This window comes from Streptomyces sp. HB132, from assembly GCF_016909575.1.
Classification (GTDB): domain Bacteria; phylum Actinomycetota; class Actinomycetes; order Streptomycetales; family Streptomycetaceae; genus Streptomyces.
Genome location: NZ_JAFBGA010000012.1, coordinates 1 through 114912 on the forward strand (window position 1 = coordinate 1; position 114912 = coordinate 114912).

The following is a 114912-nucleotide window of genomic DNA, read 5'->3' on the forward strand; positions in this document are numbered from 1 at the left end:
AGCCGGGCTGCGTCGGCGGCTGACCGGGCGGCGGGGCCTGCGGGAAGCCGTAGCCGGGCTGCGTCGGCGGCTGACCGGGCGGCGGGGCCTGCGGGAAGCCGTAGCCGGGCTGCGTCGGCGGCTGACCGGGCGGCGGGGCCTGCGGGTAGCCGTAGCCGGGCTGCGTCGGCGGCTGACCGGGCGGCGGGGCCTGCGGGTAGCCGTAGCCGGGCTGCGTCGGCGGCTGACCGGGCGGGGGCACCTGCGGCGTGCCGTAGCCACCCGCGGGCGGGGTGGGCGGACTGCCGTAGCCGCCCGCGGGCGGGGTGGGGGGCGTGGCCGGGGGCTGCTTGCCGAACGGGTCGGCGGGCGGCGGCGTGGGTGCGCCGAATCCGCCCTGGGGCGGCTCGTTGGGCGGCTGGGGCGGCTGGGTCATGGCGTACGTACCTCTGCTGGGTCTGAGGAGAAGGGGCTGCGGTTGCCGTCGTCGGCCGTCACTTGCCGAAGGCCATCATGGTCGTCTGCTCCTTCTCCTCCTCGTCGTTGCTCGCGCTGACGCGGTCGCTGACGACGAAGGAACGGCTTCCGGCATAGACGGTCTTGGACGAGAAGAAGCTCTCGATCCTGGTCGTCGAGTCCGGGTGCTGCAGCACCACCTCGGGCGTGCCGCCGGTGGGCGCGATCGTGGCGATCGCCCCGCCCTTGTCGTACGAGGGCTCGAGGTAGACCAGGACGTCACCGCTTTCCATGCGCAGCGGCTTCATGGTGCGCTCGGCGGGGGCCGCGGACTTCCACTTGGTCTTGCCGGTGTTCAGGTCGAACGCGATGACCTTGTTGGTACGGCCGGTGCCGCTGGTGTCGTCCTCGGTCATCATGTAGAAGGTGTTGGCGTCGGCGGCGACGCCACTGCAGCCTTCGAGCTTCTTGCCGAAGATCGAGAAGCCTCCGCCGCAGTCGACGGAGAGCTTGTCTCCCTTGTCACTGATCAGCTGGGAACGGAGCGTTCCGTTCTCCTTGAGCGCGAGGACGGCCCACTTCTTCTCCTCCCGCTGGGTCAGCGAGACGACGAGGGGGCTCACCGAGTAGACCTTGTCGATCTCCCAGCCGCGCTTCGGCTCGTAGGTCCACTTGGCTTTCCCGGTGGTCGGGTCGACCTCCTGGACCTGCTGCTGCGGGTTGTCCACGTCGTCGGTGCGGCAGTTGACCGCGGCGATGAGCTTGGGGCCGCCGGCGAAGGCGTACGGCTTGCAGTCGCCCGACGGGTTGCCGAACAGTTCCTTGCCGTCGCTGACGCGGAACGCGCTGGAGTTGCTCGTGCGGCCGACGGTCACGGTGTCACCGCTGATCGCCAGGCCGATGTCGGACAGCAGGTCCCAGGTGCCGTTCTTCTTGACCGACTTCTTCCATCCGGCCTTGCCGGTGTTGAGGTCGATCATCTGGAGGTCGGCGCAGTCGGCCTTGTCCGTGGTGCCGTTCATCACGCCGATGACGATCTTGCCGTCGGAGGTGGGCGTGACGGGCGCGGCGCACATGTCGGCGGGGAGCGGAAGCTTCCACTTCTCCTTGCCGTCGGCCACCGAGTAGCCGACGACCGAGCGGTACATGCCCTTGACGAGGGTGTCCCCGACGATCCACGGGCCGTACACGTTCGCGCCGTTGCGCGGCAGGTCGATGTCGTTCTTCGTCAGCCAGAGGACCTTGGCCTCGCCCTCCTTGCGGCCGGCGTTCAGGTCGTCGTTCGCCTCACGGCCGTCGCCCTTGCCGTCGCCCTGGTCGACGCTGGGCGAGGCGCTCGGGCCCACGGCGTCCTCGCTGGACTTGGAGACGGGCTTCTTCTCCTCGCCGCCGCCGCTCGTGGCGAAGAAGATTCCGGTGCCGACGACGAGGAGTCCGGCGAGCGCCGCGCCGATGACGACGGCGGGCTTGCCCTTGAAGGGGCCGCCGCCGGAGCCGCCGGGCGTGGGTGCGCCGGGGTACTGCTGCTGCGGATAGCCGTAGCCGGGCTGCTGGCCGTACGGGCCGGGCTGCTGCGCGTACGGGCCGGTCGGGGCGCCGTAGGGACCCGGCTGCTGGGCGTAGGGGCCCGGAGCGGCCTGGCCGGGAGCGGCCTGGCCGGGAGCGGCCTGGCCGGGAGCGGCCTGGCCGGGAGCGGCCTGGCCGGGAGCGGCCTGGCCGGGAGCCTGGGGGTAGCCGTAGCCGGGCTGCGCTCCGGGGGCCTGCGGGTAGCCGTACCCCGGCTGCGGCGCCCCTGGGGGCGGCGTCTGCGGGGGCGCGGGCGGCATCTGCGGTGGAGCTGCCGGAGGTGACTGCGGCTGGGGCGGCTGAGGAGTGCCCTGCGGGTCCTGCGGAGCCCCGAAGCCCCCCTGCGGCGGTTGCTGGCTGGGCGGCTGGGTCATCAGCACGTCCCCCTTCGTGCGGTCCGGTGCCCGTTCCGGTCTCCCCCGCGATTCCGCTGGGTTCAGAGGATCAGGTGCGAGAAATCTCTGAATTCCCCCCGGAAAGGAGCGAATCGGGCATGGCTTCCGCGGCTTTACGACAGTCGAGCGGGGCTTCTTTGTACCACCCGCACCCACCGGCCACCGGTTCGGTCCATGCCCTGTTCCCAAGGGAGAACCGGCCCGTGATGTCGCCGTTACGAGCCCGGTGCGGGCGGACGGCCGCACCGGCGGCCGACCTGGCGTCAACACCCGCCGGAGTGGGCGGCTTTCACCGGAATGAGGGCTTCAGGTTCCGGAAGACCGTCTCAATCACCGAACGCCATGAACATCTTCGTCGTGACCTCGATGTTGTCGTCCTCCTCGAGACCGACCACGGACCGGGTGACGAGGGAGCGGCCGTTCGCGTAGTCGATCTTCCCGCCGGCGAAACCGTCCTCGATGGCTGCCGTCGACGCGGGATGTGCGAGGACCGTCCTCAGGTCGCCGCCGGCAGCCGGCGCCGTGGCGATCTCGCCGCCCTGCTTCTTCGTGGGAGCGACGTAGACGAGCACCTGGCCGTCCTCGGTGCCGAGCGGCTCGACCCTGCGTCCGAGCGGTGCGGCCACCGTCCACTTCTGTTCGCCGGTGTCCAGGTCGAAGGCGACGAGCTTGTTGTCGATGTCGAACTCGGCGTGCTGCCGCTTGGTCGACACGTAGAACGTGTCGGAGTCGGCCGCCACGCCGGCGCAGTCGTCCTTGTTCGAGGTGACCATCTGGTAGCCGCCGCAGCGTACTTCGTAGTCGGCGAAGCCGAAGTCGACGTCACGGGTGCCCAGGTCGATCTCCGCGCGCAGGGTGCCGTCGGCCCGCAGGGCGACGGCCTTCCACGCGTCGCCCTTCTGTACGGAGACCACCAGCGGATCGGTCGAATAGACCTGGTCGACGGTCCAGCCCGCCCCGACGTCGTACGTCCACCGCGCCTCGCCGGTCAGCGGGTCGACCTCCTGGATCCGCTGGTCCGCCCGGTCGTCGCCCAAGGGAGCGCAGGAGGTGGCGGCGATCATCCGCGGACCGCTGGTGAACGCGTACGGCCGGCAGGGGCCGGTCGGCATCCCGAACACCTCCTTGCCGTCGCCGACGTCGTAGGCGAGGACGCGGCCGGCGCGCGCGTAGGTCACGGTGTCGCCGTTCACGGACATGGCGACGTCCCGCCGGATCTCCCTGAAGCCGCCCGCGGGGAGCGTCTTGGTCCATCCCGCCCTGCCCGTCCGCAGGTCGATCATCCGCAGGACCGAACAGTCCGCGCCGTCCTCGGTGTGCTCCTCGAACGCGATGACGATCTTGCCGTCCCCGGTCGGCAGCGTCGGTGCCGCGCATATGTCGGCGGAGACCTTCAGGCTCCACACCTTCCGGCCGTCCTGCGCCGAGTAGCCGGAGACGGTACGGCGGACGGCGTGTGCCACGACGTCCCCGGACTGCCACGGGCCGAAGACGGTGAGGGCCTGCCCGGGCAGGTCGACGCCGAGGCTCTTCACCCAGCGCAGCTTCGCCTCGCCCTGCTCACGCCCGGCGCCGGCCGCCTCGACGAGCTCGGAGTCGGTCCGGTCCGTGGCGTCGGCCTTCCCGTCCGCGGCGGGCGAGGACGCGGGCCGGTCACCTCCACCGGCGGCGGGCCGCTCACCGTCGCCGCCGGTGGCGAACCGGACAACGCCACCCGCGACGAGGAGCGCGGCGAGCACGGCCCCGACGATGCGCGCCGGCCTGCCTCCGAACCGTCGGCGCCCTTCGGGACTCCCTCCGGGAGGCGGCGAACCGTGGGGACCCGCCTGCGGAGGGTGGTGGGGCCCGGGCTGGGGACCGTGGGGTCCGGGCTGCTGCGTGTAAGGGCCGGACCGGGCGCCGTACGGGCCCGGTTGCGGGGCTGCGGGGTACCCGTATCCGGGTTGCGGTGCGGGCGGATACCCGTACCCGGGTTGCGGTGCGCCCGGATACCCGTACCCGGGCTGCGGTGCGGGCGGCTGAGACCCGGGAGCCGCGCCTTCCGCCGGGTCGAACGGTGCTCCGAAGCCCTCGTGCGACGAGTGCGGGCCGGGCGGCTGGGACATCGGTGCGTCCCCTTTTCTGCGGACCGGTCCCCCTCTCCGGTCTCCCCCGCGCTTCCGGTGCGCTCCGGGAGCCGGAAACGGCGCTCCCCGGAGCGCACCGGAAAGGAGCGAATCGGGCTTGGTCTCCGCGAGGTGATGGTGAGTCGGGCGGACCCTCTTTCTACCACCGGTGGTTCTCGGGCCTCTTCCCCCTCATGCGTCGGCAGGCCCCACCGATCCCGGTCCCGCCCGGGCGGCCCTCAGACGTCCTCGGCCAGCTCCAGCCAGCGCATCTCCAGCACGTCCCGTTCCGCGACCAGTTCACGCAGCTCGGCGTCGAGCGTGGCGACCTTCGCGAAGTCGGTGGCGTTGTCGGCGATCTGCGCGTGGAGCGACGTCTCCTTCGTCGACATCTTCTCGAGCTGCCGCTCGACCTTCTGCAGCTCCTTCTTCGCCGCGCGCGTGGCCTGCGGGGAGACGGTCTCGGCCGGCGCCGCCTTGGGCGCCGAGGACCCGGCGAAGGACGCGGGCGTCGCCGTCGCCTCCATGCGCTGCCTGCGCTCGATGTACTCGTCGATACCGCGCGGCAGCATCCGCAGCGCGCGGTCGCCGAGGAGCGCCATCACCTTGTCCGTGGTGCGTTCGATGAAGAACCGGTCGTGGGAGATCACGATCATCGACCCGGGCCAGCCGTCGAGGAGGTCCTCCAGCTGGGTCAGCGTCTCGATGTCGAGGTCGTTGGTGGGCTCGTCGAGGAAGAGGACGTTGGGCTCGTCCATCAGCAGCCGCAGGATCTGCAGCCGCCTCCGCTCGCCACCGGACAGGTCACCGACCGGAGTCCACTGCTTCTCCTTGACGAAGCCGAACTGCTCGCAGAGCTGCCCGGCGGTCATCTCGCGGCCCTTGCCGAGATCGACGCGGTCGCGCACCTGCTGGACCGCTTCGAGCACCCGCAGGTTCGGGTTGAGCTCGGCGACCTCCTGGGAGAGGTAGGCGAGCTTGACCGTCTTGCCGACGACGACCTTCCCGTCGGCGGGCTGTACGTCGCCCTGGCTGCGGGACGCCTCGGCGAGCGCACGCAGCAGCGAGGTCTTGCCCGCGCCGTTGACGCCCACCAGGCCGATGCGGTCACCGGGGCCGAGCTGCCAGGTGAGGTGGGTGAGCAGGGTCTTGGGGCCGGCCTGGACGGTCACGTCCTCCAGGTCGAAGACCGTCTTGCCCAGCCGGGCGTTGGCGAACTTCATCAGCTCGCTGGTGTCGCGCGGGGGCGGCACGTCGGCGATCAGTTCGTTGGCCGCCTCGATGCGGTAGCGCGGCTTGGAGGTACGGGCGGGGGCTCCGCGCCGCAGCCAGGCCAGCTCCTTGCGCATCAGGTTCTGCCGCTTGGACTCCTCGGTCGCGGCGATCCGCTCCCGCTCGGCCCGGGCGAAGACGTAGTCGCTGTAGCCGCCCTCGTACTCGTGGACCGAGCCGCGCTGGACGTCCCACATGCGGGTGCAGACCTGGTCCAGGAACCACCGGTCGTGGGTGACGCAGACGAGCGCGGAGCGCCTGGTCCGCAGATGTCCGGCCAGCCAGGAGATGCCCTCGACGTCGAGGTGGTTGGTGGGCTCGTCGAGGACGATCAGGTCCTGCTCGGCGATGAGCAGCTTCGCCAGGGCGATCCGGCGCCGCTCGCCGCCGGAGAGCGGGGCGATGACGGTGTCCAGGCCGTGCTCGAAGCCGGGGAGGGCGAGGCCGCCGAAGAGCCCGGTCAGCACGTCGCGGATCTTGGCGCTGCCCGCCCACTCGTGGTCGGCGAGATCGCCGATGACCTCGTGCCGGATGGTGGCCTGCGGGTCGAGGGAGTCGTGCTGGGTGAGGACACCCAGGCGCAGCCCGCCGTTGTGGGTGACCCGGCCGGTGTCCGCCTCCTCGAGCTTGGCGAGCATCCGGATGAGCGTCGTCTTGCCGTCGCCGTTGCGGCCGACGACGCCGATCCGGTCGCCCTCGGACACCCCGAGGGATACACCGTCGAGCAGGGCACGGGTGCCGTACACCTTGCTGACCTGCTCGACATTGACCAGATTGACGGCCATTTCACTCCTGCGTCGGGGATCCCTGCGTCGGGGACCGCTCGACGTCCCAGAGTAGTCGCCACGCGGGGTGCGATAGCGTGCGGCGATCGATCATGGGGAGGAACCCCAGGTCGGAGCGGTTCGGAACATCTCTGGGGTGGGGACTTCATGATGCGCTGCGCGATACGGGCCCTGCTGCCGGCGGCCCTGACGGCGGTGGTGCTGGCCGGCTGTTCGTCGCCGTCCGGCGGCGGAGACACGGGCAGGAACGGGGACGGTGCTCCTCCGAGGGCCGCGGAGAGCGGCGCCGTGGAGAAGGGTGTCACGCTCGGCGCCCCCGGCTCGGCCTGCGAGCTGCCGGTGACCTTCGACCTGGCGGCGGACTGGAAGCCGGAGGCCGTGGAGGTGGATCCCGGCTCCGAGTTCGCGGAACTGGGGCAGCAGGGCTCGGCCACGATGGTCTGCGAGATCGACGCCAAGCCTGCCGGGAACATCGGCTACATCCGGGTGTGGCAGGGCAAGGGGTCCGGCACCACGCCGCGAGCAGCGCTGGAGGACTTCGTGGCAGGTGACCCTGACGCGAGCAAGGCCGTGTACGCCGAGATCCGGGCCGGTTCCCTGGCCGCCACCGAGGTGGAGTACACGGTGAACGTCGAACTGCTGGACGAGAAGAAGACGCAGCACGCCTTCGCCGTCTCGACGCCCGACGGCCCGGTCGTGATGCACCTGGGCGGGCTGGACTCGCAGGAGCACGAGGAGATGCTCCCTGCCTACGAGCTCGCGAAGAGGACGCTGGAGCTGGGCTGAGGAGCACACGACCGGTCGTCGCTCCCCCCGGATCACACCCGTACAGTATCCTGTACGTACAGGATGACGTACAGGATCGAGGAGGCCACAGTGCGGACCATGACCTACACGGAGTCGCGGGCCAGGTATGCCGAGACCCTCGATGCGGTCGTCGACGACCGCGAGGAAGTGATCGTCACGCGCGCCGGCCATGACCCGGTGGTGATAGTCGCTCTCGACGAGTACGAGTCCCTCAAGGAAACGGCCTATCTCCTGCGAAGCCCGGAGAACGCCCGCCGGCTGCTGGCTTCGATAGACCGCTTGGAGAGCGGCGGAGGCACCGTGAGGGAGCTCGCCGAGTGAAGTTCGTCTGGGACGAGACGGCTTGGGACGACTACATCTGGTGGCAGGCTCAGGACCGGAAGATCCTCAGGCGGATCAACAGCCTGCTCCAGGACGTCTCCCGTCACGGCAACGAGGGCATCGGCAAGCCTGAGCCCCTGAAACACGGCTTCCAGGGGTACTGGTCCCGCCGGATCACCGCAGAGCACCGACTGATCTACAAGGTCGTCGACGACGAGGTCCGTATCGCCGCCTGCCGGTACCACTACGGCTCCTGACCGGCCCGTGCCCAACCGGCCCTCAGCGCCCCGCCCGCTCCACCAGGAGCCAGCCGCCGAGCGCCATGGCGACGGCCGCCGGGGCGCTGACGCGGACGGCGATCAGCAGTGCGGTGTGCCCCTCGAGCAGTCCCGCGTAGCCGACCATGGACAGGCCCAGCACTCCGAGCAGGGCGAGGGTCACACCGACCGCGGAGACGGCTCCCGCGCCGCTCGCCGCCCTGCCGGGGACGACCCGGACGGGGCGCTCGAACGCGCGGAAGGCCGCGACCAGCAGCGCGGTGAGCGCGACGGCGGCCGCGATGCGCACCGGTACCTGCGCCCACCAGGCGCCGGTGGCCGGGTCCGGCAGCGGGACGTCGAGGGCGAGCATCGCCCCGTACACGCCGAGCATCGCGGTGAGGTGCCAGAGGAACGCGGTCATGGCGACGCCGTTGGCGGCCACGACCGTGCGCCAGACGCGTGGCCGGGCCACCAGCCGGGCCCCGGGTGCGCGCAGCATCTCGACCGCCCCCACGAGCCAGAGTCCGTGACAGAGCAGCGCGAGGGTGGGCGGCGCCATGTTGCTGATCCTCTCGCCCGGCATACCGACCATGGAGAGCGGATACGGGCCGAAGGCCACCAGGGCGACGGCGGCGGTGAGCCCGGCTCCGGCGAGCAGCGCGGGCCGGCTGATGCGGCCGTCGGCGCGCAGGAAACCGAGTTGGTGCACGGCGAGCCAGACGAACGCGAAGTTGAGGAACTCGACGTACGGGACGCCTGCCGCGAAGCGCAGGAGATCCACCGTGGCGGCGGCTCCCGCGAGCGCCGCGAACGCGCCCCAGCCGTGACGGTCGTGCAGTCTCAGGAGGACCGGGGTGAACGCGACCATCGCCAGGTAGATGCCGATGAACCAGAGGGGCTGTGTCACCAGCCGCAGCGTCACTCCGGTCAGCCCCCCGCCACCACCGAGGAGTTGCACGACGAGCGCGGCCAGGCCCCACACCAGTACGAAGACCATGGTGGGCCTCAGCAGGCGTTGCAGCCGGGCACGGACGAAGGAGGGGTAGACGGAGCTCGTGGATCCCTCGGGCCGCCCGCGGAGCATGGACCGGTAGGACAGCGCGTGGGAGAAACCGCCGACGAAGAAGAAGACCGGCATGATCTGGAGCGCCCAGGTGAGCAGTTGGAGTCCCGGGACGACGGCGAGGAGGTTGCCGACCCCGTCGGTGGTGACGGCGGCCATCAGCCAGTGGCCGAGCACGACCGTCCCGAGCGAGGCGACACGCAGCAGGTCGATGTAGCGGTCGCGCGTGGCGGGTGTCGCCGCGGCGAGTTCACGAACGTCTGGTCCCATGCGCATACGGTCGCGCCGCGCCCCGGGAGGGCGGCAGCGCGACCGTACTCAGTTCCCGTCTGAGTACCGGCGGTCAGACGACGGTGGCGCCCGGTGCGGGGGATGCCGCCACCCGGGTGTTGCGGCAGGTGCCCGAGGCCAGCAGCGCGTCGGAGACCTTCCGCGCCGACTCCTCGTCGGCGGTCAGGAACGCCGTGGTCGGCCCTGATCCCGAGACCAGCGCGGCCAGGGCGCCCGCGGCGGTGCCCGCCGCGAGGGTGTCGGCGAGGGAGGGGCGCAAGGAGAGGGCGGCGGCCTGGAGGTCGTTGCCGAGGGCGTCCGCGAGCGCGGTGGCGTCCCCCTTGCGCAGGGCGTCCAGGAGCGCGGGCGACACGGCCGGTTCGGGGACGTCCTCACCGGCGGTGAGCCGGTCGAACTCGCCGTACACCGCGGGGGTGGAGAGCCCGCCGTCGGCTACGGCGAAGACCCAGTGGAAGGTTCCGCCGACCTCGACGGTGGTCAGCCGCTCGCCTCGGCCGGTCCCGAGTGCCGCCCCGCCGACCAGGCTGAACGGCACGTCGCTGCCCAGCTCGGCGCAGATCTCCAGGAGTTCCTCCCGGCTCGCGCCGGTGGCCCACAGGGCGTCGCAGGCCAGCAGGGCGGCGGCGCCGTCGGCGCTGCCGCCCGCCATGCCGCCGGCGACGGGGATGTCCTTGGCGATGTGGATGCGCACGTCGGGGACGATGCCGTGCCGGGCCGCCAGGGCGATCGCGGCGCGGGCGGCCAGGTTGGTGGCGTCCAGCGGGACCTGGGCGGCGTCCGGTCCCGAGCAGGTGATGCTCAGGGCGTCGGCGGGGGTGACGGTGACCTCGTCGTACAGGCCGACGGCGAGGAAGACGTTGGCCAGGTCGTGGAAGCCGTCGGGGCGGGGTGCGCCCACCGCGAGCTGCGCGTTGACCTTGGCGGGTACGCGGACGGTGACGCTGCGGGTCATGCGGAGGGCTCCGGCTTGTTCTCGGCGATTGCGGCGAACTCCTCGACGGTCAGCGCCTCGCCCCGGGCCTGCGGCGAGATCCCCGCGGCGGTCAGTGCGGTCTCGGCGGCCGGTGCGGAGCCGGCCCAGCCGGCCAGGGCCGCGCGCAGCGTCTTGCGGCGCTGGGCGAAGGCGGCGTCCACGACGGCGAAGACCTCGCTCCTGCTCGCGGTGGTGCGGACCGGCTCCGCGCGCCGGACGAGGGACACCAGCCCCGAGTCGACGTTGGGCGCGGGCCAGAACACCGTGCGGCCGATCGACCCGGCGCGCTTGACGTCGGCGTACCAGTTGGCCTTGACGGACGGCACGCCGTAGACCTTGTTCCCGGGCCGGGCGGCGAGCCGGTCGGCGACCTCGGCCTGCACCATCACGAGAGTCCGCTCGATGGTGGGGAAACGCTCCAGCATGGTGAGCAGCACCGGCACGGCGACGTTGTAGGGAAGGTTGGCGACCAGCGCGGTGGGCGGGGGGCCGGGCAGCTCCTTCACCAGCATCGCGTCCGAGTGGACGAGGTCGAACCGGCCGGCCCGGTCCGGCAGGCGGGCGGCGACCGTGGCGGGCAGTGCGCCGGCGAGCACGTCGTCGATCTCCACGGCGACGACCCGGTCGGCCGCCTCCAGCAGGGCCAGGGTCAGCGAGCCCAGGCCGGGCCCGACCTCGACCACCACGTCGTCGGGCCGCACCTCGGCGGTCCGTACGATCCTGCGGACCGTGTTGGCGTCGATGACGAAGTTCTGGCCGCGCTGCTTGGTGGGGCGTACGCCCAGCGCTGCGGCCAGCTCGCGGATGTCTGCGGGGCCCAGGAGGGCGTCGGGCTCTGTGGTGCTCACCCGTTAAGCCTACGGCCGCCGCGGGACCCGGGGACCGCCGCCCGGCACGGGCCCCGAGACGCGTGTCTCGCGGAGGACGACGATCTCGTCGCCGTCGTCCAGCCCCGTGGCGGGGGCGGGGGCGACGGTGTCGCGGGTCCCGACCGTGACGCCTTCGGCGTCGAGGAGCTCGCCGACGTCGTCCGCGAAGGTGTGCAAGGTGCGCGACGTGCCGTCGACACTCACGCGGACGGCCTTGTCCTGGGCGAGGAACGCGGCGGTGCCGCCGGCCAGGACCGCGACGACGAGGGCGCGCGGGACGATCCGCCGCAGGCTGTCCGGGGCACCCCGGTGACGCCGGGCGGCCCGGTGTCCGGGGGTCTTCCTCCGCGGGGCCGGCTGCCGGGCCGCCGGTGTGTCCAGCACGGTGGGGTCGTGGACCGGCGAGGCGCCCGGCCACCGCCCGGCGACGATCGTCCGCTCCTCGTGGAGGGAACGCGGCGGTGCCGGCGGCGGGGCGGGGACCCGCCCCAGGCTCGTACGCCCACTGCCGCGCGGCGCGCGGTGACTGCCCTGCGAATGGCCCACGACGCTCCAGACGTTCCGCCCTGCCGACCCCGTTGCGCGGGCACGATAGCGGAGCCGCCGTCACCGCCCAAAGTCGTACGATTACCCAACGTGTCGGCCGGGTCGTGCGGCGGACGTCAGAAGTCGAACGCGCGGGCGGTGTTGTCGTAGACGGCGGCGGCCAGGGTGTCCTCGTCGGTGCCCCTCACCTCCGCCATGGCGCGCAGGGTGACCGGAATCAGGTAGGGCGCGTTGGGCCGGCCGCGGTACGGGGCGGGGGTGAGGAAGGGCGCGTCCGTCTCGACGAGCACGAGTTCGGCGGGGGCGACGGCCAGTGCGTCGCGCAGCGGCTGCGCGTTCTTGAAGGTGACGTTGCCCGCGAAGGACATGAAGTACCCGGCCGCCGCACAGATCCGGGCCATCTCGGCGTCTCCGGAGTAGCAGTGGAAGACGGTCCGCTCGGGGGCGCCCGCGTCGGCGAGGATGCGGAGCACGTCCGCGTGGGCGTCACGGTCGTGGATGACCAGGGCCTTGCCGTGCCGCTTGGCGATCTCGATGTGGGCCCGGAAGGACTCCTCCTGCGCGGCCATGCCCTCGGGCCCCGTACGGAAGTGGTCGAGGCCCGTCTCGCCGACCGCGCGCACGTGGTCCAGTGCCGCGAGCGCGTCGATCTCGGCGAGCGCCTCGTCGAGCGCGGCCCTCCCGCCGGGATCGCGCGCTCCCTGCCGGGCCGAGCCCTCGGGGTCTCCGTGCACGATGCGCGGCGCCTCGTTGGGGTGCAGGGCGACGGAGGCGTGCACGGAGGGGTGCGCGGCGGCGGTCTCGGCGGCCCAGTGCGATCCCTTCACGTCACAGCCCACCTGGACGACGGCGGTGACGTTGACCGCCGCGGCGCGGGCCAGGCCCTCCTCGACTGTTCCGTCCTGCATGTCCAGGTGGGTGTGCGAATCGGCGACCGGAACCCTGAGGGGTTCGGGGAGCGGCGGGGCTTCGGTACGGCTCATGCCCACGACTCTACGAGGGCATGAGCTCTCTCTCACCGCCGGTGGAAGGGACGCAGCAGGTCGGACAGGTGCCAGTGGTGCGGCTCGGGCCCGGGTGCCCGCACCGCCGCGACCGCCATCTCCTCGGCGGCCGTCTCCTCACCGGCCCGCTTCGGGCGCGGGGGCTGCGGGGGCCGGAGCAGCTGCTGGACGAGGGAGACCCGGCCGGCCCGCATGATCCGGACGACGTGACCGCCGCACTTCGCGCAGGAGGGGGTGGACAGCGGTGAGGGCACCTGCTGGCCGTCCGCCTTGTAGACCACGAAGGCGTTGCCCGAGCGGTCGACGTGGTGCTCTATCTCGTAGGCCTGTTCCCAGCCGTACCCACACCTCATGCAGGCGAAGGCGTACGCCTCGTGCACGGTGGTTGCTGCGATCTCACTCATGCCTGCTCCTCTTGTCCGATGGACAAGCACTCCGGACAAGCACTCCGGATGATGCGTTCCACCCTCAAGTGGACGCCCTCACCGGCGGCGAAGCACCAGGTCTGCCGAGTGTTGGAACGCTTTTGGCCGTTCCGTGGCCGGAGGCCCAGGAACGCGGCTCGGGCTTTACACTTCAGGCTAGTCCTTTGCCCTGCTCCTGGCCGGTCCGAGCCGCGTTCTTTGCCGCGACCACCGCATCGAACACCTCGCGCTTGGGCAGCCCGGCCTCGGTGGCGACCGCCGCGATGGCCTCCTTGCGCCGCTCCCCCGCCTCCTCGCGCACCTGCACCCTGCGTACCAGCTCGGCGGGGTCCAGTCCTTCGTTCCCGGAGTCCGTGGCGCCCTCGACGACGACGGTGATCTCGCCACGCACCCCCTCGGCCGCCCAGACGGCGAGGTCACCCAGGGGGCCGCGCTTCACTTCCTCGTACGTCTTGGTCAGCTCGCGGCACACGGCGGCCCTGCGGTCCGTCCCGAACACCTCGGCCATCGCGGCCAGGGTGTCGTCCAGCCGGTGCGGGGCCTCGAAGAAGACCATCGTGCGGCGCTCGCCGGCGACCTCGCGCAGTTTCCCGAGCCGCTCGCCCGCCTTGCGGGGCAGGAAGCCCTCGAAGCAGAAGCGGTCCACGGGCAGCGCCGACAGTGCGAGCGCGGTCAGCACGGCCGACGGTCCTGGTACGGCGGTGACCTTGATGTCCTGCTCCACGGCGGCGGCGACGAGCCGGTAGCCGGGGTCGGAGACGGACGGCATCCCGGCGTCGGTGACGAGCAGGACGCGCGCGCCGCCGGCCAGCGCCTCGACGAGTTCGGGCGTCCGCGCGGCCTCGTTGCCCTCGAAGTAGGACACGACACGCCCCGTGGTGTGGATGCCCAGCGCCTGGGTGAGCCGGCGCAGCCGCCGGGTGTCCTCGGCGGCCACGACGTCGGCCGTCTCCAGCTCGGCGGCGAGCCGTGGAGGGGCGTCCGCCACGTCGCCGATGGGGGTCCCTGCGAGTACGAGCGTTCCAGTCGTTCCAGTCACATCGGCCATCCTCCCAGCACGGGCGGCACCACTCGCACAGATGCGTTCCTTACGATGGCGCGGTGACGAGTACTGCGCCCGAGGCCCAGCAGGGCAACGACGCCGGGGATCACACCGGCGACCAGCCGCCTTCCTGGCAGCAGCGGCTGCGCCGCTTCGGCCATTCCCCACGTCCGGAGACGGGGCTGCGCGAGCGCCTGATCCCGCCCTACACCCGCCCCGGGGGCCAGTTCTGGAGCGTGCTCGCGGTGCCGCCGGGCCTCGCCGGCCGCCTGGTGCGCTGGTCCGCGTGGGGCGGGCCGCTGCTGGTCGCCCTGGTCGCCGGGCTGCTGCGGTTCTGGAACCTGGGCAGTCCGAAGGCGGTGATATTCGACGAGACGTACTACGCCAAGGACGCCTGGGCACTGGTCAACCAGGGGTACGAGGGTTCATGGCCCAAGGACGTCGACAAGCTGATCCTCAAGGACCCGTCCTCGGTGGACATCCCGGTGGACCCGGGCTACGTCGTCCATCCGCCGGTCGGCAAGTGGATCATCGGGTTCGGCGAACAGCTCTTCGGGTTCACCCCGTTCGGCTGGCGCTTCATGGTGGCGCTGCTCGGCACCCTCTCGGTCCTGATGCTGTGCCGGATCGGCCGCCGTCTGTTCCGCTCGACGTTCCTGGGCTGCCTGGCGGGAACCCTGCTGGCCGTGGACGGGCTGCACTTCGTGATGAGCCGCACCGCGCTGCTCGACCTGGTGCTGATGTTCTTCGTGCTGGCCGCCTTCGGCTGCCTCCTCGTCGACCGTGACCGGTCCCGCCGGAAACTGGCCGCGGCGCTCCCGGTCGACGAGGACGGGATCCTGCGCCCGGACACCCACATCGCGGAAACGCTCCGCCTCGGGTGGCGCCCGTGGCGGATCATGGCCGGCCTGATGCTCGGCCTCGCCTTCGCCACGAAATGGAACGGGCTCTACATCCTGGCCGCGTTCGGCGTGATGGCGGTGCTCTGGGACGTCGGCGCCAGGCGCACGGCCGGCGCCGTGCAGCCGTACCGGGCCGTGGTCCTGAGGGACCTGCTGCCCGCCTTCGTCTCCACGGTGCCGGTCGCGATCGGCACGTACGTCGTGTCGTGGACCGGCTGGATCGTCACGGACAAGGGGTACTACCGCAACTGGGCGGCCACCGAGGGCAGGGGCGGCAACTGGACCTGGCTGCCGGACTGGCTGCGCAGCCTGTGGCACTACGAGTACCAGGTCTACGAGTTCCACGTCGGCCTGACCTCCGGCCACACCTACCAGTCCAATCCGTGGAGCTGGATCGTGCTGGGCCGGCCCGTCTCGTACTTCTACGAGGAGAAGACGGGCTGCCTCACGTCCGGGACCGGGAAGTGCGCCCGCGAGGTGCTGGCGCTCGGCACCCCGCTGCTCTGGTGGGCGGCGTGCGTGGCGCTGCTGTACGTCCTGTGGCGCTGGTTCTTCCGCCGGGACTGGCGGGCGGGCGCGATCGCGTGCGGTGTGGCGGCGGGCTGGGTGCCCTGGTTCTTCTACCAGGAGCGGACGATCTTCCTCTTCTACGCGGTCGTGTTCGTGCCGTTCCTGTGTCTGGCGGTCACGATGATGATCGGCGCTCTCATCGGCCCCGCGACCGGCACGGGCACCAGGCACCGGCTCGGCACGGAGAGCAGCGATCCGTCGGGCGAGCGCAGGCACACCCTGGGCGTGATCGCGGCGGGGGTCCTGGTGCTGCTGATCGTCTGGAACTTCGTGTATTTCTGGCCGCTGTACACCGGCACGTCGATCCCGGAGGACGCCTGGCGCGACCGGATGTGGCTGGACACCTGGGTGTAGCGGCGAAGGCCGTCCCGAGCCGGAAAGCGCTCTCTCGAAGGGCGTAGCAGTCCTATAACAACCGCCTCAACGCCCCCTGCCGTCCCGTACTGTGCGGAAGGAAGGCCCCTTGAACGCGTTCAAGGGGGCGCTCACGGGGAGGGGAACCGCACAGATGCGCAGTGGAGCGAAGGTCGCCGTGGTCGGCGGGGTGTTCGTACTCGTGGCCGGGGGGCTCGGGTACGGCGTGTACGACGTGGTGCTGGGAGGCGGTGGGACCGGGGGCACGGAGAGCGCCTCGGCGTCCTCGGAGGTGAAGACCGGGCCGCCCGAGAAGGAGGAGATCCAGGAGACCGCCAAGGGTTTCCTCGAAGCGTGGGCGTCCGGCGACGCGTCGGCGGCCGCCCTGCTCACGAACAACGAGACCGTCGCCGAGCCGCTGCTGTCGGCGTACGCCGACGAGGCCCACGTCACGAAGGCGGTCATCACGCCGGGCGCCCCCGTCGGCACGAAGGTGCCGTACACGGTGAAGGCGACGGTGTCGTTCGAGGGGAGGACCAAGCCCTGGTCGTACTCCTCCGAGCTGACCGTGGTGCGCGGCCTGACGACCGGCAAGGCACTCGTCGACTGGCAGCCCACGGTGATCCACCCGCAGCTGACCGAGGGGGCGGCGCTGAGGACCGGCGAGTCCTCACAGGCGGCGATCGAGGCCGTCGACCACAACGGCAAGGTGCTCGACAAGGAGACGTACCCCTCGCTCGGGCCGGTCCTGGACAGCCTGCGCGAGAAGTACGGCGACGAGGCGGGAGGTTCCGCGGGCGTCGAGACCTGGATCGAGCCCGCGGACGAACAGCTTCCGGACACCACACTGCTGACGCTGGCCAAGGGGAAGCCCGGCAAGCTGCAGACCACGCTCGACGCGGACGCCCAGGCGGCCGCCGAGAAGGCGGTCAAGCAGTTCAGCGGGGCGTCGGTGGTCGCCGTACGGCCGTCCACCGGCTCGATCCGCGCGGTGGCCAACAATCCGGCGACGGGCTTCAACGCGGCGATGCAGGGCACCCAGGCGCCCGGCTCCACGCTGAAGATCGTGACCGCCGCGATGCTCCTGGAGAAGGGCCTCGTCACCGCGGACGGCGCGACGGAGTGCCCCAAGGAGGTGCTGTACCAGGGCCGGACGTTCCACAACCTGGACCACTTCGGGCTTCCCGACTCCAGCAGCTTCACCACCAGCTTCGCCCGCTCGTGCAACACCGCCTTCATCAAGCTGATCGACGACACCAAGGACGACTCCGCGCTTCCCAAGACGGCCCGTGACGTCTTCGGGATCGGCCTCGACTGGAAGACCGGCATCACCTCGTTCGACGGCCGGGTGCCCGAGGAGGCAGGCGGTGAGGCGGCTGCCCAGTACATCGGCCAGGGCACCGTCCAGATGAACGCGCTCAACATCGCGTCCATCACCGCGACCGCGCACACCGGAACGTTCCGTCAGCCGGTCATCGTCCCGCAGTCCCTGGACGACCGTCAGCTCGCCACGGCTTCCCGCTCGCTGTCGCAGAACGTCACCCGGCAGCTGAACGACATGATGCGGGCCACCGCCTCCTGGGGTACGGGCCAGGCGGCCATGGCCTCGGTCGGCGGCGACAAGGGCGCCAAGACCGGCTCGGCGGAGGTCGACGGACAGGGCACGTCCAACAGCTGGTTCACCGGCTTCAGCAACGACCTCGCGGCGGCGGCGGTCGTCCAGTCCGGCGGCCACGGCGGCGACGCGGCCGGCCCGGTGGTGGCGGCGGTGCTGCGCGCGGGGTCGTAGCGCGCCGACGGCGGCCCCGGTCACCACGGGCGGCCCGGCCGGCACCTCGCGTCGAACGCCGGGCCCCCGCGGTGATCCGGGCGGGCGCCGTCCCCCGGGCCCCGGTCGTGGCCCGGCTGTTCAGCGATGCCGCCGGGGGGGGCGGCCACCCGGATCGCCCCGGGCGGCTGCCCGTAGGGGCGGGCCGAGGGACGATCCGCACAGCAGCCGGAAAGGCTGTGGTCCGCCGCCGGGACGGTTCAGTAGCGTGCGGGCATGAGCACTCCCGACGCCACCCCCGCCACGACCGTCTCCGATGCGCATCCCCGCTTCGCCAAGGCCCTCGACGAGATGGGCCTCCAGGTCGACGTGCGCCGCTTCCCCGAAGCCATCCGCACCGCGGCCGAGGCCGCCGCTGCGGTCGGCTGCGCACTCAGCCAGATCGTCAAGTCCCTGATCTTCGAGGCGGACGGCGTACCGGTCCTGGTGCTGATGGACGGCTCCTCACGGGTGGACGTGGAGCTCGTACGGAGCGAGCTGGGCGCCGCGAAGGTCGAGCGGGCGCGGGCCACCGTGGTCAGGGAGACCACCGGATACGCGATCGGCGGCGTGCCGCCCTTCGGCCACCGCACGAAGACCCGGGTGCTGGCCGACCGGGGTCTGCTCGGTCACGCCGAGGTATGGGCCGCCGCGGGCCATCCGCACACCGTCTTCCGCCTCGATCCCGCCACGCTCGTCGAGCTCGCGGGCGGCACCCTCGTGGACGTACGCGAGCCGGCCGCGTGACCCCACTGGTGGCGGCGGCCGTCCTGGCCGCCGCGATCACGCACGCGAGCTGGAACGCCATCGCCCATGCCATACGTGACCAGTTGCTGTCCTTCACCCTGATCTCGGGCGGCGGGGCGCTGATCGGAGCCGTGCTGGCCTCCTCCACACCGGTTCCGGCGTCCGGTGCCTGGCCGTACCTGCTCGCCTCGGCGGCCCTCCACGTGGTCTACATGCTGTTGCTGATGCGTTCGTTCACCCTGGGCGACTTCGGCCAGATGTACCCGATCGCGCGGGGCACCGCTCCACTCGTGGTGACGGTTCTGGCCGCCGTCTTCATCGGTGAGGTCCCGGACGGCTGGGCGACGGCGGGCGTGGCCGTGGCCTCGGCGGGGCTCGTCGGCCTGGCCCTCTGGGGCATCCGGGGCTCCGGCAGCCGCCCCCACGGGCCGGCTGTCCTGGCGGCCCTGGCGACGGGTCTCGCGATCGCCGGCTACACCACGGTCGACGGGATCGGGGTACGCGCCTCGGGGACCCCCGTCGGCTACATCGGCTGGCTGATGCTCGTGCAGGGCATGGTCATCCCGGCGTACGCCTACTGGCGCAGGCGGGGCGAACTGGTCCCTCAGCTGCGCCCGTTCGTCGCCCGGGGACTGCTGGGCGCGGCTCTGTCCGTCCTGGCCTACGGTCTCGTCCTGTGGGCGCAGACGAAGGCCCCGCTCGCCCCGATCGCCGCACTCCGGGAGTCCTCGATCATCGTGGGTGCCCTGATAGGGACGCTCTTCTTCAAGGAGAGGTTCGGCGGCCCCCGGATCGCGGCCGCCGGGCTGATGGTGGTGGGCATCGGGCTGATGCTGCACACGGGTTGACCGGAATCACCCATGGTGCCGCCCCCGTTCCGTCTCGGAGTCCGCCGCGTACCCGGCTCGTCACCCCGTCATCGCCCTGCGGAAGCCCGTGTTGACGGCGAGGAGGCCCCCGTCCACCCGCAGCGTGGTGCCGGTGATCCAGGCCGCGTCCCGGGAGGCGAGGAAGGCTACGGCGGACGCGATGTCGTCCGGTTCGCCGATCCGGCCGAGCGGGTAGAGGGCGCTCGCCCGGTCCAGTTCGGCGTCGCGGCCGGCCCAGGCGTCCGTACGGATCGTGCCGGGGGCGACGAGGTTGACGCGGACGCCGCGTGGCCCCGCGTGACCGGCGAGTGTGCGGGTCAGGCTGGCCAGTCCCGCCTTCGCCGCGCTGTAGGCGTGGCCGCCGAAGTCCTGTTCGCCGTTGACCGATCCGATGGTGACGATCGCTCCCCGGCCGGAGGCCACCAGGTGCGGCAGCGCGGCACGGGAGCAGCGGTAGGGGCCTGTCAGGGTGACGTCCAGGGTGTGGTCCCAGGACGCGTCCTCCTCGTCCTCGAACAGCGCGGCGTCGTCGTGGTTGGCGTAGGCGTTGTTGACCAGGACGTCGAGCCGTCCGAACGCGGCGGCGGCCCGGGCCACCGCCGCGTCGACCGCCGCCCGGTCGCCCACGTCGCAGGCCAGGGATTCGGCGGTGCCGCCCGTCCCGCGTATCTCGGCCGCCGTGCGCTCGGCTCGCCCGGCGTCCAGGTCGGTGACCAGGACGGCCGCGCCCTCGGAGGCCAGCCGGCGGGCGGTGGCCGCCCCGATGCCCTGCCCCGCGCCCGTGAGGAGCGCCGCGTACCCGTGGAAGCGTGGAGGAGTCATAGCGCCGACCGTACTGCCCTGACCAGGGCCTGGGCACGGGGGTCGGCGGTGACTCCCTTCTGCAGACCGTTCGTCACATAGCCGAGCGCGATGCCCGATCCGGGGTCGGCGAAGCCCAGCGAACCCCCGCGGCCGGGGTGTCCGAACGACCCGGGGCCGAGCAGCGGCGCGGCGGGGCCGTGCAGCATGTAGCCGAGTCCGAAACGGGTGTTGACGACCAGCACGCGGTCCGGTCCCGCGGACTCCTCGGTGCGGGCCAGGGTGAGGGTGGCGGGGGCGAACAGCCGCTGCCCGTCGACCTCGCCGATCATCGCGGCGTAACAGCGGGCGAGACCGCGCGCGGTGGCGACGCCGTTGGACGCGGGGAGTTCCGCCGCGCGGTAGGCCGGGGCGTTCTCGTCGGGGAAGGGGTCGATCGCCCCGAAGGCACGGCGGGTGAGCGAGGCCGGGTCAGCGTAGGCCTCGACGACGGAGCGCTTGGGCCGCACGCGAAGAGCACCGCCGCCTTCGGCCGCCGGGGGCTCCACCGGGCCGATCCGCCCGATCCGGTGCGCCTCGTCGGCCGGGAGCCCGAACCAGAAGTCCAGGCCGAGCGGGCGTGCGATCTCCTCCGCGATCCAGCGGCCGATGGTCCGTCCGGTGACCCTGCGCACCAGTTCCGCGACGAGCCAGCTGTACGTCTGGGCGTGGTACCCGTGGTCGGTGCCCGGCTCCCACTGGGGCCGCTGCTCGGCGACGGCCCGCGGCCCCGAGACCTGGTCCGCGGCCTCCTCGGGCGTCAGCGTCGCGTCGAGGGCGGCGAGCCCGGCACGGTGGGCGAGGACGTGACGTACGAGGACACGGTCCTTGCCGTTCGCCTTGAACTCCGGCCAGTACGTGCCGACGGGGGCGTCGAGGTCCACCTGCCCGCGCTGGTGCAGCAGCAGCGGTACGGCGGCGGCGACGCCCTTTCCGGCCGAGCGGACGATCTGCACGGTGTCCACGGCCCAGGGTTCCACGCCGTCGACATCCCTCGTCCCGGCCCACAGATCCACCACCTTGCGGCCGTGCCGGTAGAGGGCGACGGCCGCTCCCCGCTCCCCGCGCTGTTCGAAGTTACGGACGAAAGCGTCCCGTACCGCCTCGAATCCCGGCGCCACCGTGCCTCGTACATCCACGCCTGCTCCCGCGCTCCCGCTCATCCCCCCATGGTGCATCGCGCCGCAGGTGGAACGGGGGGCGGGTCACCATCTGTTCATGAACGCGGAACGGACACGGAACGCGGGTCGAAGCCGAAGGGCAGCTCCAGCCGGTGGCCGCGCATGAGCGCGTCGTCGCACAGCAGGTCCTGCGTACGGTCGTCGGCGACGATCACCCCGTCGCTGAGGATGACGGCGCGCGGGCAGAGTTCGAGGGCGTACGGCAGGTCGTGGGTGACCATCAGCACGGTGACGTCCAAGGACCTCAGGATGTCGGCGAGTTCGCGCCGGGAGGCCGGGTCCAGGTTGGAGGAGGGCTCGTCCAGGACGAGGATCTCCGGCTCCATGGCCAGCACGGTGGCCACGGCGACACGGCGGCGCTGGCCGAAGGAGAGGTGGTGCGGGGGCCGCGCCGCGTACTCCTCCATACCGACCCGTCCGAGGGCGGTCATGACACGCTCCTCCAGCTCCGGGCCGCGCAGTCCGGCCGTGGCGGGCCCGAAGGCGACGTCCTCTCGGACGGTCGGCATGAAGAGCTGGTCGTCGGGGTCCTGGAAGACGATGCCGACGCGCCGTCTGATCTCCGCGAGGTTCCTCTTCTCCACGGGCAGTCCGGCGATCCGGACGGTGCCGGCGCCCGCGTCGAGAATGCCGTTGAGGTGCAGGACGAGGGTGGTCTTGCCCGCGCCGTTGGGACCGAGGAGCGCCACGCGTTCACCGCGGGCCACGGTCAGGTCGACACCGAAGAGCGCCTGGTGGCCGTCGGGGTAGGCGTAGGCGAGGCCGCTGACCTCGAGGGACGGCGCGGGGGCGGGGGGCAGGCTCATACGGTCCATCCCAGCAGACATACGGCGAGGGCGAGCACGGGGAGTGCCGCGGCGTGCGCCCACTGGGTCCGGGAGGCGGTCACCTCGTCGATGACCGGCATGGTTCCGGTGTAGCCGCGGCTGACCATCGCGAGGTGGACGCGTTCCCCGCGCTCGTAGGACCGGATGAAGAGGGCGCCCGCCGTCTTGGCGAGGACGCCCCAGTGCCGTACGCCACCGGCCTCGAAGCCACGTGAGCGGCGGGCGACCGACATGCGGCGCAGCTCGTCGGTGATGACGTCGCCGTACCGGATCATGAACGACGCGATCTGGACGAGCAGGGACGGCAGCCGCAGCCGCTGGAGGCCGAGCAGCAGGGAGCGCAGCTCGGTGGTCGAGGCCAGGATCACCGACGCGGCGACACCCAGGGTGCCCTTCGCGAGTACGTTCCAGGCGCCCCAGAGGCCGGGAACGCTGACGGACACCCCGAGCAGCTCGGTCTGCTCGCCGGGCACGACGAACGGCATGAGCAGCGCGAACGCGACGAACGGCACCTCGATGACGAGCCGCTTCAGCAGGAAGCCGGCGGGGATCCGGGACACCGCGGCGACCCCGGCGAGCAGCACCCCGTACAGCCCGAAGGCCCAGACGGCCTCGCGCGGGGTGGAGACGACGACCACGACGAAGCCGAGTACGGCGGCGATCTTGCAGTGCGGGGGGAGTTCGTGGACGGGCGAGTGCCCGTGCCGGTAGAGCGTGTGTGCGTGGCCGGCGCCCATGTCAGACGGACTCGGTGGTGCGGGTGGTGGGTTCCTCGGGCGTACGGCGCCTGCGCACGGCCCAGAACACCCCGCTGCCGACGGCTACGGTGGCGCCCACTCCGATCACTCCGGCGAGGCCGCCGGAGATACGGGCGTTCTCGACGTCCTTGACGCCGTAGTCGGCGAGCGGTGAGTCGGCGGCGCCGTGTTCCTGGACCTTCTCGTCGATGCCCTTGTCGGCGGCGACCTTCTCCAGGCCGTCGGGGTTCGCGGAGGCGTAGAAGGAGACGAAGCCCGCGAGGACGAGCGCGGCGGCCAGGCCGGCGGCCCAGACCTTGCGTGTGGAGCGGGCCGGGGCGGGCGCGGGCGAGGGGGCGGCGGCCGGGGCGTCGACGAGTGCGCCGTCGACGCGGAGCTTGAGCGGGGTGGCGAGCCCGCGGGCGCCGTGCACCAGGTCGGGACGCACGGCGATCACGGCGCCGACGGTCAGCGCGGTGATGGCCGCCTCGCCGATGCCGATCAGGACGTGGACGCCGACCATCGCGGTGAGGACCTTGCCGAGGGGTACGTCGGTGGTGCCCCCGATCGCGTAGACCGCGGTGAACGCGACGGCGGCGGCCGGGACGGAGACCAGCGCGGCGACGAAGGCCGCGACGGTCGTGGAGCGGCGGGTGCGGGGCAGCACACGGGTCAGCCCCCGGAAGAGGGCGTAGGCGACGACGGTGGTGACGACCCCCATCACCGTGATGTTCACGCCGAGCGCGGTGAGGCCGCCGTCGGCGAAGAGGATGCTCTGCATCAGCAGGACGACAGCTATGCAGAGCATGCCCGTGTAGGGCCCGACCAGGATCGCGGCCAGCGCCCCGCCCAGGAGGTGGCCGCTGGTGCCGGCCGCGACCGGGAAGTTGAGCATCTGCACGGCGAAGACGAACGCGGCGACGAGCCCGGCCAGCGGAGCCGTGCGGTCGTCCAGTTCACGCCGGGCCCCCCGCAGACCGACGGCGACCGCGCCCGCGGCGACGACACCCGCCACGGCGGAGACAGGTGCGTTGATGAAACCGTCGGGTACATGCATGGAGTGGCTCCGCTTTCGGGCGTTACGGCTGGCGGGGTCGGGAAACGCTCCATGATAGGGCCCTGTTGCAAATAGTTCGCAAGAGCGCAGGTTCGACAACTGACCTCGGCCTCGATATGCCCAAATGGGAATATATGGGACATTAGGGGAACAGGTTTCCGTACCGGAGGAGCCGGCCATGTCCCTCGTGATCCAAGAACACGCCCGAGCCCGGCTCATCACCGACGGCCCCGACCCCCGGGTGGTCCCCGTCGAACTGCGCTGCGACCCGCAGGAGCCCGAAACCGTCCACGTCCGGCTTCCCGGAGGCGCCGACTGGGCCGTCGGCCAGGACCTCCTGGAACGCGGCCTGCGCTCCCCCGCCACCCGTGGCGACATAGGGGTGTGGCCCTGCGGCCGCGCCCAGCTGGTCCTGGAACTGCACTCCCCGGACGGCGTCGCGGTCTTCCAGTTCGACAGGGCGCCCTTCATCCGCTTCCTGTCGCGGGTCCGCGCGAGTACGGCGAAGCAGAAGCGTCCGGCGGCCGCCCCCGCCACCGCGACCCGCGCCTGAACAGGGCGGAAGCCCCCGTGCCGCGTGCACGGGGGCTTCCACTCGCCCCGGCCCCCCGTCCCCACAGGTGACCGGCGCTCCGGGGCCGCGCTGCGCTCATCCGCTCAGAAGGCGGCCCCGGGGCTCGTGCGGCTGACGCCGCGGCGCCGACCGCGGGTCAGACGCGGGCCAGCTCCCGCCCCCCGCCACCGTCGGCAGGGCCGTCGGAGAGCTCCTTGCGCAGGCCCTCCCCCTCGACGTCCACGTTGGGCAGCACACCGTCCAGCCGGCGCGGCAGCCACCAGGCGCGCCTGCCCAGCAGGGCGAGCACCGCCGGGACGATGGCCATCCGTACGACGAAGGCGTCGAAGAAGACGGCGATGGCCAGCGAGAAGCCGATCATCTTGACCATCGACTCGCTGGAGCCGATGAAGCCGGCGAAGACGGCCATCATGATCACCGCGGCGGCCGTGACCACCCTGGCACCGTGCCGGAATCCGGTGACGATCGCCTGACCGGGCGTCTCCCCGTGGACGTACGCCTCACGCATCCGGGTGACCAGGAAGACCTCGTAGTCCATCGCGAGACCGAAGACCACACCGATCATGAAGATCGGCATCATGCTCATGATCGGGCCGGTCTGCTCGACCCCGAAGAGCGAGGCGAGCCAGCCCCACTGGAAGACCGCGACGACCGCGCCCAGGGCCGCGACGACCGAGAGCAGGAAGCCGAGGGCCGCCTTGAGCGGCACCAGCAGCGAGCGGAAGACCACCATCAGGAGCAGGAAGGCCAGTCCGACGACGAGTGCCAGGTAGGGCAGCAGCGCGTTGTTCATCTTCTCGGAGAAGTCGATGTTCATCGCCGTGGCGCCGGTGACCAGAACCTCGGCACCGGTGTCGCCCTTGACGTCCGCGCCCGCCTCGCGGATCGAGTGGACGACGTCCTCCGTCTCGACGGAGCTCGGCCGGTCCTCGGGGATGACCGTGATGGTCGCGGCGTCGCCGGCCTTGTTGAAGGCGGCCGGGGTGACGGCGGCGACGTGGCCGATGCCCTCGACCTCCTGGGAGACCCGGTCGACGGCGGCCCTGCCGTCCTCACTGCCCTTCGTGTCCACGACCACCAGCAGTGGACCGTTGAATCCGGGGCCGAAGCCGTCGGACAACAGGTCGTACGCCTGGCGCTGCGTGGTGCTCCTCGGCTGGGAGCCGTCGTCCGGCAGACCCATCTCCAGCGAGGCCGCGGGTACGGCGATGGCACCGAGGCCGATGACCCCGGCCAGCAGCACCCACACCGGCTTGCGCAGCACGAACCGCGCCCAGCGGGTGCCCATGTTCGGCTTCGCGTCGGGCGCGTTCTCCGCCTCGGCGGCCTTGCGCGCCTTGCGCCCCATGACCCGCTTGCCCGCGAAGCCCAGCATCGCCGGGACGAGGGTCAGGGCGATGAGGACGGCGATCACGACGGTACCGGCGGCGGCGAAGCCCATCTTGGACAGCATCGGGATGTTGACGACGGCGAGGCCCACCAGGGCGATGACGACCGTCAGACCGGCGAAGACGACGGCGGATCCCGCCGTGCCGACGGCCCGGCCTGCGGCTTCCTCGCGCTCCCGGCCCTCGGCCAGCTCGGCACGGTAGCGGGAGACGATGAAGAGCGCGTAGTCGATGCCGACCGCGAGACCGATCATCATCGCGAGCGTGGAGGTCGTGGAGCCCAGGTCGAGCACGTTCGCCAGGGCGGTGATCGTGGACACCCCGATGCCGACCCCGATGAGGGCGGTCAGCAGAGGCAGCCCGGCGGCGATCAGCGACCCGAAGGTGATCACCAGGACCACCGCGGCCACGGCGACCCCGATGATCTCGGTGGCACCGGTCTCCGGCATCACCTGGAGCGCGTCACCGCCGATCTCCACGGTCATTCCGCTGCCCTGCGCGGCTTCACCCGCGTCCTCCAGCGCCTCCCGCGTCCCGTCGGTCAGCTCCATCGAGCTGACCTTGTAGGAGACGGAGATGTACGCGGTGGAGCCGTCCTGGCTGACCGCCTTCGCCGCGAAGGGGTCGGCGACCGAGGCGATCTGGTCCGAGCCGGACTTCAGATCTCCGACGATCTCGCGGATCTCGGCCTTGTTGGCCGCCGAGGTCACCTTCTCCTCCCCCGGCGCCTTGAAGACGACCCGGGCGGTCGCGCCGTCGGCGCTGCCTCCGGGGAAGCGCTCGTCGAGCAGGTCGAAGGCCCGCTGGGCCTCCGTACCGGGGATGGAGAAGGAACTGGAGGTGGCGGTGGACGCGGAGGCCGCGCCGAATCCGGCGAGCGCCAGCAGCGCGACCCAGATCAGGGCGACGTAACGGCGACGCCGGAAGGCGATCCGTCCTAGTTTGTAAAGGAATGTAGCCACGAAGGGGGTACTCCCGGTCAGGTCGTTGCGCGGAAGAGGGCGTGAGGAACCAGCCCGACGACGAGAGCGGCGTGTCAGGTGGAGCGTCGGGGAATCAGGTCGTACGGAGGGTCGTGCGAAGGAAAGCGGGGACGTCAGACACCGAGGGCGGGGAACACCACGGCTTCTGCGTAGTCGATGAGGAACGCCTGGTCGACGGTCCGGTCCTCCACCAGCTCACGAGCGGCGAAGGCACCGATCATCATGTGCGGAAGAAAGGACAGCGCCGGATTGTCCGGACGCACTTCACCCCGGTCCACGGCCCGCTGGAGCAGCAGCCCGAGACCGGTGAGTTCCGGCTCGATCAGCAGCTCGCGCAGCGCCTGGAAGAGGTCGGGATTGCCGTGGACCGCCTGGCCGAGCCCCCGCATCAGGGCGGAGTTCTTCTCCATCTGGCAGTCGTCGGTCCGCTGGAGCACGGCGTGGAAATCACCGCGCAGCGAACCGGTGTCGATCTCGGCGAGCTGAACCGGCTTGTTGTGCCGCAGCGCCTTGACGACGAGCTCGGCCTTGCTCCCCCACTGGCGGTAGAGGGTGGCCTTGCTGGAACGGGTACGGGCGGCGACGGCGTCCATGGTCAGGGCTTCATAGCCGACCTCGCCGAGCAGATCGAGCACGGCGGCGTACAGCTCACTCTCGCGCTCGGGCGTGAGCCGGCTGCGTGCCATGTGTCGACCTCCTCTTGATCGCGCCTGCTGGATGGTACGCCAGTCCAAGATCGACCAGCGGAACGAAACTGTTTCGTACACTTTGAAGATACTCCCCACGCTCATCGAAACGAAACAGTTTCGCTTGTGTGCTGCACCACAAGTTGCCGCGAGCCCTTCACATGGAAAGCATTGGGGGGGTGAGTGACGACGTCGCGTATCTCCGTTTCCCGCACCTCCACGAGGATCTGCTCTGCTTCGCGGCGGAGGACGACCTCTGGGTCTCCCCCCTCGCCCCGGCGGGGCAGCGGCCCGGGCGGGCGTGGCGGCTGACTGTCGACCGGACCAGGGTCAGTCATCCGCGCTTCTCGCCCGACGGCGGTCTCATCGCCTACACGACCTGGCGCACGCTCGATCCGGAGATCCACATCGCCCCCGTCGACGGGGGGCCGGCCCGTCGGCTCACCCACTGGGGCTCCACCGACGCGCGGGTCTGCGGCTGGAGCCCCGATCCCGGGGAGTCGTCCCAGATCCTCGCGGTGTCCTCGCACAACCAGCCCTTCTCGTACTTCTCGTGGGCGTACAGCGTCCCCACGGACGGCAGCCCCGGCGGCAAGCTGCCCTGGGGCCCCGTCTCCGACATCGCCGTCGCCGACATCGACGGCGAACGGCGCACCCTGCTGCTCACCGGGAAGCCGCCGCACGAGCCGGCGGCCTGGAAGCGGTACAGGGGCGGCGCCACGGGCCGGCTGTGGCTGCACGGCGAACGGCTGCTGCCCGGCATCGGCGGGCATCTGGACGCGCCGATGTTCGTCGGGCGACGGATCGCCTTCCTCTCCGACCACGAAGGCGTCGGCAATCTCTACTCCTGCCTGATGGACGGCAGCGATCTGCGCCGGCACACGGATCACGACGCGTTCTACGCCCGGCACGCCTCCAGTGACGGCCGCAGGGTCGTCTACCAGTGCGGCGGCGATCTGTGGCTGGTCGAGGACCTGGAGTCGCCCGACGCGGTACCCCGGAAACTGGAGGTGCGGCTCGGAGGCCCGCGGACGGGCCGGCGTACGTACCAGGTGCCGGCGTCCAGCCACGTCGACTCGCTGTCCGTCGACGAGACGGGCCGGGCGAGCGCCGTCTCCGTGCGCGGCAGCCTCTACTGGCTCACCCACCGCGACGGCCCCGCCCGCACGATCGCCGACACCCCGGGGGTGCGGGTGCGGCTGCCGGAGATGCTCGGCAGCAGCGGAAGGGTCGCCTACGTCACGGACGCGGAGGGCGACGACGCGGTCGAGATCGCCTACCTGCCCCGGGCCAGCGGCGACCGTCCGCCCCGCCGGCTGGCCGCAGGACGGCTCGGCAGGGTCCACGAGATCGTCTCCGACCCGGAGGGCGAGCGGCTGGCGATCGCGTCGAACGACGGCCGGCTGCTCCTGCTGGACACCACGGAGGACGCCGCGGAACCGGCCATGGACTTCCTGGGCCCGGACACGGACCCACCGGAAGCGTCCGCGCCGGCGGAACCCTCCGAGCCGGACGAGGGCGTGGCCCCGCCGAGGACCGTCGCCCCGCTGGAGGTCCTCGACCGGACGGACGGCTCGGACGACGGACCCTCCGGCGACATCCCTCCGGGCGACGGCCCCCCGATCGACGGGCACCCGGCCGACGGCCCCCCGGCCGACGGGCTCACCGAGCTCATCCGCTCCGTGAACGGACCGGTCCGCGATCTGGCGTTCTCCCCGGACGGCCACTGGCTGACCTGGTCGCACCCCGGCATCGGCCGGTCGCTGCGGCAGATCAAGCTGGCCAGGATCACCGGCCCGGACGCCCCGGTGATAGTGGATGTCACCAACGGGCGCTTCGAGGACGAGAATCCCGTCTTCACCGGGGACGGCCGCTACCTCGCCTTCCTCTCCTGGCGTGGATTCGACCCGGTGTACGACGTCCACACCGGCGACCTCTCCTTCCCGCTGGGCTGCCGCCCCTATCTGGTCCCCCTCACCTCGGCCACCCCCTCCCCGTTCGCCCTGCTCCCGGACGGCAGGCCGGCCGCGGGCGGCCTGGACCCGGTGGACATCGCCGAGGGCACGGTCGAAGGGCCGACGGTGATGGTGGAGTTCGAGGGGCTGGAGAGCAGGGTGACCCCGTTCCCGGTCTCCGCGTCGAAGTACTCGGCGCTCCAGCCGGTCAGCGGCGGAGGCCTCGTCTGGCTGCGCTGGCCGATCTCCGGAGCGCTGGGCGAGACCTTCGCCAACCCTTCCGACATGTCGGGCCGGCCCACGCTGGAGCACTTCAACATCGCCAGGGCCCGCAGGACCGAACTGGTCGGCCACCTCGACTGGTTCGCGGCCAGCGGGGACGCGTCCCGGCTCGTCGTCATGGACGACGGCGAACTGCGCGCCGTACCGTCCAACGAGCCCGGCGACAACGACACGACGGTCTTCCTCGACCTGCGCCGCATCCTGCACGACGTCGACCCGGCGGCCGAATGGCGCCAGGCGTACGGAGAGGCGGGGCGCATCATCCGCTCCTACTTCTGGGAGCCGGACATGTGCGGCATCGACTGGGACGGCGTACTGGAGCAGTACCGCCCACTGGTCGAACGCGTGGCGTCCCCCGACGAGTTCGCCGATCTGCTGCGCGAGGTCCTCGGCGAACTGGGCACCTCCCACGCGTACGTCTCCCCCGCCCGCCGCAACGAGGGGCCCCCGCACTACCAGCGGGCGATCGGCCTGCTGGGAGCCAACCTCGTCTGCCGGGACGGCGACTGGACGGTGCAGCGCGTCCTGCCCGGCGACTCCTCCGACTCCAAGGCCCGCTCTCCGCTGGCCGGGACAGGAATCCGCGAGGGGGCCGTCCTCACACACGTCGACGGCCGACCGGTCGACCCCGTAGCGGGGCCGTCCCCACTGCTGACGGCCGCCGGCGGCACCACGGTGGAGCTGACGTTCCGCCCGGCCGGAGGTGAGGGCGGCGGCCGGTCCCGCCGCGTCGCGATCGTCCCACTGGTCGACGAACGCCCCCTGCGCTACCAGGACTGGGTGGCCAAACGTCGTGAGGTCGTACGGGAGTTGAGCCACGGGAAGTGCGGCTACCTGCACATCCCCGACATGGGCGGTTCCGGCTGGGCACAGTTCAACCGGGACCTGCGGCTGGAGGTGTCGCGCCCGGCCCTGATCGTGGACGTACGGGGCAACGCGGGCGGCCACATCAGCGAACTGGTCGTCGAGAAGCTCACCCGCACGATCCTCGGCTGGGACCTGACCCGCAACGCCCAGGCGGTCAGTTACGCGTCCAACGCGCCCCGGGGCCCGGTCGTCGCCCTCGCCGACGAGGCCACCTCCTCCGACGGGGACATGATCACGGCAGCGTTCCGGCTGCTGGAGCTGGGGCCGGTGGTGGGCCAGCGCACCTGGGGCGGGGTGGTCGGGATGACCGGGCGGCACCGGTTGGGTGACGGAACGGTGATCACGGTGCCGATGAACGCGGCCTGGTTCGACACGTACGGCTGGTCCGTCGAGAACCACGGCGTCGAACCCGATCTGGAGGCGCTGCGCACCCCGCTGGACTGGGCGGAGGGCCGCCACGCGGTACTGGACGACGCCGTCAGGGTGGCCCTGGACCTCCTGGCGGCCCACCCGGCGGCCACACCCCCCACCTACGACACCGCCCCGAACCTGCGCAGGCCGCCGCTGCCCCCGAGGTGACCGCCGAAGCAGGGCCGACCGGCAGCCGGCCGTGAGCCCGCCCGCTCCGTGCACGCCACGCACCGCACGCGGGCACCCGCACCCAGCACTTCGCACCCCGCGCGAGAAGGGGCGTACCCGGCACCCGGGTACGCCCCAACCGACCGCAGACGTCAGACGCGTCGGCCGTCAGCGCTCGAAGCGCTCACGCGGCTGGTCCGCCGCGTCCTGCGCACGGTCCCGCGCGCCGGGCCGACGGCCCTGAGCCTGGTCCGAGGCGCGGTCCGGACGGCCGGAGGGACGCTCACGCGCCTCGTCCCGCTTGCCGCCCGCCTTCTGCTGCTTGGCCTGGTCGGCAAGCTCCTGCGCCTTGTCCTTGAACTGGTCTGCGATACCCATGCTGTTCACTCCTATGTGGGTGCGTGGGGGTGGCCCCGGTGGGACCTCGCTCAGACTTACACATCGGGACATTCATCGCATTTCGATCATCCGCGCCGCACTCGCGCCTCTCTGTCGGCCGCGCCGCCGGCCCCCACGAGCCCCTTGCTCACCCCGTCGAGCCGGGGCCCGAACCGCTTCATCTCGCGCTGGCCGACCGCCCCTATGACCATCGGCAGATACCCCCGGATCGACTGCATCCCGCGCAGCCACCACTGGGCGTACACGTGCGCGGAGCGCCGTTCGACCCCCTCCACGATCCGGTCGACGGCCGGGCCCAGTGGATACGTCCGGTTCGCCGGCCACGGCAGCCGCTGCCGCAACTCCCGCATGACGTCGTCCTCGTCGGCCCCGCGCACCATGTCCGTGTCGGTCCAGGACAGATAGCCGACCCCGACCTTCACGCCGCGGTGACCGACTTCGCCACGCAGGCAGTGTGCGAACGCCTCCACGCCCGACTTGGACGCGCAGTACGCGCTCATCATCGGCGCCGGGGTGATCGCGGCCAGTGACGCTATCTGGAGGAAGTAGCCGCGGCTCTCGATGAGTACCGGAAGAAAGGCCCGTGCCGTGACCGCGCCGCCTATCAGGTTCACCTCGATGACCCGCCGCCACGCCTCCGGGTCCGAGTCGACGAGCGGACCGCCGGTGGCGACGCCCGCGTTGGCGACGACCACGTCGATCTTCCCGAAGCGCTCCTTGACCTCCTGGGCGACCCGGCTCATCGCCACGTGGTCCGTGACGTCGGCGTACCAGTGGTCGCTCGCGGAGTGCAGCCGCTCCGAGACCTTCTTCAGCTCGTCCGGCTCCAGGCCGACCAGCGCCAGCGTGGCGCCGCGCGCCGAGAGCTTGCGGGCGAGCAGTTCGCCCACTCCCCGCGCCGCGCCCGTGACGACGACGACCTGTCCTTCGAGACTCCGCCTGCCGCTCATGCGACCTCCTCCTCGCTCACGGCTTCCGCCGTGCTGCCCGCACCTTCAAGAGTGACGTACGTGGCCACCAGCTCGCGGAGCTTCGCCGTGACCACCTCGGGCGCCTCGACCGGCGTCATGTGGCCCATGCCCGCCAGTTCGGTGAGCCCGAGGCTGTGCGGCAGCGCGGCTTCGACGGCCCTCGCGTGCACGGGCGGCGTAAGGCGGTCCTCCGTGCCCGCGATCACCGCGGTCGGCAGCCGCAGCTCCCGCAGCCGCGCCTCGAGGTCGAGCTCCGCGAGCACGTGCCCCCAGGCGGCACGCGCCCTGGTGGGACACGCGTGGACGATCCTGGCACAGGCGTCCACGCGTTCCGGCGCGGAACCGCGGCCCATCGTGACGTACTTGAGGATCGCCTTCGACACCGCGTTGACCGGCCCGAGCGGTGCGCGCGCGCCAAGCACCGCCGTGGTGATCCGGGTACGGAGGGCGCCGGCCCTCAGCGGGATCACCAGCGACTCGGCCGTCAGGCGCGAGCTTCCGGTGCTGCACAGCAGCACGGCCGCCCCGTGTTCCCGCACCGCGTCGCGGCCGGCCGCGGCCATCAGCGTCATGCCGCCCATGGAGTGGCCGCCGAGGACCGCTTTCCGCCCGGGCTCGAGCGTGGCCTTCAGGACCGCTTCGAGGTCGTCGGCCAGCGCACGCGTGCTGTATCCGCCGGCACCCGCCTCGGGGGTGCGCCCGTGGCCCCGCTGGTCGTAGACGACGACCCGGTGGTCCACCGCCAGGTCACGCACCTGGGCGTCCCAGAAGCGGGTGTTGCAGGTCCAGCCGTGCGCCAGGACCACGGCGGGCGCGCCCTCGGGGCCGTGCAGTTCGACGTGCACACGCGAACCGTCGGCGGAGACGACGTCCATTTCGCGCACGGGCACGGGCGGAGTGTTCGCGAGCTGTGTCAGCCGGCTCATCGTGCGGCCTCCTCGGTCACGGCCTGTGCCGTGGAGTGGGTGACGGGAGGACGGATGACCTCGTACTCCCCCAGGTCGACCGAGCGCGTGGCCCGCCGGAACTCGGCGGTCGTGCCCGGCCAGACCGTGGTGTTGCGTCCGTTGGCGTCGAGGTACCAGCTGGTGCAGCCGCCGGTGTTCCAGACGGTCCGCTTCATCCGGTCCTGGACGCGCCGGTTCCAGGCGCCGACGGCGGAGGGCCGCGCGTCGAGTGCGGCACGCCCGCCGAGGACGTCCAGTTGGCGCAGGTAGTCGGCCATGTAGTTCAGCTGGGACTCGATCATGAGGATCATGGAGGAGTTCCCGAGACCCGTGTTGGGGCCGATGATCGTCATCCAGTTGGGGAAGCCCGCGGCGGTCGCGCCCCGCAGCGCCTGCATCTCGTCCTTCCACGATTCGGCGAGGGTGATGCCGTCGGCGCCGACGACCCGGCTGGCGATCGGCATGTCCGTCACGTGGAAGCCGGTACCGAGGATGATCACGTCGGCCTCGGTCTCCGAGCCGTCCGACCCGACCAGGGTCGAGCCCCGCACCTCGGACAGACCGGAGTCGACCACGTCGACGTTGGGCTGCGCGAGCGCCGGGTAGTAGGCGTTGGAGAGCAGGATGCGCTTGCAGCCGATGCGGTACGAGGGGGTCAGCTTGGCCCTCAGGGCGGGGTCCTTGACGGCCCGCGCCATGTTGGACTTGGCTATCGACTCGACGAGCCCGAGCTGGTTCGGGTGCTTGGTGAAGGCGCCGACCTGCAACTCCCGGATGCCCCACAGGAGTCCGCGGCGCGCGGTGGCCGTGAAGGGCAGGGCCCGGTGCAGCCACTTCTCGGCACCGCTGATGGCGCGGTCCATGCGCGGCATCACCCAGGGCGGGGTCCGCTGGAACAGGGTGAGCCGGCCCGCCTTCGGCTGGATCTCCGGGACGATCTGGATCGCGGAGGCGCCGGTGCCGATCACCGCGACGCGCTTGCCGCTCAGGTCGTAGTCGTGGTCCCACTGGGCGGAGTGGAAGACCTTGCCGGGGAATGCGGCGAGCCCCGGAATGTCCGGCAGCTTCGGATCGGAGAGCGGGCCGGTGGCGGACACGACCGCGTCGGCGGTGATCGTGGAGCCGTTGGCCGTCTCGATCACCCAGTGCAGCTCGTCGTTGTCCCAGCGCATGACGGTGACTTCGTGGTCGAGCCTGAGGTGCGGGCGCAGCCCGAAGGTGTCCGCCACGTGCTCCAGGTAGGCGCGGATGTGCTGCTGCCCGGAGAAGGTGCGCGGCCAGTCGGGGTTGGGCGCGAAGGAGAACGAGTACAGGTGGGACGGTACGTCGCAGGCGCAGCCCGGGTAGCTGTTGTCGCGCCAGGTGCCACCGACGGAACCGGCCCGTTCGAGGACCAGGAAGTCGGTGACGCCTTCGCGGCGGAGCCGGACCGCGGCCCCGAGGCCCCCGAATCCGGATCCGATCACCGCCACTCGTACGTGCTCGTGCTGGGCCATGCTGCCGCCTCCCCGCGGTACGTGACACGACTCTGCCAGCAATCACTGGCACTGTTGGGAGACTAGAGCAGCCCCGTACCGATGGGTAGGGGTCGGGGCGAGGAAGTTACCGGCGGTACAACATAGGGTGCGGGTGTGGCTGAAGGACGCGAGCACCGCGAGTACCGCATGGAGGAGCTGGCCAAGGAGGCCGGCATCACCGTGCGCACCCTGCGTTTCTACCGGGAGCGCGGGCTGATCCAGCCACCCCGCCGCGAGGGCCGCATCGCCTGGTACGACGACCACCACCTGGCCCGGCTGCGCACCATCACGGGCCTGCTGGAGCGGGGCCACACCCTCAACGGCATCGCCGATCTCGCCTCGACGTTCGACAGCGGCCGCGATGTCGCCGAGGTGCTGGGCCTGGGCGAACCGACCGAGGAGACCCCGGTCCGGCTCACCCCCGAGCAGCTCGCCGACTACTTCCAGGACCAGGCCACCGCGGAGAACCTCGCCGCCTCGATGGAGTTGGGCTACCTCGGCGTCGACGGCGACGAGATCGTCCACATCAGCCGCCGCCTGCTGGAGGCGTCGTCCGAACTCGTCCGGGCCGGGGTGCCGCTCGACGCCGTACTCTCCTCGGGCCGCCAGGTCCGCGAGCACGCCGACGCCCTCGCCGACCTCTTCGTACGCGTCCTGCGCACCCACACCGCGCACACCGAGCCGGACCAACTGCGCACGCTGGCACAGGCGGTGGTCGACGCGGAGCTCTCCATGGCCCTGGATCGCCGACTGCGCGAGGACAAGGCCTCGGACGAGTCCTAGTCGCATCGGCCCGTCAGGCGGTCACGCCCGCACGAACCCGCGACTCCGCCCCGCTCCGCCGCATGCGGCGTGCAGCTCTCGTACCACCCGGCCCGCCCCCGCTTCCGGGTCGCCCGGCGCCCGGCGTCGTCCCGCCACTCCACGCACGTGCCGGGCCCGCTGCGGCCGCTCCGGGCCCGGGTGCGAGGCGGTGAAGGCGTCGGAGGTGGTGGAGACGGTGTGAAGGCGGCCGCACGGCAGGACGGTTCACCAGCTCCGACGGGCGCGTCAGGTACTGACGCGTGATCGCGCACGGCGTCACCGCAAGGCGGGTGCGCCCGACGATCCAGCGCGTTCACCGAACGGGACGCACGAGCGGCCGGCGCCGGACCGCCGGGGCGGACACCGCCGCCCCGGCGGGCGGGTCCCGGCAGATGCCGTCACTGACGCGGGAGCCCCGTTCGATGCCTCACTGACGCTCATAGGTGACTGTCACCGGCGCGTGGTCGCTCCACCGCTCGCCGTGCGTGGCGGCGCGCTCCACCCAGGCCTTGGCGGCGCGGCCGGCGAGGCCGGAGGTCGCGACCTGGTAGTCGATGCGCCAGCCCGCGTCGTTGTCGAACGCCCGGCCGCGGTAGGACCACCAGGAGTACGGCCCCTCCTCCTCCGGGTGCAGCGCGCGGACCACGTCGACGTACGCCGCCTCGACGAACACCCGGGTCAGCCACTCCCGCTCCTCGGGGAGGAATCCGGAGTTCTTCTTGTTGGCCTTCCAGTTCTTGAGGTCGGCCTCACGGTGGGCGATGTTCCAGTCGCCACACACGACCACCTCGCGCCCCCCGGCGGCCGCCCGCACCTTCAGCCCCTGGAGGTAGGGGAGGAAGGCCGCCATGAAACGCTCCTTCTCCTCCTGCTTCTCCGTGCCGACCTCGCCGGAGGGCAGGTAGAGACTGGCGACCGTCACGCCCGGAAGATCGATCTCGACGTAGCGGCCCGAGGTGTCGAATTCCTCACTCCCCGGAACCTCGAACCCACCGAAACCGATCTGGACCCGCTCCGGCTCGCGCCGCGTATAGACGGCGACCCCCGCGCGCCCCTTGGCCGAGGCCGGGGCGAGGACGACGTGCCAGCCCTCGGGCTCGCGTACCTCTTCGGGGAGCTGCTGCGCTTCGGCGCGGACTTCCTGGAGGCAGACGACGTCGGCCTCGGTCCGCCCCAGCCACTCGACGAAACCCTTTTTGGCGGCGGCGCGGAGCCCGTTCACGTTCACGGTGGTAACAGTCAGCATCCCGGCACACTACCTACATACGGGATCGCATACCTGTACCATCAGTCGCATGAATATCCAGACCCGGCCTTTCGATCACCCGGACGCGCTCAAACTCAACGACCTGGTGCAGCTCGAATACGCCGAGCGCTACGGCGACGGCGGTGACATCACACCGCTCGACGCCACCATGTTCGATCCGCCTCGCGGACTGTACCTGCTCGCCTACGACGAGCAGGACCGCCCCCTGGCCACCGGCGGCTGGCGCAGCCAGGAGCGGAACGACGAGGGGTACTCGGACGGCGACGCCGAGATCAAGCGGATGTTCGTGATCGCCGAGGGCCGCGGCCGGGGCCTCGCGCGGCGCATCCTCGCCGCACTGGAGGCCGACGCCCGCGCGGCGGGCCGTACGCGCATGGTGCTGGAGACCGGCGACCAGCAGCCCGAGGCGATCGCGCTGTACACCTCGAGCGGTTACACCCGCTGCGAGAAGTTCGGCCACTACCGCACGTACGACAGCAGCATCTGCATGGCCAAGCCGCTGGGACAGCCCTCCTAGGGGATCCGCGCCACCCCGACGTAGAACCCACTCCGCTCGTACACCGGCGCGGGCTCCTCCCGATACCACTCGGGCGCCGTGACCAGTCCCGGCTCCACGAGCTCCAGCCCCTCGAAGAACGGCTCGACCTCCTCACGCGTACGCATGCGCAGCGATATCGCACCCTTCCTGTACGCGGACTCGGTCTCCTGCCGCAGCTCCGGGTGCTGATCGGCGGTCCCGTGCGACAACACGAGATAGCTCCCCGAGGGGAGCGCCCCGACCAGCCTGCGGGTGACGCCGTACGGATCCTTCTCGTCGGGCAGGAAGTGCATCAGTGCGATGAGCGACAGCGCGACGGGCCTCCCGAAGTCCAGCATCTCCGCGGCTCGTTCGAGGATCATCTCCGGCTGCAGCACATCGGCGTGGATGTAGTCGGTCGCACCCTCCGGGCTGCTCACCAGGAGGGCTTCGGCATGACGCAGCACGATGGGGTCGTTGTCCGCGTAGACGACCCTGGCCTGCGGGGTGACCGCCTGAACCACCTGATGGAGATTGGGCGCGGTGGGGATGCCGGTGCCGATGTCGAGGAACTGGTCGACACCCTGCCCGGCCAGCCAGGCGGAGGCCCGGTGCATGAACGCCCGGTTCCGCGCCGCGTTCGCCCGCGCCTCGGCGGGCAGCTTCTCCGCGACCTCCTGGTCGACCGGGTAGTTGTCCTTCCCACCGAGCAACCAGTCGTAGACCCGAGCCGGGTGCGGCCTGCTGGTGTCGATACGGGAGTTGGGTATACCGGCTGTCACAGGACGCTCCCCCAAAGGAATCGCGGACGGAGAACCCCGCTTCCGATCGGGTCGCACCTCAACGGCGTTCCCCGGAAGGGCGGGTGGTCGAGATCACTCTAATCGGCGGGCGCCGGCTCCTGCCGTGTCAGGAACGCCACCTGTCGCGGAGGAGCCATGCCATGCGCTCGCCCAGGTGGTGACGCCACAACCACCACGGCAGACGCCGGTGCGGGACGTAGACCCACAGATCGTCGTCGGCCTCGCTGCCCCGGGGGTGCGACCGCAGTAGTCGCAGACAACGACGGTCGACGGTCGAGTGCAGCCGGGCGACATGGGCCAGCGCCACACGGCCCTGATGACGAAGCTCGTCGCCCTCCGACTCCAGCGCCCGGGCCACCCTGGGCAGAACGGCCTCTGCGTCAGGGTGGTTCAGCGCCAGGCCGATCACCGCCACCCCCACGAGCTCTTCGGCCCGGTCGAACGCCGCGTCGACCTCCTCGGGCCGGTCGGTCCCCATCAGAGCCGAGATGCTCCGCCAGTTCATGCCCTGCCCCGACGCGGCACGGCCGATGAGGAACTCGTCCCGCCCGGCGGCCAGCAGACGCAGCCCCTCACCCTCGGGGTCGAGCGCCGAACGCGCCGCCCCGTCGTCCCCCCTCGCCGCCAACTCACCGAGCAGTCCGCCGCGTTCCTCACCTGAGTGCGAACAGGCCCAGCCCAGGGCCAGATACGTCCAGACCCGCCCGGCATCCGCGTCCCCTCCCGAGAGCCGGTGACACAGCGCACCCAGTTCCGGCGAGGACGGCTCCGCCCCGGCGAGCGCGTCGAAGTCGCCCGCTCGCTCCCGCAGGTCGCACCGCCGGAGGAAGGCGAGACGCACGGCGTCCTCCGCGCCCAGCAGGCCGGACACGTACCCCCACCCGACCTCCGCCGGCTCCACCGCCGCGGCGAACCGGACGAACTCGACGGGGACACGGAAGGGCGAGGCAGCGGGTTCGTCGGGCATACCGGCCGACCCTACCCAACGGCTCAACACCAGCCGGACGAATTGAGTGGTCGGCCACTTTGCGACCTCTGATGCGGATCGCCGTACCGGGGTTCCGGAGGCGCTGAGCCGCTGCCCCTGAGCGGGCGCGTTTCGGGGCACGGACCGCCACTCAGCCCAGCGGCCCGACAGGTCGACTTGCCCCAACGGGCCGAAACGACGAGATCCCGGTCAGACGGTGACCGTCTGACCGGGATCTCGTGTGTGCGGTGGACCTGTGGGGATTTGAACCCCAGACCCCCTCGATGCGAACGAGGTGCGCTACCAGACTGCGCCACAGGCCCTTGCAACGAGTGAAACTCTAGCACCCTCAACAGGGTGCTCGGAAATCCGTATCCCGGCAGGTCACCGAGTCGGGTTCACCATCGGCTCACTCGTTGGCCGCGCGCGGCCTGTCCTCGTCGTCGTACTGGTCGAAGAGGGGCGTCCGACCCCGGTCGCGAGTGCGGCGGGGCTGGCCGGGCCTCCGGCGCGGGGGCACGTCGGCATCCGGCACGGGGGCGTCATGGCTGCCCGTCCGGGTGGGATCGGCCGGGCTGGAGCGGGCCGCGCTCCAGGTCTCCGGGTCGCCGACCTCGACCCCGCCCGACGCGCGCGGGGCGACGGGGGCGGTGACGTACGTCGGCAGCGGGACCGGCACCGGCTCCCAGCTGTCGCCCTGGGCCGGTCCGCGTTCCCGCTGCTGGTCGACCCACTCGGCGTGGTCCGTCTGCTCGACGAGGGCGCGGCGGCCCGCCTCCTGCGGCGAGACCGTGGGGGCGGGCGCGGACGCCCCTCCAGGTTCCTCGTCGGGCTCGGCGGGAGCCGAGGACGGGGGCTGGTGCCGGCGCGGGCGGTTCTCGCGAAGCTGCTGTGCGGCGACCTCGGCCCGGCGCCGGTCCATGGTGAAGACGAACCGGCGGCGCTCCTGGCCACGCAGATGCACGATGTACGTGCTCAGCAGCAGGGCCGGAACGGCCGGTGCCCACAGGAAGCGGAGTCCACCCACCGCCGCGACGACCGCGCCGAGCGTGAACGCCATGAAGAGGACCGTGGTGGTACGACGGCGGCGCGCCAGGACCTGCGACCGCCGTCGGCGCTCCCGCTCGGACTCCGCACCGGAAGGGCGCCGGGCGGGCGCGGTGCGGGAGGGCCGGTCGTGCGGGCGCTCCGCCCCCTCCGGCCGGGCGGGCGCCGGGTCGCGCAACCGCGCTTCGGTATGTGCCGGGGGCGCGGAAAACGCCCGGACGTCGACGGACTCCATTCGGTCCGTCTCGACATCCGGGTCCACGTCGCCAGGCGCCTCCTCGGCATCCCGCTCCCGCAGCTCCTTGGCGTAACGGCGCTCCATGGCCGCCCGTCCGGACAGCAGCCGGATGGCGGTGCTGAAGCGTTCCGTCGGACGGGCTTCATTGAGCTCGTCCTGCCTGCGGAGCCACATCGGCACCAAGTAGGCGGCCCAAGCACCGACGATGACTGCGTAGATGAGGCCGCTGCTGCTCACGTTCACACCGTAGAGGGGATTGCACGGCGGCATCCGCCAATTGGCCCGGTGTGTCGCACGATCAGGCTGATATGACGGACTTTTTTTGCGATTGTTCGGGTCAGAGGTCGTCGAAAGTGAGGCTGATTACGCTCAGAGACCGATCAAATTCGAACACTTATTTTATTTCGCCGGGCGTACGCGGTGTCCCCGGCCGCACCCTGCGCCAACGCCGCAGCAGCCCGTCAGGTACTTCCTCCGCGGTGAGGGCGAAGATCAGGTGGTCCCGCCACGCACCGTCAATGTGGAGATAACGTGGACGCAGTCCTTCCGCACGGAATCCGAGTTTCTCCACGACCCTTCGGCTGGGGGCGTTCTCGGGCCGAATGCACACCTCGATCCGGTGCAGTCCGACGTTGCGGAAACAGTGGTCGACGGCGAGTGCCACCGCCGTCGGCATCACGCCCCGGCCGGCCACGCCCCGGTCGACCCAGTAGCCCACGTGGCCCGAGCACATCGAGCCCCAGGTGATGCCGGCCACCGTCAACTGCCCGACGAGGCGCCCCTCGTACTCGATGGCGAAGGGCAGCATCCGGCCGGCGTTCGCCTCGGCCCGCAGGTGGCGGACCATCTGACGGTAGGTGGGGCGCCGGGCCACCGGGCCACCCGGGGCGGGCGGCGGGACGGTCGCCTCCCAGGGGCGCAGCCAGTCACGGTTACGCCGGTTGACCTCGCGCCAGATGCTCTGGTCACGCAGCTTTATCGGGCGGAGGGTGACGGTGCCGTCGGTCAGGATCACCGGCCAGGTCCGGACGTTCAGCTCGAGCTCCCCGGTCGGGGGTGGTCGCCGCCGCGCAACTGGTCGACGGCGTGCACCAGGAGCCTGCTCAGGACCGCGAGTCCGTCGCGCACGCCGCCGGTCGAGCCGGGCAGGTTCACGACGAGGGTACGGTCCGCGATGCCCGCGAGGCCGCGGGAGAGCGCGGCGGTGGGAACCTTGTCGCGGCCCTCCGCGCGGATCGCCTCGGCGATCCCCGGGATCTCACGGTCCAGCACGCGCCGGGTCGCCTCGGGCGTGCGGTCGGTGGGCGAGATGCCCGTACCGCCGGTGGTGACGATCACGTCGTAGCCCGCGGCGGCTCCGGCCCTGAGGGCCGCCTCCACCGGATCACCGTCGGGCACGATCTGCGGGCCCTCGACGGTGAATCCGAGACCCGTGAGTGCCTCGGCGATGAGAGGGCCGCCCTTGTCGGCGTAGACACCCGCGGAAGCACGGTTCGAGGCGGTCACCACGAGGGCCCGGTACACGCCGGTGGTGGGGGAGCTGCCGTGGGCGGTCACGCGTCCGCCCCCTCCGGTGCGGGGCGCCGGTAGTCGCCGGACTTGCCGCCGGATTTCGCCTCGACCCGGACGTCCGTGATCACCGCGCTCTTGTCGACCGCCTTGATCATGTCGATCACCGTGAGCGCGGCGACCGACACTGCGGTCAGGGCCTCCATCTCGACACCCGTACGGTCCGTCGTCTTCACGGTCGCCAGGATCTCCACCGCGTCGTCGGCGACGCTCAGGTCGACCTTCACGCCGGAGACGGCGAGCGGGTGGCACAGCGGGATCAGGTCGGGGGTGCGCTTGGCCCCCATGATCCCGGCGATGCGCGCGGTTGCGAGCGCGTCGCCCTTGGGGACACCCTCGCCCCTGAGGAGTTCGACGACACGCGGAGACACGAGGACCCGGCCGCTGGCCCGGGCGACACGTGCCGTGACGTCCTTCTCCGACACGTCGACCATGCGGGCGGCACCCGTCTCGTCGATGTGCGTCAGCCTGTTCTGCGTACTCAACTCACTCCGCCTAGCGGTAGGGCGCCGGTTGCCCGCCCGTCCCGCGCGCCGAGGCGCGGGCCGAGGGGTCCGGGGGGCTTCCCCCCGGTAAGGCACAGCGCCAGACACCGTACCGCCACCGCGCCGAAGTCAGCGGAGGAGGATCACCTCGGCCTCCGTGCCGGGCTCGGCGGAGGTGACGTCCTCGGGCAGCACGATCAGCGCGTCCGCCTGGGCGAGAGCGGCGATCAGATGCGATCCGGGGCCCCCGACGGGAGTCACGGTGCCCGCCTCCGCGTCGTAGGTCCCGCGCAGGAACTGGCGTTTGCCGGACGGCGAGGTGAGCGGCACGTCGGTGCTGAGGGTGGCCCGCACCTTCGGGCGGTGGACGTCCTGGAGGCCCATCAGCGTGAGGATCGCCGGCCGGACGAACAGCTCGAAGGAGACGTACGAGGAGACCGGGTTGCCGGGCAGTGCCAGCAGCGGTGTGTGGTCGGGGCCGATGGAACCGAAGCCCTGCGGCTTGCCCGGCTGCATGGCGAGCTTGCGGAAGTCGACGCCGCCGCCGGGCTCGTCCGCCTCACCGGCGGAGGACACGGACGTGACCGAGGACAGGGCCTCCTTGACCACGTCGTACGCGCCGACACTCACGCCGCCCGTGGTGACGACGACGTCGGCGCGGATCAGCTGGTCCTCGATCGTGGCCCGCAGCGTCTCCGCGTCGTCGGCGACCGCGGGGACGCGGTAGGCGATGGCGCCCGCGTCACGGGCGGCGGCCGTCAGCGCGAAGCTGTTGGAGTCGTAGATCCGGCCGCCGGTCAGCTCCTCGCCCGGCTGCGCGAGCTCGCTGCCGGTGGAGAGCACCACGACGCGCGGGCGGGGCCGCACCTTCACCGTCGAGCGGCCGATCGCGGCGAGCAGCCCGATCTGCGGCGGACCGACGACGGAACCCGCGCGCAGGGCCAGGTCGCCGGGCCGTACGTCGCTCCCCTCGGCCCGGACATGGGCACCCGCCTTCACGGAGCGGTGGACGCGGACCTCGCCGCTCGCGCCCTCCGGGGCGTCGCTGTGGGCGCGCATGGTGTCGGCCGGGCCACCACCCGTGCCGCCGTCGGTCCACTCGACCGGGACGACGGCCTCGGCACCGGCGGGCAGCGGAGCACCGGTCATGATGCGGGCGGCCTCGCCCGGTCCGACGGACCGGCCGTCGGCCAGGCCCGTGTCGCCCGCCGCGACGTCGCCGATGACGGTGAGCACGGCGGGGAACTCCTCGCTCGCGCCCTCGACATCGGAGATCCGGACGGCGTATCCGTCCATCGAGCTGTTGTCGAAGGGCGGCAGCGCGACCTCCACCACGACGTCCTCGACCAGGACACAGCCCTGGGCGTCGGGCAGTTGCAGCTCGATGGGCTCGAGCGGCTTCACCGCGGCGAGGATGTCGTCAAGGTGCTCGTCCACCGACCAGATCGTGCTGCTCAAGCTGCTACAACTCCTCGGTGACGTAACTGCGCAGCCAGGTCCGGAAGTCCGGGCCCAGGTCCTCACGTTCGCACGCGAGTCTGACAATGGCACGCAGATAGTCGCCCCGGTCACCGGTGTCGTAGCGGCGTCCCTTGAAGACGACCCCGTGCACGGGGCCGCCGATCTTCTCGTCCTCGGCAAGCAGTTGGAGCGCGTCGGTGAGCTGGATCTCGCCGCCGCGGCCCGGCTCGGTGTGGCGCAGTATGCCGAAGATCGCGGGGTCCAGCACATAGCGGCCGATCACGGCGAGGTTGCTGGGGGCATCGGCCCTGTCGGGCTTCTCCACCAGACCCGTGACCCGCACGACGTCGCCGTCGGCGGTGGGCTCGGTGGCCGCGCATCCGTACATGTGGATCTGCGCGGGATCGACCTCCATCAGCGCGACGACGCTGCCGCCCTCGCGCTCCTGGATCTCGACCATCCGGGCGAGGAGGGGGTCGCGCGGGTCGATGAGGTCGTCGCCGAGAAGGACGGCGAACGGCTGGTCGCCGACGTGCGGCGCGGCGCAGAGGACGGCGTGGCCGAGGCCGCGCGGGTCGCCCTGGCGTACGTAGTGCATGGTGGCCAGGTCGCTGGACTCCTGCACCCGCAGGAGCCGTTCGGCGTCCCCCTTGCGAGTCAGCGCGGACTCGAGCTCGTAGTTCCGGTCGAAGTGGTCCTCGAGGGGACGCTTGTTCCGGCCGGTGATCATCAGTACGTCGGAGAGGCCGGCTCCGACGGCTTCCTCGACGACATACTGGATGGCGGGCTTGTCGACGACAGGCAGCATCTCTTTGGGAGTGGCCTTGGTGGCCGGCAGGAATCGGGTGCCGAGACCTGCAGCTGGGATGACAGCTTTGCTGATCCTGGGGTGCGACTGAGTCATGCGCAGCACTCTAACCGGTGCGAATGGGCGGAAGATGAGCGTCCGGTTAACTTCCTTCTCATACATCCACATAAACGAACTATGTGAGCACCCGTTGAACCATGACATGTCCGAAAAAGCGATACTGCGCGGCGCGCTTCTCGCCGCACGACGACTTCTCACCCCGGAGGACGTCAGGAAGACCGCCGCGGTTCTCGCCTCGGCCGCCTCGGCCGTTCCCGAGCTGGCCGGCGCCCGGACCGTGGCGGCCTACGTGTCCGTGGGCCGCGAACCGGGGACCCATGCCCTCCTGGACACCCTGCGCGCACGGGGCGTACGGGTGCTGCTGCCGGTGCTCATGGCGGACAACGACCTGGACTGGGCCGTGTTCGAGGGGGCAGAGCATCTCGTACCCGCGGGACGCGGTCTGCTGGAGCCCCACGGCGTGCGCCTCGGGCCGCGGGCGGTGCTGGACGCCGACGTGGTCCTGCTGCCGGGGCTGGCCGTGGACGAGCGCGGGATGCGGCTGGGGCGTGGTGGTGGCAGCTACGACCGGGTGCTGGCCCGTCTCGCCTCCGCAGGGGCGCACCCCGCCCTGGTGGTCCTGCTGTACGACGACGAGGTGGTCGCGCGGGTTCCCGAGGAACCGCACGACCACCCCGTGGATGCCGTGGTCACGCCCGCCGGAGCGCGGCGCTTCCGCCCAGGGACGACGCCTAGGGTTTCCTGAGCGTCAGGGAGTCGACCGTGGACTCCTTCACCGCGTCCGGCCCGAAGGACCAGTCGAGCAGTTCGCCCTCGACCCACTTGTCGGTCTGATCGGTGTAGTGCGCGCTGAACGCGTGCCCGGAGGAGCCGGTGAGGTTGATCCAGCGGGACTTGTCCCAGTCGCCCACGTTGACGACCATCCGCATCGACGGGACCCAGATGACCTCGTAGCCGCCCGCCGCGTTCCAGCCGGTGGCGTTGACCGCCGCCTCGCCGCCGCCGAGGTCCCACGGACCGCGGTTGAGGGCCCGCTGCAGCAGGCCGGGGCCTTCGGTGCCGAGCGTCTGGTTGCGCAGGGTCAGCTGGTGCAGCCGGCCCCAGTTCCAGGTGCTCATGTCCTTGCCGAGCTTGGCCGTCAGCTCCCAGCGCGCGTCCTTCATGGCGCGGGCGAAGAGTTCGTCGCGGCTGTCGATGGCGGCTTCGCGCCCCTTGGCGGGGACCTTCCACCACTCGTTGTCCTGGTCGTCCAGAATGCTCTCGACGACCTCGTACCAGCGGTCGCCGCCGTCCGGTTGCGCCGCTTCCGGGGCACGTCGGCCGCATTCGCGTACGAGCTTGTCCTGCTCGTCGACCGGCCCGGTGCCGGTGACGGGCTCCACGTAGATGCAGTCGCCCTTGGCCCGCATCTCCTTGGGGAGCTTGTCGCCGAAGGCCAGTATGAGGATGTTGCGCCAGACGCCGTTGAAGTAGGCGGCGGCGGCCGAGTCGGACTCCTGGGTGTAGTCCCAGCCCTCCAGCAGCTTCTGCGCCTCACGCACGGACTCGTCGGAGATGCCGACCTTCTTGAGCTCCGGCACCAGCTTCGCGGCGATCGCGCTCTGGTTGTCCATCTGCATCGTCTGCATGTCGTCGGTCGAGATCTTCTCGCCGCCGTCGATCTTCTTCTGGATCAGGTCGTTGATCCGCTGGCTGCGGGTGCCGTAACCCCAGTCCTGGGTGAGCATGTGCTCGTAGTCGTCACCGATGACGGCCTGGTTGGCGGTGACGATGTAACCGCGGTCCGGGTTGTACTCGTACGGCAGTTCGTCGAACGGGATGGGGTCCTTCTCCCAGCCGTACTCGGCGGACCAGCCCGGACTCGGCGTCGTGCCGTCGCCCTTGAGGCGGACCGGGATCTTGCCGGGTGCCTGGTAGCCGATGTTGCCCTTGGTGTCCGCGTAGATGAGGTTCTGCGACGGCACCTCGAAGTGCGAGGCCGCCTTGCGGAAGCTCGTGAAGTCCTTCGCGCGGTTGAGCTCGAACACCGCGTCCATGGACTTGCCGGGGTCCAGCGCCGTCCACTTCAGGGAGACCGCGTAGCCGTCGCCGCGGTCGGGCGCGTTGGTGGTGACCGGTGCCTTCTTGCCGACCTTCGCGAGCTCACCGCTGCGGTCGGAGACCAGCGGACCGTTGTTGGTCTCGCGGACGGTGATCTTCCGGCTCCGGCCGCCCGCGACCTTGATGGTCTCCTCGCGGGTGACGAAGGGTTCGGTCCTGCCCTCGAACTGGTAGCCGTCGGCGGAGACCTTCTCCAGGAAGAGGTCGGTGACGTCGGCTCCGAGATTCGTGAAGCCCCAGGCGACGTCCTGGTTGTGGCCGATGATCACACCGGGCATACCGGAGAACGTGTAGCCGGCCGTGTCGTACCGGCACGACTCCGAGAGCTGACGGCAGTGCAGCCCCATCTGGTACCAGAGCGAGGGCAGCTGCGGCGCCAGGTGCGGGTCGTTGGCGAGCAGCGGTTTCCCGGTCGTCGTGTACGCGCCGGAGACGACCCAGGAGTTGGATCCGATGCCGTTGCCGTTGGGGCCGAGCAGCGCCGGGATCTCGTCCAGGGTGTCGGAGAGCGCGGAGAGCTGGGTGTTCAGGCCCTCGGTCGCACCCTCGGCGGTCTGGGACCCGATGCCGTCCGACGGCTCGGCGGCGGGGTCGAACTTCCCGGTGACCGGGGAGATCCCGCCCTGCTCGACGATCGGCTTGTTCTTCCCGTACGGGTAGTCCGGGTAGAGCTCCGCGATCTGCTTCTTGCTGAGCCTGCTGGTCATCAGCGAGCGGTCGATCTCGTCCTGCATGTTCCCGCGCAGGTCCCAGGCCATCGCCTTCAGCCAGGCGACCGAGTCGACCGGGGTCCACTCGGTGGGCTTGTAGTCGTTGGTCAGGCCGAGCGCCGCGTACTCGACGGAGAGGTCCTTGCCGTCCTTGCCGTCCAGATACGCGTTCACCCCCTCCGCGTACGCCTGGAGGTTCTTCTTGGTGTCCTCGTCCAGGACGGTGTCGTACTCCTCCTGGGCGACCTTGCGCCAGCCCAGCGTGCGCAGGAACGAGTCGGTCTCGACCTGGCCGGCTCCGAACATCTCGGAGAGGCGTCCGGACGTCATGTGACGGCGTACGTCCATCTCCCAGAAGCGGTCCTGGGCCTGGACGTACCCCTGGGCGCGGAAGAGGTCGCTGTCGGTGTCGGCGTAGATCTGCGGGATCCCGTAGTCGTCACGTTCGACGTCGACGTCGCCCGAAAGGCCCTTGAGGTCTATGGAGCCGGTGGTCTGCGGGTGCGAGGCCCGGACCGTGGAGACGGACCAGTACGCGCCGTATCCGACACCCGCGACAAGCGCCAGCACCAGGACGATCACGAACAGGCGGGCGCGTCGCCCCTTCTTCCTGCCGGTCTTCTTCGCATCGGAAGACCCGGAAGGGGCGGTTGTGTTGGCGGGCATCGCTGTCCTTCGAGGGGCAGGGTGGTCCTGGGCGTGCTGGAGCAACCATAGGCGCCCCGCCGAAGCCACTCGGACGCGGTATGGGGATGCATCCATTTGCGCACCGGTTCGCACGAACACTCGAAGGCGTCAAGAAAACGTTAAAGATTAGGTAAGGTAACGAAGTACCGGCCGCCGGAGCACGATCCGGAAGGCGCACGCAGGGAAGGAACGGACCCTGACTGTCCACGCGCTCAACGAACTTCTGCTCGTCTGCTCACTCGTCCTGCTGGTCGCCGTGGCGGCCGTACGCATTTCGTCCCGCAGCGGGCTCCCCAGCCTGCTCCTGTACCTCGGCATCGGGATCGCCATGGGTCAGGACGGCATCTTCGACGTCAAGTTCGACAACGCCGAGCTGACCCAGGTGATCGGCTACGCCGCACTGGTCGTCATCCTGGCCGAGGGCGGTCTGGGCACGAAGTGGAAAGAAGTGAAACCCGCCCTGCCGGCGGCGGCCGTCCTGTCGACCGTCGGTGTGGGCATCAGCGTGGGCGTCACCGCGAGCGCGGCGCACTACCTCGTCGGCCTCGACTGGCGGCAGGCCCTGATCATCGGCGCCGTCGTCTCCTCCACCGACGCCGCGGCCGTCTTCTCCGTCCTGCGCAAAGTCCCCCTCCCCTCCCGGATCACCGGCGTCCTGGAGGCCGAGTCCGGCTTCAACGACGCCCCCGTGGTCATCCTGGTGGTGGCGTTCTCCGCCGTCGGCCCGGTGGAGCACTGGTACGTGCTCGTCGGCGAGATAGCCCTGGAACTGGCCATCGGTGCGGCGATCGGCCTCGCGGTGGGCTGGCTCGGCGCCTTCGGGATCCGCCATGTGGCACTGCCCGCTTCCGGGCTCTACCCGATCGCCGTGATGGCCATCGCGGTCTCCGCCTACGCCGCCGGCGCCATGGCCCACGGCAGTGGATTCCTGGCCGTCTACCTGGCCGCGATGGTCCTCGGCAACTCCAAGCTGCCGCACTGGCCCGCCACCCGGGGCTTCGCCGACGGGCTCGGCTGGCTGGCGCAGATCGGCATGTTCGTGCTGCTCGGGCTGCTGGTCACCCCGCACGACCTCGTCGACGACTTCTGGCCCGCCGTGGTCGTGGGACTGGTCCTCACCGCCGTGGCCCGGCCGTTGTCGGTCTTCATCAGCCTCGCGCCGTTCCGCCTTCCCAAACGGGAGAAGGCCCTGATGTCCTGGGCCGGGCTGCGCGGCGCCGTCCCCATCATCCTGGCGACCATTCCGATGGTGTCCGGGATCGAGGGCAGCACCCGCGTCTTCAACATCGTCTTCGTGCTCGTCATCGTCTACACGCTGATCCAGGGTCCGACACTGCCCTGGCTCGCGAAGGCCCTGAAGATCTCCGACGACCCGTCCGAGACCGCGGACCTCGGCATCGAGTCGGCACCCCTGGAGCGACTGCGCGGCCATCTGCTGTCCGTCGAGGTGCCCGGCAGGTCCAAGATGCACGGCGTGGAGGTGGCCGAACTCCGACTGCCCGCCGGTGCGGCGGTCACCCTTGTCGTGCGGGACGGGAAGAGTTTCGTCCCCGCGCCCTCGACCGTGCTGCGCCGCGGGGACGAACTGCTGGTCGTCGCCACCGATCCGGTACGCGACGCCACGGAGGCACGGCTGCGCGCGGTCGGCGAGGGCGGCAAGCTGGCCGGCTGGCTGGGCACCGGTGGTGCGGGCAGGCAGGACAGCGGCTCGGCCGACGTGCCGCACCTGGCGAAGCTGGCCAGAAGGCTCGGCCGGGGCGGCGGCGACCGTACGCAGGACAGGGCGGGCGGCCCGCGCGCACATCACTGACCTGCGGCGGCGGCGCGGAGAGCACAGGTGCCGTGCGCAGTCGCAGGTGTGCGGGGGCGGGGGCCTGTAGGATGAAGGACCGGATCTCATGATCCATATGATTCGAACCTGATCGACCAACTCTGCCTGACGCAGAGCTGGCGCGACCGTATGGCGGTCGTGGCGCCTTCGCCTCTGGAGCGAGCGCCCGGCATCTACCGCAGTTCCGCGCGAAGAGGACAGCTCTCGGCAGCTCCCGCACGCTCCCCGCACCCCGGTGCGGGCCGCTCCGGGGGCACGGCCACCAGGCGGCAGAAAGGCATGGCCGTGGCGTCCACGGTCTCCGACCGCCCCGGTTACGGGCAGTTGCTGCGCACCCCGGGTGCGTGGACCTTCCTCCTCCCGGGCTTCGCGGCCCGTCAGCCCTTCGCGATGCTGACCATCGGCATCGTGCTCCTGGTGCAGCACACCACCGGCTCGTACGGCAGTGCGGGTGCCGTGGCCGCCGTCTCCGGCGTCTCCATGGCGCTGTTCGCACCGCAGAGCGGCAGGCTCGCCGACCTGTTCGGCCAGCGCGCCGTGCTGCTGCCCGGCGTCCTGGTGCACACGGCTTCCGTCGGCGCCCTCACGGCGCTCGCCCTGGCGGACGCGCCCCTGTGGGCGCTGTTCCTCGCGGCGGTACCGACGGGGGCCTCCATTCCGCAGATCGGGCCGATGGTGCGAGCCCGCTGGGCCGCACGGCTCGGCGCCGCCCCGGGGCGCCCGGCCTCCCCGCTGATGGACACGGCTGCCGCCTTCGAGTCCGTGACGGACGAGTTCACCTTCGTGATCGGCCCCGTACTCGCGACGGCGCTCTGCACCGGGGTGCACCCGGCGGCCGGTCTGGTCGCCGAGGCGGCGCTGACGCTGCTGGGCGGAGTCCTGTTCGCCGCCCAGCGCTCCACCCAGCCCGCCCCACGCGGGGCCGCCACGGCGGAGGAGCCGCACCGCTCGGCACTCTCCGTGTCCGGGGTGCGGGTCCTCGCGGTGACCTTCCTGGGCATCGGCGCCGTCTTCGGCGGTATGCAGGTCTCCTTGACGGCGTTCGCCGAGGAGATCGGCCGGCCCGGCGTGAACGGGCTGCTCTACGGGGTCTTCGCGGCCGGCAACATGCTCGCCGGTATCGCCTGCGGCGCCATCGCCTGGAAGAGCGGCCCGCGCCGCCGGCTGCTCGTCGGCTACGTGGCCCTGACACTGACCGCGTCCGGACTCTGGGCCGTGCACTCCGTACCGCTGCTGGCAGGACTCGGACTCCTGGTGGGCCTGTGCATCGCCCCCGTACTGATCAGCGGCTACACCCTGGTCGACACCCTGGTGCCCCCGTCCGCCAGGACCGAGGCTTTCACCTGGCTGACAGGGGCCGTGGCACTGGGGCAGGCGGCGGCCGTCACAGTGGCCGGACAGCTCGCGGACGCCCGTGGCGCGAGCACCGGTTTCCTGGTCCCGCTGGCCGGTACGGCACTGGCGCTGGCGACCCTCCTGACCCTGCGGTCCCGGCTGACACCACGGGCCGCGGGAAGGACCGTGGCACGTGGGATCGGTCACCGAGAGCCGGTCACGGTGGACTGAACGCTCGGAATAGGTCAGTATGGAGCGTCGTTAGCACTCATTGAGTGAGAGTGCCAGGAGGAGCAAGTGCCGACCTATCAGTACCAGTGCACCGAATGCGGCGAGGGCCTCGAAGCGGTGCAGAAGTTCACCGATGATGCCCTGACCGTGTGCCCGAACTGCGAGGGACGCCTCAAGAAGGTGTTCTCGGCCGTCGGCATCGTCTTCAAGGGATCCGGTTTTTACCGGAACGACAGCCGCGGCTCCTCGTCGAGCAGCACGCCGGCCACGTCGTCGTCCGGCAAGGCGTCGGACTCGTCCACCGGGTCGTCACCGGCGAAGGCGGACACGAAGACCGACGCGAAGCCGGCCGCTTCGTCCTCGGCCTCGTCCTCGGCTTCCTCCACGTCGTCGAGCGGTACGTCGGCGGCCTGAGGCCGGGCGCACACCACACGTTCGACAGGGACCCCGCTGATCCACTCGGCGGGGTCCCTGTCGTGCGCGCCCGGTTAGTGTGACCGCATGGTGAACGCAGAATCGGGTACAGCGGAAATCGGTGTCATCGGCGGATCGGGCTTCTACTCCTTCCTGGAGGACGTGACCAAGATCCAGGTGGACACCCCGTACGGAGCTCCGAGCGACTCCCTCTTCCTGGGTGAGATCGCCGGGCGCCGGGTGGCCTTCCTCCCGCGCCATGGACGTGGCCACCACCTCCCGCCGCACAGGATCAACTACCGCGCCAACCTCTGGGCCCTGCGTTCTGTCGGCGTACGCCAGGTGCTCGGCCCGTGCGCGGTCGGTGGACTGCGTCCGGAGTACGGGCCGGGCACCCTGCTCGTACCGGACCAGATGGTCGACCGCACCAAGGCCCGCACGCAGACCTTCTACGACGGAGAGCCCCTCACCGACGGGACCGAGCCGAACGTCGTGCACCTCGCCTTCGCCGACCCGTACTGCCCCGAGGGACGCAAGGCCGCCCTGGCGGCGGCGCGCGGACGCGACTGGGAACCGGTGGACGGCGGAACCCTGGTCGTGGTCGAGGGCCCTCGTTTCTCGACCCGTGCGGAGTCGCGCTGGCACGCGGCGATGGGCTGGTCGGTGGTCGGGATGACCGGGCACCCGGAGGCCGTACTCGCCCGTGAACTGAACCTCTGCTACACGACGCTGACGCTGGTGACGGACCTCGACGCGGGGGCGGAGGCCGGCGAGGGCGTGAGCCACGCGGAGGTGCTGGAGGTGTTCGCGGCGAATGTGGACCGGCTGCGGTCGGTGCTCTTCGACGCGGTGGCCGCTCTGCCGAAGGGCGAGGACCGTGACTGCGTCTGCGCGCACGCACTGGACGGGATCGACCCGGGGATCGAACTGCCGTAGGGCAGCGGGCTCCTGCGGGTGACCGGGTTGTCCACATCGCGTGCGCTGTCCACAGGGCCGAGCGGGATTTCGGCGGAGGGTGGATCGTGAGGGGAGTTCGGCGGGGATTCCCGCCGGACTCCCCTCAAGCGTTTCTCACGGTTCCCTCCGGCATTTCCCTCGCGTCCCTCTGGCTCGCGCGTTCCTCGTGGTCCTACGCGCGGTCCTCGTGCTGCGTCAGCGCGTTCCTCGTGGTCCTGCGCGCGGTCCTCGTGCTGCGTCAGCGCGTTTCCCGTGGATGTCCCCGGCGGATTTCCCTCACGACAGGTGGTGTTGGCCATGTTCCCCTCGGTGCCCGATACACGTCCCGCGCCACCCGCACCGTGCGGGGTCCCGGCCTTCGGGCCCCTGCGGGTGCGAGGTGGCGGCGGGCGGCGACTCCGGCGGGCGCTGCGTGGCCGGCGGCGGGCGCTGGCCGCGGGGTTCGCGCTGGCTTCCGCCGTGCTCGCCGCGTCCGGGCTGGGCGCTGCGAGAGGGGCGGCAACACTCCCCGGAGACGCGCCACCGGGCAACGAACGGCCGGCCGGGCAGCTGGTGTCCGCTCCGGTGCGGATCGCCGACGCGGCGACGGTCGGGCTCCTGCGGCCGGGTGATCGAGTCGATGTGATCGCCGCGATCGACGGAGACAACGAGGCCAGGGTGGTGGCACGCGATGTCCGTGTCGCGGAGGTCCCGCGCGGTTCGGTCGGCGGGGACACGGCGTTCCCGGAAGGAGGGGGCGTGGCGGGCCCGGAGGGCGGCGCCCTGGTGGTCCTGTCCGTGGAGAGGGACACCGCGGCGGACCTTGCGGGTGCCGGCGCCTCGGGGCGGCTCGCGGTGGCGGTGGCACATGCCGAATAGAACGGATTCGGCGTCGACTAGCTCGTCCGGATTACACGATTGGACAGCGTGCTCCTCTGCGGCCTTATGTGGCTGGGCAGTTCACTCCCCCCACGGCATGTACAGAGGAAGGCTCACCTGTGAGCGAGAAGAAAGTCAGACTGCTGGACGGATTCAAAACCTTCCTGACGCGAGGCAACGTGATCGACCTCGCGGTCGCCGTCGTCATCGGCGCGGCGTTCACGAACGTGGTGAACGCGGTGGTGAAGGGAATCATCAATCCGGTGGTCGGCGCCTTCGGCACCCAGGATCTGGAGAAGTACACCTCCTGCCTCCGGGGCCCCTGCACCGTGGACCCGGACACCGGCACGGTGGACGGAATCGAGATCCTGTGGGGATCGGTGCTCAGTGCCGCCCTCAGTTTCCTGATCACCGCCGCCGTCGTCTACTTCCTGATGGTGCTGCCGATGGCGAAGTATCTCGCCAGGCGGGCGGCTGCCCAGGCTGCGAAGGAGGGCGTGCGGGAGACGCTGGAAGTGAGCGAGCTGGAGGTACTGAAGGAGATCCGGGACGCGCTGGTCGCCCAGCAGGGCCGGGCGTAGTCAGCCGGAAGCGTCGCCGGCCGCCGGTGTCAGACGTGGTGAGGCGGCTTCTCGTCGAGGAAACGTGCGAGGTCGGCCGCGCCGCCGCCCGCAGGAGCCCGCTCACCCCACCCCTGGTCCGTGTCGTCCGAGGACTGCCGGTCCAGCGGATCGTCGAAGACCAGAGCCGATGGCTCGGGCCTGGGTTCCTGCGTCGGCCGCTGCTGCGGCTGCGGTTTCGACTCTCGCGGTCCGGGGGCGGGGGCGGTACTCATACCTCAAGGGTACGGCGGGGCTCAGCGGTCCTTCGGGTCGAGCATCCACAACCCGAGCACGACGAGGAAGGACAGGCAGAGAAAGCCGGCCCCCCACCAGGCCGTGCCCGTGTCGCCCTCCATCCACACATTGACGACCTCCGTCAGCGCCCAGAGCTGGCCGACGACGACGCTCAGTGCCAGCACCAGTCGGGCCGTCAGCTTCGCGGAGCGCTCCGGTTCCTGCTCCGAGCCCGCCCCGGGCCCCGGGCCGGTGTGGCGCACCCGTGGGTCCGCGTAGCCGCTGGTGGGCCTGATCTGGGGATAGCGGTCGTGGACGGGACGGTTCAGCGCGGCTCGGGCGCTGCCCGGGTGGTATTCGGGATACGCCGATCCGGCGGGGTCGGAGGGCCTCGGTGGCTCGACCGGGTCCAGGGGCTCGGTCATGACCGCCTCCCCGTCGCGTCACCGGACGGAGCGGACGCGGGTGGCGCCTCCGCGCCGCCTCCGGTGCCGGGGCAGCCGATCCGTTCCGCGAGGTCCGGGCGGTCGCCGCCGAGCTGTCGGCACAGCCCCTCCTCGATGCTCTCGCCGGAGCGGGTGGTGCCCACGGCCCAGATGCTGCCGTCGTCGAGCTCGGTCAGGGCCACCTTGGGCAGTCCGCGGGGCGGTGGACCGGCCGTGACCTCGCCGGTGCGGGCGTCGAAGACTCCCTCGTGGCAGGGGCAGTGGAGCTCGCCCTCCGTACCCCGGTCCTTGCGCCAGAGCACTGCGCACGCCAGGTGGGTGCACACGGCGGAGTAGCCGACGAGGGTGCCGTCGTCCATACGTACGGCGACCGCCCGGTCCTCGTCCCCGGGGTAGCGGAAGGCGAGGGATTCGCCGGGCAGCAGTCGCGAGGCGATCTGCTTCGGGGCGGGCGCCTTCCCGTCGTCCGTGTCACCGTGCCGGTGGAGGATTCCGCCCGCCACGGCCAGACCTCCCACGGCGAGGCCGCCGGAGACCGTGGCGACGATCCGGAGGTAGTCGCGCCGGGTGGTCAGCGAGTCCGCGGCGATCCTGTCGTGCAGCGCCTCGCGGGAGTCGCTCCCGGGACCGTGGTCGGGGCCCGGCGGCTGCTGTTCGGTGACGCTCATCGGCTGACGTCCTTGCCATTGATCTCGACGACGGGAAGTCCGCCGGGTACCGGCCACTGGACCCGCTCGGCGGGCACGACCATGGCCACGCCGGTGCGGACCTCGCTCTCGCCGAAGACGAAGGTGTCGGCGACCTGCACACCGGGACGTTCCGCCTGGAGTTCCTCGGCGGTGCCGTAGAAGAGGGCGCCGGTCGGGCAGACGGTGGCGCACATGGGGGCGAGCCCGTAAGCGGTGCGGTCGTAGCAGAGGTTGCACTTCATCTGCAGCTTCGCCTGGAGGTCGATCTTCGGAACACCGAAGGGGCAGGCGTTCACACAGTTGGCACAGCCGATGCAGCGGGTGGTGTCTGCCTGCTGCACGACGCCGTCGGCGGTGACCAGGATCGCGTCCGCCGGGCAGACCTCGGCGCAGGGGGCCACCGGGTCCTCGCAGTGCATACAGACCGTGGGAAGGGACGCGACGGATGAACCCTCGTCGGTGTAGTCGAGGTGGATCATCGACTTGCCGCGGTGCGAGTCGCATTCCCGGCAGGCGGAGACGCAGGCCTGACAGCCGATGCAGCGCCCCGGGTCGATGAACATCGTTCTGCCCATCATCCGGACATCAGCTCCTTTCCGAGGTGCCGCGGCCCTGCGGGGCCGTGGGCGGCAGCGGATCGGTACGGGAGACCTGGGTCTCGGGGTAGGCGACGTGGCCGGGGGCGACGGGCGGCGCGGGGACCTCGTCGATCGCTTCGGCGTGTTCGATGCGGCAGGCGCAGACCTTGTACTCAGGGATCTTGGAGCGTGGGTCCAGGGCGTCGATGGTCAGTGCGTTGGCCGCTGTGGGGACGGGCCAGTGGTAGGGGATGAACACCGTGTCCGGTCGGATCGCCTCGGTGACGAGGGCGGGGAAGACCTCGCTGCCGCGCCGGGTGACGACACGGACGGGTTCGCCGTTGCGGAACCCGTGCGAGGGGTGGACCTCGGCCCAGGGCCGGGGGGTCTGCTCCACGAGGGCGCCCAGCCGTCGGGTCTGGTTGCCGGAGAGGAAGTGCGCGACGGTGCGTCCGGTGGTGAGCGTCATGGGGTGCTCGTCGTCGTAGGGGTCCGCAGGCGGATGCCACTCGACGACCTGCAGGTGGATCCTGCCGTCCGCGTGGTAGGTGGTGCCGTCCTCGAAGAGCCGGGGGGTGCCGGGGTGGTCGGTGGACGGGCAGGGCCAGGAGATCCCACCGGTCTCCTCGAGCCGTTCGTAGGTGATGCCGGAGTAGTCGATGACGGTGCCCGCGGAGGCCCTGCGCAGCTCGTCGAAGACGTCGCGGGAGCCGCCGTAGGTGAATCTTTCCCCCTCGCCGAGGCGCCGGGCGATCTCGCACATCACCCAGGTGTCGGTGCGCACACCGGCGGGCGGTTCCTGGGCCTTGTTGTGCTTGACGACCCTCGCCTCGGAGTTGGCCATCACGCCCTCGTCCTCGGCCCAGATGGTGACAGGGAAGACGACGTGCGCGTTGGCGGCTGTCTCGGAGAGGAAGAAGTCGAACTGGGCGTGGAACTCGGTGGTGTCGTATCCGTCCTTGACCACGGCGTAGTTGGGGAGGGAGACGAAGGGGTTGTTGCAGATGCCGATCAGACCGCGGATCTCCCGGCGCTGCATCTGCCAGACCATTTCCATCATCGACGTGCCCGCGGCGGGGAGTTCGGACTCCTCGATGCCCCAGATCTCGCAGATCTGCCGGCGGTGCTCCTCGTTCAGGATCGAGCGGCCGCCGGGGAGGAGGTCGGCCTTCTGGCCGTGCTCACGGCCGCCCTGGCCGTTGCCCTGGCCGGTGAGGGTGCCGTAGCCGGCGCCGGGCTTGCCGATGTGGCCGGTGGCGGTACAGAGGTTGATCACACTGAGGCAGTTCTCCACGCCCTGCGTGTGGTGTTCGATCCCCCGGGCGTGGAAGGCCATGGCCTTGGGCGCCCGGGCGAAGGCGCGTGCGACCTGCACGACCTGCTCCGCCGGGATCCCGCAGATCCCGGCGGCGCGGGACGGGGGGTAGTGGGCGACGTCGGCCTTGACCTCCTCCCACCCCGTGGCGTGGGCGGCGAGATAGGCCTCGTCGGTGAGTCCCTCCTCGATGACCACGTTCAGCACGGCGTTGAAGAAGGCGGAGTCGGTGCCCGACTTGAGCGCGACGTGGATGTCGGCGGTGCGCGCGACGGCCGTCTCACGTGGGTCGACCACGATCAGGGTGGCGCCGCGGTCCCGGGCGCCCCAGACGTACTGGGTCAGCACGGGGAAGCACTCTCCGACGTTGGCGCCGGCGAGAAGGAGGCAGTCGGTGAGCAGGATGTCGGAGAACGGGTTGCCGGCCCGGTCGATGTTGAAGGCGAGCTTGTTGGCACCGGCTGCGCTGACCATGCAGAGCCGGCCGTTGTAGTCGACATGCCGCGTCTTCAGCGCCACCCGGGCGAACTTGCCGACCAGATACGTCTTCTCGGAGAAGAGACTGGCCCCGCCGAGCACGCCGAAGGCGTCCCTCCCGTGGGCCTCCTGGATGCGCCTGATCTCGGAGACGGTGAAGTCGAGCGCGTCGTCCCAGGAGACCTCCCGCAACTCCTCGTCGCGGGAGCGCCGCATCAGGGGGGCCGTGAGCCGGTCCGGATGGTTGACCTGCTGGTAGGCGTTGATGCCCTTGGGGCAGAGCCGCATGCGGTTGATGTCGTGGTTGCGGGGTTCCACACCGAAGACCTTGCCGCCGCGGTCCACGCGCAGATACATCCCGCACTGGACACCGCAGAAGCAGCAGTGGGTTGGGACGAGCGTCTCGCCGTTCTGGTCGGCGTGCCACCGGTCGGCCGGGATCCCGCCCGCGTCACGGAAGCCGCGGGTGCCGGGCGGAGCGAGCGAGGGATCGAGGGGGACGACCGTACGGCCGTCGGCTGCGCGTGGGTCCGCGGTCACTTGAAGCCCTTCTTGACCTGGGTGAGATAGGCGCTGCCGCGCAGTACCCGCTTGCAGCGCGGGCAGTATTCGGCCCAGGCGTCGAAGCCGAGTCCGAGGTCCTGCATGGTGCCGCGGAGGTTCTCGACGTACGGCCCGGTGTCGATGGTCTCCCCGCAGCGGCGGCAGGCGAAGACCTGGTCGTCCTGGCGCCCGGTGTACTTGAACAGCTGCATGCCGACCGCTGCCGGACGCTGCACGATGTGGAAGAACTTCCCGAACGGGATGTAGATGAGGGTGAAGACGACCGACACCATGTGGAGGATCGCCAGGAACTCGTAACCTCCGCCGTGCAGGAAGATCGAGGAGAAGGTGAGCAGCAGGCCGGTGACGGAGACGATGATCAGGGCGAGCAGCGGCACCATGTCGTAGGCGAACCGCTGCCCGGTGATGGCCCCGCGGTCCTTCATCCGGCGCCAGAGGAAGTACCCCGCGCCGGGGATGACCAGCACCGCGGCGATGTCCAGGCCGTGGAACATCAGCCAGCCGAAGAAGCTCAGCGAGTCGAAACCGATGATCTTGAGGCCCCAGACGCGCATCTCGTAGCCGGGCCCCGAGCCGCTGCCGGAGGTGAAGGTGAACCAGCCCCAGGTCAGCGGGAAGGTGATCAGAGCGGCGAGGACACAGCCCCAGAAGATCAGCTGGTGGGCGGCCCAGCGCGCGTGGGAGCGGGCCCCGAGGAACTTCTGGAAGCCCAGGTAGGTCGCGATCATCTTCGGCATGGCGGTCGGCGCCCTGCGGAAGTTCTCCGCCGAGAACAGGCTCCGCCAGCCGTTCGTGAAGAGCCGCCGGGCGCCCGGGGCCGAGACCCAGACCGTGTAGCGGTGGGCGACGCCGAAGGCGAGGAAGACGGTGGCGACGGCGTAGGGCAGCAGCGCCGAGTCGAAGTCGTGCAACAGGCGGCTGCCGAACACGATCGCCAGGATCAGCAGACCCGACACGACGGCTCCGGCCAGCGTCGCGCGGCCGGAGACGGTACGGGGGAGGCGCTGCGCAGCCCTCGCTGCGAGGGAGGGCCCGGCGGCAGGGGTTCCCTGCCCGGATGGCGGGCCGTCCGTCCCACCGGACGTGCCGGTGTGGGCACCGGGCTCGGACGGCTCGGCTGCGGCGGGCGGTTCTGGTGGCTCGGTCACCCGGCCACCGTAGGACCGTTACGGGCGGTTGGCCCCGTATGTGACTCGATGGTGTGATCGCGTCGCCCAGGTGGCCCGCGATCCCGGCGGGGCCGCCGCACCGCTCCGGTGCGCGGCCACCGCCCGTACGGAAGCCCTCGGTTCCCGCGCCGACGCCTGTACGTTCGCCGGTACACGGCACCACCGCCCCCAGAGGAGCTCACCATGACCGAGGAACAGCCCCGTCCGGGTCCGCTGGACGCACTGACGGACGTGGCCGGGATCCGTGTCGGGCACGCCCGGGTGCCGGGCGAGGGCGCGCTGAGCGGGACCACCGTCGTCCTCGCCCCCGAGGGCGGAGCCGTGGCCGCCGTCGACGTACGCGGGGGCGGGCCGGGCACCCGGGAGACGGACGCGCTCGATCCGCGCAATCTGGTGCAGCGGATCGACGCGGTCGTCCTGACCGGTGGCAGCGCCTACGGGCTCGACGCGGCGGCCGGCGTGATGGCGTGGCTCGAGGAGCAGGGGCGCGGCGTCCGGGTCGGCCCGGACCCCTCGCACGTTGTGCCGGTGGTTCCGGCCGCCTGCCTCTTCGACCTGGGCCGGGGAGGCGCGTGGCGGGCCCGGCCCGACGCGTCGACCGGGCGTGCCGCCGTGGAGGACGCCGCCGCGTCCGGGCCGGGGACGCAGGTCCCCGAGGGCACGGTGGGAGCCGGTACGGGAGCGGTGGCCGGGCAGATCAAGGGCGGTGTCGGCACGGCCAGCGCGCGCCTGGCCTCCGGGACCACCGTCGCGGCACTGGCCGTCGTCAACGCGGCGGGTTCCGTCCTCGACCCCCGCACCGGGGTGCTGTACGGCGAGTACGGCATGGGCGAGCCACCCGTGCACCCCGCGCACGCGGTGCACGAAGCCGCACGCCGGCGGCTCGCCGACCTCCAGGGCGCACGGGACGACGGCGCCGAGGCCGGCGGCCGGAGAGGCGGGCAGGGCGGCGGCACGCAGGGCAGCGTCCTCAACACCACGATCGCCGTCGTCGCCACCGATGCCGCCCTCACCCGCCCCCAGGCGCAGAAGCTCGCGGGCACGGCGCACGACGGGCTGGCGCGCGCCGTCCGCCCGGTGCACCTGCTCACCGACGGGGACACCGTGTTCGCCCTTTCCACCGGCCGGCGGACGATGCCCACGGAGCCCACGGCCGCGCTCAACGAGATCCTGGCCGCGGGGGCGGACGCTCTGACCCGCGCCGTCGTGAAGGCCGCCAGGGCGGCCCGGGGGGTCGACGGCCCCGGAGGCACGTTCCCCTCGTACAGCGAGCTCTACGGCGCGTCCTGAAGAGGCCGGGAGCCTCGCGGGTGACCGTTCCGGACAGACCGGGAACTTTCTGCGTGCGCGGTACGTTTTTTGCGAACCCCGGTCACGATGTCAGACCCAGGGACTACGTTATGCACGCATCGGGTAACACGCGGCGACGGCCTGGAGACAGCACCTTGAGCGATCCGTACGAGACAACCGAGCAGCACCTCGAGCGACTCCTGCGATGCGCCCTCAACTCCTTCGACCTGTCCGATGCAACGGTCGACAGGCTCGGGACGGCGCTGGCGCACAGCAGTGCTCTGCACTCGTCCCACCACAGTTCGGTCCTGCACCGTGAGACCTACCGGCACACCTATCTGCTCTCCGACGGCACCGCACTCACCCTGTGGGAGCTGGTGCACGGCGGCGGCAGGGAGGTCCCGGCCCCTGCCCGCCACGAGCTGTACGACGACGAGGGCGACGCGCAGATCGCGGCCGCGCGCCTCGCCGGCAGCTTCCGGGACACCCCCGCGCTCGGTGACGACAGCCTGCGGGAGGACCTGGAGGCGCTCACCCTGCTCATGAGCGTCCCCCCGGCACCCGTGCCCCGCACGTACGCCCCGGACAACTCGGCGGACCACGCGCGCCGCGTCCTGCGCCGCGCGGAGAACGGCGACCGTCCGGGCGCCCGGACGGCCGGTCTCCTCCGGTCGGCCTTCGCCCACCACATCACCCAGGTCTTCGGCCGCCAGTACCGCGTCGACGGGCGTGACGCAGGATTCACGCTCTACGAGCACGCCTTCCTCCTCCTGGACGGCAGCGAGACCAGCCTGTGGGAGGTCGAGCACACGGCCACGCCCGACGGCCGTCACATGTGCGAGGTCTACGACGACGAGCAGGCCGCGCGCCTGGCCATGGAGGACCGCACCCGGATCTGCTGACCGGCCCTGCCGCAGGCGGATCACCGGGACGGCACGGCCCCGGGTTCCGGAGCCGTGCCTTGCGACCCCGCCGGGTCGTGTCCTCGCGTCAGCGGGTCACCCGGCCCGGCCCGCCGGCTCGAGATCCTTGCGGATCGCGTCGCCCTGAGCCCGCGGAGGTCCTGCATCTTCCCCGCCGGCCTCCAGGTGCACCCCGGGCCTGGCAGGCAGGGCGAACATCACGAGGAAGATCACCGCGAGGACCCCCGCCACGCACCAGAGCGACTGCTGGAATGCGTCCACGAACGCCGGGCCCATGGCCTCGGGCGGCAGCCGGTCGCTGATCGAGCCGAAGAAGACGACCGAGACGAGACCGAGCCCCAGCGCCGTACCCATCTGCTGCACGGTGTTGATCAGCCCGGACGCCGACCCGGAGTGCTCCTTCGGCACTCCGGAGAGCACGGCGTCCGTCAGCGGAGCCACGATCAGTCCCATGCCCGCGCCCATGACCACCAGCGGAAGTGCCATCTGCCAGGAGCTGATGTCCAGCCCGTACCGCCCGGCCTCCCAGATGTAGAGCAGGAGCCCGGTGATCATCAGCAGCGCGCCGGCCTGCAGCACCTTCCGGCCGAAGCGGGGGACGAGTTTCTGCACGGAGATCCCCGCGGCGCACGAGACGGCGACCGAGAAGGGGATGCCCGTCGTGCCTGCCCGCAGGGCGCTCCAGCCGAGTCCGATCTGCATGTAGAGCGTCCAGACCAGGAAGAAGATCCCCAGGACGATCCCGAAGGTCAGCTGCACGGCGGTGCCCGCCGCGAAGCTCTTCACCCGGAACAGCGACAGTTCGATGAGCGGCGAGCCGTCCCGGCCCGCCTTTCGGCGCTCGAAGGCGACGAGCGCGACGAAGACCAGAAGGCTCGCGACCATCGACACGTATCCCCACAGCGGCCAGCCCAGCTCACGTCCCCTGGTCAGCGGGTAGAGCAGCATGAGAAGGCCGAGTGTCACCAGGGCCACACCGGTCAGGTCCAGACGGAGTGCCTTGGGTGCCTTGGACTCGCTGATGAACTTCCTCCCGAGCAGCAGCCCGGCGATGCCGACCGGCAGGTTGATCAGGAAGATGGGCCGCCACTCGAGGCCGAAGAGGTTCCACTCGGTGAGCAGGGCGCCCAGCAGCGGCCCTGACACCGCTCCGAGTCCCACGATCGCGCCGAAGAGCCCGAAGACCTTCCCCCGCTCGTGCGCCGGGAAGGTGGCGTGCACGATCGACAGCACCTGCGGCACCATCAGCGCGGCCATACCGCCCTGGAGGATGCGCGAGGCCACCAGCATCTCCGGGTTGGCGGCGAAGCCGCAGAGGGCGGAGGCGAGAGTGAAGCCCCCGATACCGATGAGGAAGATCCGCTTGCGGCCGTGGATGTCACCGAGCCGGCCGCCCGTGATCAGACCGGCCGCGAAGGCCAGCGCGTATCCGGCGGTGATCCACTGGATCGACGTGAACGAGGCGCCGGTGTCCCGCGTGATGCTCGGGATGGCGATGTTGACGATCGTGACGTCGACCAGGTCCATGAAGGCCGCGGTCATCACGATCGCGAGCGCGATCCAGCGGCGCCGGTCCGCCGGGTCCTGCGATGCCGCCGGCCCTGCTGACGCCGTGCGTGCGGCAGCTGTGGCCGGCGGGGATTCGGGAGAAGTCATGGGAGGAAGTTAGACGTCCATCAGGTCAGATGATGACCTGATGGACGGGCATCCTGTACCCATGACAGACACCCCGGCACGGCTGCTGAAACTCCTGTCGCTCCTCCAGACGCCGAGGGAGTGGCCGGGCAGCGAGCTGGCCGGACGGCTGGACGTCAGCCCGCGCACGATCCGCCGCGACATCGACCGGCTCCGCGATCTCGGCTATCCGGTCGAGGCGTCGCGCGGTTCGATCGGCGGCTACCGCCTGGTCGCGGGCTCCGCCATGCCGCCGCTCCTGCTGGACGACGAGGAGGCGGTGGCCATCGCGGTAGGGCTGCGGGCGGGTGCCGGGCATGCCATCGAGGGCGTCGACGAGGCGTCCGTACGCGCTCTGGCGAAGCTGGAGCAGGTGCTGCCGTCCCGGTTGCGGCACCGGGTCTCCTCCCTGCAGAACGCCACGGTGCCCCTCACCCGCGGCGACGGCGCGACCATCGACCCCCGGACGCTCACGGTGATCGCCTCGGCGGTCACCGCGCGTGAGCGGCTGCGCTTCGGCTACCGGGCGAGGGACGGCGTTGCGTCGAAGCGGCAGGCCGAGCCCTACCGGCTGGTGAGCACGGGCAGCCGCTGGTATCTGGTGGCGTACGACCTGGAACGCGAGGACTGGCGCACGTTCCGGGTGGACCGGGTGAGTGAGCCCGTCGCCACCGGGGCCCGCTTCACGCCACGCGAGCTGCCCGCCGGGAGCGAGGACGCCGCGGCCCTTCTCGCCCGGTCGAGGTCCCGCACACAGCCGAGGGTGCACATCGATGTGACGTTCGAGGCACCGGCCGACTTCGTGGCGGCCCGGCTGCCCGCGGAGCTGGGAGCACTGGAGCCGAGCGGGGAGGCGAGCTGCCGGCTGCGGACGAGTTCCATGAGCTCGCTGGAGTGGGTGGCCCTTCGGCTCGCCCTGGTGGACTGCGCCTTCGAGGCGCACGGGCCGCCGGAGCTGGTGGAGCACCTCGGCGTCCTGGGTGCCCGCCTGTCCCGCGCCGCGTCATCCGGGAGCCGGGGCGGACATGAATGAGCCCCGGCGCCGGGGGGGGTGGGCGCCGGGACTCAGCTCATGGGACCGGAATGAGACCGGTCGTCGGGCCGGTGCGAACCGGCTTGATGGTGAGATTACGGGTTATCCGCTCATGCCGCAGCGTCAAAGCCCGTGTCGTGAGCCATTCGCTTCAATTCGAGCAGCGCGTGCTTCTCGATCTGGCGAATCCTCTCCCGCGTCAGACCGTGCTGCTTGCCCACCTCGGTGAGGGTCCGCTCGCGGCCGTCCTCGATCCCGTAACGCATCTTGATGATGGAGGCGGTGCGGTTGTCGAGCTTTCCGATCAGGTCCTCCAGTTCCTCGCTGCGCAGCAGGGTCATCACGGACTGCTCGGGCGACACGGCGGAGGTGTCCTCCAGCAGATCCCCGAACTGGGTGTCGCCGTCGTCGTCCACCGACATGTTGAGGCTGACCGGGTCACGGGCCCAGTCCAGGACGTTGCCGACGCGCTCGGTGTTGGAGTCGAGCTCGGCGGCGATCTCCGCGTGCTCCGGGTCGCGCCCGTGCTCGCGGTTGAACTCGCGCTGCACGCGCCGGATCCTGCCGAGCTCCTCCACGAGGTGGACGGGGAGCCGGATCGTGCGGGACTGGTCGGCGATGGAGCGGGTGATGGCCTGCCGGATCCACCACGTGGCGTACGTGGAGAACTTGAAGCCCTTGGCGTAGTCGAACTTCTCGACCGCGCGCACCAGGCCCGCGTTCCCCTCCTGGATCAGGTCGAGCAGGGGTAGGCCCGCCCTCGGGTAGCGCCTGGCCACGGCAACGACGAGCCGCAGGTTGGAGCGGATGAATATGTCCTTGGCGCGCTCGCTCTCGGCGACCAGCGCCTCCAGCTCCTCACGCTTCGCTCCACCGGCTTCGCTCTCCACCACTCCGTCGAGGATCTGCCGGGCGAAGACGCCCGCCTCGATCGTCTGTGAGAGCTCGACCTCTTTGGCGGCGTCGAGCAGCGGTGTACGGGCGATCTCGTCCAGGTACATGCCGACCAGGTCGCGATCGGCGATCTCCCCGCCCACGGCGCGAACACTGCTTGCCCGGTTGGTCCCGCCGGTGCTGGCGGACGAACGACGGGCGACGGCACGGGTTGCCATGCGTGCTCCCTTGCTGAGTAGGTCGCGACACCCTCCCGGGTGCCCTGCATCCGATGGAAACAACGACTGGAATCCGGACAGAATTCCCACGACGCCCATTCACTTCCGAGATCATGCAGTACCCTGTCGCCCCCAGAAAGGGGACATCCAGTGCAGATACCCACAGAAGTGCAGGTCAGACCGGGCGTGGAAGCCGACCTGCGAGCCCTCACGGACATCTACAACCATTACGTCCGTGAGACCGCAGTCACATTCGACATGGCCGCCTTCACTCCGGTGGAGCGCCTGCCCTGGTTGCGCTCCCACCCGGAAGACGGTCCCCACAGGCTGCTGGTCGCTCTGGAGCCGGGTACCCGGCAAGGGGCGCCGCATGCCCTCGGTTACGCCACCAGCAGCCCGTACCGCCCGAAGGCGGCGTACGGCACATCGGTCGAGGTGAGCGCGTACCTCGCTCCCGGCGCCACGGGCCGCGGTATCGGCACGCTGCTCTACAAGGCACTGTTCGAGGCCCTGGCCGACGAGGACGTCCACCGCGCCTACGCCGCGATCGCGCAGCCGAACGAGCCGTCGGTCCGGCTGCACGACGCCTTCGGCTTCCGCCACGTCGGCACGTACACGGAGGTGGGCCGGAAGTTCGGCCGCTACTGGGACGTGTCCTGGTACGAGAAGCCGCTTCTCAGCCGAACTGCACCGACCGCTTCGACAGGCCCATCCAGAAGCCGTCGATGACACTGCGTCCCTGACCGAGCTCGGCCTCGGCCGCCCCGAGCGTGACGAACAGCGGCGCGAAGTGCTCGGTGCGGGGGTGGGCCAGCCTGCCCGCCGGTGAGACGTGTTCGAAGTCCAGCAGGGAGTCGACGTCCTGGGCCTGGAGCGCCCGGTTCCCCCAGTCATCGAACTCCGTCGACCAGCCGGGGGTGCCGCCGCCGGCGTGCCTCAGCGCGGCCAGGTTGTGCGTGAAGAAGCCACTCCCGACGATCAGCACGCCCTCGTCGCGCAACGGGGCGAGCTTCCGGCCGATGGCCATCAGCTTCTGGGGATCGAGCGTCGGCATCGAGATCTGGAGGACGGGGATGTCCGCGGCCGGGAACATCTCGACCAACGGCACGTACGCCCCGTGGTCGAGGCCGCGGTCGGGGATGTCCTGGACCGGGGTCCCGGCTCCGCGCAGCAGCTTTCGGACGTCGTCCGCGAGCTTCGGGGCGCCCGGGGCCGCGTACCGCACCTGGTAGTAGTGCTCCGGGAAGCCCCAGAAGTCGTAGACCAGCGGCACGGCCTCGGTGGCGCCGAGGGCGAGCGGCGCCTCCTCCCAGTGCGCGGAGACCATCAGGATCGCCTTGGGGCGCGGCAGCCCGGCCGACCACGCGGCCAGCTCCCCGGGCCATACCGGGTCGTCGGCGAGCGGCGGGGCGCCGTGCGAGAGATAGAGGGCGGGCATACGTTCCGCGACTGTCATGACACTCCCATTCCTCTGCCGATCAAGGTATGTGTGTTCACTACAGGTACCGGGGACGGGCATCTGCGCGAGCACCTGGGACTCGGTGGATCGGCTCTTCGGGACCTAATCTTTGAATCTTCAAGTTCCAACTACCGGAGACCTTAGCTCTATCTAGTTCAACTTTCAAGAAAAGGTCGTACAGTGGAGTACATGACCACGGCATCACCCGGCGGGCCCCGGTGGCTCACCGACGAAGAGCAGAGCGTGTGGCGCGCCTACCTGCACGCCACCACGCTCATGGAGGACCATCTCGACCGCCAGTTGCAGCGCGACGCCGGCATGCCGCACATCTACTACGGGCTGCTCGTCAACCTCTCGCAGGCCCCGCGGCGGCAGAAGCGCATGACCGAACTGGCCAAGGACGCCAAGATCACCCGCTCCCGTCTCTCGCACGCCGTCGCCCGGCTGGAGAAGAACGGCTGGGTCCGCCGCGAGGACTGCCCCTCCGACAAGCGCGGCCAGAACGCGGTCCTCACCGACGAGGGCTACGAGATGCTGGCGCGGTCCGCGCCGGGACACGTCGAAGCCGTGCGCCAGGCGATGTTCGCGAGGCTCAGCCCCCAGCAGGTGCAGAGCCTCGGCGAGATCATGCAGGTCATCGCCACCGGTCTGCAGCCGGAGGACGCGGACGCGGATCTGCCCTGGCTCCGCTGAGCGGAACCAGGGCAGGGACGTACCGTGGTGGCCGGAGGGCGCCGGGATTCATCGCCCGGTCCGGCGCCGGGCCGGGCGCCCGGCCCGGCGCCCCGTTCAGTGCGCGACGACCGGGATCCTGAGCTCGCCCTCGGCCCCGTCCACCAGGGCCCCCGGGCCGTCGGCGGTGCCGGTGCCCGGACGTCCGGTGTTGATCAGGGTCACCGCGATCGCCGAGGCGACGACCAGGATGCCGACCGCCCACCAGATGGCGGCGGCGAAGCCGCTGACCATGGCCTGCAGCTGGAGCACCTTCGGGTCGCTCGCACCGGCTGCGTGATCGGCGATGTAAGCGGTGGTGGCACCGGCGGCGATGGTGTTGAGCAGCGCCGTACCGATGGCCCCGCCGACCTGCTGCGAGGTGTTCACCATCGCGGAGGCCACACCCGCGTCACGCGGCTCGATGCCGTGCGTGGCGAGCGACATGGCCGGCATGAACGCCGTACCCATACCCAGGCCGAGCAGCAGCTGACCGGGCAGGATGACCGCCGTGTACGAGGTGCCGACGTCCAGCTGGGTCAGCAGCAGCATGCCGAAGGCGGCCACCAGGAAGCCGGGGCCCATCAGCAGTCGCGGCGGGACCCGGGTCATCAGGCGCGCGCCGATCTGCGTGGAACCGGTGATCATGCCCACGATCATCGGCATGAAGGCGAAGCCGGTCTTGACCGGCGAGTAGCCCTTGACCACCTGCAGGTAGTACGTGAGGAAGAGGAAGAGCCCGAACATCGCGATGATGGCGAGACCCAGCGAGAGGTAGACCCCGCCCCGGTTGCGCTCCATCAGGACGCGCAGGGGCAGCAGCGGCGACTTCACCCGCGACTCGGTGACCACGAAGGCCAGCAGCAGCACACCGGCGGCGACGAACATGCCGATGGTCAGTGAGTCCGACCAGCCGGCCGACTCGGCGCGGGTGAAGCCGTAGACCAGGGACACCAGGCCCAGCGTGGACAGGACGACGCCGGGAATGTCGAGCGGGGAGCGGTTGCGGCCGCCGGCCGGCTCCCGGATGACGAGGTACGCGCCCGCAGCGGCGGCGACGGCGAACGGGATGTTGACGAAGAACGTCCAGCGCCAGTTCAGGTACTCGGTGAGGAAGCCGCCCAGGATCAGGCCGACCGCGCCACCGCCACCGGCGATGGCCCCGTAGATACCGAATGCCTTGGCTCGCTCCTTGGCGTCGGTGAACATCACCGCGAGCAGCGAGAGCGCGGCCGGCGCGAGCAGGGCCCCGAAGACACCCTGCAGGGCGCGCGAGCCGAACATCATGGCCTGGCCGGTTGCGGCACCACCCAGCGCGGAGGCCAGGGCGAAGCCGATCAGGCCGACCAGGAAGGTCCGCTTGCGGCCCCAGAGGTCGGCGATGCGTCCGCCGAAGAGCAGGAGCCCGCCGAAGGCGAGGGCGTAGGCGGTGATCACCCACTGCTTGTTGCCGTCGGAGATCCCCAGATCCGTCTGGGCCGAGGGCAGGGCGATGTTCACGATGGTCGCGTCGAGCACGACCATCAGCTGGGCGAGGGCGATGAACGCCAGTGCTTTCCAGCGACTGGGATCCGGAAGGGTTCCGGCTGTTTTCGACATGGGAGTAGCCACCTAAGGGCACGAAGAGTTGCGAATCCGGCGAACGGGCCGCGAGGGACCCGCGTACGAGGCAGGAAAAGGGCGAACGGATTCCGGCGACCGGACCTGCGTGTCAGGGCCGGGCCGGTTTCACGGGGCTGGTGCGGCCGCGGAGGGCCTGAGGTCGGTGGGTCGGTCGTCCGGTGCGCGGGGCTTCAGCCTCCGCTGCGCAGGTCCTCCAAGGTCGCCGCCGATCCGGGCAGCTCGGAGCGGGCCGGGTTCTCCAGGCCGTCCAGGAAGAGCTGCAGGTGACGGTGGGTGAACCGGTCTATGTCCAGGCAGGCGATGCCGGGCAGTGGCCGGGTGAGCTGGGACAGGGCGACGAGTACGTCACCGACGGCGATGTCGGTGCGCAGCCTCCCCGCTGACATGGCACGCTCCACGAGCCCTTCGACGGCCTCCTCGAGGCGACGGCGCTCGGTGAGCAGTTCGGGATGGTCGCTGTCGAAACCGCCGGACAGCATCGGGCACAGGGCCCCGATCCGTTCGTCGGCCGCCGCGTGCACGAAGCGGCTGAGCGCGGCGAAGGGGTCGGACTCGGCCGCGACGGCTTCCTCCGCACGGCGGGTGGTACGGGAGGTGACGGCGAGTACGACCTCATGGATCAGGGCCGCCCGGTCGGGGAAGTTCCGGTAGAGGGTGGCGTTGCCGACCGCGGCCCGTCGCGCGACCTCGTCGAGAGGCACGTCCGGCCCGAACTCGACGAACATCTCACGCGCGGCCGCGACGATCCGCTCGCGGTTGCGCAACGCGTCGGCCCGCGGGCGGGGCGTACGACGCCGCGCGGCGCAGGTGGCGTTCTCGACGACGGACTCCACGGCCGCGTCCCCTTCCCTTGCGTTGTCCGATCGACCCTCCGGCTCAACCGGGGACCGTGTCCCCGGTTCGCGGGAACACAGGTACAAACGGGGAAAGGATCCCCGGTTATTTCCCGACTCGCATGTGACCTGCGCCATATACCGCGTCCGGCGGAAAACCCCCCGATCGGCGCACTCAGCGAGCGGTCCCCCACCAGCGGGAACAGGCTGATCGCCAGAGCGCAGTCAGGGCCGGCCGACTGCCGCGGACCGAAGGCGAAGCCATATGCAGCAGCCCCGCCACCGGATACGCGGACATCGCCGCCCCCTCGCACTCGTCGGCGCGACGGCCTTGGTCATCGCGACGGTGGCCTCGGCCAGTTCCTCCCTCCCCGTCGCCAGCCGGGCCTCCGCCGGACCGGTGGCCGCGCCGCGGGGGACCGGCCTCGCGCCGTGCCGAATACCCACGGCCATGGGCGTACAGATGTCGGAGGGCATGCCGACGCCCCCCGGCTACGCACGTTCCACCGGCCGGATCAGAGCGCTCAACCTGATGATCGACTTCCCCGACGCCGAGGCGACGGAACCGGCGGCGGACCGGCTCGCGGAATTCTTCCCGCAGACCTCCGACTGGTTCAGCACCAGCTCCTACGGCCGGCTCACCTACCTCCCCGAAGCGCCCGTGGACGACTGGCTGCGGATGCCCCTGCCGTTCTCGGAGTACGGGATAGAGCGCGGCTCACCGTACGAACCGGGCTACCGCAAGATGGTCAAGGACCTGGTGGCCGTCGCCGACCCGAAGGTCGACTTCGCGGCGTACGACCTGGTCAACGTGCTGGTCACCCCGAACGCGGGCCCCTCCGCACTGGACACCGTCCTGTCCGTGACCTTCTCCGGCAACGACGACGCCCCGTTCGTCGACGGCGTCCCGCTCGCCAACACGTCCTTCGTCTACAGCCGGCAGGACGACGGCTCCGGCTCGTACGAGGAGACCGGTTACCGGGTCCTGCCCCACGAGAACGGCCACGTGTTCGGGCTGCCCGACCTCTACACCATGGAGGGCGGCGGCTCCGTGGGGCACTGGGACATCATGTCCGAGGACTGGGGAGCCAACAACGACCTCCTGGGCTGGCACAAGTGGAAGCTCGGCTGGCTGGGCAACGATCAGGTCAGCTGCGCCGCGATGCCCGGAACCAGCGAACACACCCTCGAACCACTGGCCACGAAGGGCGGCCGGAAGCTGGCCTTCGTGCCGGTGAGCGCGCAGTCCGGCTACGCCGTGGAGGTACGGACCGCCGAGGGAAACGACGAAGCCGTCTGCCGGCCCGGTGTACTCATCTACAAGGTGAGCTCCGACGTGGACACCGGACAGGGCCCGGTCTCCGTCGCCGACAGCACCGAGGACAGCGGCGGCTGCACCCGGCGGCCGAATGTCCAGGCCGAGCTCTCCGACGCCCCGTTCGAACCGGGTGAGACGTTCACCGACCGGGCCGGGGGAATCCGCATATCCGTGCTGGACAAGGACGCCGACGGCAACTACCGGGTACGGATCACCCGGCCGTGAGCCCTGGGCCACCGCCCTCGCCCGTGTACTCCCGAAGCACGCCGCGCAGCTCACGCTTGAGGATCTTGCCCGTCGCGTTCCGCGGCAGAGGCTCCCGCGTCACCAGCACATGGGCCGGGACCTTGAAGGCCGCCAGGCTCCGGCCCACATGCGCACGCAGCTCGTCCGCCGTGACGGCGGAACGCGGGCCCACCCGGACGACCGCCGCTACCTCCTCACCCAGCACCGGATGCGGAACGCCGAGCACCGCCGCGTCCTCGACATCGGGATGGCCGTGCAGCGCGGCCTCGACCTCCACGCAGTACACGTTCTCGCCGCCCCGGATCACCACGTCCTTGATCCGGTCGACGACCGACACCCGCCCGTCCCGGACGACGGCGAGATCCCCCGTACGGAACCAGCCGCCGCTGAACGCCTCGGCCGTCGCCGCCTCGTCGCGCCAGTAACCACGCACCAGGGACTGGCCGCGCAGCCACAGCTCACCCGCCTCACCCTCCTGGAGCCCTTCGTCCGCAGGACCGGCGATCCGGACTTCGGTGACGGGCGTCGGGGTACCGACCGAGTCCGGGTGCGCCCGGTACGCGGCACCGAAGTTGGCCAGCACTCCGCCGCTGGTCTCGGTCAGGCCGTACCCGTTGCGCGGCTCGATCCGCTCGCCGTGCCGGGCCGTGAGCCGGGCGACCAGGTCCGGCGGAGCCGCCGCGCCACCGGTGCTCAGCCCCTTCAGGCTCTCCAGCCAGTCGCCGGCACGGTCCGCGGCCGCGAGCAGCTGGAGCGCGGTGGCCGGTACACCCGCGTAGTGCGTGACCCCGTGCCGGCGGATCAGCCGCAGGGCCTCGCCGGCGTCCCACTTCGGCATCAGCACGAGGGGTGCGCCCACGGCCATCGCCGCGTACAGGCTGGTGAACGCGGCAACGTGGAAGAACGGGAACGTCATCAGGGTGACCGGGGCCGGCCCCTGCCCCGGCACGACTCCACGCCCCAGAGCCGACGCCGCGGCTTGGTAGCGGGGGTTGAGGGCTGCGCCCGCCTGGGCGAGATGGGTGGCCACCGCGCCCTTGGGCCGGCCGGTGGTCCCGGAGGTGTAGATGATCGTGGCATCGTCCTCGGGCCGGATCTCCACCTCGGGCGGCGCCGCGTACGGATCGGGCTCCGGCAGGCCCGTGTACAGCTCGGCCCCACTGGGGAGCTCGGCCCCGCCGGGCAGCTCGGCCCCGCCGGGTACGGCTCCACCGCCGTGAAATCCGCCGTCGTGAAAGATGACGAAGCGCGCCCCTGCCTTCCGGCCCCAGCCCTCCACTTTCGGGAACTGGTCCGCGTCGACGAGCAGGACCATCGGCTCACAGTCGTCGAGGGCGTACCCGAACTCCTCCTCGGTCCACCACGTGTTGAGCGGTACGGCTACCAGGCCGGCCAGCTGCACCGCCCAGAACGCGACCTGCCACTCGGGGTGGTTGCGCATCGCCACCACGGCCCGGTCACCGGGCCGTAGACCGTAGGAATCGGTGAGCCGCCGTGCCAGCGCCGAGGCAGCCGCGAAGAACTCCCCGTACGAGCAGACCCGTTCACCCGAAATCAGGAACGGCTGCTCACCGAACGCCCAGGTGGCCTCCGCGAACTCCCGCAGCGTGCGGGGTCCGTTGGCGTACACGAGAGGCCCCTGGTCCGATCTCACCACGGCGAACGGCGCACCGGGGCGGGTCAGGGACGCCTCGATCCGGGCGAGGGCCTGCCGGCCGTCAGCGGGCGCGGCGGAAGGGGAACGGCTGGGGTCGGTGTGCGGCACGAACGGCCTCTCCACGTACTGGCTCAGCAACCCGGCGACGCTATGCCGGGCTCTCTGCGTCGTCAACCGCCCCCTCGGCCGCCCGCCACCCGGACGGTACCCCCGGAGTGGGGTGCGAGACCGGCGCGCACCCGTCCCCGCCCCTGCCCGCCGCACGCTCCGAAGAGCAGCAGGCCCGCCCAGTCGGGTCAACGTCCACGAACGAGGCCGGGTCGTCTTCGCCGGGGGCTGTCCGATTGCCCTCCGGCGGTTGTCTCCGGTTCGGCCCACCGTGCTGGTGGCCAGGCGGCTCGTGGAGTCGACGTCGGTTTTCCAAGTGATCAGCACGGCCCCGCCGGTCATCTGACAGATTGCACGTCGCTCCACACCGGGATCATCACGGCATGAGGCAGGCCTACGGACCCGGTTCCGCGACACGGGGCCCGGCCGCCCCTCACCGGGGCTCGTAACCGATATCCACGTCCACACCTGGACTCCCATCCGTTACCCTGTTCTCTGGTCAGCCATTGAACCGGCCCGCTGCCCTCCGTCCAGGTGGTCCAGCAACGCAGGGACGGTGTCTGACCAGCGGGCTTGGTCGCCTTGCCGAAGATCCACTCGCTGGATTTCCTTCAAGGCTCCCTCCGAGCCCTCGCCTTCTGCCTTCGTAGCTCAGGGGATAGAGCACCGCTCTCCTAAAGCGGGTGTCGCAGGTTCGAATCCTGCCGGGGGCACAGCACAAAGGGCCAGTTCGGAGGCTTGATCCTCTCGAACTGGCCCTTTCGCGTCCGGGAAGGCGGCAGGGCGGACGCCTGCTGCGGACTTCGGAGCCTTGTCGAAGAGCCTGCCGTTTGGATCGCCGGGAAGACCGGAGAAAGATGCCCCGCGAGTCACGGCTTCAAGGGCGGAATCGTTTCAAGGATCGCTTCGATGGCTTTGGCGCGTATCAGCGAGCCGGACAGCCCAGGGTGCTCTCTACAGACGGCCTTCTCCCACTGCTCGGCCCGCCACGGGCGGGCCTCCAGCCAGACCAGGGCTATCCCGACCATCTTGGCTCGGAAGTCATCGGGTTCGGTCCCCGCAGGGTTCACTACCAGGACGGCCGTGTCGAACGCCCATCTCGCCTGGTCAGACTCCTTTTCTATAGCGTGGATCACGGCCAGATGCAGCAGCGCCTCATAGTGCCCATAGTGGGAGGCCCGTTTGATCGACTCGCCCGCGATGGCTTCCATGCCGGTGGCCAGGCGTCTCTGGGCCTCTTGGTAGTCCTTGTCGCCCGCTCCGGAGGTGAGGTGCAACTTCACGAAGTGGCGTGCCGACTCGACTCGGTTCTCCCAGGGCGGTCCCGTTACGGCTGACGGCCCCGTCTCGGTCGGCTTGGCGTTGTAATCGTCGACCAGCTTGGCAATCAGCAGCGCAAGCCCGAGGAACACCAGCCAAGCGAGCGCGTTGTTTTCGTCCACCTCGTCCACGGTAGGGGTGGCCCCGTCCGGAACACAGGTAAGAGCCCGCCATCATCCGTCGGCCGTCCCACGGGCAGCCCCGCCATGACGGATCCAGCACACACGAGGCCGGTAAGCCCTGCGCGGCGCGAGCCCTACGGAGGGCGTTTTCCCGGCCCAGGCACTTTGTGGTCGGCGTTCTCGTAGGTCACAGCCCCGTCCGACGAGAACTCCCGAAGCGGTGATCCGCGCCTGGCGAGTGGGATCATCCATGGATGGCCGACGCGCGACTACCTCAGGGGTGGACCCTTCAGCGGATCCGCGACGTATCAGGGGACCGAGAGGCTGTCGCCCTGGATCCCGATCGGTCGGTGAAGTGGGTCGGCTTCGCCGAGGCCCATGAGATGCCGCGCCCAGAGATCGTTCTCGGATTCCACAGCCTGTGCATAGTGAAGTCCGGCGATGACGACGACTGGTACATGGGCAGCCTGTACGACGACGGCAGCATCGACTGCTGGTCCGCCTACGGCGACCTTCACGAGGCGCTACGCGGCCTCTAGAAGCTTGCACCACAGCTCCGCGTGGGGGCGTGTGGTGAGTGTGCAACCGCGTGCCACCCACGACGCACAACCGCGAACACCGTGACCGTAGGCGGACCATCGGCGCAGCACCCGGCGGACGGGGAGTCAGCCCGCCAGAGGCACGGCCGCCGCTATCGCGTTCCGGTCCTTGCGGCCCACCAGCGGGAAGACGATCTTCAGGCCCTGCTCGTTGTCCGGGGCGGATACGACGAAGGACGAGTTGAGCAGACGCTCCTTGATCTCGGAGCGAACGAGGCCGGCGCGCGGGATCGTCATCAGGTGCTCCTCAGGGCGGGCGAACGTCGGGTTGGCCCGGAAGACGAAGAGGCGGCGGTCGGTCATGGCCAGGTACATGGGGGCCGGTGCCGGGATCACGGCCATGCCTCCACCGCTCATGATCGCCGAGGCCGCGGCGAACGCCGCGGTCCGGCGCACGGAGACCGAACTCAGGTTCACGATGGTCGTCACCTCGGCCTGCTCTCCGGGTTCGAGCATGGGGTCGACGGCGGCGAGCAGCAAGCGGCGGCGCTTCGCGTTCATGGGCGTTCTCCTGCGGAAGTGGATGCGAACCGGGGGTTACTCCGCCCGGGACTTCGCTTCGCCGTCTCCGGAGTTCGCCACGGGATGCCGGAGGCCCGGGAGACACTCCCGGTCCGGCCCTCTCGCGAGGCCGGGCCGGCGTGAGCTGTCGGCACACCTTGCCACACACGGTCCTGGCCCCGTCCGGGCCCCCGGACCGGTGCGACCGCGGTGCCTCGGCGTGCTGGGAAAACGTCGTCGGACTCGGCCTGGTCTTCAGCCCGCCTCCTCAAGGATCTCGCCGATCACATGACGTGCCGTCGCCGCCATCACCGGGTTCGACGTCCGGTAGTACGAGAGTTCCATGAGCGCGACCGACAGGGCCCAGCCCCAGCCGCGCGCCCAGTCCGCGGCGTCAGCCCGTACCTCGGTGCGGAAGACATGCCTCGCCCCGGCCGACAGCAGGTACCAGCCCGCGATCAGGTCGACCGAGGGGTCGGCCAGGCCCATGCAGCCGAAGTCGATGACCGCGCTCAGCCGGCCGTCCGAGACCAGGACGTTGCCCGGCTGGAGATCTCCGTGGACCCATACGGCCTTGCCCCTCGGGGCGGGCGCGCGCAGGGCGTCGGACCAGGCGGTGGCCGCTGCCCCGGTGTCGATGACGCCGTGCAGCGCCTCCAGGGCGTCCCGGGTGGCCGCGTCCCGAGCGGTCAGTGGTTCGCCGCGGTAGGCGGGCGGGGCGCCGGTGGTGTCTGCGCGGCGCAGGGCGAGGACGAACTCCGCGATGTCGGCGGCGAATCCGGCACCGCCGGAGCCGACGGCCGGGTTGTCGCCGTCGATCCAGCGGCAGACCGACCAGGACCAGGGGTAGCCCTCGCCGGGTACGCCCTCGGCCAGCGGGGCGGGTACGGGGAAGGGAAGGTCCTCGGCGAGGCGGGGCAGCCAGCGGTGTTCCGTCGCCACGTCCTTGGATCCGCCCTCGACGCGGGGCAGTCGCACCGCCAGGTCCGGCCCCAGCCGGTAGATCGCGTTGACCGTCCCGTGAGTGCCGACCGGCTCGACGGGGAGATCGGCCCAGGCGGGGAACTGCGCGGCGAGCAGACGACGTACGAGTGCCGCGTCGGTCTTGGTCTCGTTGGCATGCATCCGCCCCATGCAAGCCCAACCGGGCACGGGCTGTCGAACGAAATCCGGTGGGCCCGCACGTGCCCGCTGCGGCAGGATCGCTGCCCATGCCCCTCGCACTCGTACTCCCGCCCCGCCTCACCGCCTCCGCCCTCACACTTCGCGACACCGCCCGGCTGCGGGGCCTGGACACCGTACGGCTGACCGGCCGCGAGGTGCCCGAGGGGCTGCGCGGCCGGGGCGCGCATCTGCACGCCGGCCCCTCCTTCGCCGACGCCGTGGCCCCCGCACTGGGAATCGCGCCGCTCGAAGCGCCCGCCGACTGGCTGGCCCGACTGCCCGCCGCGTTCGTGCGGCGCGAGATCCGTGCCGTCCCCATCCGTGAGGCGTACGAGCTCCGTCGGCCGGCCTTCGTCAAGTCGCCGAACGACAAGAGCATTCCGGCACTGGTCTACGCGGACGGTTCGCGGCTGCCGGGGCCGGACGCGGTCGATCCGGAGACGGTGGTGCTGGTGAGCGACGTCGTCGCGTTCGACTCGGAGTACCGGCTGTACCTGCTGGACGGGCGGATCCACACCGGGAGCCGGTACGCCGTGTCGGGACGGCTGTCCCTGGCTCCGCTGTCCGCTGCGGCGCGCGCGTTCGGCTCGGAACTGCTCGCCGCCGCCGGGCACACGCTGCCGTCCGCGATCGTCGTCGATGTCGGGGTCACCGACCACGGGCAGTGGGCGGCGATCGAGGCCAATGCCGCCTGGGCCAGCGGCTGTTACGCCTCCGACCCGGACCGGGCGCTGGATGTGGTGCTCAGGGCCGCCGGTCCTGCCGCACAGCTGGCGGAACGGGACGGCGCGTTCGTCAGGGGGGCCGCGTGAGACCGCGTGGCCGCGTGAGACCGCGTGACCCGCCGAACCGCGTGAGCCCACCAGACCTGCGTGAGACCGCGTAAGGCCGTGCGCGCGGCGCCGGGCGGAGTCCGAACACCCTGCCGGTGCTGCCCGCCCGGAGGGAGGGCTCCCGCACTATCGGCGCAGCTCTTCGGGGCAGGGCGTGCCCGGTTGCAGCTGGTACGGGGCCGCCAGGCGGTAGACGCCCGCGCGTGGTGCGAGGAGTTCGGTCCACTCGTCGCCGTCGCCGTCCTCCTCCACCTTGATCAGACAGCCGTGGGCGTTGGTGAAGTCCTTCAGGGCGTCCCCGTCCTCCGCCGTACGCTTCTTGGACTCCTCGGTCTCCTGCGGCCGTTCCACGCTCTTGCCCTCGCCGTCCACGACGGCGAGCCACCGGGAGTAGGGAATGCGGATCAGGACGCGCCCCGCCGACTGCACGTGGATCGTCAGCTCGTCGGCGCCGGCCCGCTCCACCGTCGCGGGCAGGTCGGCGAGCGGCACCGGGTCCACGACGCGGAACAGCTTCCAGTTCGCGTCGCTCCACACCTTCTTCAGATACGGCTGGCCCTTCTCGACGAGCGCCGCCTCCTGCTCGGCCCCGGAGTCCGGCTTCCCGGTCGGCAGCACCACGTAGTGCACGGCCCAGCGGTCCAGCCACTCCCGGTAGTTCACCGCGTCGAGCGTGTCGTCGTAGAAGAGCGGGTTGCGCTTCATGTCGGCCTGCCGGTTCCAGCCGCGGGCCAGATTCACGTACGGCGCGAGCGCCGAGGACTCGCGGTGGCTGCTGGCGGGGACGACCTCGACCCGGCCCCGGTCCGCACCGGCCTTCTGCAGCTGGTTGACCAGCGGGGCCAGTTCACGGGTCCAGGACGCGGTGGGTGCGGTACGGACGATGTCGTCGACGCCCTTGAAGCAGATCCAGAAGTTCAGCCCGGCGAAGACGAGGACCAGGGCGTACCAGCGCCGGGTGCGCGGCGCCGTGTACGGAAGCGCGGCGAGCAGGACCACGCCCGCGAACAGCATCGCCATGCGCGACACGTTCGAGCCGATCTGCGAGTCGACCACATAGGTCAGCAGCGTCCCGGCGCCGTAGACCGCTGCGGCCGTCCGCACGGTGTGCCAGTCGCGGGGGACCAGGAAGAACACGAACACCGCGTACAGGAAGGGCAGTGACAGGGTGCCGAGTGCCATCGGCTGGGTGCCGGAGAACGGGAACCACCACGCGGAGAGGACCACCACCACGACGGGGGGCAGGCCGATCGCGTACGCCCCCGGGCGCCGTTTGTTCAGGAAGAGCGCCGCGGCGACCACGCCGAGGAACAGCCCGGCGACGGGACTGCCCGCGGTCGCGAGCCCGGCCAGGGGTGCGGCGATGACGGCCTTCGCCCAGCGCTTGTACCGCCAGCGGTGGGGCCAGCAGAAGACGGCGGCCACGGCACCCAGCGCGAACATCATGCCGAGACCGAAGGTGACCCGCCCGGACAGGGCGTTGCACAGATACGCGAAGACCCCGGCGAGCGCGCACGCGACGGGGTTACGGACAGCGGGCACCCGCACCAGGATCAGTGCGGTGAGCGCCGAGGAGACGGTGCCGACGATCATCATCGTCGTACGGACGCCGAGCACCGACATCAGGTAGGGCGACACCACGCTGTACGAGACGGGGTGCATGCCCCCGTACCAGGCCAGGTTGTACGCGGTACCGGGGTGGCGGCCGACGAACTCGGCCCAGGCGTCCTGGGCGGCGATGTCGCCGCCGCTGTTCGCGAAGAAGAAGAACCAGAGGAGGTGCACGGCCGCGGCGACCACGGTCGTCAGCAGCACCGGGTGGCGTCGGAGGCGGTTGCGTATCGAGCCGTCGGCGCCGTCGCCGGCCCCGCCGGGCTGGGCCGGGATCCTGACGGAGAGGCTCGGGGCGGGCGGGCCGGTGTCCGCCCGTGTCGGCTCAGCGGTGGTCACTGCGACTCTCCCCGTCCTCGCCCGGGCCTGCCGAACCGTCCATGTACCGCACGGGCCCATCCGTACTCGGAGGGACGCGTCCCGGCGCGCCTCCGTTGCTTTCGGGACGCTAGCACGCGGCATTTTCCACGCGCTGCCCTATCGGCGGACGGCCCCCTGCCCCGTGGGGACGGGGCAGGGGGCCGGACCGGTCGGTCAGGTGACGCGCATGAGCTTGTCACCGAAGGACGGCTCGGCCAGTGCGCCGCTCAGCGTGACCGCGACCTCCACCTGGCTCGCGCCCTCTCCGACCGTCATCGTGCCGACCCTCGTGCCCGCCGGCGCCGTGTTCGGGATCGTCTTGCCGTCATCGGTCAGTTCGAGCTTGACCGTGAGGCCGGGCCAGCCGACCGCCTTCACGTCCTCGGCCACGACCACGTCGGTGGTGTGGCCGAATCCGTCGTCGACGACGCCGACGACCTGTCCCTTCTTCACGACGGTACGGCTCGCCAGCAGGTCCTGCGTGGCGATCATGGCCTCCTTGCTCACCGCGTTGACCGTGTCGATGATCGACGGCTTGTGCTGTCCCAGGATCGCGCCGACGATGAGCTGGTCGGTGTCTCCGACCTTCTTGTGCGCCGCGAAGAGCAGGTTGCCACCGGCCTTCGTGGTGGAGCCCGTCTTGATGCCGAGCGCGCCGTCGTACGGGACGAGAGTGTTGTAGTTCCGGTGGAACTTCCCCGACGGGTCCGTCCAGGACGGCAGCTTGGTGATGTCCATCAGCGCCGGGATCTCGACCAGCTTCTCGCCCAGCTTCACCTGGTCCTCGGCTGAGCTCACCGTGGTCGCGTTCAGCCCGGACGGGTCGGTGTAGGTGGTCTTCGTCATGCCGAGTTCCTTGGCGGTGTCGTTCATCTTCTTGACGAACGCCTCCTCGGAACCCGCGTCCCAGCGGGCGAGCAGCCTGGCGATGTTGTTCGCCGAGGGGATCATGATGGCCGAGAGGGCTTCCTGCTGCGTGATCGTCTCGCCGGCCTTGACCGTGTTGAGGGTCGACTCCCCCACCGAGTCGAGCTTGCCCTCCTTCTCCGCCGTCGCGTCGATCTTGACGGCGGGCCCGTCCGCACCCTTCTTCAGCGGGTGGTCCTTGAGCACGACGTAGGCGGTCATCGCCTTGGCCACGCTGCCGATCGGCACCGCCTTCTGCTCACCGAAGGAGTCGACCGTGCCGAGGCCCGTGGCCGCCATGTAGCCCTGGCCCTCGCCCGGCCACGGCAGGGAGGGCTTGCTTCCCTCGAAGTCGTACGTCTGCTTCGTCGTCAGTTCGAGAACCGGCTCGGGAAGCGGGCGCACTCCCTGTGCGATCGCAAAGGCGATCAGGAGGAGCAGGACCAGCGGCGTCCAGATCTTGACCCGCCGGACCGCGGTGCGGACCGGCGTCTCCTCGGGCGGCGGGGTGTTCGTGAGCTCGGCGAGCAGGTCGAGCGGCGGCCGGGGCGGCATGGGCTGCTGCCTGGTCCGCTCGGCCTCGGTGAGACCGGCTCCGGGGCTCGCCGGAGTGCGGGGTCCTGCCGCGATGTCCGGGGTGACCGTGGGACCGACCACGGCCGGGGGGCGTACGTCGTCCGAGCGCAACGGCACGAACTTGCTGGTCCGCTCGGCGGGGGCCTCGGGCGTTCCGGAGGGCTCGGCGGCCCAGGACGCGGGCTTGCGCGGAGCCCCGCTCCCCTTCGACGGGAGCTTCAGCGCGGTCGTGGGCTGGTCGAGCTGTTCGGCGCGCGGCGCCTTGAAGACGGCGGTCGGATGATCGATTCCCCGGCCGTCGCGCGCGGGCTCCGGCTCCTTCGCCGGAGCCGCTTCCTCGCGGGTCCTCGGGACGCGGGGACCGTCGGCGGAAGCGCTGACGGCCGGTACGCCGCCGATTTCCTCGGAGGCCTCGGTGGCACTCTCGGCCGGGCCCTCGGTGTCCGCTGGCTCGGTGTCGCTCGCTGCCGGGGCCGCGGTGCCGCCGGTGGCCCTCGCGTCGTCGCGGGTGTCCGCCGCCTCACCGTCGGTGGCAGCGCGAGCGGAGCCGGCACCGTCGTCCGACGACACGTCCCGCGCCTCGGCCGCACCGTCCTGAGCTGCGCTTTCCTCGTCGGAATCGGTCTCCACCCACGCCGCTACGGCTGCGCGCAGCCGGGCGTCGGTCGGCTGCGCTCCTTCGTCCGATGCGGAGCCGGAGGCGGGCTCGGCATCCGGCTCGGTGTCGGATTCGCCATCCGCGTCGGCTGCGTCGGCACGGGCATCGGAGCCGGCTCCTGACGCGGTCGGCGCGGCCACGGGGGCTGCCTCGGGAGCATCCTCGCGCTCGGCGCCGGAAGCGGACCGGCCGCCGGAAGCGGGCATGTCCTCCTCGGCTTCGGCGGCACCGGCCTCGGAGCCGGGCTCCACGTCGGCGTCGGACCGGCTGGATTCGGCCCCGGCCGCAACCGCGGCACACGAACCGGGACCAGCCGCGGTATCGGCTTCGGCGTCCGCCTCGGCGTCCGTTTCCGCGCCGGCTTCCACATCGTCCTCGACTTCCGCTTCGGCGCCCGTGTCGGCCTCGGACCCGGACTTGGCGCCCGAATCCGCCTTCACGCCGCCCGAATCCGCCCCGGCACCGCCCGAGAACGGCTCAGCAGGGCCCGCAGACGCCCCGGGCGCCGCCGTGGCCTCCCCGGCCGGTCCTCCGGCCTCCGAGGCGCCCTCAGACCCCTCAGGGCCTCCCTCGGCACCCTCCGCGCCTTCCGCGCGCCCCTCGGGCGCCGACGCGCCCTCGGAAGCGTCAGGGACGCTCGGCATGCGGAAGACCGCCGTTTCGCTGTCGGTCGCGGCGCCGGGGGTCCCGCCCTCCGCATCCGCACCCGCCTCGGCGCCCGGTCCTCGGAACACGGCGAGACGCGGATCGCGTTCCTCGGCCGTCCCCGACGACTTCCGCTGCTCCGACATGTCGGGGGACTCGCCCGCCACCGATACCTCCTTGATGAGCCGCGGGGTCACGCCCGCACTGTCCGAACCATTCACCAGTGTCCTGTGTGAACCCTTGAGCGAACCGCTAGACGAGAACGACATAGCTAACGGTTCCCTCACAAAGCACCCAGGCACCCTCGACAGACCATTGTGAGAGGGGTCACCCTGTCACTCATCCACGCGGGGAGGCATGGATGGGCAGGAGCCGCAGAACAATTCCGGAGGAGCTTCTGCTGCTCGCTCTGGACCCGACCACGGGTACCACAGCGCAGCCGCAGTCGCTCGACCTCGGCCTGGCCGGGGCACAGCTAGTGGAGCTGGCTCTGGCAGGACGGATAGCCCCTGACGGGGATCGTATCGCCGTGGTGATGCCACGGCCGACAGGAGATCCGACTCTGGACTCCGCACTGGAACTGCTGCGCCGTCGCGGCAGTCCGGTTCGGGCCGTCCACTGGATCGGCGGACCCCGGCTGGGACTTCGCCAGATCTACCTCGCTCATCTGGAGCGGTGCGGCATGGTTCACGCCGTGGCGGGCCAGATGTGCGGAGTGCTGCCGACGACTCGCTACCAGGCGACGGACACGGCGATCAGCCGGGACATCAGAGCCCGGCTGGACAGTGCGATCCGCACCGGCGTACCGCCGGACCCGCGGACCGCGGCGCTCGCCGCACTGGCCCACGCGGTCGGACTCGGCAAGCACCTGTACCCCGGGAACGAGGGGCGCTCGTCGCGCTCCCGGCTCCGGGACCTGATCAGGCACGACCCGATGGGCGGCCTCGTGGCACACGCCGTGATGGACGTCCAGAACGGTGTGGCCGTCCAGCCACGCCGTAACCAGCAGACGGCGAGCGTGCCGTTGCAGCCGCAAGCACACCGCGGCAGCATGGCGCACACCTCCGTCCACTGACAGCACGACCGCGCGGACACTTGCGCGGGCACCGCACACCGCCGCACCGACGTCCCCGTGACCCGGTTCGGGAGCCGCACCAGGCGCGGGGCAGCCGGATCCACCGGCTGCCCCGCGCTCTTGCGTGCCGTCGCTGCGTGTGGCCATTTCCCAGCGCGGCCGGGGGCTCGGGTGGCAATCTGCTGAGCAGCAGACACACACAGCTACAACAGCTGCATAGCCGGAGGTGCCGTTCCCGTGCCGACCAACGTCAATCCCACTGTCAGGCGACGCCGGCTGGGCCAGGAATTGCGCCGCCTCCGCGAGATCAAGGGCATGACGGCCGAGGAGGTGGCGGAGCGGCTGCTGGTCTCGCAGTCGAAGATCAGCCGCCTGGAGAACGGCCGCCGTTCCATCAGCCAGCGCGACGTACGCGATCTCTGCGGGGTGTACGAGGTCGAGGACCACCGCGTCGTCGACTCGCTGATGCAGATGGCGAAGGACTCCCGCCAGCAGGGCTGGTGGCACGCCTTCGGCGACATCCCGTACAGCGTGTACATCGGGCTGGAAACCGATGCCGAGTCCCTCCGGGTGTACGAACCCCAGGTCGTCCCCGGGCTGCTGCAGACCCGGGGCTACGCGGAGGCCCTGATCACCGGCGCGCTGCCCGAGGCGCCGCCGTCCGACATCGAGAAGCGGGTCAACGTAAGGGCCCGCCGGCAGGACCGCGTCAACGCCGCGGAACACCCCCTGCGCCTGTGGGCGGTCATCGACGAGTCCGCCCTCCACCGGCTGGTGGGCGGCAAGCAGGTCATGATCGAGCAGCTCGAGCACCTCGTCGAGCAGTCCCAACTGCCCCATGTGACGGTGCAGGTGCTGCCCTTCGACATGGGGGCGCACCCGGGCATCAACGGGCAGTACGCCATTCTGGAGTTCCCCGACGCGGCGGACTCCAGCGTCGTGTACATCGAAGGGGTGACCAGCGACCTCTACCTCGAGAAGGCGAACGACGTGCAGCGCTACAGCGTCATGTACGAGCACCTGCGGGCACAGGCGCTGAACGTGGACCAGACCCGCCAGTTCATCGAGGACATCGCCAAGGGCTACACGCGCTGAGCGCCCTCGGGGGCCCGCCGGAACAGGACGGTCCGACAACGCCTGATACGCGGCTGATGCTCTGCTGTAAGTGAGGTGGGGGCGGGAAGATACACCGCCACCACCTCACAGCGGAAGACCCGCATGGAATATGCCATCCGGTCGAGTGAACGGCTCCACCACCAAGCGATGTTGGCGAGTAGCGTCGATCACGCCAACAGGAACGAAGTTGGTGCCTCTCACATCAACTCTCTGAACCGGAGTGAACATGGCTATTCTTCAGGGTGCTACGGAAAACTGGACGAAGTCGTCGTACTCCGGCGGCAACGGGGCCTGCGTCGAAGTGAAGTCGCCCGTCACGCAGGCCATCGCCGTGCGTGACTCGAAGGCCCCCGAGGGTCCCTCGCTCTCCTTCGTGTCCGGAGCGTGGAACACCTTCGTGCGTGACGTCGCATCGGGTTCGATCAACGCCTGACCGGCGACCGGTCACATCGGCCCTCGCGCGCCGCATGAGTCCGGTTCACCGCGCACGATCGTTCAGGAGCCCTCTCGACCGGCCCGCCGTCCTGGCCGAGGGGGCTTGACCCCGCCTCCGGACACAGACGTGACCGATCGGCGTGGCACGCCCGTCACGACCTCAGCAGTCGACACCGGCAGCGCGCTCGGCGCCATCGGTGTGTGAGCGTCACGTCGTGCAGCTTTCCCCCTTCTCCGGCCGCACGGGACCCGCATCCCGTGCGGTCGTTCTGCGTTCTCGGGCGTTCTCGGGCGCTCCTGCCTTGCGTCGATCCCTGCACAGCCTGACGAAGTGCCCGCTCATCGTGTGGCCGTGGTCGCGTTCACGACAACGCCCCGCAAGGTCAAGACCCCGTAAAATCGTTCGCCTTGCTGATCCTCGTTCACATCCCTGATCGGTAAAACCTTGACCGTGGACCCGGACTAGCGGTTCAATCCCCCAAGTCCCTTTCCCGCACGGGGCCCCGCTGAACGGCCGTACCGACGAAGTGCGTTCCCGTTCACAAGGCGGACCCCTGGAGGGGGCACATGAACAGTCTCGACTGGGCCGTGCTCATCGGATACTTCGGTGTGATGGTCGCGATCGGACTCTGGTCGCACAAGCGCGTGGACAACGTAAGCGACTTCTTCACCGCCGGCGGCAAGATGCCGTGGTGGCTGTCGGGCATCTCGCACCACATGTCCGGGTACAGCGCGGTGATGTTCACCGGCTACGCGGGTATCGCGTACCAGTACGGCGTCACGTCCTTCGTGACGTGGTCGCTGCCGATCGCGATCGGCATCGGCATCGGCGCGAAGCTCTTCGCGCCCCGCCTCAACCGGCTGCGTTCGCGGCTGCACGTGGCCTCGCCGCTCGAGTACCTCAAGAACCGCTACAACATCCCGACCCAGCAGGCCCTGGCGTGGTCCGGGCTGCTCCTGAAGATCGTGGACGTCGGCGCCAAGTGGGCCGCCATCGCCACGCTGCTCTCCGTCTTCACGGGCATCACCCTCACCCAGGGCATCTTCATCACCGGCGCCATCACAGCCGTCTACTGCACGGTCGGCGGGCTGTGGGCCGACGCCCTCACGGAGCTGGGCCAGTTCATCATCCAGCTCTTCGCCGGCCTGGCCATGCTGGTCATCGCCATGAAGGAACTGGGCGGCTTCAGCTCGCTGTGGACGGTCTGGGACAAGCTGCCCGAGGGCCACACGGACCCGACGGCCGGCCCGTACACCGTGACCTTCCTGCTGGCCTATCTCTTCATCAAGACCTTCGAGTACAACGGCGGCATGTGGAACCAGGCCCAGCGCTACATGGCCACGGACTCCGCCCGTTCCGCGACCCGTTCGGCCCGGCTCTCGGCAGTGCTGTGGCTGGTCTGGCCGGTCGTCCTCTTCTTCCCGATGTGGGTGGCACCGCTGCTCGTCGAGGCGAAGAAGCCGGACGCCTCGGACAGTTACGCGCTGATGACCGAGCAGCTGCTGCCCCACGGGCTGCTGGGCCTGGTCGTCGTCGGCTTCTTCTCGCACACCATGGCCATGTGCTCCTCAGACGCCAACGCCATCTCGGCGGTCTTCACCCGGGACATCGCGCCGGTCTTCTCCAAGGCGGCCCGCACCTGGAGCAACCGCAGCGGCCTGCTGGCCGCGCGGCTGTCGACGCTCGCGTTCCTCGGACTGTCGATGGCCCTGGCCACCCAGATCAACTCGCCGACGTTCAAGGACATCATCTCGGTCGTCATCAAGTGGGTGGCCGGACTGATGGGCCCGATCGCCATCCCGTTCATGCTGGGCCTGCTGCGCAGGTTCCGCAGGTCGGGTCCGACGGCGGCGCTCACCAGCTGGGCGGCCGGCCTGATCGCGTTCTACCTCACCAACTACAACTTCGACGGCTCGGTGAAGACGGACGTAGCCCTGCAGTACCAGGTGGCCCTGCCGCTGGCCATCTCCCTCGTGCTCTACATCGTCATCGGGTTCGTCAAGCCCGAGGACACCCCGGAGCGCGACGCCGTCATCGAGATGATCAACACCGACGACGGGGGCCCTGCCGGCGGAGCCGCCGCGGCGGCCGTTCCCCTGCAGAAGCCCGGCCCGGAGAACTCGGGGGTCCCGGAGGGTGTGAAGGACTGACGGCCCCGCACACGGGGGCACCTGAGCGGTGGGCGGGCGCGGCGGCGTCCGCCCACCGCCCGTCCTGTCCTGACGCACGCTCCGGCCGGGTTCCGGTACGGGCAGGGGCCCGGACCCGTACCCGCTCAGTCCCGCGGGTAGCGGGCCAGCCACCCCGGCGCGACCGCGGCAGGGGTGTGCAGGGCGGGCCCCTGGGTCATCTCCATCGCGAAGTCGTCGGAGAGTTCGAGGAGAGTCGAGCGGCCCTCCAGTTCCGCGAGCCAGGCCGGCGGAAGCGCCGTCTCGCCGTGCAGCGCCCCGAGGAGGGCCCCGCAGACGGCTCCGGTGGCCGCCGAGGGCCCGGAGTGGTTCACCGCGAGCCGCAGCCCGTGGCGTACGTCCTCGCCGACCAGGGCGCAGTACAGCGCCACGGCGAGCACCTCCTCGGCCGAGTCGGTGTCGCCGAGCGCCTCGATGAGGGCGGGCCCGGGGATCCCCTGGCGTACGGAGCCGAGGGCCTGCCGGAGCGCCTCGGTGACCTGCTCGCTGCCCGGGCGTTCGGCGAGCAGCGCCAGTGCGTGCTGGACCGCTCCGTCCAGGGTCTCGCCGCGGGCCAGACCGTGCACCAGGAGCGCGAGGGCTCCGGCCGCGAGCTGGGCGGTGGCGTGGCCGTGGGTGTGGGCGGCGCACTCGACGGCCAGTTGGAGCACGAGCTGGGGCTCCCAGCCCACGAGCAGCCCGAAGGGCGCGGAGCGGGTCAGCGCGGCCGAGTCCCGCGCAGCCGGGTTCTTGGGCACGGCGAGCGTGCCCATCGTGCTGTCGCCGAAGCCGGCCAGGCATTCCCTGGTCGGGGCGCGGCGGGTGTACAGCCACTCCTCCCTGGCCAGCCAGCCGTTGTCCTTGCGCCGTTCGTCGGGACCCCAGGCGCTCTGGGTGGCCGCCCAGCGCAGGTGGGCGCGGTGCACGTCGGTCGGCGGGTGCCAGGCGCCGGTGTCCCGCCGGACCTGGGCCCGGATGAGCCCGTCGACGGTGAAGAGGGTGAGCTGCGTGGCGGCTGTGACGGCACCGCGTCTGCCGTGCGCGGAGACGAAGTCGGCCACCCCGTCCACGCCGTGTGCCGCGCGTATCGCCTCCAGGGTGAGCCCCGAGACGCCTGCCCCGAGCGCGTCCCCGATGGCACCGCCGAGCAGGGACCCCCGCACCCGGCCGCGGAAGTCCTGCTGCTGGACACGGCCCCAGACAGCTGTGGTTCCCGTACTCACCGTGCCCCCTTCCGTCCGGCCTGCGGTGCGACTGCGCAAGCACTGTAATCGAACGGGAACGGTGGGCTCATAGCCGGAACAATTTGTACGGACTAGCGCGGCGGAGCACTTTTGAACGGCATTCCTCACGTTTTCCAAGACCATTTCGCCCGCGGGTATCCGAACGGAATTCCCGGGCCCGGGCCCGTCGCGGACGGGGCGTCAGCCGAGAGGGACTGGTCGTAGTCCTCGGCGGCATCGGCCCTCGTCCGTGACCCCGGCCGAGTCGGCGACACGCGTGCCCGGCTCCGCCAGTTCCAGGGCGGCCCGCTCGGCGTCGGTGAGGACCGTGGCCTACCGCCGGGCCGCGACCAGGTGCAGGCGTGTCGCGGTCTCGCCGGCCTCGGCGGCTTCCTTGGTGTGCGTGTCCAGGCAGAATCCGCAGCCGTTGATCCGGCTGGCGCGGATCTTCACGAGTTCCTGCGTGGCCGCCGGTACGGCGGAGTCGGTGACCGCTTTACCGGCTGAATTGACGTGCTTCAGGAAGGTGGCCGCGAGCGAGCCGCCGACGACGTCGAGACGCGCTTCCATCAGGTGCTCCCCTGTGCTTCCGCTGGTTGGTCACACCCCTTCGACGGAACGGAGCCGCCCGGATGTGACATGGGCGCGATGTGGCCTCCGCCTCCGGTCCCGGGGCGCGCGTACGGCCCGGGACCACCCGCCGCGCCGAGCCGTGCGCGAACGGCCCGTGGCGCCCCGCCGCACGGAGCCCCGGCCCGGGTCAGGCGTCTGCGGGGAGGGCCGGGTAGTCCGTGTAGCCCGTCGCCCCGCCCACGTACATCAGGTACGCGTCCCGGACCTGGTTCACCGGGGCGCCCGTGCGCATGCGGTGGACCAGGTCGGGGTTGGCGAGGAAGGGGCGGCCGAGCGCGATCAGGTCCGCACCGGAGGCCAGGAGCCGTTCGCCGTGGGCGAGGCCGCCGTCGTCCGGGATGCGGTCGGCGGGCAGGAGCGGGTTGGCGATCAGAGTGCCCGGCCAGTCCTTGCGGATCCGCTGGAAGACGGAGTCCTCGGGGTCGGCACGCACCACGTGCAGGTAGGCGAGGCCCCGGTCGGCCAGCGCGCCGAGGAGCGCGGGGTAGAGCCGCTCGGTGTCACCTTCCTCGATGCCGTTGACGGTGCTGCCCGGCGAGACACGCAGTCCCACCCGTTCCGCCCCGATCGCCTCGGCGACGGCGTCGACCACCTCGACCACGAAACGGATGCGCCCGGCCGGGGAACCTCCGTAGTCGTCGGTGCGCCGGTTGGTCCCGCCGGCCAGGAACTGGTGGAGCAGATAGCCGTTGGCTCCGTGCACCTCGACGCCTTCGAACCCCGCCTCGATCGCGTTGCGGGCGGCGGCGGCGAAGTCTGCGACGGTCGTACGGATGTCCTCGGGGGTCATCTCGTGCGGGACGACCGAGGGCACCCGCCCGGCCGGGGTGTGGATCGTCTCGGGCAGGGCGACCGGGGAGGGGGCGACGGGCGTCAGCCCGCTGTTGTCGGGGTGCCCGACGCGTCCGCCGTGCTGGATCTGGAGGAACATCCGGCCGCCCTCGGCCCGCACCGCGTCGGTGACCTGGCGCCAGCCCTCGACGTGGGCCGGGCTGTGGATGGCCGTGACGTTCGGGTAGGTCTGGCCCACGGGGTTCGGGGTGGATGCCTCCGCGATGATCAGTCCCGCCGAGGCGCGCTGGGTGTAGTAGGCGGTCATCAGTGGGGTCGGTACGCCCTCGGCCGTGGCGCGGTTCCGGGTCAGCGGCGCCATCACGAGGCGGTGGGGAAGGGTGAGGGGGCCGAGCCCGGCCGGTTCGAAGATCTTCGGGGAAGCCGCTGCGTTCGTCATACCGGAACGGTAAGAATTGACACTGGTGTCAGGTTCAAGTCCGGAGGCGAGGAAAGCATGCGGATCGGTGAGCTGGCCCGGCGGACGGGCGTGAGCGAGCGCTCCCTGCGCTACTACGAGACCCAGGGCTTGCTGACGGCCGACCGTACCCCCGGAGGCCATCGCGACTACGCCGAGGGCGCGGTCGACCGCGTCATCCGCATCCAGGAGTTCTACGCCGCCGGGCTGTGCAGCGCGAAGATCGCCGACCTGCTGCCCTGCGTGCGCGACTCGGACGGCGGCCCCTCCGAGATCGCCACATCGACCCTGGTCAGAGACCTGTCCGTGGAGCGCGACCGCATCGACAGGAAGATCGAGGAACTGCGCCGTTCGCGGGACGTACTGGACGACGTGATCGCCACGGCCGCGGGCGGGACCGCGAGCGGCGGCTGAACCACGCGGCGCCACGTGCACCGCGCCCACAGGATCCGGGTCCGTGCCCCGTGCTCCCCTCAGCGAAAAACACGACACAAGGTGTCGTGATTCGCGGGGAACATGGTTTCACCGGTCGTCATCGATGACACAGGTGAACCGGGACACATGCAGGCACAGGACCTCAAGGGGATTCATGTCAGACACTTCACCCATTCCGGCATCCGCACTCCACGGAAGGATCGCGCTGGTCGCGGGTGCCACGCGTGGCGCAGGGCGCGGGATCGCGGTCCGGCTGGGCGCGGCGGGTGCGACCGTCTACGTCACCGGCCGCACGACGCGGGAACGGCGCTCGGAGTACGACCGGTCCGAGACGATCGAGGAGACCGCGGAGCTCGTCACCGCGGCGGGTGGAACGGGTATCGCGGTGCCGACCGACCACCTGGTGCCCGAGCAGGTCCGTGCGCTGGCCGAGCGCATCGACGCCGAGCAGGGTCGGCTCGACGTGCTCGTCAACGACGTCTGGGGAGGCGAGCGGCTGTTCGCGTTCGGCAAGCCCGTCTGGGAGCACGACCTCGACGACGGACTGCGGCTGCTCCGGCTCGGCGTGGAGACGCACGCGATCACCAGCCACTTCGTGCTGCCCCTCCTGGTACGGCGGCCGGGCGGGCTCGTGGTCGAGATGACCGACGGCACCGCCGCGTACAACACGGCGAACTATCGCAACTCCTACTTCTACGACCTGGTCAAGAACAGCGTGCTGCGCATGGCGTTCGTGCTCTCACACGAGCTGAGGCCGCACGGCGGAACGGCTGTGGCGCTCACCCCGGGGTGGATGCGCTCGGAGATGATGCTCGACGCCTTCGGCGTGGCCGAGGAGAACTGGCGCGATGCGCTGACCGAGGTGCCGCACTTCTGCATCTCGGAAAGCCCGGCGTACGTCGGGCGTGCGGTCGCCGCTCTGGCGGCCGACCCCGACCTCGCCGGCCGGAACGGCCAGTCGTTGTCCAGCGGGCAGCTCGCCCGGGAGTACGGCTTCACCGACCTCGACGGTTCCCGCCCCGACTGCTGGCGCTACCTGACCGAGGTGGCCGATGCCGGCAAGGCGGCCGACGCGACGGGGTACCGGTGACGGGCCCCGTGCGCCGGCCGTTCGGCCTCAGCCCGGCAGCACCGGCAGCAGCTCCGGCAGGTGGCCGTCCGATGCCGCCGCGGCCGTGACGCGTTCCTCCGGGACCTCGCCGTACAGCGTCGTACGGGGCTTCGCGGGACGTCCCGCCAGGTCGGCGATGGCCACGAGGTCCTGGACGGACCGGTACGAGCCGTAACTCGATCCCGCCATACGGGAGATGGTCTCCTCCATCAGGGTCCCGCCGAGGTCGTTGGCACCCGAGCGCAGCATCTCGGCGGCCCCTTCCGCGCCGAGCTTCACCCAGCTGGTCTGGATGTTGGTGATGTGCGGGTGGAGGAGGAGGCGGGCCATCGCGGTGACGGCCCGGTTGTCCCGGTCGGTGGGGCCGGGGCGGGCGATGCCCGCGAGGTAGACCGGGGCGTTGGTGTGGATGAAGGGGAGGGTGACGAACTCCGTGAAGCCACCGGTCTCCTGCTGGAGGCGGGCCAGCGTCCTGAGGTGGCCGAGCCAGTGGCGGGGCTGGTCGACATGGCCGTACATCATCGTCGACGAGGAGCGCAGGCCCGTCTCGTGGGCCGTTCTGATGACCTCCAGCCAGGTGGCGGTCGGCAGCTTCCCCTTGGTGAGGACCCAGCGGACCTCGTCGTCGAGGATCTCCGCGGCCGTTCCGGGGATCGAGTCGAGTCCCGCCTCCTTGGCCGCGGTCAGCCAGTCGCGGATGGACATGCCGGTGCGGGTCGCGCCGTTGACGACCTCCATCGGCGAGAAGGCGTGGACGTGCATGCCGGGCACGCGCTCCTTCACCGCCCGGGCGATGTCGAAGTACGCGGTGCCGGGGAGGTCCGGGTGGATGCCGCCCTGCATGCAGACCTCGACCGCACCGACGTCCCAGGCCTGCGCCGCGCGGTCGGCGACCTGGTCCAGGGAGAGGGTGTAGGCGTCCGCGTCCGTACGACGCTGGGCGAAGGCGCAGAAACGGCAGCCGGTGTAGCAGACGTTGGTGAAGTTGATGTTCCTGGTGACGACGTAGGTGACGTCGTCACCGACCACGTCGCGGCGCAGGGCGTCCGCGATCCGGCAGAGCTCGTCCAGTGCGGGCCCGTCCGCGTGGAGCAGGGCGAGGGCCTGGTCGTCGGTGAGCCCCGTGGGATCGTCGGCGGCCTGGCTCAGGGCCTGGCGCACGTCGGTGTCGATCCTGGAGGGGACCATGCCGGGGGCGGCGGCCTCGCGCAGGGCCTCCCAGTCGCCGTACACCTCGTCGAAGTCGTCGCGCCGGTCGCCGGTGCGGCCCTCGGTGTCGATGGTGCGGTGCAGATCGGTGCGGCCGGTGGCGTTGAAGCCCTCGTCGGGCTCCTGCCAGGGAAGCCCGGTCGGGATCGCCCCCTCCTTCGCGAGGCCCGTCCCCGGGTCGGTGAGCGCCCGCACGTGCGGCAGGAGGCGGGGGTCGAGCCAGGGTTCGCCGCGCTGGATGAACTCCGGGTAGATCGTCAGCCGTTCGCGCAGCTCGAAGCCCGACTCGGCCGTCCGCGCCGCGAGCTCGTCGATGTGCGGCCAGGGACGCTCGGGGTTCACATGGTCCGGGGTGAGGGGCGACACGCCGCCCCAGTCGTCGATGCCCGCGCCGATCAGCAGGGCGTACTCGGCGTCGACGAGGTTCGGCGGGGCCTGGATGCGGGCCGAGGGGCCGAGGATGTGGCGGGCGACGGCGATGGCGGCGGCCAGCTCCTCCAGTTCGGCGTCCGGCATCCCACGCATCGCGGTGTCCGGCTTGGCGCGGAAGTTCTGGACGATGACTTCCTGGATGCCGTGATAGGCGCGGGCCGTCCTGCGCAGCTCGAAGAGGGAGTCGGCACGCTCCTCGTACGACTCGCCGATGCCGATCAGGATGCCGGTGGTGAACGGCACGTTGGACCGGCCCGCGTCCTCCAGCACCCGCAGCCGGACGGCCGGCTCCTTGTCCGGGGAGCCGTGGTGGGGGCCGCCCTTGTCCGACCAGAGCCGGGTCGCGGTCGTCTCCAGCATCATGCCCATGGAGGGGGCGACGGGCTTCAGCCGCTGCAGGTCGGTCCACGTCATCACACCGGGGTTGAGGTGCGGGAGCAGACCCGTCTCCTCCAGCACCCTGATCGCCATGGCCCGCACGTACGCCAGGGTGTCGTCGTACCCCTCGGCCTCCAGCCATTCCCGCGCCTCGGGCCAGCGGTCCTCGGGCCGGTCGCCGAGCGTGAACAAGGCTTCCTTGCAGCCCATTTCGGCACCCTTGCGGGCGATGTCGAGGACCTCGTCCGGCGACAGGAACATCCCGTGTCCCGCCCTGCGGAGCTTCCCCGGCACCGTGACGAAGGTGCAGTAGTGGCAGGTGTCACGGCAGAGCCGGGTCAGCGGGATGAAGACCTTGCGGGAGTACGTGATCACTCCCGGCCGGCCGGCGGCCTCGAGACCCGAGTCCCGGACCCGGGCGGCGGACGCGGCGAGATCCGTCAGGTCCTCTCCCCGCGCCTGGAGCAGGACGGCGGCCTCGGCCACGTCGAGGGCGACACCGTCGCGGGCCCGCCGGAGGGCGCGCCGCATGGCGTTGGTCGTGGGGCGCTGAGGATCGGTCATGCTCCGAGCATACGAGCGCCCCGCTCCTTGTGGACCAGGGCATCTGTCCGGCGTAACCGCCCGTCCGGCACTGGCGCCTTGGCCGTTATGTCCCACTTGGCCCGTAGGCTCGGAGAGGTGATGAAAACGATCGTCTTCGACATCGGAGAAACCCTCGTCCGCGACGACCGCCACTGGTCCTCGTGGGCCGACTGGCTCGGGGTCCCGCCGCACACCGTCAGCGCACTGGTCGGCGCAGCCGTCGTGCGGGGCCGCGACTGCACCGACGCGCTGCGCGTCCTGCGACCCGACATGGACGTCAGCGAGGCGTACCACGCGCGAGCGGCCGCGGGCCGCGGCGAGCACCTGGACGAGACGGACCTCTACCCCGACGTCCGCCCCGCCCTGGCCGAACTCCGTGCGCTCGGCCTGCGGGTCGTCGTCGCGGGCGACCGGACGGCCCGCGCCGGAGAACTGCTGCGGGCCCTGGACCTGCCGGCCGACCTGGTCGTCACCTCGGGTGACTGGGGCGTCGGCAAACCGGACCGGGAGTTCTTCTCCCGCGTGCTGGAGGTGTCGGGCGCGGCTCCGGAGGCCACCCTGTACGTGGGCGACCACCCCGCCGACGACCTCTTCCCGGCGAAGTCCGCGGGACTGCGGGCCGCCCACATCCGCCGTGGCCCGTGCGGTCATTGGTGGGCGGACCACCCGGACGTCATGGAGACGGCGGACTGGCGCATCAGCTCCCTGACCGAACTGCCGGCGCTGCTGGGTGGCGCCGGGAGGCGGAAGCCGGCCGCCGGCCCGCGCAAACTGCACGCGCTCCCCGGGCAGACCGCCCCGCCCGAGGCCGCCCCACCCGGAGCCGAGCACACGGAACAGCCCGAGCGGTCCGAGCCCGAGCACACGCGTGGGCCCGAGCAGTCCGAACGGTCCCGGGCCTGACCCCTACTGCCCCTGGCCTTCGTCCCCGCGCAGCGAGAGCCTCAGCCGGTCGCTCGCCAGCCGCATGTGCTCGGCCATCGCCGCGTCCGCGCCCTCCGGGTCGCCCGCCCGGATCGCGTCGAGCACGGCCGCGTGCTCGTGGAGCGTCCCGCTGACCGTGCCCTCGATGTCCCCGGCCCGCTCCATCCACACCTGGAGCAGGGCCCGGATGGAGTGCAGGATGTCGCTGAGCACGGTGTTGCGGGCGATGTTCGCGGTCTCCAGGTGGAATGCGATATCGGCGTCGATGAACGCCTTGACGTCCGTCCCCGCCTCCCGCATCCGCTCCAGGTGCTCCTCCAGCCGCTCGACGTCGGCCTCGGACGCCCGGTCGGCGGCCAGCCGCGCGGACATGCCCTCCATGAAGGTGCGGACCTCGACGAGGTCGTGCGTGCGGCGCTGACCGAGCATCAGGCCCCAGTTGATGGCCCGCGGCAGGAACTCCGAGGTTCCTTCACGGACGTACGAGCCCGAGCCCGGCCTGATCTCGATGATGCCGAGGACGTCCAGCGCGGACAGCGCCCCGCGCACGCTGGAGCGCGCGACGCCGAGGGCGTCTGCCAGCTGGCGCTCGGCGGGCAGGCGCGTACCCGGCTTCAGGTTTCCCTCGGACAGATGATCAAGGAGCCGCTTGGCCACCTCACTGACCGATGACTCCCGTACGACGGGGCGCAGAAGTGACGTGAAATCGGGCGCTTCGGGCTGCGTGGACACGCTGACCAGTACACCAGACGGGACGGCGGAACCCTGGAGCGGGCGGACGATAACGCGCTCATCGGCCCAGGAGAAGAGCTCAGGGGAGCGACCTACGTCACTTTGGTAAATTGGTGACCAATTTAGGATCCGAAGCTAGCTTGGAGGTGTTCACCGGCCGGAAACACAGCCTTCAACGGTTCGACTTCGCCTGCCGGAGCAGACACAGAACCGGACAGAGCGGTCCGCGAGCGAGGAGTCTCCATGGGCGCCACTGCGCATTCAGCGATCGAGAGATCAGCGATCAAGAAGGTCTCGGTCCGCCTCGTCCCCTTCGTGGCCCTGATGTTCTTCGTGAACTACCTGGACCGGACGGCCGTCTCCTTCGCGGAGCCCAACGGCATGGGGCAGGACCTCGCCCTCACCGCGGCGCAGTTCGGCTTCGCCTCCGGCGTCTTCTTCATCGGGTACATCATTCTCGAAGTGCCCAGCAACATGGCGCTGCACAAGTTCGGCGCCCGCCGCTGGCTCGCCAGGATCATGGTGTCCTGGGGTGTCGTCGCCCTCCTCTTCACCTGGGTGCAGAACAGCGAGCAGCTGTACGCGCTCCGCTTCCTGCTCGGTGTAGCCGAGGCCGGCTTCTTCCCCGGCGCGATCCTCTTCCTGAGCCAGTGGGTGCCCTCCCGGCACCGTACGAAGGTGCTCGGCCTCTTCTACCTGGCGCAGCCCCTGACCACCGTCATCGGCGCCCCGCTGGCCGGCTGGTTCATCAACCAGCACGGGCTCTTCGGCCTCGAGGGCTGGCGCGTGATGTTCCTCGGGGTGTCCGTCCCGGCGATCGTGCTGGGCGTCGTCGCCTGGTTCTACCTGATCGACAAGCCCGCCGACGCGAAGTGGCTGACGCCTGCCGAGAAGGACTGGCTGACCAAGGAGCTCGCCGCCGAGAACGCCGGCAAGACCGGCGCGGGCGAGAAGTCCGACCACGGCAAGGAGGCCCTGAAGGCGGCCTTCACCAACAGCCGCGTCTGGATCCTCGCCCTCATCTACTTCGGCTTCATCTACGGCCTGTACGCCCTCGCCTTCTTCCTGCCGACGATCATCAACGGCTTCCAGGAGCAGTTCGGCACGACGTTCAGCGTGATGGACAAGGCCCTGATCACGGCCATCCCGTATCTCCCGGCCGCGATCGTCCTCTACTTCTGGTCCCGCCACGCCACCAGGCACGGTGTCCACACCTGGCACATCGCCGGGCCGGCCGTCGTCGGCGGGATCTCCATCCCCCTCGCCCTCTACATGGGCTCGCCCGCCGCCACGGTCGCCGTCATCACCGTCACCGCCTGTGCGATCTTCGCGGCGCTGCCGGTCTTCTGGTCCGTCCCCTCGCAGTTCCTGACCGGCGCGGCAGCCGCCGCCGGTATCGCCCTGATCAACACGGCGGGCAACGTGGCCGGCTTCGCCGCCGGATACGTCACCGGCTGGCTGAAGGACTTCAGCGGCGCCTACTACCTGCCGCTGTTCCTCGTCGGGGCCTTCATGCTCATGTCCGCCGCGCTGATGCTGTGGCTCGCCGAGCGGTCCAAGGACCACGGCGCGACCCACGGCCGCCCTCTCGCAGAGGTTCGCTGATGACCCGCCTGTCCAACGACCCCGCCGCCTTCGCCGACGAGGCACTCGAAGGCTTCGTCGCCGCCCACCCCCGCAGGGTCCGCCAGGTCCCCGGCGGGGTGGTCCGGGCCACCCGCACCGCCCCCGGCCAGGTCGCCGTGGTGGTCGGCGGAGGCTCCGGGCACTACCCGGCCTTCTCCGGGCTGGTCGGCCAGGGCCTCGCACACGGCGCGGCCGTCGGCAACGTCTTCGCCTCGCCCTCCGCCCACCAGGTGCGCCAGGTCGCCCGGGCCGCCGAGACCGGCGGCGGCGTCCTCCTCGCCTACGGCAACTACGCGGGCGACGTCCTGCACTTCGGCCAGGCCGCCGAGCGGCTGAACGCCGAGGGCATCCCCGCCCGCACACTCGGCGTCACGGACGACATGTCCAGCGCCTCGCCCGACGAGGCCCACAAGCGCCGCGGTGTCGCCGGGGACCTGGTCGTCTTCAAGGCGGCCGCCGCCGCGGCCGAGGCCGGACAGCCGCTGGACGAGGTGACCCGGATCGCGGAGCTGGCGAACGCCCGCACCCGCTCCTTCGGTGTCGCGTTCTCCGGCTGCACGCTGCCGGGCGCCGGCCACCCACTCTTCACGGTCCCCGAGGGCCGCATGGCCGTGGGTCTCGGCATCCACGGCGAGCCCGGCATGGGCGAGCGGCCCGTGCCGACCGCCGACGAGGCCGCCGAGCTCCTGGTCTCCACCGTCCTCGGTGAACTCCCCGAGGACGTCGGGTCGCCCCACGGCCGGCGGGCAGCCGTGATCCTCAACGGCCTCGGCTCGGTGAAGTACGAGGAGCTGTTCGTCGTCTACCGCCGGGTCGCGCAGCTCCTCGCCGAGGCCGGCGTCGAGGCCGTCGACCCCGAGGTCGGCGAGCTGGTCACCAGCTTCGACATGGCCGGCGTCTCGCTCACCCTGTGCTGGCTCACCGACGAGCTGGAGCCGCTGTGGACGGCCCCGGCCGACGCCCCCGCCTACCGCAAGGGCGCCGTCGAAGCCGCGGACCTCTTCGTCCCGGACCCCTCCGCGGAGACCGCCGAGGACACCGTCCCGCCCGCCACCGACGACTCCCGCGAGGCGGCCCGCACGGCCCTCGCCGCCCTCCGCGTCCTCAAGGACACCGTCGACGTCCACGCCGAGGAGCTCGGCCGGATCGATGCCGTCGCCGGTGACGGTGACCACGGCATCGGCATGCAGCGCGGCTCCACCGGGGCGTACGGGGCAGCGGTACGCGCCGAGGCGCTCGGCGCCGGTGCAGAAACGCTCCTGCACCGTGCCGCCGACGCCTGGGCCGACCGGGCCGGCGGCACGTCCGGCGCCCTGTGGGGCGTCATCCTCCGGGCCGTCGGCACCGCGCTCGGCGACACCGGGCGGCCCTCGGCCCAGGTGGTCGCCGCCGGGGTCGCGGAGGCGACGGCCGGGGTGATGCGGCTGGGGAAGGCGGAGGTCGGCGACAAGACGATGGTCGACGTCCTCGTCCCCTTCTCCTACGCGCTCACCGCCGCCGCCCGTGCGGAACAGCCCCTCGCCACCGCCTGGGACACGGCCGCGCACTCCGCGTCGGCCGCCGCCGCGGCCACGGCGGACCTGCTGCCCCGGATGGGCCGCGCCCGCCCGCACGCCGAGAAGAGCCTCGGCACTCCGGACGCCGGAGCCCACTCGCTCGCCCTGATCGTCCGTGCCGTGCACGGCGTGTTCGTACCCACCCTGGAGAACCACTGATGTCCGAGAAGCGGTCCGAGAAGCTCCGCGTCGTCGTCGGCTCCGACGACGCCGGCCACGCGTACAAGGAAGCCCTCAGGAAGGACCTGGAGGCCAGCGGCCTCGTCGCCACCGTCACCGATGTCGGGGTCGACGCCGACGGGCACACCGCCTACCCGAAGGTCGCCATCGCCGCCGCCGAGATGATCGCCCGGGGCGAGGCCGACCGCGCCCTGCTCGTCTGCGGCACGGGCCTCGGGGTGGCCATCGCCGCGAACAAGGTCAAGGGCGTCCGGGCCGTCACCGCACACGACTCCTTCTCCGTCGAGCGCGCGGTCCTCTCCAACAACGCCCAGGTCCTCACCTTCGGCCAGCGCGTCGTCGGTCTGGAGCTCGCCCGCCGGCTGGCCTCCGAGTGGCTGACGTACCGCTTCGACGAGGCGTCGGCGTCCGCCGCGAAGGTCGCGCTGATGGACGAGTACGAGAACAAGAACGACCACGCCGACCAGCAGGAAGCCGCAGCCTGATGCCCGCCGCGCAGAACACCGCGCAGAACACCGCGCGAAACCCCCGGGTCACGATCGGGGTGAGCCTGAAGATGTACTTCGGCCACCACGAGACCCTCAACTGGGCCCGCGGCATCGCCGATCTGGCCGCCCGGCACCCGGCCGTCACCGGCGGCACGGCCGAGCTGTTCGTGCTGCCCGCCTTCCCCGCACTCGTCCCGGTCACCGGGATCCTGGCCGGTACGGAGGTGCGCACCGGGGCGCAGGACCTGGCGACCGAGGACCGCGGTCCGTACACCGGCGAGGTCAGCGGCGCCCACCTGCACGAGATCGGAGCCCGCTACGCCGAGGTCGGCCACGCGGAGCGCCGCCGGCTCTTCGGCGAGGGCGACACGGTCGTCGCCGCGAAGACGGCCGCCGCCCTGCGCAACGGGCTGACCCCGGTGCTCTGCATCGGCGAACTCGACCAGGTCGCCCCCTCCGAGGCGGCCGCCCGCACGGTCGCCGAGGCCGAACGCATCCTGGCCACGGCGTCCCACGAGGGCCCCCTCGCCCCGGTCGTCCTCGCGTACGAACCGCAGTGGGCCATCGGCGCGCCCCGGCCCGCCTCCCCCGACCACATCCGCACGGTCTGCGAGGCCCTCACCACCTGGCTCGCCACCCAGCCGGCCCTGGCGGGCAGCCGCGTCATCTACGGCGGAAGCGCGGGCCCCGGCCTGCTCACCGAACTGGGCACCGGCGTGGACGGGCTGTTCCTCGGCCGCTTCGCCCACGATCCGGCAGCGGTGGAACGCATCCTCGACGAGACGCCGGCAGGAGCCCTCGCATGTCCTACGGCCTGAGCACCTACGCCTTCTTCTGGCGCGTCTCCGACCGGGCCCCCCGCCCGCTCACCCTCGACGAGATGCTCGCGCAGACCCGGGAGATGGGCGGCGAGGTCTTCCAGATCTGCGACTACCCGCCGATCGAGACGTACGACGACCGGCAGCTCGACGCCCTGCGCACCACGGCGGCCAGGCACGGCATCACGCTGGAGCTGGGCACCAGGGGTGTACGCACCGAGCACCTCGCCGCCCACCTCCGCATCGCGCGGCGCCTGGGGGTCACCCTGGTGCGCTCGATGCTGAACACCGCGGACCACCGGCCGACCGTCGCGGAGGCCACCGCCCTCCTGGGCGAGGCGGTCCCCGCCTACGCGGCGGCGGGTGTCACGCTCGGCCTGGAGACCTACGAACAGGTCTCCACCGAGGACCTGTTGGCCGTCGTGCGCGGCGTGGACAGCCCGCACCTGGGTGTCGTCCTCGACCCGGGCAACAGCGTCGCCCGGCTGGAACGCCCGGTGGACGTCGTCGAGGCCACCGCCCCCCACGTGGTGAACATCCACGTCAAGGACTTCTCGTTCTCCCGCCGTGACGGCTGGGTCGGCTTCACCTTCGCCGGCTGCCTTCTCGGCGAGGGCCTTCTCGACTACGGCCACATGACCGCCACGGTCCGGCCGGACGAGCGGGGCATCAACCAGATCGTGGAGCACTGGCTCCCCTGGCAGGGCGATTTCGAGGAAACCGCCCGCCTGGAGGACCGGTGGACCCGGCACAGCATCAACACCCTTCTGAGGAGCAAGTAATGGCCACCGGATCCAGGACCGTCGCCGTCATCGGGGCCGCAGGCAAGATGGGCCGGCGCGTCTCCGACAACCTGGTGAAGAGCGACTTCACCACCCTCTTCGCGGAGAACTCCCCCACGGGCCAGGAGCTCGTACGCGAGCTGGGCCGCGAGCTGACGGACAGCGCCGACGCCGCCGCACGGGCCGACGTCGTGATCCTCGCCGTCCCGGACGTCGTCCTCGGCACGGTCTCCGAGCAGCTCGTCCCGGTCATGAAGCCCGGCGCGATCCTGCTGACCCTGGACCCGGCCGCCGCGTACGCCGGTCTGCTGACCCGCCGCGCGGACGTGCACAACGCCGTGGCGCACCCCTGCCACCCGTCGGTGTTCCTGGAGCGCACGACGAAGGAGGAGTGGGCGGACACCTTCGGTGGCATCGCCGCCCCGCAGGAGGTCGTCGCCTCCTTCGAGCCCGCCGCCGAGTCCGCCGACCCGGCCGCCCAGGAGCTCGCCGAGGCCGTCATCTCCACCATGTACGCCCCGGTCGTCGAGGTGCACTGGGTGACCGTCAAGCAGCTCGCGGTCCTGGAGCCGACCCTCGTCGAGACGATCGCCTGCATGGTCGGCGCCCTGCTGACCGAGGCCCTCCACGAGACCGTCCACACCGTGGGCGTCCCGGAGAAGGCGGCCCGCGCCATGCTGCTCGGCCACACGCAGGTCGCGCTGGCCAACACCCTCAAGGGCTCGAACCCGTTCTCCGACGCGTGCCTGATCGCGATGGACTACGGGCGCGAGTCGATCGTCCGTGACGACTGGAAGAACGTCTTCGAGGACGACGAGCTCGACAAGGTCATCACCCGGATGCTCAAGATAAAGGAGATCAAGCGCTGACCCGGCCCTGACCACCGGTCCACCGCTCGGTACCCGAAAAACGGGCCGGGCCCTCCATCAGGGGTGGAGGGCCCGGCCTTTCGTGCGCGTGCGGACCGCCTACACCATCAGCGCACGACCGCCTTGGTCGCCTTGCTGACGGCGGACCCGTCACTGTGGCCGGTGCGACGCGCCGTCACCTTGACCGTGATCTTCTTGTCCTTCTGGGCGGTCCTGAGCGTCAGGGAGGTCTTGGTCGCCCCCTTGATCGCCTTGCCGCCGGCGTACCACTGGTAGGTGTACGAGGACGGAGCCGGCGTCCACGTGCCCCGGGCCACCTTCAGCACCTTGCCCACCTTGGCGGTGCCCGAGACGGTGGGCGCCTTGGTGGCCTTGGGAGCGGCGCCCTTGGCGACGGTCACGGCCGTCGTCGTGGCGGCCCCGGCGGTGTGGCCGGTGCGCCGGGCGGTGACGGTCACCGAGAGCTTCTTGCCCTGGAGTGACGCCGGGGCGGTGTAGGTCGACGCGGTCGCCCCCGCCACCGCCTTGCCGTCCGCCTTCCACTGGTAGGTGTAGGAGGTGGCGGCCGGCGACCAGACACCGGGCACGGCGGTGAGCTTGGAGCCGACCCTCACGGTGCCGGTGACCTTCGGAGCGGTGGTGGCCTTCGGTGCCGCGCCCTGGGCGACCACGACTGCCGCCGAGGTGCCGGTCATGTCGGGAGTGCCGCTCCTGCGGGCGTTGACCGTGACGGTGACCTTCTTGCCCAGCAGCGATGCCGGGAGGACGTACGACGAGGCGGTCGCGCCCGTCACCGGCTTGCCGTCGGCGTTCCACTGGTAGGTGTACGACGACGGGCCGCCCGACCATGTGCCGGTGCCGGCGGTCAGCGTCGCCCCCACCTTGCCGGTGCCGCTGATCGCCGGGGCCGTCAGGTTCGCCAGGGGGGCCGCGGTGACCGTGAAGGAACCCTTGCCGTACTCCCACGCGTTGTGCGTGACGACGCTGAGACTCCAGGTGTCGACGGCGGCCCCGGTCAGGTCGAGGACGGCCGTCAGGGTCCTGCGGTCGGCCGACACCGAGGTGGTGGTCGCCTCGACGGTCTTGCCGGACCTGTAGATCCGCACGGTGTCGTCCTCGTGCAGCGCCGTGCCGGTGACCTGGAGGGTCACCTTGCTGCCGGTGGCCCCGGTGGCCGGCGTCACCGCACCGACGGTGACCTTCTCCGGACCGCAGCGGATGGACTTGCAGACGGCTTCGGCCGAGTAGGACGTCTGCGACGCGGTCTCGGGAAGGGACAGCACGAGGATGCTCGACGTGTCGTCCGAGCCGTACGGTTCGTTGACGTAGCACTCGTATCCGCTCGGGATGTAGCGCATGCAGCCGTTGTCGAGGCTCGCGTCGTACAGCGCCGGGACCGCGGTCGTGGTCGCGCCCGCGGTGTCGCTGATCTTCATGTCGAAGCGGTCGTTGTACGCGGTCGGAAGCGCCGCGCACACCGCGCTGTGCTGCTCGTCCAGCGTGCCGGTGACGGGGCCGTACCCGTAGCTGACGTTGGGCACCTTCACGCACTCGTCCGCCGGGCCGGTCGCCGTGGCGACGCGGAGGGCGTCGAAGCGGTAGGAGGGCGCCGCCTTCAGACCCGTACGTACGGTGACGAGCACCTGGTAGCGGGTGGAACCGGTCACCGCGCACGCCTGGTTCTTGTTGCAGAGGGCCTCGCCGTCGGCACCGTAGGCGACGACGTTCGCGGTGCCCAGGGCGTCACGCACGTCGAGGTGCAGGGTGTCCTTCGCGTCGGCCGTGGTGACCTGGCGGCAGACCAGCGCGCCGGGGGCGCCCATGGTGCCGCCCGTGGACGGCCCGCCGACCTCGGCAGCGGGGTTCGCCGTGCAGCCCTTGGCGGTCGAGGTGACGTCGCGCCGGGTCAGGGTGTACTCGGCGGCGGTGTCGCGCCCGGTGACGAGCACCGTGTGGGCGACTCCGGGTGCAAGTGCGCAGGTGGTCCAGGTGGAGAGGGAGGAGTAGATCGAGCAGACCTGCTTGCCGTCCGCGTCCAGGACGGAGAACTGAGCGGTGGACGTCGTACCCGGGGTCGCCTGGAGCTGCAGGTTCTCCCGCGCGCTGTGGTCGTCGGCCGGAATGCTCAGGCACCGCGAGAACACGCCCTCGCCGGTCGAGAAGCGCGCCGTGGGACTGTCCGCCGAGAAGTCGCCCGCCGGAACGGCCGGGCAGCCGCTCGCCGCGTCCGTGCGGTGCAGGGCGAACGTGTAGTCCCCGGTGGGCTTCTCCTCGCTGTCGGTCGAGACCAGGAGCCGGAAGGGCGCCTTGCCCGTGAGCTCGCAGGTGCCGCCCGAGAGGTCGCTCCCCTCGCACCGCTGCACGCCGTCGGCGTCCACGGCGATCACGTCCGCGCGTGGTGAGGAGCCGCTGAGGGGTTTGAGCACGGCCATGCGCGCCCCTGCCGGGAACGGCAGCGCAAGGCAGTCGATCTCGCCGACCGCCGTGAACGCGGAGGTGTACAGACCGGGTTCGGCCGGTACACAGCCGTCGGCGGAGGACCGGTCGATGATCAGGGTCGAGTCGTCGGTGAGGACGGTGTAGGCGCCGGCCGCCGGGAGGGAGCATCCCGACCACGTGGTGCAGACGGTCTTCCCCTCCCGGTCGTACACGGCGAGCGTGGTGCGGCTGGACGAGCCGACCCCGTACACGTCGTAGCGTCCGGCGGCCGGGGCCTGGAAGGTCTTGCACCCGGTGGCCGAGCCCGCTGCCGTGGGCGCGGAGCCGTAGGTGTTGAGCGGGACACTCGCGCAGCCGGCCGGTTCGGAGAGCCTGCGGATCTTGAGGGTGTACTCGGCGGGGTAGCCCCGCTCCGCGTCACTGACCTGCGACAGAACTCTGTAGGGCCCGTCGCCGGGCAGCACGCAGCCGTCGCTGTCGTCCTCGTTGAACCGGGGGCAGATGTGTGCCCCGGTCCCGTCGGTGATCCAGGACCCGCTGCCACCCGACACGGTGGTCCTGATCGTGCTGGTGATCCGCTCGCCGGGCTTCGCGGCGAAGGGCTGGCACTGGATGGCCGTGGGGCCGGCCGCCGATCCCGTGAGCGGGGCGCTGTCCCAGGCGGTACCGGTCTCGGGGGAGCAGCCCTCGTCCGTCCGCAGCGGGGTGAGAGCGACGGTGGGCCTGCTCGGGTCCGGCCAGTTGTTGTACAGCTTGAGCGTGTACGCGCCCTCGTGGCCCAGGTCGCACCAGCCGGCGCCCCACCGGGGGTCGTAGCAGTCGACCTCGGTCTCGCCGTCGAAGACGGACGGGTAGGTGTTCTCCGTACCGGCTCCGCTCACGATCAGCCGGTGCAGGCCGGGCTGCTCCACGTCGACCGTGAAGCAGACGGCCCCCTCCCCCGGGACTTGCACCGTGCCCTCGGCGGGGGCGACTTCGCCGAAGGCCGACAGCGGAAGCGGGGTGCAGTCCTCGGCCGCCGCGGTGGTGCCCGCCGGACCGGTGGCGGAAGCCTGCGACGTCCCCGTGGGCAGTATCAGTGACAGCAGGACCGACAAGGTGAGCAGAAGGGCGGGACGGACCGCGGTTCTCGCGGCCGTACCCAGGCGGTGTGGCATTTCCGTTCCCCCCGGAGCGGTGAAGTGAGCCGTGCGCCGGAGCCGCCGCGTGCCGGGCGGGCTCGACGACGCCGAGCGCGCCCCTGTCATGTGTAGGACATGTAGAGAGCGCATGTGATGATCGCACAGATGCGCGCTCCCACACCTGCCGATTCCCGTCCTCCGGACAGCGCCCGCCCGCAGGGCACGACGGGGCCACCACGGGCCGGCGACACCGTGATCCACGCGTGATCATGACCCCGTAACCTCCCATCGGCCAGGGGGAATTCACGGGGTGTGATCGATGCGGGGGCAGTTCATGACATACGGACGCGCGGCGATACCGGTACTGACCGGAGCGCTGCTGCTCACGGCACTGCTGTGGTGGGCGGGGGCGAGCGTGAACGCGCTGCATCTCCGGGGCACCGCCGAGGTGATCGGCAGCCAGTCGGCCGCCGACCTGGAGCACTGGCTCACCCCCTGGTCGTACCATCCGCCGGAATCGGTCCGGCTGGGCACCACCCTGCCGGGCGGGACCGTCGGCGACGGCTATATCGCCCTGCACGGGACCGCGATGCAGATCAGGTTCGCCGCGGTCTTCGCCTTCTTCGTGCCGGGGGCGCTGCTCCTCGTGCGCAGGCTGCCTCCGGTGAACCGCAGGACGCCGGCCACGCTGGCGGCGGTGTGGGCCTGGGGCATGGTGGCCGGGACCCTGGCCGTGACCGTCTCCGCGCCGTGGGTGATCGCGTCGCAGGGGCGCGGCAGTTACCGCTTCCTGCCCCAGCTGGCGGGCATGATGACCGCCGGACGGCAGATCCTGGTGCCCGCCGCGCTGGTCGCCGCGGTGGTCACCGTGCTGGTCGCCCGGATCACCGCCAAGGGCGCCGGTGACCTGCCCCGGACGGTCGTCCCCCCGCGCGTCGCGCGGACGGCGGCCACCGCGGGGACCCTCGTCATCGCGCTGTCCCTGGTCGTCCTCTCGTACCAGCCGGTCGCCGCCGAAATCCAGGCCGTCTCCCTGTCCGGGCGGCTGTTCTCCGAGCCCGGCGACTTCCTGCGCCAGTGGCTGCTGCTCGGCGGCTGGGCCGGCCCGGCGGGCACGCCGTTCGGCAACTGGCTGCTGTACCGCGCCGCCGACGGGCTGCTGCTCGCCGTGGTGTGGTGCGCGCTGCGGTGGCTCCCCGGGCTGCTGACCCGTGTCACGATCCCGGCGATGGCGGCCGGGGCGGTCTGCGCGACCGTCACCGGACTGCTGGCGGGCCAGCTGCTGCGGATCGGGCTGGACGCGACGGGCCTGGCCATGCTCTACGGGCCGGTGCACGTGATGTCGTCCATCGGGACCGGAGTGCCCGCCGCCCTGGCCGTCGGCTCGGTGGCGGGAGCCGTCGCGGCCCTGCCCCTGCGGTGGGCGGGCGGCCGCACGCAGGACGCAGGCGCCCCTGGACCGACCGCCACGGTGCCGGACGGCCCCGCCGCCGCATGACGCGACCGCCCGCCCGGCGATGCGCCGGGCGGGCGGTCGGGGACGAGGCCGGGCCTACTTCCCCAGCACCGACTGCATCACGCTCCGGGCGATCGGGCCGCCCAGGCCGCCGCCCGAGATGTCCGAGCGGGAGATGTCCATCGCGGTCGGGTCGATGAACACCGCGACCGCCACCGCCTGGCCGTCGGGGTTCTTGCCGTACGAGACGAACCATCCGTACGGGACTTCCTTGCTCACGTCGTCACCGCGCTGCGCCGTACCGGTCTTGCCGCCCACCGTCACGCCGTCGATCAGGGCGCGCTTCGCGCTGCCCTCCGCGGCGGTGAACTCCATCATCTCCTGGACCTTCTTCGCCGTCTCCTCCGAGACCGCCTGGCTCTTGAGCTGCGGTTCGTGCTTCTCCAGGGTGGACAGGTCCGGGCCGCGCAGCTCGTCCACGATGTACGGCTGCATCAGCTTGCCGTTGTTCGCGAGGGCGGCCGTCACCATGGCCATCTGCATCGGCGTGCTGGTGAGGCTGCCCTGGCCCATGCCGGTGAGGGCGGTGCCGGGCTTGTCGAGCTCCTCCGGGTAGAGGCTCTTCGAGGCGAGCATGTCACCGAAGGCGTCCGAGTAGACGTCCTCGTTGAAGCCGAACTTCTCGGCCGTCTCCCTCATCCCCTCGTCCCCGACCTTGAGGGCGGCGTCCAGGAAGACGTTGTTGCAGGAGTACTGCATGGCCGTCTTCATCGACGCCTTGTTGCACGTCGCGTCGCCGGCCTCACTGCTGATCCTGCTCGACGACAGCGGCAGCGGGTACGGGGAGACCGCGTCGGTCCGCGCGTCGACGTCGTCGACGACGCCGTGCTCCAGTGCCGCGGCAGCCGTCAGGATCTTGAAGGTGGAGCCGGGCGGGAAGGTCTCGCGCAACGGCCGGTTGGCCAGGGGCTTGCCCTTCTCGTCGATCAGGGCCTGGAACTTGTCGCCTTCCTTGAAGGAGTTTCCGGCGAAGACCGAGGGGTCGTACGAGGGCGTCGAGACCAGCGCGAGGACCTTGCCGGTCGCCGGCTCGAGGGCGACGACCGCACCCCGGGCGTCGAGGTCGGTCAGGCCCTTGTAGGCCGCCGCCTGCGCCTTCGGGTCGATGGTGGTGACCACATCGCCGGCGCGCCGCTCCTCACCGGTGAGGATGTCCTTGGCGTGCCGGAAGGCGAAGCGCTCGTCCTGGCCGCTGAGGATGCTGTCGTACGTCTTCTCCAGGAGGGACATGCCCTGCGCCTGGGAGGCGTAGCCGGTGACGGGGGCGTACATCGGGCCCTGCTTGAAGGTGCGCTGGTATTTGAAGTCGGTCCCCTCGACCAGCTTCGACCCGGTGATCGCCTTGCCGCCCACGATGATGTCGCCGCGCGGAGTGGCGAACTGGGTGATCTTGACCCGTCGGTTGTGCTCGTGGGTGGCCAGTTCCTCGCGCTGGGCGTACTGGAGCCAGTTGGTCCGTATCAGTAGAGCGAGCATCAACAGCCCGCAGAATATGGCTATGTGCCGCAACGGCCTGTTCATCGTGCTCCCGCTCCCCAGGCAGCCGAGCACACACGCACACGGGCCGCACCATCGATGTCCGGAGGTGATAGATGCGATTTTAGCTCTGCCGGTTGCACCGGAAGATCACCCCGCCAGGTTATCGGCCTGAGGTCTCTCACAGATACGCCGCATAGGCGTCCAGCGCGCGCAGCACCTCGGCCTCCGGGGCCGGGGGTAGTTGCAGGACGACCTCGTCGACCCCCAGATCCGCGTAGTACGCCAGCTTCCCCGGAGAGGGCACGACGGCGTAGGGAACCACCTGGAGCTGCTCGGGGTCGCGTCCCGCGTCCTCCCAGGCGGCTCGCAGCTTCGGCACGGACTCCGACAGACCGCGCCCGCCGATGGGCAGCCAGCCGTCCGCCTCCCGGGCGATCCGCGCGAACAGCTTCGGCCCGGCCGCCCCGCCGATCAGGGTGCGCGGGCCGTTCACCGGACCGCGTGGCCTCTGCACCGGCTTCGGATGGGCGTGGCTCGCCCGGACAGAGCCGAACTCACCCTTGTACGCGGTCGGTTCGTCCGCCCACAGCGCCCGCATCAGGGCCAGCCGGTCGCTGCCGAGCGCGCGGCGCGTCGCCCACTCCACGCCGTGATCGGCGGCCTCCTCCACGTTCCAGCCGTAGCCGATGCCGAGCGTGAGACGGCCGCCGGAGAGGTGGTCGAGAGTGGCGGCCTGCTTCGCCAGATCGATGGGGTCGTGCTGGGCGATGAGCGTGATGCCGGTGCCGAGCGCCAGCCGCTCGGTGACGGCGGCGGCCTGTCCCAGCGCGACGAAGGGGTCCAGGGTGCGGCCGTACTCGGCCGGCAGCTCGCCGCCCGCCGGATAGGGCGTCTCCCGGCTCACCGGGATGTGGGTGTGTTCGGGCAGGTACAGCCCGGCGAACCCCCGCTGCTCCAGCTCGCGTGCGAGCCGTACCGGTGTGATCGTCTCGTCGGTGAGGAAGATCGTTGTGGCGATCCGCATGCGAGGCACCTCCGTCGTCGTCCGTGGCGGCTCCACGGTATGCGGTCGAGCGCACCGTGGAGCCCACTCCGCAGAGCCTGTCACTCCCGGGGCCCGGGTGGCCGAGCGGGTCCGTCGCCGTGCCGGACGCCCGCCCCGGGGCCACCGGGCGCTACTTGCGGTACAGCTCCTCGATCTCCGCGTCGAAGTCCCGCGTGATCGCGTCCCGCTTCAGCTTCAGCGACGGGGTGAGGTGACCGCTCTCCTCGGTGAAGTCCTGCGTCAGGACCGTGAACGCACGGATGGACTCGGCGCGCGACACGAGGCGGTTGGCCTCGTCGACCGCGCGTTGCAGCGCGGTGCGCAGCTCCTCGTCGTGGACGAGCTCGCGCAGGGGGACGTCCTCCTTCTTACGCATCCGGCGCCAGTGCGCGAGGCCGTCCGGCTCCAGGGTGATCAGGGCGCTGATGAACGACCGGTTGTCCCCGACCACCATGCACTGGCTGACCAGCGGATGGGCGCGCAGCCAGTCCTCCAGCGGGGCTGGGGCGACGTTCTTGCCGCCGGACGTGATGATGATGTCCTTCTTGCGGCCGGTGATCGTGAGGTAGCCGTCCTCGTCCAGCGCCCCGAGGTCACCCGTCGCGAACCAGTCGCCCTCCGGATACGGCGTGGCCTCGCCGCGCTCGGTGTCCCAGTAGCCCTTGAAGACCTGGCCGCCGCTGAGCAGGACCTCTCCGTCGTCCGCGATCCGCACGGCGGTGCCCGGCAGCGGCCAGCCCACCGTGCCCAGCCGCGGTTTGAGGGGTGGGGTGACCGTGGCGGCGGCGGTGGTCTCGGTCAGGCCGTATCCCTCGAAGATCTGCATGCCCGCCCCCGCGTAGAAGGCGGCGAGCCTGCTCCCCAGCGGTGAGCCGCCGCAGATCGCGTACCGGACGTGGCCACCCAGCGCGGCGCGGATGCGCCGGTAGACCAGCGGGTCGTAGAGGGCGCGTGCGGCACGGAGTCCGAGGCCCGGGCCGGGGCCCGTGCCGTGTTCGGCCGCCTCGACCGCCTCGCCGTAGCGCTGCGCGATCCGGGCGGCGCGGTCGAAGGACGAGGCGCGGCCCATCTTCTCGGCGGTGGCCCGGCCGGTGTTGAAGACCTTCTCCAGGACGTAGGGGATGGCCAGCAGGAACGACGGCTTGAAGCCGGCCAGGTCCGCGAGCAGGTCCTCGGTCCGGATCGACGGCCCGTGCCCGAGCCGGACCCGGGCGCGCATGCAGCCGATCGCCACCATCCTGCCGAAGACGTGGGAAAGGGGCAGGAACAGAAGGGTGGACGCCGGATACTTCGACACCGACTTGAAGACCGGGTGGAGCAGTTCGATGGCGTTGTCGACCTCGGCGAAGAAGTTCCCGTGGGTCAGGACACAGCCCTTGGGCCGGCCGGTGGTGCCCGAGGTGTAGATGAGGGTGGCGGGGCTGTCCGGTTCCAGTGAACCGCGACGAGCGGCGACGACCGCGTCGGGGACGTCCTTGCCGAGCGTCTTCAGCCGGCCTATGGCGCCCGTGTCGAACTGCCAGAGGTGGACGAGGTCCCCGAGCTGCTGCCGCTCCTGGCTGACCAGCCGGCCCTGCTCCTTCGTCTCCACGGCGCAGGCGACCGCCCCGGAGTTCTGGAGGATCCAGCGCGTCTGGAAGGCCGAGGAGGTGGGGTAGACGGGAACGGTGACCAGCCCGGCCGCCCAGGACGCGAAGTCGAGCAGCGTCCACTCGTAGGTCGTACGCGCCATGATCGCGACCCGGTCACCGCGCTGGAGGCCCTCCGCGATCAGGCCCTTGGCGACGGCCGTCACCTCTGCGGCGAATGCGTCGGCGGTCACGTCCAGCCAGCTGCCGTCGCTCTGCTTGCGGCTGAGGACCGCCTCGGAGGGGGCCTCCCGGGCGTTGTCGAAGGGGATCTCGGCGAGCGAGCCCCGACGCACGGTCGGCGCGAGCGGCGGCACGGAGACCTCCCGTACGGTGCCGTCGGCCGACCGGACCCTGGTGGGCTCGACCAGGACGGGAACGGTGGGCGCGGCGGGTACGGCGGGTTCGGGCGTGGACACGATCGGCTCCTCGACATGGGGTCCGGCGCCGGGCCCGTTGCTGGGGTCCGGCGCCGGGGCGGCTGCTGGGTGCGCGGGGTCGTTCACGTTCGGGATGTGCGGGATGTGCGGCCGGAGCGCGGGTCAGGGGCGCTCAAGGATGGCGGTGACGCCCTGGCCGCCCGCGGCGCAGACCGAGATCAGGCCCCTGCCGGGCGCGTCCCGCTCCGCGAGGAGCTTCGCCAGGGTCGCCACGATCCGGGCCCCCGTCGCGGCGAAGGGGTGCCCGGTGGCGAGGGAGGATCCGGCCACGTTCAGCCTGTCCCTGTCGACGGGGGCGAGGCCCTGTTCCTCCCAGGAGGCGAGGGTCGCGAGGACCTGGGAGGCGAAGGCCTCGTGGATCTCGAAGAGGTCGAAGTCCTCCACGGTCAGCCCGGCACGCTCCAGCATGCGCGGCACCGCGTGGGCGGGGGCCATCAACAGGCCTTCCTCGCCCTCCACGTAGTCCACGGCCGCCGTCTCGTACAGCGACAGATAGGCCAGCGGCTCCAGGCCGCGCGCCTCGGCCCACTCCTCGCTCGCCAGGAGCACGGTGGCGGCTCCGTCGGTGAGCGGGGTCGAGTTGCCCGCGGTCATCGTCGCGTCGGGGTGACCGGCGCCGAACACCGGCTTCAGCGTGGCGAGTTTCTCGACCGAGCCGGGGCGCAGGTTCTGGTCGCGGTCCAGGCCGAGGTACGGGACGACGAGGTCGTCCAGGAAGCCCCGCTCGTACGCCGCGGCGAGCCGCTGGTGGCTGGTGGCGGCCAGCAGGTCCTGGTCCTCGCGGGCCACGCCCCACTTACGGGCGGTGACCGCCGCGTGCTCGCCCATCGAGAGCCCGGTGCGGGGTTCGGCGTTGCGCGGGATGTCCGGGACGAGGTGGCTGGGGCGGACGGCCGCCAGCGCCTTGACCCGGGCGCCCGTCGACCGGGCGCGGCGCGCCTCCAGCAGGATCCTGCGGAGCTTGTCGTTGACGCCGAGGGGAGCGTCGCTCGTGGTGTCCGCGCCTCCGGCGATCGCCGAGTCGACCGCGCCGAGCGCGATCTTGTTGGCCGCGGCGATGACGGCCTGAAGGCCGGTGCCGCACGCCTGCTGAATGTCGTACGCGGGGGTACACGGGTCCAGGGCGGAGCCCAGGACTGTCTCGCGGGCCAGATTGAAGTCCCGGCTGTGCTTGAGGACCGCACCGGCCACGAACTCACCGACCTGCCGGCCCCGCAGGCCGAAGCGCTCGACGAGTCCGTCCAGCGCGGCGGTCAGCATGTCCTGGTTCGACGCCCGCGCGTACGGGCCGTCGGAACGGGCGAACGGAATACGACTGCCACCGATGACCGCGACCCGGCGCGGCTGCGGAAGTGCGAGGGGAATCAACTCGACCAACTCATCTCGACAACTCCTGACCCTTGAGTAACCTTACTCTGGAGTAAATCTACGACCGAGCAGGAGTCCAGACAATGGCCGACCGCTATCTGCACTTCACCGGCACGACACCCGGCCGCTTCCTGACCCGCAGGCTCGG

Annotated in this window: 98 protein-coding genes, 2 tRNA genes and 2 pseudogenes (1 of these 102 only partly in view); 42 read left to right on the plus strand and 60 right to left on the minus strand. The window is 71.1% G+C overall.

Annotated features, from left to right (window positions below):
• From JOC24_RS23860 to JOC24_RS23875, 4 genes and pseudogenes are all read right to left on the minus strand, one after another.
• Positions 1-415, minus strand: a pseudogene (locus JOC24_RS23860) (hypothetical protein); the annotation flags it as partial.
• Positions 416-473: 58 nt separating this feature from the next.
• Complete coding sequence (locus JOC24_RS23865) at positions 474-2375, minus strand: outer membrane protein assembly factor BamB family protein (RefSeq protein ID WP_205022435.1); 1902 nt, start codon at positions 2373-2375, stop codon at positions 474-476.
• A gap of 347 nt (positions 2376-2722) precedes the next feature.
• Positions 2723-4135, minus strand: a complete 1413-nt coding sequence (locus JOC24_RS23870; RefSeq protein ID WP_205022436.1) for an outer membrane protein assembly factor BamB family protein — start codon at positions 4133-4135, stop codon at positions 2723-2725.
• A gap of 605 nt (positions 4136-4740) precedes the next feature.
• Positions 4741-6558 (minus strand): ABC-F family ATP-binding cassette domain-containing protein, encoded by a 1818-nt coding sequence (locus JOC24_RS23875; RefSeq protein ID WP_205022437.1) that lies wholly within the window; start codon positions 6556-6558, stop codon positions 4741-4743.
• 147 nt (positions 6559-6705) lie between these two features.
• Between JOC24_RS23875 and JOC24_RS23880 the strand changes: the two genes are divergently transcribed.
• From JOC24_RS23880 to JOC24_RS23890, 3 genes are all read left to right on the plus strand, one after another.
• Positions 6706-7344 (plus strand): lipoprotein, encoded by a 639-nt coding sequence (locus JOC24_RS23880; RefSeq protein WP_205022438.1) that lies wholly within the window; start codon positions 6706-6708, stop codon positions 7342-7344.
• Between the two features lie 90 nt (positions 7345-7434).
• On the plus strand, positions 7435-7686 hold the full coding sequence (locus JOC24_RS23885) for a type II toxin-antitoxin system Phd/YefM family antitoxin (RefSeq protein ID WP_041825681.1): 252 nt from the start codon (positions 7435-7437) through the stop codon (positions 7684-7686).
• Positions 7683-7943, plus strand: coding sequence for a Txe/YoeB family addiction module toxin (locus JOC24_RS23890; RefSeq protein WP_205022439.1), 261 nt, complete (start codon positions 7683-7685; stop codon positions 7941-7943). The genes JOC24_RS23885 and JOC24_RS23890 overlap by 4 nt, the downstream gene beginning before the upstream one ends.
• A gap of 22 nt (positions 7944-7965) precedes the next feature.
• Here JOC24_RS23890 and JOC24_RS23895 read toward each other — a convergent pair whose 3' ends face one another.
• The 7 genes from JOC24_RS23895 to rsmI form a co-directional block, all read right to left on the minus strand.
• Positions 7966-9279, minus strand: coding sequence for an acyltransferase family protein (locus tag JOC24_RS23895; RefSeq protein ID WP_205022440.1), 1314 nt, complete (start codon positions 9277-9279; stop codon positions 7966-7968).
• Between the two features lie 73 nt (positions 9280-9352).
• Entirely contained in the window at positions 9353-10252 is a 900-nt protein-coding gene (locus JOC24_RS23900; protein ID WP_205022441.1) for a 4-(cytidine 5'-diphospho)-2-C-methyl-D-erythritol kinase, read from the minus strand.
• Positions 10249-11121 (minus strand): 16S rRNA (adenine(1518)-N(6)/adenine(1519)-N(6))-dimethyltransferase RsmA, encoded by an 873-nt coding sequence (gene rsmA, locus JOC24_RS23905; protein ID WP_205022442.1) that lies wholly within the window; start codon positions 11119-11121, stop codon positions 10249-10251. The genes JOC24_RS23900 and rsmA overlap by 4 nt, the downstream gene beginning before the upstream one ends.
• 9 nt (positions 11122-11130) lie before the next feature.
• Positions 11131-11688, minus strand: a complete 558-nt coding sequence (locus tag JOC24_RS23910; protein WP_374104520.1) for a ubiquitin-like domain-containing protein — start codon at positions 11686-11688, stop codon at positions 11131-11133.
• A gap of 116 nt (positions 11689-11804) precedes the next feature.
• The gene (locus tag JOC24_RS23915) at positions 11805-12671 is read right to left on the minus strand and encodes a TatD family hydrolase (protein WP_205022443.1); all 867 of its coding nucleotides are present in this window, start codon (positions 12669-12671) and stop codon (positions 11805-11807) included.
• A 32-nt stretch (positions 12672-12703) separates the two neighbouring features.
• Entirely contained in the window at positions 12704-13096 is a 393-nt protein-coding gene (locus JOC24_RS23920) for a hypothetical protein (protein ID WP_205022444.1), read from the minus strand.
• A gap of 172 nt (positions 13097-13268) precedes the next feature.
• Entirely contained in the window at positions 13269-14165 is an 897-nt protein-coding gene (rsmI, locus tag JOC24_RS23925) for a 16S rRNA (cytidine(1402)-2'-O)-methyltransferase (RefSeq protein ID WP_205022445.1), read from the minus strand.
• A 53-nt stretch (positions 14166-14218) separates the two neighbouring features.
• Here rsmI and JOC24_RS23930 point away from each other — a divergent pair, with 53 nt between their 5' ends.
• From JOC24_RS23930 to JOC24_RS23945, 4 genes are all read left to right on the plus strand, one after another.
• Positions 14219-15985, plus strand: coding sequence for a dolichyl-phosphate-mannose--protein mannosyltransferase (locus tag JOC24_RS23930; protein WP_205022446.1), 1767 nt, complete (start codon positions 14219-14221; stop codon positions 15983-15985).
• 154 nt (positions 15986-16139) lie between these two features.
• Entirely contained in the window at positions 16140-17774 is a 1635-nt protein-coding gene (locus JOC24_RS23935) for a penicillin-binding transpeptidase domain-containing protein (RefSeq protein WP_205022597.1), read from the plus strand.
• A 255-nt stretch (positions 17775-18029) separates the two neighbouring features.
• Entirely contained in the window at positions 18030-18539 is a 510-nt protein-coding gene (locus tag JOC24_RS23940; RefSeq protein WP_205022447.1) for a YbaK/EbsC family protein, read from the plus strand.
• The gene (locus JOC24_RS23945; protein WP_205022448.1) at positions 18536-19387 is read left to right on the plus strand and encodes a DMT family transporter; all 852 of its coding nucleotides are present in this window, start codon (positions 18536-18538) and stop codon (positions 19385-19387) included. Before JOC24_RS23940 ends, JOC24_RS23945 begins: the two co-directional genes overlap by 4 nt.
• A 60-nt stretch (positions 19388-19447) precedes the next feature.
• On the opposite strand, the gene JOC24_RS23950 is transcribed toward JOC24_RS23945, so the two are convergent.
• The 5 genes from JOC24_RS23950 to JOC24_RS23970 form a co-directional block, all read right to left on the minus strand.
• Positions 19448-20230: an SDR family NAD(P)-dependent oxidoreductase gene (locus JOC24_RS23950; protein ID WP_205022449.1), complete on the minus strand. Its 783-nt coding sequence runs from the start codon at positions 20228-20230 to the stop codon at positions 19448-19450.
• On the minus strand, positions 20227-21387 hold the full coding sequence (locus JOC24_RS23955) for a serine hydrolase domain-containing protein (protein WP_205022598.1): 1161 nt from the start codon (positions 21385-21387) through the stop codon (positions 20227-20229). The genes JOC24_RS23950 and JOC24_RS23955 overlap by 4 nt, the downstream gene beginning before the upstream one ends.
• Positions 21388-21464: 77 nt before the next feature.
• Complete coding sequence (locus JOC24_RS23960; RefSeq protein WP_205022450.1) at positions 21465-22235, minus strand: energy-coupling factor ABC transporter ATP-binding protein; 771 nt, start codon at positions 22233-22235, stop codon at positions 21465-21467.
• The gene (gene cbiQ, locus JOC24_RS23965; RefSeq protein ID WP_205022451.1) at positions 22232-22993 is read right to left on the minus strand and encodes a cobalt ECF transporter T component CbiQ; all 762 of its coding nucleotides are present in this window, start codon (positions 22991-22993) and stop codon (positions 22232-22234) included. Before cbiQ ends, JOC24_RS23960 begins: the two co-directional genes overlap by 4 nt.
• A gap of 1 nt (position 22994) precedes the next feature.
• Positions 22995-24050: an energy-coupling factor ABC transporter permease gene (locus tag JOC24_RS23970; protein ID WP_205022452.1), complete on the minus strand. Its 1056-nt coding sequence runs from the start codon at positions 24048-24050 to the stop codon at positions 22995-22997.
• A 178-nt stretch (positions 24051-24228) separates the two neighbouring features.
• Here JOC24_RS23970 and JOC24_RS23975 point away from each other — a divergent pair, with 178 nt between their 5' ends.
• The gene (locus tag JOC24_RS23975; RefSeq protein WP_205022453.1) at positions 24229-24603 is read left to right on the plus strand and encodes an SsgA family sporulation/cell division regulator; all 375 of its coding nucleotides are present in this window, start codon (positions 24229-24231) and stop codon (positions 24601-24603) included.
• A gap of 157 nt (positions 24604-24760) precedes the next feature.
• Here JOC24_RS23975 and JOC24_RS23980 read toward each other — a convergent pair whose 3' ends face one another.
• Together JOC24_RS23980 and JOC24_RS23985 are read right to left on the minus strand one after the other, a co-directional pair.
• Complete coding sequence (locus tag JOC24_RS23980; protein WP_205022454.1) at positions 24761-26974, minus strand: MMPL family transporter; 2214 nt, start codon at positions 26972-26974, stop codon at positions 24761-24763.
• 134 nt (positions 26975-27108) lie between these two features.
• A complete protein-coding gene (locus tag JOC24_RS23985) occupies positions 27109-27681 on the minus strand; it encodes a TetR/AcrR family transcriptional regulator (protein WP_205022455.1) in 573 nt (190 codons plus the stop codon).
• Positions 27682-27860: 179 nt separating this feature from the next.
• Between JOC24_RS23985 and JOC24_RS23990 the strand changes: the two genes are divergently transcribed.
• Entirely contained in the window at positions 27861-31364 is a 3504-nt protein-coding gene (locus JOC24_RS23990; protein WP_205022456.1) for a S41 family peptidase, read from the plus strand.
• A 168-nt stretch (positions 31365-31532) separates the two neighbouring features.
• On the opposite strand, the gene JOC24_RS23995 is transcribed toward JOC24_RS23990, so the two are convergent.
• The 4 genes from JOC24_RS23995 to JOC24_RS24010 all read right to left on the minus strand — a co-directional run bounded on the left by JOC24_RS23995 (position 31533) and on the right by JOC24_RS24010 (position 35177).
• A complete protein-coding gene (locus JOC24_RS23995) occupies positions 31533-31742 on the minus strand; it encodes a hypothetical protein (RefSeq protein WP_205022457.1) in 210 nt (69 codons plus the stop codon).
• 86 nt (positions 31743-31828) lie between these two features.
• Positions 31829-32713, minus strand: a complete 885-nt coding sequence (locus JOC24_RS24000; RefSeq protein ID WP_205022458.1) for an SDR family oxidoreductase — start codon at positions 32711-32713, stop codon at positions 31829-31831.
• Entirely contained in the window at positions 32710-33660 is a 951-nt protein-coding gene (locus tag JOC24_RS24005) for an alpha/beta fold hydrolase (protein WP_205022459.1), read from the minus strand. Before JOC24_RS24005 ends, JOC24_RS24000 begins: the two co-directional genes overlap by 4 nt.
• The gene (locus JOC24_RS24010) at positions 33657-35177 is read right to left on the minus strand and encodes a flavin-containing monooxygenase (protein WP_205022460.1); all 1521 of its coding nucleotides are present in this window, start codon (positions 35175-35177) and stop codon (positions 33657-33659) included. Before JOC24_RS24010 ends, JOC24_RS24005 begins: the two co-directional genes overlap by 4 nt.
• Positions 35178-35345: 168 nt before the next feature.
• Between JOC24_RS24010 and JOC24_RS24015 the strand changes: the two genes are divergently transcribed.
• Positions 35346-35981 carry a MerR family transcriptional regulator gene (locus tag JOC24_RS24015; protein ID WP_205022599.1) on the plus strand — a complete coding sequence of 212 codons (636 nt, stop codon included), beginning with the start codon at positions 35346-35348 and terminating at the stop codon, positions 35979-35981.
• Positions 35982-36429: 448 nt separating this feature from the next.
• Here JOC24_RS24015 and JOC24_RS24020 read toward each other — a convergent pair whose 3' ends face one another.
• Entirely contained in the window at positions 36430-37248 is an 819-nt protein-coding gene (locus JOC24_RS24020; RefSeq protein ID WP_205022461.1) for an exodeoxyribonuclease III, read from the minus strand.
• Positions 37249-37297: 49 nt separating this feature from the next.
• On the opposite strand from JOC24_RS24020, the gene JOC24_RS24025 reads away from it, so the two are divergent.
• Positions 37298-37786 (plus strand): GNAT family N-acetyltransferase, encoded by a 489-nt coding sequence (locus JOC24_RS24025; protein WP_205022462.1) that lies wholly within the window; start codon positions 37298-37300, stop codon positions 37784-37786.
• Here JOC24_RS24025 and JOC24_RS24030 read toward each other — a convergent pair.
• From JOC24_RS24030 to galU, 9 genes are all read right to left on the minus strand, one after another.
• Positions 37783-38568, minus strand: coding sequence for an SAM-dependent methyltransferase (locus JOC24_RS24030; protein ID WP_205022463.1), 786 nt, complete (start codon positions 38566-38568; stop codon positions 37783-37785). The genes JOC24_RS24025 and JOC24_RS24030 overlap by 4 nt on opposite strands.
• A 127-nt stretch (positions 38569-38695) precedes the next feature.
• Positions 38696-39556: a hypothetical protein gene (locus JOC24_RS24035; protein ID WP_205022464.1), complete on the minus strand. Its 861-nt coding sequence runs from the start codon at positions 39554-39556 to the stop codon at positions 38696-38698.
• Positions 39557-39805: 249 nt separating this feature from the next.
• Positions 39806-39879, minus strand: a tRNA-Ala gene (locus JOC24_RS24040).
• A gap of 86 nt (positions 39880-39965) precedes the next feature.
• Positions 39966-41111 (minus strand): divisome protein SepX/GlpR, encoded by a 1146-nt coding sequence (gene glpR / locus JOC24_RS24045; protein WP_205022465.1) that lies wholly within the window; start codon positions 41109-41111, stop codon positions 39966-39968.
• A gap of 124 nt (positions 41112-41235) precedes the next feature.
• Positions 41236-41856, minus strand: a complete 621-nt coding sequence (locus JOC24_RS24050; RefSeq protein WP_205022466.1) for a GNAT family N-acetyltransferase — start codon at positions 41854-41856, stop codon at positions 41236-41238.
• 17 nt (positions 41857-41873) lie between these two features.
• On the minus strand, positions 41874-42398 hold the full coding sequence (locus JOC24_RS24055) for a MogA/MoaB family molybdenum cofactor biosynthesis protein (protein WP_205022467.1): 525 nt from the start codon (positions 42396-42398) through the stop codon (positions 41874-41876).
• Positions 42395-42895: a cyclic pyranopterin monophosphate synthase MoaC gene (moaC, locus tag JOC24_RS24060; RefSeq protein ID WP_205022468.1), complete on the minus strand. Its 501-nt coding sequence runs from the start codon at positions 42893-42895 to the stop codon at positions 42395-42397. The genes JOC24_RS24055 and moaC overlap by 4 nt, the downstream gene beginning before the upstream one ends.
• Positions 42896-43024: 129 nt before the next feature.
• Entirely contained in the window at positions 43025-44353 is a 1329-nt protein-coding gene (glp, locus tag JOC24_RS24065; protein ID WP_205022469.1) for a molybdotransferase-like divisome protein Glp, read from the minus strand.
• A 4-nt stretch (positions 44354-44357) separates the two neighbouring features.
• Entirely contained in the window at positions 44358-45260 is a 903-nt protein-coding gene (galU, locus tag JOC24_RS24070) for a UTP--glucose-1-phosphate uridylyltransferase GalU (RefSeq protein ID WP_205022470.1), read from the minus strand.
• A 106-nt stretch (positions 45261-45366) separates the two neighbouring features.
• On the opposite strand from galU, the gene JOC24_RS24075 reads away from it, so the two are divergent.
• Entirely contained in the window at positions 45367-45969 is a 603-nt protein-coding gene (locus JOC24_RS24075) for a 5-formyltetrahydrofolate cyclo-ligase (protein ID WP_205022471.1), read from the plus strand.
• Here JOC24_RS24075 and JOC24_RS24080 read toward each other — a convergent pair.
• Positions 45956-48700, minus strand: a complete 2745-nt coding sequence (locus JOC24_RS24080; RefSeq protein ID WP_205022472.1) for a penicillin acylase family protein — start codon at positions 48698-48700, stop codon at positions 45956-45958. The genes JOC24_RS24075 and JOC24_RS24080 overlap by 14 nt on opposite strands.
• A 277-nt stretch (positions 48701-48977) precedes the next feature.
• Here JOC24_RS24080 and JOC24_RS24085 point away from each other — a divergent pair, with 277 nt between their 5' ends.
• The 6 genes from JOC24_RS24085 (at position 48978) to JOC24_RS24110 (ending at position 54928) form a co-directional block, all read left to right on the plus strand.
• A complete protein-coding gene (locus JOC24_RS24085) occupies positions 48978-50531 on the plus strand; it encodes a potassium/proton antiporter (RefSeq protein ID WP_307792752.1) in 1554 nt (517 codons plus the stop codon).
• A 306-nt stretch (positions 50532-50837) separates the two neighbouring features.
• A complete protein-coding gene (locus JOC24_RS24090) occupies positions 50838-52118 on the plus strand; it encodes an MFS transporter (protein ID WP_205022601.1) in 1281 nt (426 codons plus the stop codon).
• Positions 52119-52184: 66 nt separating this feature from the next.
• Positions 52185-52532, plus strand: coding sequence for an FmdB family zinc ribbon protein (locus JOC24_RS24095; protein ID WP_205022473.1), 348 nt, complete (start codon positions 52185-52187; stop codon positions 52530-52532).
• Between the two features lie 87 nt (positions 52533-52619).
• Positions 52620-53468: an S-methyl-5'-thioadenosine phosphorylase gene (locus tag JOC24_RS24100; RefSeq protein ID WP_205022474.1), complete on the plus strand. Its 849-nt coding sequence runs from the start codon at positions 52620-52622 to the stop codon at positions 53466-53468.
• Between the two features lie 318 nt (positions 53469-53786).
• Positions 53787-54347, plus strand: a complete 561-nt coding sequence (locus JOC24_RS24105; protein ID WP_205022475.1) for an RcpC/CpaB family pilus assembly protein — start codon at positions 53787-53789, stop codon at positions 54345-54347.
• Between the two features lie 119 nt (positions 54348-54466).
• Entirely contained in the window at positions 54467-54928 is a 462-nt protein-coding gene (locus JOC24_RS24110) for a large conductance mechanosensitive channel protein MscL (RefSeq protein WP_205022476.1), read from the plus strand.
• A 29-nt stretch (positions 54929-54957) separates the two neighbouring features.
• Here JOC24_RS24110 and JOC24_RS24115 read toward each other — a convergent pair whose 3' ends face one another.
• From JOC24_RS24115 to JOC24_RS24140, 6 genes are read right to left on the minus strand one after another with little or no spacing between them, the layout of a single operon-like run.
• Positions 54958-55182, minus strand: coding sequence for a hypothetical protein (locus JOC24_RS24115; protein ID WP_205022477.1), 225 nt, complete (start codon positions 55180-55182; stop codon positions 54958-54960).
• A gap of 21 nt (positions 55183-55203) precedes the next feature.
• Complete coding sequence (locus JOC24_RS24120) at positions 55204-55608, minus strand: DUF6755 family protein (RefSeq protein ID WP_205022478.1); 405 nt, start codon at positions 55606-55608, stop codon at positions 55204-55206.
• On the minus strand, positions 55605-56297 hold the full coding sequence (locus tag JOC24_RS24125; RefSeq protein ID WP_205022479.1) for a QcrA and Rieske domain-containing protein: 693 nt from the start codon (positions 56295-56297) through the stop codon (positions 55605-55607). Before JOC24_RS24125 ends, JOC24_RS24120 begins: the two co-directional genes overlap by 4 nt.
• Positions 56294-56896: a 4Fe-4S dicluster domain-containing protein gene (locus JOC24_RS24130; protein WP_205022480.1), complete on the minus strand. Its 603-nt coding sequence runs from the start codon at positions 56894-56896 to the stop codon at positions 56294-56296. The genes JOC24_RS24125 and JOC24_RS24130 overlap by 4 nt, the downstream gene beginning before the upstream one ends.
• 7 nt (positions 56897-56903) lie before the next feature.
• A complete protein-coding gene (locus tag JOC24_RS24135; RefSeq protein ID WP_205022481.1) occupies positions 56904-59228 on the minus strand; it encodes a molybdopterin oxidoreductase family protein in 2325 nt (774 codons plus the stop codon).
• The gene (locus tag JOC24_RS24140; protein ID WP_205022482.1) at positions 59225-60400 is read right to left on the minus strand and encodes an MFS transporter; all 1176 of its coding nucleotides are present in this window, start codon (positions 60398-60400) and stop codon (positions 59225-59227) included. The genes JOC24_RS24135 and JOC24_RS24140 overlap by 4 nt, the downstream gene beginning before the upstream one ends.
• A gap of 204 nt (positions 60401-60604) precedes the next feature.
• Between JOC24_RS24140 and JOC24_RS24145 the strand changes: the two genes are divergently transcribed.
• Positions 60605-61711, plus strand: a complete 1107-nt coding sequence (locus JOC24_RS24145; protein WP_205022483.1) for a P1 family peptidase — start codon at positions 60605-60607, stop codon at positions 61709-61711.
• A 155-nt stretch (positions 61712-61866) separates the two neighbouring features.
• Positions 61867-62613 (plus strand): DUF6227 family protein, encoded by a 747-nt coding sequence (locus tag JOC24_RS24150; protein WP_205022484.1) that lies wholly within the window; start codon positions 61867-61869, stop codon positions 62611-62613.
• A 96-nt stretch (positions 62614-62709) separates the two neighbouring features.
• Here the strand turns inward: JOC24_RS24150 and JOC24_RS24155 are convergent, their stop codons facing one another.
• Positions 62710-64290 (minus strand): MFS transporter, encoded by a 1581-nt coding sequence (locus tag JOC24_RS24155; RefSeq protein WP_205022485.1) that lies wholly within the window; start codon positions 64288-64290, stop codon positions 62710-62712.
• A gap of 61 nt (positions 64291-64351) precedes the next feature.
• Between JOC24_RS24155 and JOC24_RS24160 the strand changes: the two genes are divergently transcribed.
• Positions 64352-65341, plus strand: coding sequence for a helix-turn-helix transcriptional regulator (locus JOC24_RS24160; protein ID WP_205022486.1), 990 nt, complete (start codon positions 64352-64354; stop codon positions 65339-65341).
• Between the two features lie 110 nt (positions 65342-65451).
• On the opposite strand, the gene JOC24_RS24165 is transcribed toward JOC24_RS24160, so the two are convergent.
• The gene (locus JOC24_RS24165) at positions 65452-66453 is read right to left on the minus strand and encodes a sigma-70 family RNA polymerase sigma factor (protein ID WP_205022487.1); all 1002 of its coding nucleotides are present in this window, start codon (positions 66451-66453) and stop codon (positions 65452-65454) included.
• A 150-nt stretch (positions 66454-66603) separates the two neighbouring features.
• On the opposite strand from JOC24_RS24165, the gene JOC24_RS24170 reads away from it, so the two are divergent.
• A complete protein-coding gene (locus JOC24_RS24170) occupies positions 66604-67182 on the plus strand; it encodes a GNAT family N-acetyltransferase (RefSeq protein WP_205022488.1) in 579 nt (192 codons plus the stop codon).
• Here JOC24_RS24170 and JOC24_RS24175 read toward each other — a convergent pair.
• Entirely contained in the window at positions 67130-67909 is a 780-nt protein-coding gene (locus tag JOC24_RS24175; protein WP_205022489.1) for a dioxygenase family protein, read from the minus strand. The genes JOC24_RS24170 and JOC24_RS24175 overlap by 53 nt on opposite strands.
• 183 nt (positions 67910-68092) lie before the next feature.
• Here JOC24_RS24175 and JOC24_RS24180 point away from each other — a divergent pair, with 183 nt between their 5' ends.
• Entirely contained in the window at positions 68093-68605 is a 513-nt protein-coding gene (locus JOC24_RS24180; protein WP_205022490.1) for a MarR family winged helix-turn-helix transcriptional regulator, read from the plus strand.
• A gap of 96 nt (positions 68606-68701) precedes the next feature.
• On the opposite strand, the gene JOC24_RS24185 is transcribed toward JOC24_RS24180, so the two are convergent.
• Entirely contained in the window at positions 68702-70222 is a 1521-nt protein-coding gene (locus JOC24_RS24185; protein WP_205022491.1) for an MFS transporter, read from the minus strand.
• A gap of 194 nt (positions 70223-70416) precedes the next feature.
• Positions 70417-71079: a TetR/AcrR family transcriptional regulator gene (locus tag JOC24_RS24190; protein ID WP_205022492.1), complete on the minus strand. Its 663-nt coding sequence runs from the start codon at positions 71077-71079 to the stop codon at positions 70417-70419.
• A gap of 265 nt (positions 71080-71344) precedes the next feature.
• Between JOC24_RS24190 and JOC24_RS24195 the strand changes: the two genes are divergently transcribed.
• Complete coding sequence (locus JOC24_RS24195) at positions 71345-72622, plus strand: M6 family metalloprotease domain-containing protein (protein ID WP_205022493.1); 1278 nt, start codon at positions 71345-71347, stop codon at positions 72620-72622.
• On the opposite strand, the gene JOC24_RS24200 is transcribed toward JOC24_RS24195, so the two are convergent.
• The gene (locus JOC24_RS24200) at positions 72609-74408 is read right to left on the minus strand and encodes a class I adenylate-forming enzyme family protein (protein WP_205022602.1); all 1800 of its coding nucleotides are present in this window, start codon (positions 74406-74408) and stop codon (positions 72609-72611) included. The genes JOC24_RS24195 and JOC24_RS24200 overlap by 14 nt on opposite strands.
• A gap of 640 nt (positions 74409-75048) precedes the next feature.
• Between JOC24_RS24200 and JOC24_RS24205 the strand changes: the two genes are divergently transcribed.
• Positions 75049-75121 (plus strand) — tRNA-Arg (locus tag JOC24_RS24205).
• A gap of 156 nt (positions 75122-75277) precedes the next feature.
• Here JOC24_RS24205 and JOC24_RS24210 read toward each other — a convergent pair.
• Entirely contained in the window at positions 75278-75850 is a 573-nt protein-coding gene (locus JOC24_RS24210) for a hypothetical protein (RefSeq protein WP_205022494.1), read from the minus strand.
• A 350-nt stretch (positions 75851-76200) separates the two neighbouring features.
• On the opposite strand from JOC24_RS24210, the gene JOC24_RS24215 reads away from it, so the two are divergent.
• Positions 76201-76389, plus strand: coding sequence for a hypothetical protein (locus tag JOC24_RS24215; protein ID WP_239580911.1), 189 nt, complete (start codon positions 76201-76203; stop codon positions 76387-76389).
• A gap of 126 nt (positions 76390-76515) precedes the next feature.
• On the opposite strand, the gene JOC24_RS24220 is transcribed toward JOC24_RS24215, so the two are convergent.
• Positions 76516-76950: a hypothetical protein gene (locus JOC24_RS24220; protein WP_205022495.1), complete on the minus strand. Its 435-nt coding sequence runs from the start codon at positions 76948-76950 to the stop codon at positions 76516-76518.
• 255 nt (positions 76951-77205) lie between these two features.
• A complete protein-coding gene (locus tag JOC24_RS24225) occupies positions 77206-78075 on the minus strand; it encodes an aminoglycoside phosphotransferase family protein (protein WP_205022496.1) in 870 nt (289 codons plus the stop codon).
• A gap of 86 nt (positions 78076-78161) precedes the next feature.
• Here JOC24_RS24225 and JOC24_RS24230 point away from each other — a divergent pair, with 86 nt between their 5' ends.
• Positions 78162-78926 carry an ATP-grasp domain-containing protein gene (locus JOC24_RS24230; RefSeq protein ID WP_205022497.1) on the plus strand — a complete coding sequence of 255 codons (765 nt, stop codon included), beginning with the start codon at positions 78162-78164 and terminating at the stop codon, positions 78924-78926.
• A 147-nt stretch (positions 78927-79073) separates the two neighbouring features.
• Here JOC24_RS24230 and JOC24_RS24235 read toward each other — a convergent pair whose 3' ends face one another.
• Both JOC24_RS24235 and JOC24_RS24240 read right to left on the minus strand, forming a co-directional pair.
• Positions 79074-80897 carry a DUF2339 domain-containing protein gene (locus JOC24_RS24235; RefSeq protein WP_205022498.1) on the minus strand — a complete coding sequence of 608 codons (1824 nt, stop codon included), beginning with the start codon at positions 80895-80897 and terminating at the stop codon, positions 79074-79076.
• Between the two features lie 195 nt (positions 80898-81092).
• Complete coding sequence (locus JOC24_RS24240; protein ID WP_307792753.1) at positions 81093-83900, minus strand: D-alanyl-D-alanine carboxypeptidase; 2808 nt, start codon at positions 83898-83900, stop codon at positions 81093-81095.
• A gap of 164 nt (positions 83901-84064) precedes the next feature.
• On the opposite strand from JOC24_RS24240, the gene JOC24_RS24245 reads away from it, so the two are divergent.
• The 4 genes from JOC24_RS24245 (at position 84065) to JOC24_RS24260 (ending at position 88480) form a co-directional block, all read left to right on the plus strand.
• Positions 84065-84778 carry a GOLPH3/VPS74 family protein gene (locus tag JOC24_RS24245; protein ID WP_205022499.1) on the plus strand — a complete coding sequence of 238 codons (714 nt, stop codon included), beginning with the start codon at positions 84065-84067 and terminating at the stop codon, positions 84776-84778.
• Between the two features lie 237 nt (positions 84779-85015).
• Positions 85016-85873: a helix-turn-helix domain-containing protein gene (locus JOC24_RS24250; protein ID WP_205022500.1), complete on the plus strand. Its 858-nt coding sequence runs from the start codon at positions 85016-85018 to the stop codon at positions 85871-85873.
• Between the two features lie 247 nt (positions 85874-86120).
• The gene (locus tag JOC24_RS24255) at positions 86121-86327 is read left to right on the plus strand and encodes a DUF397 domain-containing protein (RefSeq protein ID WP_014155679.1); all 207 of its coding nucleotides are present in this window, start codon (positions 86121-86123) and stop codon (positions 86325-86327) included.
• Positions 86328-86896: 569 nt separating this feature from the next.
• Complete coding sequence (locus JOC24_RS24260; RefSeq protein ID WP_205022501.1) at positions 86897-88480, plus strand: sodium:solute symporter family protein; 1584 nt, start codon at positions 86897-86899, stop codon at positions 88478-88480.
• A 125-nt stretch (positions 88481-88605) separates the two neighbouring features.
• Here the strand turns inward: JOC24_RS24260 and JOC24_RS24265 are convergent, their stop codons facing one another.
• The 3 genes and pseudogenes from JOC24_RS24265 to JOC24_RS24275 form a co-directional block, all read right to left on the minus strand.
• Positions 88606-89721 carry an ADP-ribosylglycohydrolase family protein gene (locus tag JOC24_RS24265; protein ID WP_205022502.1) on the minus strand — a complete coding sequence of 372 codons (1116 nt, stop codon included), beginning with the start codon at positions 89719-89721 and terminating at the stop codon, positions 88606-88608.
• Between the two features lie 243 nt (positions 89722-89964).
• Positions 89965-90291 (minus strand): annotated as a pseudogene (locus JOC24_RS24270) (carboxymuconolactone decarboxylase family protein); the annotation flags it as partial.
• A 190-nt stretch (positions 90292-90481) separates the two neighbouring features.
• Complete coding sequence (locus tag JOC24_RS24275) at positions 90482-91585, minus strand: alkene reductase (RefSeq protein ID WP_205022503.1); 1104 nt, start codon at positions 91583-91585, stop codon at positions 90482-90484.
• Between the two features lie 57 nt (positions 91586-91642).
• Here JOC24_RS24275 and JOC24_RS24280 point away from each other — a divergent pair, with 57 nt between their 5' ends.
• Together JOC24_RS24280 and JOC24_RS24285 are read left to right on the plus strand one after the other, a co-directional pair.
• Positions 91643-92017: a MerR family transcriptional regulator gene (locus JOC24_RS24280; RefSeq protein WP_205022504.1), complete on the plus strand. Its 375-nt coding sequence runs from the start codon at positions 91643-91645 to the stop codon at positions 92015-92017.
• A 175-nt stretch (positions 92018-92192) separates the two neighbouring features.
• A complete protein-coding gene (locus JOC24_RS24285; RefSeq protein WP_205022505.1) occupies positions 92193-93128 on the plus strand; it encodes an SDR family oxidoreductase in 936 nt (311 codons plus the stop codon).
• Positions 93129-93155: 27 nt separating this feature from the next.
• Here JOC24_RS24285 and JOC24_RS24290 read toward each other — a convergent pair whose 3' ends face one another.
• Positions 93156-95732 (minus strand): bifunctional FO biosynthesis protein CofGH, encoded by a 2577-nt coding sequence (locus tag JOC24_RS24290; protein WP_205022506.1) that lies wholly within the window; start codon positions 95730-95732, stop codon positions 93156-93158.
• A gap of 120 nt (positions 95733-95852) precedes the next feature.
• Between JOC24_RS24290 and JOC24_RS24295 the strand changes: the two genes are divergently transcribed.
• Positions 95853-96656, plus strand: coding sequence for an HAD family hydrolase (locus JOC24_RS24295; RefSeq protein WP_205022605.1), 804 nt, complete (start codon positions 95853-95855; stop codon positions 96654-96656).
• Positions 96657-96659: 3 nt separating this feature from the next.
• Here JOC24_RS24295 and JOC24_RS24300 read toward each other — a convergent pair whose 3' ends face one another.
• Entirely contained in the window at positions 96660-97409 is a 750-nt protein-coding gene (locus JOC24_RS24300; RefSeq protein WP_205022507.1) for a FadR/GntR family transcriptional regulator, read from the minus strand.
• 243 nt (positions 97410-97652) lie between these two features.
• On the opposite strand from JOC24_RS24300, the gene JOC24_RS24305 reads away from it, so the two are divergent.
• Genes JOC24_RS24305 through JOC24_RS24330 form a run of 6 tightly spaced genes read left to right on the plus strand, consistent with a single transcriptional unit; the run spans position 97653 to position 103728 of the window.
• Positions 97653-99014 (plus strand): MFS transporter, encoded by a 1362-nt coding sequence (locus JOC24_RS24305; RefSeq protein WP_205022508.1) that lies wholly within the window; start codon positions 97653-97655, stop codon positions 99012-99014.
• Positions 99014-100750, plus strand: a complete 1737-nt coding sequence (locus JOC24_RS24310) for a dihydroxyacetone kinase family protein (RefSeq protein WP_205022509.1) — start codon at positions 99014-99016, stop codon at positions 100748-100750. Before JOC24_RS24305 ends, JOC24_RS24310 begins: the two co-directional genes overlap by 1 nt.
• A complete protein-coding gene (locus JOC24_RS24315) occupies positions 100750-101256 on the plus strand; it encodes a ribose-5-phosphate isomerase (RefSeq protein WP_205022510.1) in 507 nt (168 codons plus the stop codon). The genes JOC24_RS24310 and JOC24_RS24315 overlap by 1 nt, the downstream gene beginning before the upstream one ends.
• Positions 101256-102077 carry a triose-phosphate isomerase family protein gene (locus JOC24_RS24320; protein ID WP_205022511.1) on the plus strand — a complete coding sequence of 274 codons (822 nt, stop codon included), beginning with the start codon at positions 101256-101258 and terminating at the stop codon, positions 102075-102077. The genes JOC24_RS24315 and JOC24_RS24320 overlap by 1 nt, the downstream gene beginning before the upstream one ends.
• Complete coding sequence (locus tag JOC24_RS24325; RefSeq protein WP_205022512.1) at positions 102062-102859, plus strand: sugar phosphate isomerase/epimerase family protein; 798 nt, start codon at positions 102062-102064, stop codon at positions 102857-102859. Before JOC24_RS24320 ends, JOC24_RS24325 begins: the two co-directional genes overlap by 16 nt.
• Positions 102859-103728 carry a phosphogluconate dehydrogenase C-terminal domain-containing protein gene (locus JOC24_RS24330; protein WP_205022513.1) on the plus strand — a complete coding sequence of 290 codons (870 nt, stop codon included), beginning with the start codon at positions 102859-102861 and terminating at the stop codon, positions 103726-103728. The genes JOC24_RS24325 and JOC24_RS24330 overlap by 1 nt, the downstream gene beginning before the upstream one ends.
• Before the next feature lie 107 nt (positions 103729-103835).
• Here the strand turns inward: JOC24_RS24330 and JOC24_RS24335 are convergent, their stop codons facing one another.
• Positions 103836-107324 carry a hypothetical protein gene (locus tag JOC24_RS24335; RefSeq protein WP_205022514.1) on the minus strand — a complete coding sequence of 1163 codons (3489 nt, stop codon included), beginning with the start codon at positions 107322-107324 and terminating at the stop codon, positions 103836-103838.
• Between the two features lie 298 nt (positions 107325-107622).
• Between JOC24_RS24335 and JOC24_RS24340 the strand changes: the two genes are divergently transcribed.
• Entirely contained in the window at positions 107623-108786 is a 1164-nt protein-coding gene (locus JOC24_RS24340) for a hypothetical protein (RefSeq protein ID WP_239580912.1), read from the plus strand.
• Between the two features lie 54 nt (positions 108787-108840).
• Here the strand turns inward: JOC24_RS24340 and JOC24_RS24345 are convergent, their stop codons facing one another.
• The 4 genes from JOC24_RS24345 to JOC24_RS24360 all read right to left on the minus strand — a co-directional run bounded on the left by JOC24_RS24345 (position 108841) and on the right by JOC24_RS24360 (position 114773).
• Positions 108841-110325 (minus strand): peptidoglycan D,D-transpeptidase FtsI family protein, encoded by a 1485-nt coding sequence (locus JOC24_RS24345; RefSeq protein ID WP_205022516.1) that lies wholly within the window; start codon positions 110323-110325, stop codon positions 108841-108843.
• A gap of 136 nt (positions 110326-110461) precedes the next feature.
• Entirely contained in the window at positions 110462-111307 is an 846-nt protein-coding gene (locus JOC24_RS24350) for an LLM class F420-dependent oxidoreductase (protein WP_205022517.1), read from the minus strand.
• A 151-nt stretch (positions 111308-111458) separates the two neighbouring features.
• Positions 111459-113375 (minus strand): AMP-dependent synthetase/ligase, encoded by a 1917-nt coding sequence (locus tag JOC24_RS24355; RefSeq protein WP_205022518.1) that lies wholly within the window; start codon positions 113373-113375, stop codon positions 111459-111461.
• A gap of 123 nt (positions 113376-113498) precedes the next feature.
• Positions 113499-114773 (minus strand): acetyl-CoA C-acetyltransferase, encoded by a 1275-nt coding sequence (locus JOC24_RS24360; RefSeq protein WP_205022519.1) that lies wholly within the window; start codon positions 114771-114773, stop codon positions 113499-113501.
• Between the two features lie 74 nt (positions 114774-114847).
• Here JOC24_RS24360 and JOC24_RS24365 point away from each other — a divergent pair, with 74 nt between their 5' ends.
• Positions 114848-114912 carry the 5' end (the start) of a 3-oxoacyl-ACP reductase gene (locus tag JOC24_RS24365; protein WP_205022520.1) on the plus strand. The gene runs 1255 nt beyond the window's last position, so 65 of the gene's 1320 nt are visible here — the first part of the coding sequence; its start codon is at positions 114848-114850; the stop codon falls past the right edge of the window.

Coding starts and splice junctions, on each gene's coding strand:
- JOC24_RS23865 (WP_205022435.1), bottom strand. CDS start 2,375: ATGACCCAGCCGCCCAGCCAGCAACCGCCGCAGGGGGGCTTCGGGGCT.
- JOC24_RS23875 (WP_205022437.1), bottom strand. CDS start 6,558: ATGGCCGTCAATCTGGTCAATGTCGAGCAGGTCAGCAAGGTGTACGGC.
- JOC24_RS23880 (WP_205022438.1), top strand. CDS start 6,706: ATGATGCGCTGCGCGATACGGGCCCTGCTGCCGGCGGCCCTGACGGCG.
- JOC24_RS23895 (WP_205022440.1), bottom strand. CDS start 9,279: ATGGGACCAGACGTTCGTGAACTCGCCGCGGCGACACCCGCCACGCGC.
- JOC24_RS23900 (WP_205022441.1), bottom strand. CDS start 10,252: ATGACCCGCAGCGTCACCGTCCGCGTACCCGCCAAGGTCAACGCGCAG.
- JOC24_RS23915 (WP_205022443.1), bottom strand. CDS start 12,671: ATGAGCCGTACCGAAGCCCCGCCGCTCCCCGAACCCCTCAGGGTTCCG.
- JOC24_RS23920 (WP_205022444.1), bottom strand. CDS start 13,096: ATGAGTGAGATCGCAGCAACCACCGTGCACGAGGCGTACGCCTTCGCC.
- rsmI (WP_205022445.1), bottom strand. CDS start 14,165: ATGGCCGATGTGACTGGAACGACTGGAACGCTCGTACTCGCAGGGACC.
- JOC24_RS23935 (WP_205022597.1), top strand. CDS start 16,140: ATGCGCAGTGGAGCGAAGGTCGCCGTGGTCGGCGGGGTGTTCGTACTC.
- JOC24_RS23940 (WP_205022447.1), top strand. CDS start 18,030: ATGAGCACTCCCGACGCCACCCCCGCCACGACCGTCTCCGATGCGCAT.
- JOC24_RS23950 (WP_205022449.1), bottom strand. CDS start 20,230: ATGACTCCTCCACGCTTCCACGGGTACGCGGCGCTCCTCACGGGCGCG.
- JOC24_RS23960 (WP_205022450.1), bottom strand. CDS start 22,235: ATGAGCCTGCCCCCCGCCCCCGCGCCGTCCCTCGAGGTCAGCGGCCTC.
- cbiQ (WP_205022451.1), bottom strand. CDS start 22,993: ATGGGCGCCGGCCACGCACACACGCTCTACCGGCACGGGCACTCGCCC.
- JOC24_RS23970 (WP_205022452.1), bottom strand. CDS start 24,050: ATGCATGTACCCGACGGTTTCATCAACGCACCTGTCTCCGCCGTGGCG.
- JOC24_RS23975 (WP_205022453.1), top strand. CDS start 24,229: ATGTCCCTCGTGATCCAAGAACACGCCCGAGCCCGGCTCATCACCGAC.
- JOC24_RS23985 (WP_205022455.1), bottom strand. CDS start 27,681: ATGGCACGCAGCCGGCTCACGCCCGAGCGCGAGAGTGAGCTGTACGCC.
- JOC24_RS23995 (WP_205022457.1), bottom strand. CDS start 31,742: ATGGGTATCGCAGACCAGTTCAAGGACAAGGCGCAGGAGCTTGCCGAC.
- JOC24_RS24000 (WP_205022458.1), bottom strand. CDS start 32,713: ATGAGCGGCAGGCGGAGTCTCGAAGGACAGGTCGTCGTCGTCACGGGC.
- JOC24_RS24005 (WP_205022459.1), bottom strand. CDS start 33,660: ATGAGCCGGCTGACACAGCTCGCGAACACTCCGCCCGTGCCCGTGCGC.
- JOC24_RS24010 (WP_205022460.1), bottom strand. CDS start 35,177: ATGGCCCAGCACGAGCACGTACGAGTGGCGGTGATCGGATCCGGATTC.
- JOC24_RS24015 (WP_205022599.1), top strand. CDS start 35,346: ATGGAGGAGCTGGCCAAGGAGGCCGGCATCACCGTGCGCACCCTGCGT.
- JOC24_RS24020 (WP_205022461.1), bottom strand. CDS start 37,248: ATGCTGACTGTTACCACCGTGAACGTGAACGGGCTCCGCGCCGCCGCC.
- JOC24_RS24025 (WP_205022462.1), top strand. CDS start 37,298: ATGAATATCCAGACCCGGCCTTTCGATCACCCGGACGCGCTCAAACTC.
- JOC24_RS24035 (WP_205022464.1), bottom strand. CDS start 39,556: ATGCCCGACGAACCCGCTGCCTCGCCCTTCCGTGTCCCCGTCGAGTTC.
- glpR (WP_205022465.1), bottom strand. CDS start 41,111: ATGCCGCCGTGCAATCCCCTCTACGGTGTGAACGTGAGCAGCAGCGGC.
- galU (WP_205022470.1), bottom strand. CDS start 45,260: ATGACTCAGTCGCACCCCAGGATCAGCAAAGCTGTCATCCCAGCTGCA.
- JOC24_RS24075 (WP_205022471.1), top strand. CDS start 45,367: ATGTCCGAAAAAGCGATACTGCGCGGCGCGCTTCTCGCCGCACGACGA.
- JOC24_RS24080 (WP_205022472.1), bottom strand. CDS start 48,700: ATGCCCGCCAACACAACCGCCCCTTCCGGGTCTTCCGATGCGAAGAAG.
- JOC24_RS24100 (WP_205022474.1), top strand. CDS start 52,620: ATGGTGAACGCAGAATCGGGTACAGCGGAAATCGGTGTCATCGGCGGA.
- JOC24_RS24105 (WP_205022475.1), top strand. CDS start 53,787: ATGTTCCCCTCGGTGCCCGATACACGTCCCGCGCCACCCGCACCGTGC.
- JOC24_RS24115 (WP_205022477.1), bottom strand. CDS start 55,182: ATGAGTACCGCCCCCGCCCCCGGACCGCGAGAGTCGAAACCGCAGCCG.
- JOC24_RS24120 (WP_205022478.1), bottom strand. CDS start 55,608: ATGACCGAGCCCCTGGACCCGGTCGAGCCACCGAGGCCCTCCGACCCC.
- JOC24_RS24125 (WP_205022479.1), bottom strand. CDS start 56,297: ATGAGCGTCACCGAACAGCAGCCGCCGGGCCCCGACCACGGTCCCGGG.
- JOC24_RS24130 (WP_205022480.1), bottom strand. CDS start 56,896: ATGATGGGCAGAACGATGTTCATCGACCCGGGGCGCTGCATCGGCTGT.
- JOC24_RS24145 (WP_205022483.1), top strand. CDS start 60,605: ATGACCGAGGAACAGCCCCGTCCGGGTCCGCTGGACGCACTGACGGAC.
- JOC24_RS24155 (WP_205022485.1), bottom strand. CDS start 64,290: ATGACTTCTCCCGAATCCCCGCCGGCCACAGCTGCCGCACGCACGGCG.
- JOC24_RS24160 (WP_205022486.1), top strand. CDS start 64,352: ATGACAGACACCCCGGCACGGCTGCTGAAACTCCTGTCGCTCCTCCAG.
- JOC24_RS24165 (WP_205022487.1), bottom strand. CDS start 66,453: ATGGCAACCCGTGCCGTCGCCCGTCGTTCGTCCGCCAGCACCGGCGGG.
- JOC24_RS24175 (WP_205022489.1), bottom strand. CDS start 67,909: ATGACAGTCGCGGAACGTATGCCCGCCCTCTATCTCTCGCACGGCGCC.
- JOC24_RS24185 (WP_205022491.1), bottom strand. CDS start 70,222: ATGTCGAAAACAGCCGGAACCCTTCCGGATCCCAGTCGCTGGAAAGCA.
- JOC24_RS24195 (WP_205022493.1), top strand. CDS start 71,345: ATGCAGCAGCCCCGCCACCGGATACGCGGACATCGCCGCCCCCTCGCA.
- JOC24_RS24220 (WP_205022495.1), bottom strand. CDS start 76,950: ATGAACGCGAAGCGCCGCCGCTTGCTGCTCGCCGCCGTCGACCCCATG.
- JOC24_RS24225 (WP_205022496.1), bottom strand. CDS start 78,075: ATGCATGCCAACGAGACCAAGACCGACGCGGCACTCGTACGTCGTCTG.
- JOC24_RS24230 (WP_205022497.1), top strand. CDS start 78,162: ATGCCCCTCGCACTCGTACTCCCGCCCCGCCTCACCGCCTCCGCCCTC.
- JOC24_RS24245 (WP_205022499.1), top strand. CDS start 84,065: ATGGGCAGGAGCCGCAGAACAATTCCGGAGGAGCTTCTGCTGCTCGCT.
- JOC24_RS24255 (WP_014155679.1), top strand. CDS start 86,121: ATGGCTATTCTTCAGGGTGCTACGGAAAACTGGACGAAGTCGTCGTAC.
- JOC24_RS24260 (WP_205022501.1), top strand. CDS start 86,897: ATGAACAGTCTCGACTGGGCCGTGCTCATCGGATACTTCGGTGTGATG.
- JOC24_RS24275 (WP_205022503.1), bottom strand. CDS start 91,585: ATGACGAACGCAGCGGCTTCCCCGAAGATCTTCGAACCGGCCGGGCTC.
- JOC24_RS24280 (WP_205022504.1), top strand. CDS start 91,643: ATGCGGATCGGTGAGCTGGCCCGGCGGACGGGCGTGAGCGAGCGCTCC.
- JOC24_RS24285 (WP_205022505.1), top strand. CDS start 92,193: ATGTCAGACACTTCACCCATTCCGGCATCCGCACTCCACGGAAGGATC.
- JOC24_RS24290 (WP_205022506.1), bottom strand. CDS start 95,732: ATGACCGATCCTCAGCGCCCCACGACCAACGCCATGCGGCGCGCCCTC.
- JOC24_RS24295 (WP_205022605.1), top strand. CDS start 95,853: ATGAAAACGATCGTCTTCGACATCGGAGAAACCCTCGTCCGCGACGAC.
- JOC24_RS24305 (WP_205022508.1), top strand. CDS start 97,653: ATGGGCGCCACTGCGCATTCAGCGATCGAGAGATCAGCGATCAAGAAG.
- JOC24_RS24310 (WP_205022509.1), top strand. CDS start 99,014: ATGACCCGCCTGTCCAACGACCCCGCCGCCTTCGCCGACGAGGCACTC.
- JOC24_RS24315 (WP_205022510.1), top strand. CDS start 100,750: ATGTCCGAGAAGCGGTCCGAGAAGCTCCGCGTCGTCGTCGGCTCCGAC.
- JOC24_RS24320 (WP_205022511.1), top strand. CDS start 101,256: ATGCCCGCCGCGCAGAACACCGCGCAGAACACCGCGCGAAACCCCCGG.
- JOC24_RS24325 (WP_205022512.1), top strand. CDS start 102,062: ATGTCCTACGGCCTGAGCACCTACGCCTTCTTCTGGCGCGTCTCCGAC.
- JOC24_RS24330 (WP_205022513.1), top strand. CDS start 102,859: ATGGCCACCGGATCCAGGACCGTCGCCGTCATCGGGGCCGCAGGCAAG.
- JOC24_RS24335 (WP_205022514.1), bottom strand. CDS start 107,324: ATGCCACACCGCCTGGGTACGGCCGCGAGAACCGCGGTCCGTCCCGCC.
- JOC24_RS24340 (WP_239580912.1), top strand. CDS start 107,623: ATGACATACGGACGCGCGGCGATACCGGTACTGACCGGAGCGCTGCTG.
- JOC24_RS24345 (WP_205022516.1), bottom strand. CDS start 110,325: ATGAACAGGCCGTTGCGGCACATAGCCATATTCTGCGGGCTGTTGATG.
- JOC24_RS24350 (WP_205022517.1), bottom strand. CDS start 111,307: ATGCGGATCGCCACAACGATCTTCCTCACCGACGAGACGATCACACCG.